Raw genomic sequence first — 112,123 nt, forward strand, 5'->3', positions numbered from 1 at the left:
GATGACCCGCAGCTCTTCGCCGCGGTCGGGGGCCTCGCCCAGCAGGATGTCCAGCAGCCGGCCGCCGATCTGGCCGGTGGGAGCGGTGATGACGATCATGTTTTCAGTCTCGGGGCGGCCACCTGTGGACGTCCAATACCCTTGCCGGCGATTGATACCTTCAGGGCATGGATCTCGATCTGCGCAAGCTCCGCTACTTCGTCGCGGTGGCCGAGCACCGGCACTTCGGCCGTGCGGCGGAACAGCTCTATATCACCCAGCCGGTCCTCAGCCGCCAGATCAGGGCCTTCGAGCAGGAGATGCAGTGCACTCTGCTGGTACGGAGCACCCGCAGTGTGGAGCTGACCGATGCCGGGAAGCGGCTCTACGAGGAGGCGCAGCGGATCCTCGCGACCGTCGCCTCGGCGGTGCGGAGCGTGCACGACGTGGATCGGGGCGTCCAACGGCTCGTGGTCGCCTTCTGCTCCGGGCTGTATGTGTCGGAGGCGCTCCGGGCGTTCTCATCGCGCCACCCGGAGGTCGAGACCGATGTCGTCCCGGTGCGCTGGTGGGAGCAGGACGCGCCGCTCCGGGACGGCCGGGCCCAAGTCGCCTACCTGCGGCGGCCGTTCGACCACTCGGACTTGCGCATCATCCCCATCGGCCACGAGACCAGGGCCGCCTGCATGCCCGCGGCGCACCCGCTGGCGTCCCGTCAGGAGCTCACCTCCGCGGACCTCGACGGCGAGCGGATGCTCGACGCGCCGACGCGGCGGACGTCGTCGCTCGAAGAGAAGTTCGAGCTCATCGCCTCCGGGCAGGGCATCGCGCTCGTCCCGCTGAGCGTCGCGCGGTCCTACTCCCGCCCCGATCTCGTCCACATCCCCGTCACGGACGCCCCATCGGTCGAGACCTGCCTGGCCGTCCTCGCGGACCGGCGGGGGAAGGTGCTGAGCGATTTCCTGGAGATCGCCACCGCGACGCTGCGGGCCACCACCTGAGCGATCGGCGGCCACGCGCCGTGGAGAACAGGGCCTGGCGATGCCCGTCCCACAAGGAGCGCAGGCGCGGGCGGGATCGGTCCGGACCGCCGAGACGGTGTCGACGCGCATGGCGGTGCGGTGCCGGGGTGATGCGTGGCGTCGGCCACCTGCTGCGGGAGGCGGTCGCCGAGCAGCGGGGCCGGTGCGCGCCTCGGCGAGGCAGATGGCCGTCGACGACCGGTTCGAGGGGCATCAGGTTCTGTGCGACCTCGCCCCACCGGGCGGGGTCGGGCTGGGCGAGGACGGCGAAGCCCAGGTCTTCCCCCTCGGGGAGGAGCTGATCGGCGGGGGCGGGATAGGGGGCCTTCGGTGCGGTGGCCCCCTGGGCCAGGGCGTCACGAACGCCCTGCCAGGGCTGGATGGGAAGCGGCGCCGGGGAGGCGGTGCGGGCCGAAGGGCGGCGCGGCGCAGGGGATGCCCTTGAACGCGGCGATTGTGCGGGGGACGCACCGAGCAGGGCGCAGCTGGGCGTGGAGACGGCGACCACGGGAGTCCTCACCTCGGGGGTGGGGCACCGGCGGCCCGCTTGTCCACCCACCTGGACGAGCACGACGACGATGACGGGGCGGAGGGGAAGAGCCTGCACGGTGATCGCGCGATGAGAAGGTACGTTGGCACGCACCGACTGGAACACGGGGACATCATGGCCGCGAGGACATCGGCAGGCGGGGCGCGAAGGATGCGGGCGCGTCAGGCGGGAGCGGGTCTGGGGCTGGCGGTGCTGACCGCTCTGGCCGTGGCCGGCTGCGGAGGGTCGGACGAGACCGACGGGGCGCCCCCACGCGCCGGCCAGCCGTCGGCGTCCCGTTCCACGCCGCCGTCCACAAGCCCTACCGGGAGTCGCGGCCCCTCGGCGAAACCCTCCGTGCCGGCGGCGGACGGGCGTGATGTCGCCGCCTGCGCGGACGGCAACTGCGAGATCGCGGTGTCCGGTCCGGTGACGGTCCGGTTCACGAGCCCGGCCGGTCCGGCGACGCTGTCGGTGACCGAGGTCGGACCGAACAAGGTCGAGTACACGGTGAAGTCGGGCAATGGCCGGTCCCAGGGCGGGGCGAGCGGTCCGGGCCAGGGGTGCATCACCGTGCTGCGCGACCACGGCAGCAGCAACTCGTGCGGAAGGGTGGGCACCATGCGGCCGGCCGCTCAGCCCGGCGCCGTGGTGATCCTGATGGCGGCCGGGGAGGACGGCACGGCCATCCTGCGGATCGTCTCCAGGTGACCGGCCCCGGGGGTCAGCTCTCCACCGGCGGGCTGCCGGGGGAACGGGAGTGGCGGATGCCCGCCTCGTAGGTCTCCTTGAGGTGCTGGAGGGTGTCGTCGAAGTGGCGCGCCGCGTAGGTGGCGTAGCGGATGTCGATCAGCAGGAGCTGGCCCCGTCCCGGACCCACAGGGCGGCGAATCCGGACTGGTCGGCGAGGCGGGCGAGTTGGGCGTGCGCTTCGAGGGAGGGCACGCCGAAAGGGCGGCCCGCCTTCCGGTCGGTGGCCAGCCGGGACTGTCCCCAGTCGTTGTCCAGGGGGAGTTCCAGGCCGAGGGTGAGGGGTCCGCCGTGGGGGTGTGTCAGGCGGCTGAGGGCAGTGGACATGACGCGAAGACGGCTTCCAGGAGAGGGGAAACGGGGGCGAGGAGGAAGGGAGACAGGGGCGAGAACGAGCCGCGCCGCCGCGGCCGGCTGATGAGCACGGCCACAGCGGCGCGGTGGAGAGGGGGCGTCGGTTCAGTTGAGGGTGTCGGGGTCCGGCCCGGTGCGCCGGCCACGGTCGAGAGCGTTGATCGCCTCGACGTCCTCAGGGGTGAGGGTGAAGTCGAAGACGTCGATGTTCTCCCGGATGCGTGCGGGGGTCACGGACTTGGGGATCACCACGTTTCCCAGCTGCAGATGCCAGCGCAGGACCACCTGCGCGGGCGTCTTGCCGTGCCGCTGCGCTATCGCGGCCAGGGCGGGGTCCTGGAGAAGGGCGCCCTGGGCCAGCGGGCTCCACGCCTCGGTGGCGATCTTGTGCTGGGCGTGGAAGTCCCGCAGCTGCCCCTGCTGGAGGTAGGGGTGCAGCTCGACCTGGTTGATGACCGGGACCACACCGCTGTGGTCGAGCAGCCGCCGCAGGTGGGCGGGCTGGAAGTTGGACACGCCGATGGCGCGGGTGCGGCCGTCGGCCAGCAGCTTCTCCAGGGCGCGCCACGTGTCCAGGTAGAGGTCGCGGGCGGGGGTGGGCCAGTGGATCAGGTAGAGGTCCACATAGTCGGTGCCCAGCTTGGCCACGCTGGCCTCGAAGGCCGCGAGGGTGGAGTCGTATCCCTGGTCGGCGTTCCACAGCTTGGTGGTGAGGAACAGCTCCTCGCGGGGGACGCCGGAGGTGGCCAGGGCACGGCCGACCCCGGCCTCGTTGCCGTAGATGGCCGCGGTGTCGATGCTGCGGTAGCCGGCCTCGATGGCGGAGAGCACCACGTCGGTGGTCTGCGCGTCCTCCACCTGGAAGACGCCGAAGCCCAGCTGCGGGATCTCGAGGCCGGTGTGGAGGGTGAGGTTGGGTACGGAGGTCATGGTGTCCTTCTCGGTTCGCTGGTGCTTGCGGGTACGTGCTGGTCCTTCGGGGGTCAGCCGAGCGTCGCGAGCGCGGTGGTGGCGATCCCGTGGTCCTGCTCGGGCGCGCCGCCGCCCACGCCGATCGCGCCGACCAGCCGGCCGTCGCGGTGGACCGGGACGCCACCGGCGAGGAACAGCAGCGGGCGGTCGAGGGCGGTGGGCAGGGTGTGGAAAGCGCCTCCGGGCTGGACCGCGTCGACCAGGTCCGCGGTGGGGGCGTCGAGCTGCAGCGCGGTGAACGCCTTGCGGGTGCTGGTCTCCCCCGCGATCAGTACGGCCCGGTCGTCGCGCCGGAAGGCCAGGAGGTGGCCACCGGCGTCGAGAACGCTGATCGCGGCCGTCACCCCGGCCGCCTCGGCGGCGGCGCGGGCGGCCTGGAGGAGGGCCTCGGCGTCCTGAGTGGTCAGCGGGGCGACGGCGGTCTCGGTGGTGCTCATGGCGGGTGGGTCTCCTTGATGGCGGTGCTGTTGGGTGACGGGTGGCTCAGTGCCGGGCGGTGGAAACCTGGGCCGGCCCGGTGGTGGCGCCGTCGGGGGCGTGGCGGGTATCGCGGCGCTCCAGGGCGGCGGAGAGGACGGCGAGGGCCAGAGCGGATCCGGCGAGGATGGCACCGACCCAGTTGGGGGCCGTGTAGCCGAGTCCGGCCGAGATCACCAGGCCGCCGAGCCAGGCCGAGAGCGCGTTGCCCAGGTTGAAGGCGCCGATGTTGACGGCGGAGGCGAGGGTGGGGGCGCCCGCGGCGTGGTCCAGCACCCGCTTCTGCAGCGGGGGCACGGTCGCGAAGCCCAGTGCGCCGACGAGAGCGAGGGAGATGGCGGCCGCGATCTTGTTGTGGGCGGTGAAGGTGAACGCGGCCAGGACCACCGCGAGGGCGCCCAGCGACACGTACAGCATCGGCATCAGCGCCCGGTCGGCGAACCGGCCCCCGAGGAGGTTGCCGCCGACCATGCCGAGTCCGAAGAGGACCAGCAGCCAGGTGACGGAGGAGTCCGCGAAGCCGGCGACCTCGGTCATCATCGGCGCGATGTAGGTGATCGCGGCGAAGACACCGCCGAAGCCGAGCACGGTCATCGCCATGGCCAGCAGCACCTGCGCGTTCCGGAAGGCGGCCAGCTCATGGACCAGGTGCACACCCTCCGGCTTGGGGATGTCGGGAATGAGCTTGGCGATGCCCGCCAGGCCCACCACGCCGAGCGCCGCGACGAGGAAGAAGGTGGTCCGCCACCCCAGCGACTGGCCGATCGAGGTGCCCAGCGGCACGCCGACGACATTGGCGACGGTCAGGCCGGTGAACATCATCGAGATGGCTCCGGCCTTCTTCTCGGGTGCGACCAGGTCGGCCGCGACGACCGATCCGATGCCGAAGAACGCGCCGTGCGCGAAGGAGGCGACGATCCGTCCCACGGCCATCACGCCGAAGGCGGGGGCGAGCGCGGAGAGCAGATTGCCCACCACGAACAGCCCCATCAGCAGCATCAGCATGTGCTTGCGGGAGATCTTCGTACCGAGTGCGGTCATCAGCGGTGCGCCGACCACGACGCCGAGCGCGTAGCCGGTCACCAGGAACCCGGCGGTGGGGATGGACACATCGAAGTCCCCGGCGACCTCGGGCAGCAGCCCCATGATCACGAACTCGGTGGTTCCGATCCCGAAGGCCCCGATGGCGAGGGCCAGCAGTGCGATGGGCATGAAAGTTCACTCCAAGTGATTGCTACCGCCCTTTACGAGCGTCCACGATACTTGCATACACACTAATTGCAAGCGCGCTATATTGCTCAGGCTGCGTATCACGTCACCGCCACCGCCGCGGGGCCCCGGCCCCGCCCCATCCCGCCCCGCCCAGGAGGCACCCATGACCACGCCGGACCTCGACGCCACTCCCCTCGCCCAGAGCTGGTGCGCCCTGTCACTGCTGCACAGCAGGATCGAGACGCATCTCGAGGGGGCCCTTCACACCCGCCATGGGCTCAGCGCCCGCGAGTACGCGGTTCTGGACGTGCTGAGCCGACAGCACGACGGGGAGAACGGCCATCTGCAGATGAAGCAGGTCGCCGAGGCCGTCGCCCTCAGCCAGAGCGCCACCACCCGCCTGGTCACCCGGCTCGAGGACCGCGAACTCCTCTCCCGCTATCTGTGTCCCACCGACCGGCGCGGGATCTACACCCATGTCACCGAGGCCGGTCTGACACTGCTCCGCCAGGCCCGGCCGACCTACGAAGAGGCCCTGCGCGAAGCGCTCGACCTGGCCGGCCGGGACCCGAGGCTCACCACCCTGGTCGCGGCCGTGGCGCCCTTGGAGGCATCACCCCTTGACGCTTCGTCACTCCGGATTCCGGGGTGCGGACTCCCCGGCTGACCTCACGCTCCCGAGGCCAGCCCACCGGCCAGTGGCCCCGCACCCGGCTCCCGCTCGTCCGACAGCACCGTCTCGTGGAACGAGGCGACGACCGGCCGCAGATCGACGTGGTGCCAGACCGCCCACAGGCGAACGGACGCCTCGTGCCAGGGCAGTGTGCGCACGGCCACGGCGTCCGTCGCCCCGCGCACCATGCTCTTCTGCCCCAGCGCCGGCCCGAGGCCGGAGGCCACCAGGCCGAGTGCCGTCAGCGGGTCCGCTGCGTCGAGCCGGATGTCGGGCGTGAAGCCCGAGGCGACACACGCGGCGACGAACGTGTCCCGCCATACCGGGTCGCCCGGCTCCTCGACCGCGATCCACGGCCGGCCGTCCAGGTCCCGTCGATCGAGGACAGCCTGCGGCGCCTGCGCACCGACCGGCTCGACATCGTCTGGGTCCACGACGTCGCCCAGGACTTCCACGGCGACGAGTGGCTCGCCGTCTACGAGAGTGCCCCGCACCGGCGCTTTCAGGGTCCTGCAGCGCCTGCTCCCCACGGCGGCCGACCAGGGCGTCGCCCTCGTCGTCGCGGCCCGTACAGCTCCGGCATCCTGGCGGGCGGCACCCACTTCGCATACCAGGACGCGCCCGCGCACATCATCAAGAAGGTCACGCGCGTCAAGGAACTCGCCGAGCGGCATGGCGTCAGCGTCAAGGCGGCCGCCCTGCGGTTCTCCCTCGCCCATCCGGCGGCCGCCGCCGTGATCCCGGGTGCGACCCGGCCCAGCCGCATCGCCCAGGACGTCGCGGCCCTTGAGGAGACCGTCCCCGCGGCGTTCTGGAGCGAGCTGCGCGACGCCGGACTGGTCTCCCTCTGGCCCCCCTGTGACAGATCGCTGCGTGGAAACGCCTGACGGCCCGCCGAGCCGAACGCCTCGGAGGCCGCCCGCCCGGGAGCACCACGCGCCCGGGCGGCGGCGTTCCCCGCCCAGGTTCAGGATGCGGTGTCAGGACGCGGGCGTAGGGGCGGTGGACCGCCGGACCACCAGCTCGGCCGGGGACTCCTGGCGCCGGGCGGGCGGCGTGCGGTCCTCGATCCGCTCGGTCAGCATGCGCACGCGCGCTGTCCATGGCGGCCTTCGCGGGACCATTCTTCCCGCTGACCGACACCCGTTCGCCGGTGCTGATCTGTCTGGCCCTGGTGGTGGTCATGGCCTTCGGGCATGGCGCGGCGTTCGGCCCGCCGGCCGCGTTCTACGCCGAGCTGTTTTCCGCCCGGGTCCGCTGCAGCGGAGTGTCGATCGATGATCAGGCGGGCAATGTGGTGCTCGGCGGTTTCACCCCGATGCCGGCCACGTCGGTGATCCTGTGGAGCGGCGGGCCGTCCTGGAGCCTGATGCTCCTGGTCGCCGCGGGCGCCCTCGTCGCCGCGGCGACGAGGGTGGCCGCTCCCGAGACCTTCCGCCGAAGCTCCTGGACGCGGAGCCGGGCGGGGCCGCTCAGGGCGGCGCGCCGAGTCCGGAGGCGGTCACGACGTCGAACTGAAATTCCAGGCGGACAGGTGGGCGGGTTTCCGGCGGGCCAGTGAGCCGGAAACCCGCCCATTTCGCTTCTCCTACGGCATGTCCTCGGCGGCCTGAAACTTTTATGGGCATCCCGCCCGCCCCACCGAAAGGGGTTTCTGAAGGGCACACGAGCGACCACAGGTGTTGATGCGACTTTCCCTTTGCCTTTACCGGGCAGGAGTTCGACCTCCGTCCACGGCTTCGGCATGGCCGATCCGGGACCGTTGCGCATGTCGGTGTGATGGCCCATCAGTTCACCGCGGCACGGGCGTTATCGTATTCCCCCGCCCCCTCCGCCCCTGGCAGAGCTTGCGCCCCATCCGGGTCTTGGGCTTTCCCCGCAGGGAAATCCGGCAAGTCGAAATTCCGTCAGCCGCGCGGTCTCCGGTTTTTGGACTTTACCAATGCATTACCAAGTCGGGGAATCGATAAATCGTTTCTTCATATCTACGATCGCAAACTATGACCGACGCTCCCCGCGCCTCCTCCGCCACCCGTGCCCGCTGGCAGACGTGTCTCAAGCTGGCCCGCGAACTCCTCCTCATCGGGCCGGACAACAGCGACCTCAAACTCGAATATCTCCATACCCTGATAGACACCGGCCGCCTCGGCCCCACCCGCCACCCCCGCAAGAAAATCCTCATCATCGGCGCCGGTATCACCGGCCTCGTGGCCGGCCGTCTGCTCAAGGACGCGGGCCACGACGTGACCATCCTCGAGGCCAATACCGGCCGCGTCGGCGGGCGCATCAAGACTTTCCGCACCACCAAGCACCAGCAGCCGTTCGACGACCCCGCCCAGTACGCCGAGGCCGGCGCCATGCGGTTACCCGACTTCCATCCGCTCGTCCTCGCCCTCGTCGACAAACTCGGGCTCGGCCGTCGGCAGTTCTACAACGTGGACATCGACCCCACCACCGGCAGCGGCCCCGATGTCCCCGCCCTCCCGGTGACGTACACCTCCTTCACCGGCCGCACCTGGAGCTACGGCGACGACAGCCCCGACTTCCGCGAGCCCGACAAGCGCGGCAACACCTGGATCCGCACCAACCGCGTCCAGGTACGGCGCGCCGACTACGCCACCACCCCGGAACGGATCAACGAGGGCTTCCACCTCACCGACGACGAGGTCCGCGCCCCCGCCGTGCAGATGGTCGACGACGCGTTGGAGAGCGTGCGGGACTACTACTCCGACGTGGTGGACGGGCAGCGCGTCAACAAGCCGTTCGACCAGTGGGTCGAGGGCTGGGCGCGGGTGATCCACGACTTCGACGGCTATTCGATGGGCGGCTTCCTGCGCGACTACGCCGGGCTCAGCGATGAGGCCATCGAGGCCGTCGGAACGCTGGAGAACATGTCCTCGCGGCTGCACCTCTCCTTCTTCCACAGTTTCCTGAGCCACACCGACATCAGCCCCAACGTGCGCTACTGGGAGATACCCGGCGGCAGTTGGCGGCTGCCCGACGCCCTTCACCGGGGCCTGCGCGACGAGGTGCGGTTCGGCCACCGCATGATCCGCCTCGAGTACGACGACCCCAGCCGCGACTCCGTGCCCGAGGGCACCGGCGCCGTCGGACCGGGCGGGTGGGGCGTGGCCGTGCAGACCGTCGCCGAGGACAATCCGGCGGGCCCGACCCAGCTGTGGACCGCGGACCTGGCGATCGTCACCATCCCGTTCTCCACCCTGCGCTTCGTGGAGATCGTCCCCTCGATGTCGTACAAGAAGCGCCGCGCCATCATCGAGACCCACTACGACCAGGCCACCAAGGTGCTGCTGGAGTTCAGCCACCGGTGGTGGGAGTTCACCGAGGACGGCTGGCGCAACGAGCTGGAGAGCATCTCGCCGGGCCTCTACGACTACTACCAGCGAGGCGGCGAGAGTGGCACCGCGCCCGCCCCCGCGCTCGCCGAGGCGGGTATCGCCGATCTTATCGGCGCCGCGGTCAAGGACAGCGGTGTCACCGACGAGGTGCGGCAGTTCAACAGCACCATGCCGCTGCGCGGCCCCGCCGTCCGGCCCGCCACCCACTGCTTCGGCGGGGGCTCGGCCACCGACAACCCCAACCGGTTCATGTACTACCCCTCGCACGGGGTCGAGGGCAGCACCGGTGGCGTGGTGCTCGCCTCGTACTCCTGGTCCGACGACGCGGCGCGCTGGGACTCCATGCGGGAGGCGGAGCGCTATGTCTACGCCCTGCGGAACCTCCAGGCCCTGCATGGCCGCCGCATCGAGGTGTTCTTCACCGGCCGGGGCGCCACCCAGAGCTGGGCGCGCGATCCGTACGCCTTCGGCGAAGCCGCCACGTACACCGCCCACCAGATGACCAGCTTCCACCTGGACGCCTCCCGCCCCGAAGGCCCCGTGCACTTCGCCGGGGAGCACACCTCCCTCAAGCACGCCTGGATCGAGGGCGCCCTGGAGAGCGCCGTCCGCGCCGCCATCGCCGTCCACCGGGCCCCGCCCCTCACCACCCCGGGCCCCGGCCAGGGGGGCCACTCATGACCGAGATCGCCCCCGAGTGCACCGTCGCCCGCCATCTGGCCCGCCGGCTGGCCGAGTTGGGCATCACCCACCTGTTCGGCGTGCCCGGCAACCACCTCGGTCCGTTCCTCACCGTCCTGCGGGCCGAGGGCGACATCGAGTGGGTCGGCACCCCCACCGAGGGCGGCGCGGGCCAGGCCGCCGACTCCTACGCCCGCCTCCACGGCATCGGCGCGGCCGCGGTCACCTACAGCGTCGGCGCGTTCAACCTGCTCAACGCCTGCGGTGGCGCCTATGTGGAACACGTCCCGCTCGTCGCCATCAACGCCTGCCCGCCCTACGAACAGTGGCAGAACTACCGCGCGCTGGGCCTGCTCACCTCCCATATGAGCCCCCGCCGGGAGAGCAACCTGGACGTCTACCGGCAGGTCACCGTGGAGGCGCAGGTCATCTCCAACCCGGGCCTGGCCCCGGGCCAGATCGACGCCGCGCTCACCGCCTGCCTGTCCGAGCGCAGGCCCGTCTATCTGGAGGTCATGGAGGACCTGTGGGACGAGCCCTGCGCGGTGGCCGGGGAGCCACTGCTGCGCCGCGAGCGGCCGTTCAGCGCGCGCAACCGGACCATGCTGGCGAGCGCCGTCGACGCGATCCTCGCCCTGATCGAGGAACACCCCGGCCCGGACGGCAGGCCCCGCCCGATCGTATGGGCGGGCGAGGAGGTCGAGCGGTTCCGCCTCGACGGGCAGCTCACCGACCTGACGCAGGCCACGGGGGTGCCGTTCTGCACCACCGTCGGCGCCAAGGCCGTCGTCGACGAGCGGGGGCCGCAGTTCCACGGCGTGTACAACGGCAAGGCCAGCCACCGGGATGTGCGCTGGATCTTCAAGGACTGGGCCACCTGCCGGATCGGCCTCGGTGCCTGGTCCACATCGAAGAACCTCGACGGGGAGCAGTGTGTCGGCACGGACTGGGTGATGGCCGCCCAGGGCGGTGTCAGCGTCGGTACCCGGTACTTCCCCGACGTCCAGCTCACCCGGCTGATCCCCGCCCTCCAGGACGCGCTGGTGGCGCGCTACGGCTCCGGGGGCCTGACCGCCGACTACTACGCCGAGGCCCACGCCCACCAGGGCGCGCCCGACGACCGGCCCGCCGGCCTCCAGGACCACCGCGCCACGCTGCGCGCCGGCGGCTCGTCGTCCCGGTCCGGCGAACGGCTCACCTACGACGGCGTATTCGACCGGATCAACCACTTCCTGGGCCGGGAGACCCGGGAGGACTGGACGGTCGTCTCCGACGCCGCGTTCTCCCTCATCGGCTCGATGAACCTGACCCTGCCCGCGGGCGGGTTCCTGTCGCAGATCAGCTGGCTGTCCATCGGCTGGTCTCTCGGCGCGGCCACCGGTGCCGCGCTCGCCCCGGAGCGAGGCCACGCCCGCCCGATGGTGTTCGTCGGCGACGGCGCCTTCCAGGAGACCTGCCAGGAGATCTCCACCCACACCAGGCTCGGGCTGCGGTCGGTGGTGTTCGTCATGGACAACGGACACTTCTACGGCATCGAGCAGATGCTGGTGCACCCGTCCTACTTCGCGGACCGGGACTCGTGCGACGCGGACACCACCCACGGCGCGGACTTCTACAACCTCCTCCACCCGTGGCACTACGACCGGCTCGCGGAGGTCTTCGCCGGCGAGAAGACCCCGGCGAACGGGGTCAGCATCGCGCACACCGCCGACCTGGACGAGCTGCTGGCCCGCCTCACCGACCCCACCGACCCGGTCAACGCCGGACCGCTGCTGGTCCGCGTCCGCCTGCAGCGGCACGACTACCCGCGGGCGATGGCATACAAGCTGGAAGAGGAGTAGGCACATGTCGGAATTCATCAACGTAATGATCGCGTTCGACGCGGTCTCGATCGCCGAACGCTACCCCGACGCCTCGAGGAACCCCGACGCGCCGACGCAGGTCGATCACGCCCTGATCTATATGACGACGCGCCAGGACCGCATCATCGGCACCTCCGGGGCCGAGCTGAATTTCCGGGCCAACCCCCGGGACATCATCAGGTGGCGCGAGACGACGCTGTCGCTCAACAGCGAGTACTGCGCCTTGCTGTATCGGTACCTGAGCGGCGACCAGCTCATCAGCAAGCCGCGGATCGTGATCGGCGACGGCACCTACCCGATCCCGAAGGACGGCGCCACCGACCAGCCGGATTTCGAGACCCAGGACTATCAGGACCACTACTGGGAGGCGGACGTAGAGAAGACCGGCCAGGTCACGTACCGCTTCTTCTTCCAGCTCCTGGACAGCGAGCAGAAATTGGCGGGGTACTTCCAGTGGGACCCGTTCATCACCATCGGCAAACGCTCCTGACGGGCATCGCCGCGACCGGGTAGCGGCACGGCACGCAGGCGGTGCGGACACCCGCACCGCCTGCGAGGCATGGGCCGGTGGTGCCTTCGGGTGACGATCGGGGTCCCTGGGCCGTGTCCAGGGCGTCTTTCCGAGTCGGGTTGCGTTTGTCCTGGTAGGCCGTAGGGGACCCGGGGCCGGAAGATCCGTCCGATGTCCATGGCCAGGAGGTGCCCCCGTGCATCAGCAGGAGCAGCGTCATCCGGTGGAACAGCACCCGCAGCCGGAGTTCCCGCAGCAGGACCAGGCTCATCCCGGTGAGACGGAGGCGATGGAGCCTCGGCCCGATCATGGTGAGAACACCTACGAAGGCCACGGGCTGCTGAAGGACCGGCGCTCTGTGATCACCGGGGCCGATTCGGGAATCGGCCGTGCGGTCGCTCTCGCCTTCGCCAGGGAAGGCGCCGACGTGTTCTTCAGCTATCTGCCCGAGGAGGAGAAGGACGCCCGGGAGACGGTGCGCCTCATCGAGGCGGCCGGGCGCCGGGCAGTCCCGTTCCCCTGCGACATCCGCGAGGAAAGCGCATGTCAACGGCTGGTGGACAAGGCAGTCGAGGCGTTCGGCGGGATCGACATCCTGGTCAACAACGCCGCCTACCAGATGTCACGGCCCGAGGGGCTGGAAGAGATCACGACCGAGCAGTTCGACCGGGTGATGCACACCAATCTCTATGCCATGTTCTGGTTGTGCAAGATGGCTCTGCCGCACATCCCGGAAGGCGGCAGCATCATCAACACCACCTCGGTACAGGCGTACAAACCCAGCCCGCATCTGCTCGACTACGCCACCACCAAGGGCGCGATCGTCACGTTCACCCAGGGGCTGGCCGGCAATCTCGCCGAGCGCGGCATCCGTGTCAACGCCGTGGCCCCCGGCCCCGTGTGGACGCCCCTGATCCCCGCCACGCTGCCGGACACCTCGACCTTCGGACTCCAGAGCCCCCTGAACCGCCCGGCGCAACCCGCCGAGATGGCCCCTGCCTATGTCTTCCTGGCATCGCAGCAGGCCAGCTACATCACCGCCGAGATTGTCAACGCCACCGGGGGCACGCCGCTGCCCTAGCGCGACCGGCGCCACGCCGCCTCAGGGCTGTGCGTGGAAGACCTCCGCGGCGTGCGCCGCCGCCGGGGCGCTCAGCAGGGTGTGGAGCCGGTGGAACAGTTCGCCCGCGGCCACGCCGTTCCACTCCTCCGGAAGGAGTTCCAGGGGAAGTCCCGGGTCGCGGTAGGGCATGCGGCGCCACTGGGTCAGCATCGGCGCATAGGTACGGAACGCCTCCAGCGGTGGTGGCTCGCGCCGGGTCACCGCGTCCAGGACGGGGCGGTACCGGTCCAGGAAGTCCGCGTACAGGGCGGTGAGTTCGTCGAGGTCCCACCAGGAGCGGACCTTCTCCCGCAGATCCCCGAAGCCGAAGTGGTCACCGGTGAAAAGGTCGACGTACGCGGCCAGTTCCCGGCGTTCCAGGGTGCGCCGGGTCTCGGCCGCCAGGTGTCCCGGGGCGATCCAGACGCCCGACGCGGCGGTGCCGAAGCCCAGCCGGGTCAGGGTCGTGCGCAGTGCGTGCCGCTTCTCGCGCTCGGACTCGGGCACGGAGAACACGACGAGGACCCAGCCGTCCTCGCGGGACGCTCTGGCCTGCCGGAAGATGCGTACGTCCCCCTCGGCGAGGGTCTGCAGGGTGGAGTCGGCGAGCGAATAGCCGGCGAGCCCCTCGTGGCGCTCGCCGCGCAGCACATCGCGGCGTTTCATCCGGGAGACCGAGGACCGCACGGCCCGGCTCTCCACGCCGAGGTCCGCCATGAGGCTGATCACCGAGGCGACCGAGAGCCAGTTGTGCTCGCCCCGGGCGTAGAGGCCGAAGACCGTGAGGATGAGCGGGGCGTGGCGGGACTCCCGCTCGCCCGCTGCGATGGTGGCCGTTGTCGTCTGCGCGGTCATGTACCGGCACCCTAACGCCTGGCGCGGCAAAGTGATCACCCGCTCCCGGACGAGGCCCGGTGCGCCGCCGCACCGCGCGACCGGCCCGCCGGGGCCGTACGGGAGAGGTCCTCGCCCCCTGCTCCGACGGGTCCGCCTCACCCCCCGGTGTGCGGCGCCACGAGCCGTTCCTCCGGGATCACGGCCACACCGAGGATCTCGATCATGGCCTCGGGCTGCCACAGCGCCGTGCAGCCGATGCCCGCCATGGCCGGGTAGACCGGCCCGGCGAGTTCGCGCCAGACCTTGCCGATCTCCTTGCCGTGCGCCTGGTAGTCGGGGATGTCGGTGAGGTAGATGGTCACGCTCACCAGGTCTTCGGGGTGTCCGCCGGCCTCGCGCAGCGTGGTGAGCAGGTTGCCGAACGCCTGCCGGAACTGTTCGACGATGCCACCCGAAACGATCTTCATATCGGCGTCGAGGGCGGTCTGTCCCCCCAGGTGGAGCGTGTTTCCGACGAGTGTTCCGTGTGAGTAGCCGCTGGGTGTCGGCAGGTCGGCCGGGTTCACGGGGACGGGGGTCATGGGGCCTCCGGCTCGGTTGCATTCCGTCCTGCACCACGGTCGGGCAGGTCCATCCAGGTGTATTGACTTTAAATGACGACCGTGAGAAACACGAGACATCGGATCCTGGTCCCCGACTGAACGGAGCCGACACCATGGAGCCCGACCTCAGTAAATACCGCCTCGAAGGCGATAATTCGATGTACCGGCTGCCCAGCGGCATCGTCGCCCCCGTGGTGACGCGCGGCGGCCTGGAGAGCGGCAACACCGCGGACTCGGGCGGTGCCGTCCGCGTCTCGGGCGTGAGCATCCAGCACACCCCGGCCACCCGCCTCTGGTTCGGCAAGGTCAGCAATGAACCCGGCTACCGCTCGGTGACCCACCACCACGGCGAGGCCGAGACCGGCGGCTACGTCCTCTCCGGCCGGGCCCGCATCTACTTCGGCGAACGGTTCGAGGACTATGTCGACATGGAGGAGGGCGACTGGGTCTTCGTACCGCCCTTCATGCCGCATGTGGAGTGCAACCTCTCCCGCACCAAGCCGCTGACCTGGATGACCACCCGGACGCCGGAGAACATCGTGGTCAATCTGCCCGACGTGGCCGACGCCGAGCTGCGCGACTGGCTGGACCGCTGATGTCCGGGACGCCCCCCACCTCGGCCGTCTTCACCGCCGCCGTCACCCTGAAGCCCGCCCAGCCCGAGCACTTCGACCTCGCCTTCACCGCCACCACCCAGCCGTGCCCGTGGCCCAAGGCGTACGGCGGCGATCTGGTCGCCCAGGCCGCGGCGGCGGCCATGCGGTCGGTGACCGACGGCAAGTCGCTGCACTCGATGCACAGCTACTTCCTGCGGCCCGCCGATATCGGGGCCGAGGTGCGCTACGAGGTGGAGGTGGTGCGCGACGGGCGCGGCTACAGCACCCGGCAGGTGCGCGGCTATCAGAACGGCAAGCCGCTGTACGTGTGCCTGGCCGGCTTCGCGGCGGGCGGGGCCGGTGCTGCCTTCGACGCCGCGTTCGCCGACGATGTGCCCGGCCCGGAGACCCTGCCCAGCTCGGCGGAGTACCTCGCCGAGCGCGACGGCGGCTCCATGACCAAGGAGTCCAAGGCGTACTGGTCCGGCGGCCGCAGCTTCGACATGCGGCATGTCCCCGGCCCCGTCTACCTCACCGTCGAGGGAGAACGCCTTCCGCACCAGGCGGTCTGGCTGAGGCCCTTCGACCCGCTCCGCCCGGTCGACGGGCTGACCGACGCCCAACGGGACCTGGCCGCCCTGGCGTACGTCTGCGACTACACGATCCTCGAACCCGTCCTGCGCGTACTCGACCTGCCCTGGGCCAGGCCCGGACTGGTCACCGCCAGCCTCGACCACGCGATGTGGTTCCACCGTCCGGGGCCGCTGGGCGACTGGCTGCTCTACGTCCAGGAAGCCGTCGCCGCCGACGCGGGCCGCGGCCTGGGCACGGGCCGCTTCTTCACACGCGATCACCGCCACCTGGCAACTGTCGTCCAGGAGGGCCTGATCCGCCCCACCTGACCCGCTGCGCTCCCCGGCGGGCTTACGGAAGGAATCTTCCGTGACTCTTCCGCTCCCCCTCTCACCCTCCGCACACATCGACACCTTCACGCGCGACCAGCTGCCGCCCGCGCATCTGTGGCCGACGATCGAGTTCACGACGCCGGACCTGCGCTACCCGGACCGGCTCAACGCCGCGACCGAGCTCATCGACACCCCCACCGCGCTCTTCGGCCCCGACCGCCCCGCCCTGCGCACCCCGGACGGCGGACTGTGCACCTACGGCGAACTGCGCACCCGCGCCAATCAGGTCGCCCAGGTGCTCACCACGGACCTCGGCCTGGTGCCGGGGCAGCGCGTCCTGCTGCGCTCGCCCAACAACCCCTGGACCGTCGCGGCCTGGCTCGGCGTCCTCAAGGCCGGTGGTGTCGTGGTGACCACGATGGCCGCCCTGCGCGCCCGGGAGCTCACCCCGATCGCCGCACGCACCCGGCCCTCGATCGCCCTGGTGGACCACCGGTTCACCGACGAGGTCCGCAGGGTCCGCGACACCGTGCTGCCCGGGCTGACGGTGGTCGGGTACGGCGGTGGCGGCCCGGCGGATCTGGTGGCCAGAGCCACGGGCAAGTCCGGCGAGTTCACCAACGTGGACACCGCCGCCGACGATGTGGCGCTCCTCGGCCCCACCTCGGGATCCACCGGCGCCCCCAAGATCACCATGCACTTCCACCGGGACATCCTGTCCATCGACCACACCTTCGGCCGCCACACCCTGAGCCTGGTACCGGACGATCTGGTCGCCTGCACCGCTCCCCTGGCCTTCACCTTCGGCCTCGGCATGCTGGTCGTCTTCCCGCTGCGGGCCGGTGCCTGCGCCCTGCTGACGGAGTCCGCCACGCCCCCGCAGCTCGCGGAGATCGTGCGGCGGCATGGCGTCACCGTGCTGGCGACCGCGCCCACCGCCTACCGGGCGATCCTGCGCGAGGGGGGGGAACAGCAGCTCGCCGGGGTGCGGATCGGTGTCTCGGCGGGCGAGCACATACCCCGCGCCACCTGGGAGGACCTGCGGACACGCATCGGCCTGAAGGTGATCGACGGCATCGGCGCCACCGAGCTGCTGCACATCTTCATCTCCGCCGCCGGGGACGCCATCCGGCCCGGCGCCACGGGACAGGCGGTCCCCGGCTTCCGCGCCACGATCCTCGGCCCGGACGGCACGGAACTCGGCCCCGGAGAGCCGGGCCGACTCGGTGTCATCGGCCCGGTCGGCTGCCGTTACCTCGGTGGCGAACGACAGCGGGACTACGTCCTGGAGGGCTGGAACATCACCGGTGACATCTTCCACCGGGACGAGGACGGCTACTTCCACTACCACGCCCGCAGCGACAGCATGATCGTCTCCTCCGGGTACAACATCGGCGGCCCCGAGGTCGAGTCCGCCATCGACGCCCACCCCGACGTCGTGGAATCCGCCGTCGTGGCCCGCCCCGACCCGGAGCGCGGCTCGATCGTGTGCGCCTTCGTGGTGCTGCGGGCCGGCGTGCCCGGCGACGCGGCCAAGGTGAAGGAGATCCAGGACCACGTCAAGCAGCTCCTGGCGCCCTACAAATACCCGCGCGATGTGCGGTTCCAGGACGCCCTGCCGCGCAACACCAGCGGCAAACTGCAGCGTTTCAAGCTGCTGCGCCAGGTGCGCCCGGCCCATGACGACGAGCGGGCCGCCGAGGCCGTCGCCGAGAGTTGAGAGGAACCCCCGTGAACATCGCGATCATCGGCGGCGGTCCCGGCGGGCTGTACTTCGCGGCCCTGATGAAACAGCTCGACCCCGCCCACCAGATCACCGTCTGGGAACGCAACGCCCCCGACGACACGTTCGGCTTCGGCGTCGTCTTCTCCGACGAGACGCTCGGCGGCATCGAGAACGCCGACACCACCATCGCGGAGGCCATGGCCCGGCGCTTCGCCCGCTGGACCGACATCGACATCCACTACCGGGGCGAGAGCCACACCGTCGGCGGCCAGGGCTTCGCCGCCATGAGCCGCAAGGAACTGCTCCGCCTGCTCCAGGAGCGCTGCCGCGACCTCGGCGTCACCCTGCACTTCTCGACCGTCGCGCCGGACACCGAGTGGCTGCGCTCGTCGTACGACCTGGTGGTGGGGGCCGACGGGGTCAACTCCTCGGTACGGGCGGCCCACGCCGACGTCTTCCGCCCCTCGCTGGACCGCCGGCACAGCACATACATGTGGCTCGGCACGGACCGGGTCTTCGAGGCATTCCAGTTCTTCGTGGAGCAGACGGAATGGGGGGTCATGCAGGTGCACGGCTACCCCTACTCCGACACCGGCTCCACGTTCATCGTCGAGATGCACGAGGACGTCTGGCGGCGGGCCGGCTTCGACGCCACCGACCGGGCCGCTGCCGCACCGGGCGCCTCCGACGAGCGGGCCGTCGAGCGCGTCCGTGAGCTCTTCGCCGACGCGCTCGACGGCCACCGGCTGTTCGCCAACAACTCCAAGTGGCTGAACTTCACGACCGTACGCAACGAGCGCTGGCACCACGGCAACCTCGTGCTCATCGGGGACGCCGCCCACACCGCGCACTTCTCCATCGGCTCGGGCACCAAGCTGGCGATGGAGGACGCGCTCGCCCTCGCGGCCTGTCTGCATGAACACCCGGACACCGAGGTGGCATTGACCGCCTACGAGACCGAGCGGCGCCCGGTCGTGGAGTCCACCCAGCGGGCGGCGCAGGGCTCACTGGAGTGGTTCGAGAACATCGGGATGTACGCCCACCAGGAGCCGACCCAGTTCTGCTTCAACCTGCTCACCCGCTCCCGCCGCATCACCTACGACAACCTGCGCACCCGCGACCCCGACTTCGCCGACCGGGTCGACACCGCCTTCGCCACCGCGCAGGGTCTCGACACGGTGGCACCGGCGATGTTCCAGCCCTACCGGCTGGGGCGGCTGGAGCTCAAGAACCGGGTGATCGTCTCGCCGATGGACATGTACTCCGCGGTCGACGGCGTACCCGGCGACTTCCATCTCGTCCACCTCGGCTCCAGGGCCATGGGCGGCGCCGGACTGGTGATGACCGAGATGGTGTGCGTCTCGCCCGAGGGCCGCATCACGCCCGGCTGCACGGGCCTGTGGAACGGCGAGCAGCGCGACTCCTGGCGGCGCATCGTGTCCTACGTCCACGAGCGGAGCACCGCCCGCATCGGCCTCCAGCTCGGCCACTCGGGCCGCAAGGGCTCGACCCGGCTGATGTGGGAGGGCATGGACGAGCCGCTGCCGGAGGGCAACTGGGAGACCGTCGGCCCGTCCGCGCTGCCGTACGGCCCCGGCTGCGCGGTGCCGCGCGAGGTCACCCGCGCCGAGATGGACCGGATCGCCGCGGAGTTCGTCGCCGCCGCCCGCCGGGGCGCCGAGGCCGGGTTCGACCTGCTCGAACTGCACTGCGCCCACGGCTACCTGCTGTCCTCCTTCCTCTCACCGGTCGCCAACCACCGCACCGACGAATACGGCGGCCCGCTGGAGAACCGGCTGCGTTTCCCTCTGGAGGTCTTCGACGCCGTGCGAGAGGCGTGGCCCGAGGATCGGCCGATGGCCGTGCGCATCTCCGCCACCGACTGGGTGCCGGACGGCAACACCGAGCATGACGCCGTCGAGATCGCCCGCGCGTTCATCGCGCACGGGGCGGACGCCATCGACGTGTCCTCCGGGCAGGTCACCAAGGACGAGCGCCCGGCCTTCGGCCGCTCTTACCAGACCCCGTTCGCCGACCGCATCCGCCATGAGGTCGCCGCCGCCACCGGCACCGCCGTCATCGCGGTGGGCGCGATCGCCTCGTACGACGACGTCAACTCCCTGCTGCTGGCGGGCCGCGCCGATCTGTGCGCCGTGGGGCGCACCCATCTGTACGACCCGCACTGGACGCTGCACGCGGCGGCCGAGCAGGAGTACCGGGGGCCGGGCGCCGAGTGGCCGCAGCAGTTCGCCGCCGGTCGGCGCAAGCCCCCGGCCGCGCGCACCGACGCCGTACGGCCCCGGCTGTCCCTGCTCCGGTCCGACCCCGCCGACCAGGCCGTCCACCTGCGCTGGAGCCCGGCCCCGGAACCGGCGCCCGTCCCCTGACGCGTGGCGTGGCCGGGCGCGGCGACGGAACGGTCAGTTCGTCGCCGCCGTCCGGTAGGGGCGGAAGAAGGCGCGCAGCTCCTCCGCGTAGAGCTCGGGCTCCTCGAACGGCGCGAAGTGTCCGCCGCGCTCGGGCTCGGTCACCCGCACGGCGTTCGTCATGCGCTCCAGCCACTCCCGCGGCGGGCGCACGATATCGCCGCGGAAGAGCGAGAAGCCGGACGGCACCTCGACCCGGCGGGCGAGCTGCGCGGGCGGGATCGCGGCGTTGGCGTGGTACATGCGCATCGACGAGCCGATCGTGCCCGTGAGCCAGTACAGCGTGACGTTCGTGAGGATCTCGTCCTTGGTGAAGCGCCGCTCGATGTCGCCGTCGCAGTCGCTCCACGAACGGAGCTTCTCGACGATCCACGCGGCGAGCCCGACCGGTGAATCGGTGAGCCCGAAGGCGGCGGTCTGCGGCTTGGTGCGGTGCATGGCGGCGTAGGCGCCCTCGGCCGCGCCCCAGGAGGTGACGTCCTCGAACCAGGCACGCTCCTCGGGTGTGAGGTCCGCCGGGTCGCCGGTGAAGACGGGCAGGCCGCCGTCCATGCGGTGCACGGCCACGACCCGGTCAGGGTGGTCGAGCCCGAGGTAGCGGCTCACATGGCTGCCGATGTCCCCGCCCGCCGCGCCGAACCGCTCATAGCCGAGGACGTCCATGAGCTCGGCCCACAGCCCGGCGACGGCGATGGAGTTCAGCGGCGGGCCGGTGGGCCCGTCGGAGTAGCCGAAGCCCGGGATGTCGGGGACGACCACGTCAAACGCGTCGGCGGGGTCGGCGCCGTGCGCGCCGGGGTCGGTGAGCAGCGGGATGACCTTCGCATAGCGCCAGAACGAGTCCGGCCAGCCGTGGCTGAGGACCAGCGGCAGGGCGGGCCCGGCCGGGGCGGTGGCCCGGACGTGGGCGAAGTGGATCCCGAGGCCGCCGAGCCGGACGCGGAAGCGGGGCAGCCGGGCGAGTTCCGCCTCCCGGGCCGGCCAGTCGAACTCCTCCGCCCAGTAGGCGACCAGCTCGCGGAGGTAGTCGAGGTCGGTCCCCAGCGACCACCCGGCGTCCTCGGGCGCGTCCGGCCAGCGGGTCGCGCGCAGCCGCGCGCGGAGGTCCTCGAGCTCCGCGGGTGCGGTCTGCGGGGTGAACGGCTCGGGGCGGGGCGTGGCATCCGGCATGGCACGTACCATACAAGCCGCGCCACGCCCCTGCGCCGACACGCTGAGCGACGCCTGGATCCAGATCATTGCGGCTCGAAGGTGGAGGCCGGCGAGGTGACTTTCGGGTGGCTTGTCCTAGCGGGTGGCGATCCCTCGCCAGGCCCGACGGTGTTCCGCTCCTTGTAGGGACCGGCATCGTGGCTGACGGGCCGGCCGCCTCCGGAACCCTTGTTCTTCCGGGGAACCGCTCAAGCCCGGGTCCATGTCTATGGTGGTGCGTGGCCACAGGCGCGCCCCTGGTCGCAGAGGCCCGCCGCATCTCAAAGGGGGATGGGATGAGCGAGTCGAGCAACGACAACGAGGGCACAGGCATCCTGATCGCACTTGGCATGACGGCCGGCCTGTCCTTGGTCTGGGCCTATGTCATCAAGGACCAGGCAGAGCTGATGACTTGGGGCGCCTTGGTGATGGCCGGAGTCACCGGCCTCATCGCCGGAAACTACAGCGACCACAGCCAGTCGGTCGCCGTCACCTGCGCCTTGGCCACCCCGCTCGGCACCTATCTGGGCACGCTCCTCGGCCTCTGCCTGATCGCCGTCGCTCGGTACGGAGGTGACTTCAGCGACGCCTGGCACGTCTTCACCAGCGACACCAGCGGGGCGGCGCGCCTGTTCGAAACGGAGGCCCAGGACCGCGATTGGCTCTTCCTGTTCCTGTCGGCGCCGGTGGGGTACGGAGCGGCGATGCTGGAGGATTGACCTGGGTACCTGCCGATCGGCAGGTACGGTCCCTATCCCGAGCGGATGCGGGAACAGTTCGAAGAGGTGATCTGGCGGTTCAGGTCCAGTGCCCAGTGGCGGGAGATGCCTGCCGAGTTCGGCCCGTGACCCACCGTCTACGGGCGCTTCCGCGTCTGGCGGAACGCCGGTGTCTTCTCCGCTCTGCTGGAAGGCATGACCGCTGAGGCGGCCCGCGTGGGGAGAACGGACTTGTCACTGGTCAGCGTGCGATGATCTGGATCGACGACCTCCTGAAGGCCACTGACTGATCACGACATCGCACAGGCCCTAGGGGTAAAGCGCGCCAGAACCGTCCAGCCGCCGTCGTTCATGCAACCGCTCGGCAGGATACCGTCCGCCGCCTCACTGCTTGGGGGTGCGGCGCAGAAAGCGGATGACCGGGTGGCCCGGATCGTGGGTGACATCGGCCTGGACGTCGTAGACCTGCTTGATCAGGGACGGGGTCAGCACCTGGCGGGGGGTGCCTTCGGCCACGACATGGCCCTCGCGGAGGACGAGCAGACGGTCGCAGTACATCGCCGCGAGGTTGAGGTCGTGGAGGGCGATCACGGTGGCGATCGGCAGACCGACGACGAGGTCGAGCAGGTCGAGTTGGTGCTGGATGTCGAGGTGATTGGTCGGCTCGTCGAGCAGCAGCTCGTACGGTTCCTGGGCGAGGGCCCGGGCGATCTGGGCGCGTTGGCGTTCGCCACCGGAGAGGGTGTGCCACGACTGGCCCGCCCGGTCGGTCAGCGCGGTGCGCTCCAGGGCCGCGTCGACGGCCCGGGTGTCCGTGGCGGTGGACGACGACCAGGCGCGCCGGTGCGGGATCCGGCCCAGGGCCACGACCTCGCGGACGGTCAGTTCGGTCTGGGTGTGGGCGTGCTGCTCGACGGTGGCGATACGGCGGGCCGTGGCGCGGCGGCCGACCCGCGGCAGTGCGCGGCCGTCCAGGGTGACGACTCCGGCGGCGGGGGCGAGGATGCCGGCGAGCAGCCGCAGCAGGGTGGATTTCCCGGAGCCGTTGGGGCCGAGCAGGCCCAGCGTCTCGCCGGGGCGCAGGGTGAGGGTGACGCCGTCGACGATGAGCCGGCCGTCGGCGCGGCGGCTGACGCGGTCCGCGCGGAGCCCGGGTGCGGCGTCCGCGGTGGCGGGGGGAAGGGAGTCGGTCATGTCTTCCTCCGGCCGCGGTAGAGCACGGCGACAAAGGCCGGTACGCCGATGAGGGACGTCACCACGCCCACCGGGACCTCCTGCGGGTCGATCACGGTGCGGGCGGCGGTATCCACCCACACCAGAAAGATGGCTCCGGCCAGTGCGGTGACCGGCAGGAGGCGGGCGTGGCCGGACCCGGTGAGGGCGCGGGTGGCGTGCGGGAGGACCAGGCCGACGAAGCCGATGGCTCCGGCGGAGCTGACCAGGGTCGCGGTGAGCAGCGCGGTCGCGCACAGCAGGACCAGGCGGGTGCGGGCCACGCGGACACCGAGCGCCGCCGCGGCCTCCTCGCCGAAGGCGAACGCGTCCAGGGTGCGGGCGTGTCCGAGACAGACCAGGAGGACGGCGGCCAGGACGACGGCGCACAGCAGCACATCGCTCCAGCCGGCGCCGGTGAGCGAGCCGAGGAGCCAGAACAGCACGGCGCGGGTGGTGTCGGCGTCCGCGGAGGTGAGGACGGTGAACGAGGTCAGCGCGGAGAACAGTTGCATGGCCGCCACCCCGGACAGCACCACGCGGTCGGTGCTGCCGCCGAGGCTGTGGCTGAGCGCCAGGACCAGGCCGAAGGAGAGCAGCGCGCCGATGAACGCACCCGCCGACAGGGACACCGCCCCGCCGCCCACGCCGAGGACGACCACGGCGACGGCACCTGTGGAGGCCCCGGAGGACACCCCGAGGACGAAGGGGTCGGCCAGCGGATTGCGCAGCAGGGACTGCATCACGGCCCCGCAGAGGGCCAGCCCCGCCCCGCACACCGCGGCGAGCAGGGTGCGGGGCATGCGCAGGTTCCACACGATGCCGTCGCGCAGCGGTGGCAACGTGCTCTCGCCCAGGCCGAGATGGGCGGTGACCGCTGCCCAGACGTCGGCCGTGGAGATGTCGGCGGGGCCGATGGTCACGGCGAAGGCGATCGACGCGAAGAGCGCGGCAAGCCCTCCCGCGATCAGCAGCAGGAGTCGGGTGCTCACTTGGCGAGTCCGAAGTGGCGCAGCCCGGCGGCGACCTGCTCGACCCCTTCGACGGTGCGGATGGACGGGTTCATGGCCTGCCCGCTCAGCAGGACGTACCGCTTCTTCTTCACGGCGGTGAGATTGCGGGTGGCGGCGTTGGTCTCCAGGAAGCGCATCTTGGCCCTGGCGGTCTCCGCGGTCTGCTGCTTGCGCGTGAGATCGCCGAGGACGATGACGTCCGGGTCGCGGTCGGCCACGGTCTCCCAGTTGATCTGCGGCCACTCGTCGTGGGTGTCGGAGAAGGCGTTCTTCGCTCCGACGGCCCGGGTGATGGCGCCCGGGGCGCCGCAGCAGCCGGCGAGGTAGGGCGACTGGGAGTTGGCGAACCAGTACATGAGGGAGACGCCGGGGGCGTCCAGTCCCTCGGTGGCCGTACGCACCCGCTGCTTCAACCGCGCGATGAGCTTCTCGCCACGTTCGTCGACGCCGAACGCGTGGGCCAGGTCGCGTATCTCGCCGTAGACGGTGTCCAGGGTGAGTGGCCTGCTGCGGGAGCCGTCGCCACCGCTGTCGGGGTCCCGGCCCGCCGAGCAGTCGGACGGCGAGACGTACGTGGGCACGCCCAGCTTGTCGAACTGCTCACGGGTGGCCACGCCGCCCTTGCCGAGGGTGGAGACGAACGAGGCGGTGACGAAGTCGGGTTCGATGTCCAGGGCCTTCTCGAAGGACGGTGCGTTGTCCGCCAGGCGCGGCACCGTCGCGTTCGCCTTCTCCAGGCCCTTCATCACCGGGTCGGTCCAGGTGGCGGTGCCCGCCATGCGGTCGGCGAGGCCGAGGGAGAGCAGGATCTCCGTGGTGCCCTGGTTGAGGGAGAGGGCCCGCTTCGGGGTGGACTTCACCGTGACCTTGTGGCCGCAGTTGTCGATGGTGCGCGGATAGCCCGCCCCGGCGGGCTTCTTGGCGTCCGCGCCGTCGTGGCCGGAGCCACCGCACGCGGTGAGCAGGAGGGCGGGGGCGAGCAGGAGGGCCGCGGTACGGCGGGCAGAGCAGAGCACGGGCATGCCTCGGTTGTCGGGGCTCGTACGCGGAGCCTGGCCTACGGACGTCCTCCCCGCACGCGGCGCGGAGGTGCCAGCAGGTCTTCGGACTCGGGTTCGTCCGGACGGGGCCCCTTCCCGGTGCTCGTTCGCGGCGGCCTCGCGGCCGTCACGGACTCCTCCCAGTGGTGTCACATGCCCCGCCCGTCCCCCTCACCGCTGCGCGTCAGCTCCGGGTTCTCACCGGATTCCCTGGCCTCGGATGTGGCACGACTGGCTCCCCGAGAGTATCAAGATTGTCGAACGATCAGGGTGTCGGACCGGTCACGGAGTGGAAAGCCACGTCCCGGGGTCAGTTCGGCCGCCGACGGGCCTGCCTCACCTCGCGGTCGACGGCCCAGGCGTCGCCGACCGGCCCGAGGTGGGCAAGCTTGTCGGGGTTGATCACCGCCCGGATGGCCTGAACCTGCCCGTCGAGCACATCGAGGACCAGAGCCTGGAGCACCTTGCCGTCCCGCTCGCGGAAGACCGCGCCGGGCTGGCCGTTGACCTCATGGAGCTCGAAGGACACGTCGATCCGCAGCAGCCAGGGGAAGACCGTGCCCAGCAGCCGGGCCACGTTCTCCGCGCCCATGACGGCCTTGGCCAGTTGCGGGGCCTTGCCGCCGCCGTCCCCGACGAACTGCACATCGGCGGCCAGCAGGTTGCGCAGCGCGCCCACATCGCCGTCCTTCAGCGCGTCGAAGAACCGCGTCGCCAGTTCCTGCCGCTCCTGCCGGTCCGCCTCGAACCGCGGCCGCCCGGCCTCCATATGCCGCCGCGCCCGCACCAGCAGTTGGCGGCATGCCGCCTCCGACCGTCCCACCGCCGTGGCGATCTCGTCGAACCCGAAGGCGAACACCTCCCGTAGCACGAACACCGCCCGCTCCAGCGGGCTGAGCCGCTCCAGCAGCAACAGCGCCGCCATCGACACCGAGTCGGCCAGCTCCACCGCCCGTGCCGGGTCCTGATACGGATCGCTGAGCAACGGCTCGGGGAACCACGGGCCCACGTACTCCTCCCGTCGCACGCGCGCGGAGCGCAGCACATCGATCGAGATGCGCGTCACCGTGGCCGACAGATACGCCTTGGCCGACGTGGGCCGGGTCGTCGAGCCGTCGAAGCGCAGCCATGTCTCCTGCACCGCGTCCTCGGCCTCACTCACACTGCCCAGGATCCGATAGGCGATCGAGAACAGCAGCGGCCGCAGCTCCTCGAACTCCTCGACCTTGTTCACGCCGACTCCCCTCCCCAGGGCCCGTCGCCGATGCGGTTGCCGTCACCGATACCGGTCAGTGGAACTGCCCGGCCTCGTAGTCACCGGCGGCCGGCTGCTGGGTGATGACGTTCAGCCGGTTCACCATATTCATGAAGGAGACCAGGATCACCAGGGCGGTGAGCCGCTCCTCGTCATAGTGCTCGGCGGCATTCGCCCACACCTCGTCGCCGACCCCACCGGCCGCGTCCGCGACCCGGGTCCCCTCCTCCGCCAGGGCCAGCGCGGCCCGCTCGGCATCGGTGAAGACGGTGGCCTCCCGCCATACCGCGACCAGGTTCAGCCGCACCGGGGTCTCACCGGCCGCGGCCGCTTCCTTGGTGTGCATGTCGATGCAGACGGCGCAGCCGTTGATCTGACTCACACGAATCGCCACCAGCTCCTGCGTCGCCACCGGCAGCGGCGATTCCTTGACCGCTCTGCCCGCCGCCATGACGGGCCTCAGGACCTTGCCGGCGGTCTGGCTGGCGGAGTAGTTCAGTCGCGCGTCCATGATGTGCTCCTCTGAAGTCGTTCACTGGCTACACCCCTGAGACGAGGTGGCCCGACCCCCTGTGACATGAACGCATGTGACCCGCGTCTCCCCGCCGTCGGCTCAGCTCGGCAGCCTGCGTCCACCACTCGCCCTGATCCAGTCAGTTGTACGCTACGGCTCCCGCACGCTTCATGGTCAGCGGGATCCAACGGGAGACAGAGGTCATCGTGACAGAGCGCACCGGCAGAATACGTTCACCCCGTATCTACGCGATGACCTCGGGGGTGCTCACCGGGACGATCGCGCTGTACATCGCGCTCGTCGCCTTCGGGAACATCACCGACTTCGACAGCAACCAGCAGTTCGTGCGGCATGTCCTGGCGATGGACACCACGTTCAAGGACGAGGACCTGATGTGGCGGGCCATCGACTCCACCGCGCTCCAGGACACCGCCTACGTCGCCATCATCGCCTGGGAGACCCTCGCCGCTCTCGTCCTCCTCGCCGCGACGGCCCTGTGGTTCGCGGGTCCGCCCGGAGATCGCGTCCGCCGCGCCCGGCAGGCCAGCACCGTGGGGCTGTTGATGCTGATGCTGCTGTTCGGCGCCGGGTTCATCGGCATCGGCGGCGAGTGGTTCGCCATGTGGCAGTCGGAGAAGTGGAATGGCCTGGAGGCCGCCACGCGCGTGTTCATGATCTCGGGGATCGTTCTGCTGCTCATTCACCTGCTGCCCTCGGCCGAGCGAACCGATCCGGGCTCCGAGGACTGACCGAGCGGACGCCGCGGACAGGCTGCCGCGCGCTCTTGCCTCCTTGCCGCGGACTCTTGGGCCCTCCTCGTAGAGGGCTCTTGCCCCTCCTTGCCGCGGACTCTCGACAGTGACGCGCCGCCCTGCAGAGGGGCCGGACCAGTTGCGGCCCGACCGTCGACCTGTCGTCGTACTGGACCCCTACCCTCTACGACAACGGCAAAGCGGCGACACCGCCGGGCCGGTGGGCGGAGTCCCGCCACCGGGGCTCCGCCCATGCGAGACGGGGGGAGTCGACATGACAGCGGCAACCGTCACAGGGCGCGCGGTGTCCGTGCCGGCACTGCTCGCCGCCACCACGCCGCGCACCGCTGGATGCGGCGACGGGAAACCGCCTCGTGAGGAGCGGTCGACGTCGGCCACGCGGCACCCCGCCACCCGGTCCCCGAGCGGGCAGGCGACATGGGGGGCCTTCAACTCCACCGATATCGGCTGGATCCAGCTGACGATCGCGATGGACGACCAGGCGACGCTCCTGCTGAACCCCGCCCCGGGCCACTCTTCCGACGCCGGGGTGGAGAAGTGGGCGAAACCGGTGGCCACCGCCTGCCGCGACGAACTCGTCCAGCTACGAGAACCGCTCGCCCGAGCGGGCGTCCCCGACACCAACCCGCACCAGGGGCACGACATGCCCGGCATGGTGACCGGCGACGAACTGCGCACCATCCAGGGAACCAAGGGCGCAGCCTTCGACGCGCTCTTCCTCGCGGCGATACGCGAACACCTCGACCAGGCGGCGAAGATCGCCCACGCACAGCGCTCGGCATGCGTCGATCCGGCCGCCAAGAAGCCGGCCACGAGCGTGGAGAAGACGTCGCTCACCTGGCGCGCCCGTCTTCCCCAGGCGCGTCCGCTTGCTGCTCCCGCCGTGGACGGTCGCGGCTCAGGCGGGCGGCAGCGCGGCGGCGGCCGAGCCGGCGAGATCGGTGGCCAGTTCGCAGGGGCGATCCTTGGCACCCGCCCCCTTGATGACCAGGGCCACCCGCTCGGTCCCCTTCACCCGGTCCAGGCCGGTGTAGTCACGATGGACCACCTCGACGCGGCAGCTCCCCCGGCCCTCGTTCTCCGGCAGAACGATGGCCTGGCGATGGCGATCTCCCAGCTTGGTCGACCGGGCGCTCTTGTCGCGCGGCAGGTCGCCCTGGTCGAAGCGCAAGTCCACCTCGTACTCGTTGGTGGTGCTCTTCCACTGGCAGTCCCAGCGCCCGAATCCGACGTCCGGCTCCCGGGCGTCGATTCCGGGCACCTTCTCCAGCGCCTTGACGTCGAGCAACGTACATGCGTCCAGGTGCGCCAGCGAATTGGCGGGAAAATCGGGGGAACGCCGGGGAATCTCACCGCGGTTGAGCACCTTGATCGCGAGTCCCGTGGCGCGATCGGCGGTTTCGCACAGCGGCTCCTTGACGTCGGCGGGCTGTCTCGCGGCCGCGGTGACTCGAAGGCTGTTGTCGCGGGCGCCGGTCACCGCCACGACCCGCTCGCACTGATCGCCCTCGGCGGCGCGCTCCACCACGGTCACCCTGCCCGTGGTCTTCCGCGTCACGCCCTCCGGCAGCGAATCGGCGTCGAGCTCCACCCTGACGTCCACGACCTCCTCGCTTCGGTCCTTCAGGACCACGTCGCAGCGGTTGAAATTGCCGAGATCGCGGTCGAGTTGGGCCTCCCCGTACCGCTGGAACACACTGGCGCTCAGCAAGGCGCAGGGGTCGGCCGTGCGGGGTTCGCCGATGAAGCCCGCACTGGTCGGACTGGCCGGCGACGGGTCGGCTTTGTCCTCGGACTCGCCGCCCAGGCTCATCACGATGAACGGAACGGAGATGGCCAATGCCGTGACGGCGGCGGCGCCGGCCGTGAGTAACGGGCGGCGTCGGACGAGGGCGGCCGCGGTGGTCGTCGTACGGCGCCACGGTCCTTGCGCCGGGTCCTCGCTGTGCGCGAGGGTGGCCGTATGGCGCGTGGTCGCCGGGGCCAGCGGGAGCGTCGGGAACTGCTCCGGCGGTCCCGCGATCTCCGTGAGGGCGCCGAGCGCCTCGGCGGCGGTGGGCCGGGTCCCGGGGTCGCGCTGGAGCATCGCGGTGAGCACCCCGCCGAGCGGCCCGACGCGGGGGCTGAGGGCCTCCATCCGGACCACCCGCCCGGCGCCGCGCAGCGGCGGAGTCCCCGTCACCAGCCAGTACATCGTGGCACCGAGGGAGAACACGTCGGACGCACGCTCGGGTGCGCCGCGGAACGCCTCGGGGGCGGCGAAGAACGGGGTCAGGCTGACCGGTCCGTTGGGCGTGATCGTCTCACTGCCGTCCACCCGGTACGCGGCGCCGAAGTCGGTCAGCTTGGCGACTCCGTCGTGGGTGATCACGATATTGCCGGGCTTGACGTCGCAGTGCACGATGCCCTTGTCGTGCAGGGCCGCCAGCGCGCCCGCGATCTGCGCGCCGATATGCGCCGCGAGCTCCGGGGCCATCTTCACCGGGACATCCAGACTGCCGCCGGTCACATGCTCCATCACCAGCCAGAACGTGGTCTTCTTGCCCTTGCCCGCCCGGACGGCGTCGTAGAGGGTGACCACGTTCGGATGGCTGAACTTCGCCAGGGCGCGGGCCTCGGCCAGCAACTCGTCGAAGTCGTCCTGGCTGTTGTCCTCGAGCAAGGCCCGCTTGAGGACGACGGACCGGCCCAGCTCCGTGTCGACGGCGAACCAGACCGCGCCCCGTCCTCCCTCGACGGGCCCCTCCGTGAGCCGGTACTTGCCCACTCGCTCCCCCCGCCGCACGACACACTCCCCCCATACGAGACCAGAACTCCAGCCGTTACGGACACGCAGCTCGAACTTACTGCGTACCCGTAGAGACACGTACCGTTTGCGGTGCTCGTGAGGACGACACGGGGGCCGCGCGTGCCCGCGACGGACGGGAGCTGGCCGGTTGAGAAGGGAATTCACCTGCCACTCCAGAAATCTTCACTGTTGTGGAGGTTGCGGCGCCCGGAAGCGCAGACGACGGGGGCAGACGCCTCTGCCTTATGCCACCGGCACCGCTCGCACCGGAGTCGCCGCGGTGCCGGGCCTCCCGCCACGGGAAGACCCGGCACCGCGCCCCCGGCCGGAAGTGGCTAGGAGTGGGTGACCTCGATGCTGGATATGTGGACCTCGCCGTAGTTGTCGCCGTCGCACGGGTCCGAGTTCTCGCAGTTGGCCTGCGTATAGGCCCCTGCCTTGAAGTAGTTGCTGTCGTCGTCGGAGGAGATCGTGGTCTCCCGCTCCCCGTTGTAATAGGCGTCGATCTTCCCGTCCCGCGCCACGAACTTGGCCTCGAACTCGGTGCCCAGCTCGTAGTCGTCGGTGACGAGATGGTGGTGGGTGTCGTCGCCGTCGGTGATGTAGAGCTTGCCGCCTTCGAGGCGGAAGACCGTGACGTCGTCGTCCCCGCCGTGGATCTGGGCACCGACGAGCTGCGGCTTGTCGTTGGGGAGCGCGGTGAACGCCTCCTTGACCACGAGCGTGTGGGTGCCCTCGGTGGTCGACCAGCTCGCCTCGTCCTCCCCGTCGTCCGTCATCTCCCGCAGCTCGGCGCGCGGGTAGCTGGAGCCACCCGTGGTCACGCCGTCGACGGGGGACCGGAACTGGACCGCGTCGCAGTCCTCATCCGCCTGGAACCAGGGCCTGGCGGAGAAGGTGGCGAGATCGGGCTGGGTGATGTCGGTCGGGTCCTCGTCCTCGCCGGTGGGCAGGGTCAGCTTCCAGTCGCTGAGGTCGAGGACATCGGCGGGGTACTCGCACTCGGCGGCGGTGCGGCCGTGGCGGGTGGGGATGTCGGCCCGCGCCGGAAGCGCGAGGGCGGCCGTCGAGGCGGCCGCGGTGATGCCCGCGAGAACGACGATGCGCATGCGCCTCATCGGGATTCCTTCCGTTTCGGAGGACAGGCGGCTGTCATCCCCACGGGCCGTGGAGACGTCGTCATGCCACTTCGGTGCCCTGCTGAGTGCGGGCGGGCCCGTCCTGTGGATGGTCATGGTCGGCCGCCGCTTCCGGGACGGGTCCCGTCAGCGGGCACGGCGGGAGTCCAGCTCCGGTGCTACGGCTCCGGCGCGGGATCGGGCCAGAGGTCGTCGTCCTCGATCAGGTCCAGGTCGGGCGGTACGAGCGTGGTGGACTCCACCAATCCCTTGAGCAGGTTGTGCAGCAGACCGTTGTCCGCCGGGCGGCCCTGCGACTTGTCGTGCATCAGCGGGTATCTGAAGCCGGTGTTGCGCAGACGGCGGCGTACGGCCTCGATCCGGTACTCGATCTTGCGCTCGTTCCAGCCCGCGCCCGGGCGGAGATAGCTGAGCTGCTTGGCCGCCGTGGCGTACGTCAGAGGTCTCGGATCCTCCTCGTACAGCAGATACCGCTGGCCGAGGACGACCAGCAGCAGTCGTTCGTCGTCGTCCAGCGCCCAGATCTCCGGCCGCAGGGTCTCGGCGCGCCGCCGCGACACCGGCCCCTGGTCGTCATGGCCCGCCACATACAGCTCGACCAGGTGCTCGCGGTAACCGGAGCCCTTGACGAACAGCGGGGTGTAGCCGGTGTCGAGCGGGATCGGCTCGGTGCTGAGGTGCATCATCGTGCCGCGGGGCAGCCGGACGAGCTGCCGTCCGGTGTTCCGCAGCCACCACTGTCCCTGGCGGTAGGTCAGCTCGCCGTGACGTCGGCTCACCCGGAGGTCGTCCACGCCCACGCCCAGGTCCACGTCCGGCTTCTCGCCGCGCCCGAAGCAGACCGTCAGCCCCGGCCGGGGCGGGGCACTGAGGTCGCCGGTAACGGTACGGGCGTGCAGAGTGCCGGGGGTGGTGGGCGCGACTCCGCGCGCGAGGCTGGCGGAGAGGGGCATCGGCGGTCTCCTCGGTTCGGGCGATGCTCGGCGCGTGCTGGGCACCCACCAGGATCCACCCCCTCCTCCGGGACCCGTCCCCAAAGCGAGCCCGCGCAAGAGGAGCATGCCCGGGCGGCGTTGCTCACGGCTCTGGCGAGGCTATGAGTTGAGCGGCGTGTCCGGTCCGGGACGGCTCCCGATACCCCGGACGGACGATGCCCGAACGACCCCGGCATGGCCGCCTCCCGGCCACCGGACCGGCGGATCAGTGGACCAGCAGGCCCGCGGACCAGCAGGCCACGATGACCGGCTCACCGGATGAGGACAACTGGCTGGAACCGGCCCCGGCTCAGCGCCCCGGCCAGATCACCGCGGCCGCGGTGCTCCTGGTCGTCTCGGCCTTCATCGGTACCACGATCGCCGTGCACGACCCGGAGCTGACGCAGTTCGGGTATCTGCTGCTCTTCGTCACCATCGGTGCCGCCCTCCGCATCCGCGGGGGCGGACGCACGGCCTGTATCACGGCGTCGGTGACGGCCGCGCTGTTCTCGCCCGGGTCCGACAGCCATCATCGCCATCGTCGCCTCCGGCACCGGCGTGGGCCTCCTCTACTCACCGCCCAGCCGCGCATACGTTCGCGCACGCCGCCACCGGACTGCCCCATGCCCCCTCGCCGCCCGGCACCGCCGGGCTCGGCCGGGCTCGGCCGGTCAGCGCTTGTGTTCGGAGGCGGAGGGCCGTGGCTCGGTGGGCGCCCATCCCCGGCACCAAGCGCGTGGCCCGCGGGGAGGAGAACACCGCGGCCGGCCGCCTCCAGCTCAGCGCGGAGGTCCTGGCCAGGCTCTCCAGCCTGCCCCCTGCCGTCGGCGACACCCACCGCGAGGCCGGGACGCGGATGCTGGAACGCTGAGCCCGCCGGTGCGTGCCGAGTCAGTGCCGCGCCACCTCGGGGGGTACTTACGACGACACGCTCGCTCCGAGGCGCTGGGCCATCGCCCGTGCCCCATCGAGGACCAACTCGACGTAGCGCTCCTGGATCGGACTCGGGCAGTGGCTCGGTATTGCGGGCGCGGAGGCCGTCGAGGGAGATACGGAGCAGGCGGCGCCACGGGCCGGGGTGGCTGTCGTCGGTACTGAGCTGCGGAGCGATGAGCTGCGATCTGACGTGGCTGCTGCTCAAGGCCGGCTCCCGGGCACGCCCCCGGCACCATGGCGATGAAGGTCGAGCTGCCGGAGACCGGGACCATGCTCTTCACCTCGGACGCCGTCTACATGGGTGACTCCTACGGCCCACCGGCCACCCCCGCCGCCATCGTCGACGATCTGACCGCCTGGTACGGCTCGGTGGAGAAGCTCCGCGGCATCGCCGAGCAGTCGGACGCCACCGTCGTCCTCGGCCACGACGCCGAGCAGCTGCGCTCGATGCGGCTCGCCCCCAGCGGCTTCTACGCCTGATCGTCCGGGTCCCGGCGGGCGTCCGGTACCGTTTCGCCGCGTCGCTGGGACCCAACCGATCCCCAGGAGGGACGCGTATGAGCACCACCGCTCCGGCCGGACCCGAATCCGTTTTCACCTACGGCGCCCCGGCGCTGAAGTTCGGGCCGGGAGCATCCGACGAGATCGGCTACGACCTCGCCCAGCACGGGGCCCGCCGGGTCCTCGTGATCACCGACGCCGGGGTGGCCGCCACCGGCGCGCCGCACCGCATCGCCGAGCGGATGTCCGCGTTCGGCATCGAAGCCCATGTCTTCGACGGCGTACACGTGGAGCCCACCGACGTCAGCCTGCGGGAAGCGGTGGACCATGCGCTGGCGTCGGGCCCGTGGGATGCCTTCGTCGCGGTGGGCGGCGGCTCCAGCATCGACACCGCCAAGGCCGTCAACCTGCTGAGCACCAACCCCGGCGAGCTGATGGACTACATCAACGCGCCGGTGGGCAGGGCGCTGGCACCCGCGAACCCGCTGAGGCCGCTGGTCGCGGTCCCCACCACCACCGGAACCGGCGCGGAGAGCACCACCATCTGTGTGCTCGACGTCCTGGAGCTGAAGGTCAAGACCGGTATCAGCCACGCCCGCCTGCGGCCCACGCTCGCGGTGATCGACCCGGAGCTGACCTTCACCCAGCCCGCCGGGGTGACCGCCGCCAGCGGCATGGACATCCTCTGCCACGCGCTGGAGAGCTACACGGCCCGCCCGTACGACACCTACCCACACAAGCGCCCCGAGCAGCGCGTGCCCTACTGCGGCGCCAATCCCATCTCCGACGCGTGGTCGGAACGGGCGCTGCACCTGCTCGCGCGGTCCTTCCGCACCGCGGTCCGCGACGGCGACAACTCCCAGGCGCGGTCCGACATGGCACTGGCGGCAACCTTCGCCGGTCTCGGATTCGGCAACGCGGGCGTCCACATCCCCCACGCCAACGCCTACCCGATCGCCGGACGGGTGAAGGACTTCCACCCCGCCGACTACCCCGCACACGAGCCGATGGTGCCCCACGGCATGGCGGTCTCGCTCACCGCGCCGGAGGCGTTCCGCTTCACCTTCTCCGCCCGGCCCGAGCGGCATCTGCGGGCCGCGGAACTCCTCGCCCCGGAGATGGAACGTCCCGCCGACCCCGCCGAGTATCTGCCCACCGCGATCGAGCAGTTGATGCGCGACATCGGCATGCCCAATGGCATCGGCGGTGTCGGCTACGGCAAGGGAGACATCCCGGCGCTGGTGGAGGGCGCCATGAAGCAGCAGCGACTGCTGTCCACCGCTCCGCGCACGGTCACCGAGGACGACGTGGCCGGCATCCTCGACCGCTCTCTGACGCTCTGGTGATGTGAGGGACCCCATGGCCATCTATGAACTCGCCTGCGAGACCGGACACCGGCCGCCCTGCTCGGCAGTAACGCCCTGCTCATCGCGCTGTTCCAGCGAGACCTGGTGCATCAGCTGGATGAGCGGCTCCGCACCGCCGCCACGGCCACCGCGCGTCTGACCGACCTCTCCCACGTGGCGGGCGATCGGAGTCCGCAGGTGCGTGACGCCGTGGAGCAGCATCTGACCGGCGATGTCCATCTCGCCTACCTCGGCTCGAACGGCCGTGTGCGACAGGTCATCCGGCACGCCGCGCACAGCGCTCCCGCCCTGCCCCGCCTCGACGCGACAGCGGTCGGAGAACGCGACCGCCACCCCTTCGAGGTCCCGGCCGTCGACGGCGGCGAGGCATGGCGGGTGATCGCCGTACCCCTCGACGTACCGCTCAAGGCGCCGCGCAACGCGCCCGGCGGCAGCGTCGTCGTCGCCAGTTCGCTCTCCCAGGTCAACGGGACGATCAGACAGCTCGGCACCCGGATGTTGCTGATCGACTCCCTGGTGCTGGCGCTGCTCGGAGTGGCCGGGTGGTTCGCCGTGCACGGCGGGCTGCGCCCGTTGCGCCGGATCGAGGCCACCGCGGCGGCCATCGCGGACGGCGATCTGTCCAGCCGTGTCCCGGAGTTGGCCGCCTCCCGCACCGAGCTCGGCCGTCTGGCCGCGGCGCTCAACGGCATGCTGGATCGGATCGAGGCGAGTGACGCCGCGCGGGCGGCCGCCGCGGAGCGGATGCGCCGCTTCATCGCGGACGCCAGCCATGAGCTGCGTACGCCCCTCTTCGGCATCAAGGGGTTCACCGAGCTGTACGGGATGGGCGGCATGCCCGAGCGCACCGATGTCGACCGCGCGATGGGCCGCATCGAGCGGGAGGCGGCACGGCTGGTCCGGCTGGTCGAGGACCTGCTGCTGCTCGCCCGCCTCGACTAGTCCGCCGCCACCGCGGACCTCCCGCTCCGTCTCACCCCAATGGATCTGCGCACCCTGGCCGCCGACGCCCTGCACGACCTGCGCGCACTCGATCCCGGCCGCCCCGTCACGCTCACCGGCCCCGGTGGCGGCCCGCCGGGGCCGGGGCCGGTCCTCGGCGACGAGGCGCGGCTGCGGCAGGTGACCTCGAACCTCGTCGGCAACGCGGTGGCCCACACCCCGTCCGGCACCCCGGTCCGGATCGGCGTCGGCACTCAGGACGGCCTGGCGGTGCTGGAGCTCCACGACGAGGGGCCGGGGATGTCCGGGGAGCAGGCCGCCCGCGCCTTCGACTGCTTCTACCGCGCGGACCACGCCCGTGGCCGCACCGAGAGCGGCGGCGCGGGCCTCGGCCTCGCGATCGTCGACTCCCTGGTGACGGCCCACCACGGCCGGGTGGAGGTCCGTACGGCCCCGGACGAGGGCGCCACTTTCCGCATTCTGCTCCCCCTGCACACCTGAGCACGCGTCCCAACCGATTGCCGGGAACGGATGGCCACCGCCTGATCCGGATGAAGCAAGCGCCCGGCCGCTTTTACCGTTCCGGTGAAATCAGCGCGCAGGAGGCGTATATGGACATCGTTCGCGGTGCGCGGACGGCCGTGATCGTGGGCGCGGGGGTGGCCGGCCTGACCGTGGCCATCGCCCTGGCACGCAAGGGGTGGCGGGTCGACGTCGCCGAGATCGATCCGCGGGGAGCTACGGCCGGGTGGGGCCTGTGCCTGACCGGGCCGTCGCTGCGGGCGCTGGACGTGTTGGGGCTGGCAGACGCGTGCCTGACCGAGGGCTATGGCATGAACATCATCACGCATGTCGAGGTCAACGGCCGGATCGCGGACGAGGTGCGGCTGCCCCGCCTGCTCGGGGCGCATCGGCCGGCGATGGTCGGCATCGCACGCCCCGGGCTGCATCGCATCCTGTCCGAGGAGGCCGAGCGGAGTGGCGTGGTGGTGCGCAACGGCCTGACCGTGACGGCGGTGAACGAGGAGGGCGACCTGGTACGCGTACGGCTATCGGACGGGACCGTCCGGACGGCCACGCTCGTCGTGGGAGCGGACGGGATCCGCTCGTCCGTCCGGAGCCTGGCTGGCCTTGAGACCACACTCGACTACCACGGGCAGATGGCGTGGCGGGCGCTGGTGCCGCGCCCGGCCTGGGTCACCGGAATCCATCAGTTCGCGGGCAAGGTCAACACGGCCGGGATCGTACCGATTTCGGCCGGCCAGGCGTATGTGTTCCTGACGGAGAACGGAGTGGAGCCGGGCGCCCTGCCCGACGCCGAGCTCGCCCCGCGCATGCGGCAACTGCTGGAGGTCTTCCCAGAACGCGTGGCGGAGATCCGCCCTCTGGTGTCGGAGTCGGAGTCGGTGGTGCGCCGACCCGTCCGGACGGCGCTCCTGGCGGGAGCCTGGAGCCGCGGAAACTGCGTCGTCATCGGCGACGCCGCGCACGCTCCGGCACCGCAGATGGCCAGCGGCGCGGCCCTGGCCATCGAGGACGGGCTCGTGCTGGCCCAGGAGTTGGAGCGCCACGAGCAGGTCCGCGCGGGCCTGGAGGCGTTCACCGCCCGGCGCGCGAAGCGGTGCCGCACGCTCGTCGAGACCTCGGTGACGATCGTCGGCCTGGAGCAGGCACGCCGCCACCACGACGCATATCCGCTGACCGACGCGTGCCACCGGCAGATGGCCGAGCCCGCATAGCCATCCGCCCGCGCAACGCACGGACGCACCGTCCCGCGCGATCGACGAATCGGCCCACCGACGAGCCGACGAGCTGATGAACCGAGTATCGAGAATCGACGAGGAGAGCAGTTGCCTGCCGCACCGTCCCGCACTCTGCCCGAGGCGCAGCAGTGGCTGCGCGACCATCTCGAGCGACGCGAGCATCCCTTCAACGCCATCGACCGCGCCGCCGCCGCACGGCACATCGACACGCTGCCGGGCACCGATTCCGAGACCTGGGCCGAGCACTGGCTGGCGGGTGCGGAGTACTTCGCCGCCCGGGCGTGCGAGGCCGAGAGCGGCGGTGACCACGCGGGGGCCCTGGAGAACTGGTGGCAGGCGTATCAGTTCGCCTTCCTGGGCCGTTTCCCCGCCCCGCTGCACCCGGCCAAGCTCGCTGCCTATCACCGGGCCGTGGAGTGTTTCCGCCGGGTGTCCGCACTGGAGCCCACCCCCATCCAGCATGTGGCGCTGCCCTTCGAGGGGCGCGACGGTGAGGGAGACATGGTGCGGTTCTTCGTGGCACGTCCGCCAGGAGGAGCGGCGCGCCCGCCGGTGGTCATGATGTGGGGCGGCATCGATGTGTGGAAGGAGGAGAGTTACGCCCGCGGGCGGATGCTGCGTGAACGAGGCTTCGCGACCCTCCACATCGACAAGCCCGGGGTGGGGCAGTCACCTCTGCACGCCGGCCCTGATGCCGAACGGCAGTGGGATCCGGTCTTCGCCTGGCTGCGCGACCAGGACGACCTGGACACGGACCGGGTGGCGGCCCTGGGGCTGTCGTTCGGGGGCTACTGGGCGCTGAAGCTCGCCCACACCCACCGCGAACACCTGGCCGCCGCCGTCAACTGGGGAGGCGGCGTCCATCTGACCTTCCAGCCGGAGTGGCAGGAACGGAGCCGCAACGCCTCGTCCTATCTGATGGACCTGATGCCGGCCCGGGCACGCATCTTCGGCGGTAGGACCTTCGAGGACTACGTGGCCCGCTGCCCGGAACTGTCCCTGCTGGACCAAGGCGTTCTGGACCTGCCGTCGTGCCCGTTGCTTCTGGTCAACGGCAAGGACGACCAGCAGAACGCGTCGGCGGACATGTACCTCGCCCTTGAGCACGGGAGCCCCAAGACCGCCCGGATGTTCCCGGGCGGCCATATGGGGGTGGGACCCGTGTTGCCGTCCGTCGTCAACTGGCTTGCAGAACAGTTGAGTTGACCCGTCACACACGAGGAGTGCCTGAGATGAGCGACACCAGCTTGATCACCCACCTGCGGCACATCGATGTCGCCATGCCGAACTTCGCCGAGCAACGCCGGTTCTACACCGAACTGTGGGGACTGACCGAATCCCACGGCGACACCGGCGTCTCGTTCCTGGCCGCCGAAGGCTCCCCGGAGCAGTACGTGGTGCGACTGCGCGAGGACGCCCATAAGCGCACCGACCTCATCGCCTTCGGCGCTGCCGATGTGGCGGACGTCGACACCCTGGCCGCGCGGCTGATGGCACAGGGCGTACGGCTGGTGCACGAACCCCGGGCCATCGACACCCCCGGGGGCGGCTATGCGGTGCGCTTCTTCGACAACGAGGGCCGGGTCGTCGAGGTTTCGGCCGATGTCGCTCCGCGTCGGCACCGCACGATCGAGGCCCGCGAGTCCGTCCCCGTCCGCCTGTCGCATGTGCTGATGAACTCGCCCACGCCCGAAGCCACGGTGGCCTGGTACATCAAGCACCTCGGGTTCCGGCTGTCGGACACCCTGTGTGTCGGTGGCCGCGGTGAGATCATGTGGTTCCTGCGGTGCAACACCATCCACCACAGCTTCGGCATCGTGCGGGGGCCGCACGCGGCGTTCCACCATGCCTCCTTCGAGCTGCGCGGGGTCGACGAGTTCATGCGGGGCACCGGCCGGATGCAACGTATGGGCGTTGAGCGCCTGTGGGGCCCGGGTCGGCATCGCGCCGGGGACAACTCCTTCAGCTACTTCCTCGACCGGGCCGGCAACACCGTGGAGTACACCACCGAGCTGGAGGTCCTGGACGAGGACACCTGGCATCCGCACCTCTACGACCTGCGCGACCCCGCCAACGCCGACCAGTGGGGCACCGCGAATGAGATGGACGAGTTCATCGCCGCCAAGTCCCATAACGACGTCGACCCCGGGCTGTTCGTCGCCCCGCCCATGTGAGCGTCCGGCCGAGAGCGGGACTCTTCGCCGTATCGTCACCGGAGGGCGTTGCGCGGAAGGATTTCGCGTACGCGAGGCCGAAGGGAGATGAGGCCGTGGCCGCTTTGCTGCGGGATTTCCTCATGACCCGATCCGAGAACCCCGTCGACCTGCTCAATGCCGCCACCCGGCTGTTCGGCGGTTCGATCACCACGTCACCGCTGGCCGGCCTGGGCAGCGGGGACCACGAACTGCGCGGCGTCGCCGCCCACGACTTCGCGGTCGGCTTTTTCGCCTCGCCCCTGGACGTACGTGTCGCCGCGGCGCCGGGCCGGCGCTCGTATTTCGTCAACCTCGGTGTGTCCGGTGAGATCGCGGCATCCCGCGGCGCCCTGAGGGCGACCCTCGACAAGGCGACCGCGGGAGTCGTGAACCCCGGAGACACCCAGGAGCTGCGGCCACTGGGCAGCCGGACGCGATTCCTGGGGCTGCGGATCGACGCCGCGCTGGTCGACCAGGAATTCGCCGCGCTGACCGGACACCCGCCGGTCTCCACCGTGCGCTTCGACTTCGCCCTGGATCTGGCCCGGCCCAAGGGCCGGGCGGTTCGGCTGCTGGTCCGCTCCCTCATCGAACAGCTGGACTCGGGGGATCCCCTGTTCCACCGTGCCGAGCTGCAACGCAGCCAACTGCGGTGCATCGTCACCGCCCTGCTCCTGGCGCAGCCGCACACCCACACCGGCGAACTGTGGGACAGTCCTCGCCCAGGCTACCCGCGTTTCCTGCGCGCCGCCCTCGCCTTCATCGAATCGAACCTCACCGAGCGCATCAGTCTCGGTGGCATCGCCGACGCCGCGCAGTGCAGCCCGCGGACCATCAGCTCCGCGTTCCGTGAACGGTTCGGGCTGCCTCCGCTGGCCTACGTACGCAACCTGCGGCTGGCTCGGATCCGTGAGGACATCCTCACCTCCACCGACCCCGTCGGGGTGATCGCCTACCGATGGGGCATCACCCATCTGGGCCGCTTCGCCGGTGAGTACCGCGACCGCTTCGGCGAACTGCCCTCGGCCACTGCGGCCCGTAGGTAGCCGCGAACGGCTGCTGCGCGGTATCGACGGACGGTGTCGACGGACGCCGCTCGCCAGGCATCGGCGAGGCCCGCACGCCGATGCCGTTCCGCGCCACTTACGAAACGGCCCCGGAAGCAGAATCGCCGCCGCCCTTCCGGACGCCCACCCGGCGCCGGACCCCGTCGAGGATCCCTCCCACGCCGTCGGCGAGGCGTTCGTCGGGGCTCGCCGTCTCGAAGGCGGCCAGACCCGCGGCGAGTTCGGGGAAGTCGCCGGCGGCCGCCACCACCCGCTCCGGGTCCCACTGCTTCGCGGCACGCAGTCCCTCGCGCGCCTGCTCCTCCATGGTGTGACCGAGGTCGAAGTGCAGCAAACCGAAGACCGTGCCGGTCGCCCGGGCGCGCGGCAGTCCCGCGTCCGTGAGGGCGGCGAGGAGTGCGTTGCCCAGGTCGCACACACGGCTCAGCCCGGTGTGCGCCGCCGGTAGTAGTGCACGGTGACGACGGCCAGCAGCGGCCCCCACGCCACCAACGGCACGTAGCAGAGGTTCATCAGCCACTCTCCCCACCGCGTGATCTCCATGTCCGCGTGCAACGTGGTCCAGGTGAACAGCACACCGTAGATCGTGCAGCCGAGTGCGCCCAGTGCCGCGGGTACGACCGCGGCGTATACGGGGATGCGGCGGCCTCTCAGACCCGGGATCCAGCGCGGCCACACCTCGCCCCATGGCCGCACCAGCCCCAGCGTCAGGAAGGCCAGGGCCTCCTGGAACACCGACAGCAACGGCACCACGAGATACCCCCAGCCGGGGATGAGCATCGAGTCGTACTCGGATTCGGCGAGCCCCAGCGGGACGCCGAGCACCACGGCGAGCCGCCAGAGGGCGGACGGCGCGGATGCCCATAAGGTCGCGGCCGCCACGCGTCCGGCCCACGAGGGGACGGGCGCGGCGGTCAGGAGGGGCGAGGGGGCGGGCGGCGACGCGCTGATGGACATGACGCTGGCTCCCCCTATGCGTTTTTACTCCGACATCCCAGAGATTGCCACGCACCGTCCCACGGCCACATCCACCCGGAGAACGCGACGGCGTCCACCTCCGGGCTCATGGGCGAAGGCGGGAGTCAGACCTTGGGACCACCGTCTGTGGTGAGTCAGCATCAGTGAGCCCGGGCGGTGGCGGTTCACCCGGCCGCCTGGGAAGGAGGACAGATTCCGGCCGCATTGGCTCCTAACCTGCAGTCGAGCCATCGCTGAGAGCTGAGAGCTGAGAGGGAGAAACGATGCGCATCGCTGTCACCACCCCGACCGGAAACGTCGGCCGCCATGTCGTCGCCACGCTGGTCCGCGCCGGGGTCCGGCCGCGCGTCTTGCTGCGCGCCCCCGCCCGGCTGGCGCCGGAGGTGCGAGACGCGGTGGATGCCGTGCCGGTCGACCAATACGACGCCGATGCGGTGGTGGCGGCGACCACCGATGTCGACGCGCTGTTCTGGGTGAACCCGGCCGGCGGCAGCGAGGACCCCCTCGCCGAATACGACCGCGGCACCAGGAGCGTGGTCCGCGCCGTCACCGAGAACCGGATCGGCCGCGTCGTCTTCCAAAGCAGCGTAGGCGCCGAGAAACGTCATGGTGCCGGTGAGATCGACGGCCTGGCGCAGACCGAGACCGCTTTGGACGGCACGGGCGTCGATGTCACCCACCTCCGCTGCGGCTATTTCTTCACCAATCTCGAGCTTCAACTCGGGGCCCTGCGAACCGGCACCCTCCAGGTGATCCTTCCGCTCGACCAACCCATGGCCTGGGTGGCGCCGCGCGACATCGCCGAGGTCGCCGCCACCCGTCTCCTCTCCCCCACCTGGTCGGGACGCTGCGTACAGGCCGTTCATGGGCCCGCCGACCTCACCTGGCGAGAGGTCAGCGACATCCTCACCGCTGCCACCGGTCGGCGGATCGCCGTCGAACAGATCACGGACGACGCCATGCGCACCCAGCTCCACCGGGCGGGGATGGCCGAGCGCCTGGTCGAGGCCGTGATCGGAATGTCGACCGGCCTGCGCGAAGACTTCGTCCCCGAACAGCGCCGCAGCCTCCGGACCACCACCCCGACCACCCTCGCCGCCTGGGCCTACGACCACCTTCGGCACCGGCTCGCCGACGCGTCGTAAGCCATCCCGAGTCCCCAGAGTCGGAGTCGGAGTCGGAGTCATCCCGAGTCATCCGGAGCCGGAGTCCTCCGGTCACTCGGCCACCACCGCGAGTGCCTCGACCTCCATGAGGAACTCCGGCCGCACCAGCGAGACGACCTGCACCGCCGAGGCGGCCGGCAGCCGGTCGTCGGGCAGGTGGAGGGCGCGGGCCTCACGGATGGCGGGCATGTGGGCCATGTCCGTGACGAAGTAGGTCAGCTTGATCACGTCGTCGAACGTCGCACCTGCGGCGCCGAGGCAGCGCCGCAGGTTCTCGAAGACCTGGCGGGCCTGGGCCGCCGGGTCGCCCTCGCCGACGATGCCACCCGCCTCGTCCAGGGCGAGCTGGCCGGAGACGGCCACGAAGTGTCCGGTGCCCTTGACGACATGGGAGTAAGTGGGCACGGCGTCCTCGGCCAGTTTGGCGGCCAGCCTGATGGCGTCGCTGAGCATGACTCCAGCCGCGCCCAGCGCCCGAGCGAGGCGTCGCTTACGCTCGACAACTCTGCGCGATGGTGCGGTGGGAGGATGAACAGGCTTGGTGGACAAGCGAGTTGTCACCGTGACGGGTGGGGGCACGGGCATCGGGGCCGCCACCGCCCGTCTGCTGTGGCGTCCGGAGTAGCCCGGCGTGCTGCGTGCCCCCGGCACCCGACGGTCGGCCCCCGACGGTCGGCGGCAGCCGCCGGCCGTTGCCTCACCGACCGCCACCAATCCGTGCCTCGCGAACGCGTCGTCCTGGTGCGGGACCTCGAAATTGGACCGGACCATTGACACTCACTGGTCTAGTCCTGTTTTCTCGTGGGCGCGCAGCCTCCCCCCACGCCGTCCGATCATCCCGTCCCACCTCGGTTCGGCTCCGTCTTCCCCCACACCAAGGAGCGGCCACCATGAGCCTCCGTTTCCCCTTGAGCAAGAGGGTTCTTACCGGCATGTGCGTCTCTGTCGCCACGGCCGGACTGCTCGCCACGGTCTCGGCGACGACCGCCGACGCGGGCACCACCTCCGCCACCGCGAAGGCGGCACTCCCCGAGCACGCGCTCGTGGGCTATCTGCACTCGAGCTTCGCCAACGGCTCCGGATACACCCGCATGGCCGATGTCCCCGACAGCTGGGACATCATCGACCTGGCCTTCGGCGAACCCACCTCCACCACCTCCGGCGACATCCGCTTCAGCCTCTGCCCGCAGGCCGAATGCCCGAACGTCGAGTCCGAGGACGAGTTCAAGGCCGCCATCAAGGCCAAGCAGGCCGCGGGCAAGAAGGTGCTGATATCCATCGGCGGGCAGAACGGCCAGGTGCAGCTCACCACCACCGCCGCCCGCGACAAGTTCGTCGAGTCGGTCGGCGCGATCATCGACAAGTACGGACTGGACGGCCTGGACATCGACTTCGAGGGCCATTCGCTGTCGCTGGACGACGGCGACACCGACTTCAAGAACCCGAAGACCCCCGCGATCGTCAATCTCATCTCGGCCGTGAAGTCGCTCAAGGCGAAGTACGGATCCGACTTCACCCTCACCATGGCCCCGGAAACGTTCTTCGTGCAGCTGGGCTACCAGTTCTACGGTGCGGGCCCCTCCGGCGGCCAGGACCCGCGTGCCGGGGCGTATCTCCCGGTCATTCACGCACTGCGGGACGACCTCACCCTGCTGCACGTCCAGGACTACAACTCCGGACCCATCATGGGGCTCGACAACCAGTCCCACACCATGGGCAGCGCCGACTTCCACATCGCGATGACCGACATGCTGCTCACCGGCTTCCCCGTCGCGGGCGACACCAACAACGTCTTCCCGGCGCTGGACCCGTCCCAAGTGGCGATCGGCCTGCCCGCGAGCCCCACCGCGGGCAACGGCCACACCCAGCCCAGTGAAGTGACCAAGTCCCTGAACTGCCTGACGAAGAAGACCGACTGCGGCGGCTATCAGCCCCACGGCAGCTGGCCCGCCCTGCGCGGGCTGATGGCCTGGTCGATCAACTGGGACAGCTTCAACGGCGGCGAGTTCGCGAAGAACTTCGACGCCTACTACGGCGGCTGAAACCGCGTCGGACACGCGTCGCCGGCCTCACCGGGCGGTCCCGGTGAGGCGTCCCGTGTCGATGTCAGCCGGCCACGCCGCCGGCGAACGGCATCGTCCGCCATTGGTCGACGGCCGGCTCCACGTACTCCATCAGCAGCGGCAGTTGCGGTACGAGCGAGAGGGAGGCGATGGCCCGCAGCATCCCCACAGCGTTCACGAAGCCCAGGACGTCCTGGTTCAACGGCCTCATGCCGTTGCGCCGCGCGCCACGGTTGTAGGCGGATTCGAGGGTCGGCCCGAGAGCGGCCAGGTCCCACTCGACGGGGCCCAGCGTGACCAGCTCGAAGTCGGCGTAGAGGTCCCCGTCCGCCCCGGAGAAGATGTTCGCGGGCGGGGAGTCGCCGTGGATGGGCTGGAGGTCGATCCCCGGGAACGCCGTTTCGAACGCCGCGCGTGAGCGCACGAGAGGTTCCAGGACCTGCCACTCGCGGCGTGCGCGCTCCAGATCGGCCGGGCCGATGAGGTCGGCGCGCGTTTCGAGCAGAGCGAAGCTGTCCACGATGAACCGCGGTTCGGCCGCGGACAGAAACGACAGTGGACCCGGGTATGCGCGCATCGCGGCATGCAGGTCAGCGGTGATCTCGGAGTTCGCCACATAGTCGGGCTCGGTGTCCCGGCGCTCCTCGACGAACTGCCAGAAGGTCATCGCGAATCCGTCGCGCTGAACGGGCTCCAGTGGCACGAGAGGACTGGGCGGGATCACGGGGGTTCCCCGGTCCGCGAGCCACCGTGTCACATCCAGTTCCACCTGCTGGCGGCGTGCCCGGGAATCGAGGTCCACGTAGCGCGGCAGAACGGTGGGAACCCGCGCCACGACCGGTGCGGGCGCAAGGTGGACGACCACGGAGAACAGGTCATGGAGCACCTTGGCATCGGTCACGGTGAGTCCGAGATCACGCGCTGCTCCGACAGCCGCGTCGACCGCGGCGGAGGTGCGGCGGGCGATGTGTTGTGGTGGCGCGGAATCCGTCATGGCCCGATCGTCGCATGTCGGCGGAGTAGATGGCGCGGAGCGAGCGAAGGAGCCGGGCCGGTCCTCCCTACCGGGCAGCGCCGTACCCGATCGATCGGATAGGGGCCGGGTGCCCCGTGCCGTATGCACGTTTCCGGGGGCGGTGGGCGGGGACCCACCCTGTGTGAGCCGAGAACGCGGCAAGGCCACCGGCCCCGCACGGCTGCGCTTCGACGGATGGATCGCGGGCACAGGCACCTCCTCCGGGACGCGCATCGTGCTGGGGCACTGGGAGCGATCGCCGTTCGGGCCGTTCAGCGACGTGATGCTCGATCGCGCTGACGGTGAACGGCTGCTGCTCGCTCCCACACCGGAGACGGCGGACTTCATCGCCCTCACCTACACCTTCGACGCGGTGCGCATCGCGCCGGTCCGCGTGAGCGTCGGGGCGGGCACCTGGACCGTCCGGGCCGGGGCACTGGACATGCGCTTCACCACGGGCCGACGAGGGCCCCTGGGGCTGCTGCTGCGTGCCGTGCCCGGCGCACTCGCCCGCCGTCCGGGATGGAGCGCGCTGCTGGACGTCCCCGCCCGCCTGCTGCTGGCCGGTGTGCGCACTCGCGGCAGCGCCGGGGGCGGGCGCCGTGAGTGGTACGGCGCGCGGGATCTGAGGCCGATCGTCGCGGTGTCGGCGGTCTTCGAGGGTGACGACCTCGGTGTGATGGCGCCCGTCGAACCCCCGGTGCGCTTCGGGTTCGGTTCGGTGCCCCGGAGGCCGAGCGTCACCCGGGTCACCACGACGGTGGCACTGGGCCGGGGCCGCGCGCCCTTCAGGTCCCCGGCCTGAGCCGGGCCCGAGCCGGGGGCCTGAGCACGCGCCGGCCAAAAGGGTTTGAGATCCGCGACCTTGGCTAGAAGAGTGACTGACCGAGGTGCTTCGGAAAGCAGGCACACCTGGCGGGAGCCGCGCGCCACGCGCTGCGAGCCCCAGACCGTGCCGTGCCGGCCTCCCGCTCTGCTGTACAGCGACAAGCAGGGAGGAGAGAACCTCGATGAGCGCGACGTGTGCAGGCGCCCGCCGCCGTCACGACGACACTCCTGACACCGCGGCCGACTTCGAGCGGCTTGCCGCCATGGCTGAAGGACCCGAGCGGGAGGCACTGGCCGAGAAGCTGGTCGAAGCGTGGCTGCCGATGGCCCACCGCCTCGCCCGCCGCTACCGCAACCGCGGAGAGAACCTGGAGGACCTGGAGCAGGTCGCCGCCCTGGGCCTGGTCAAGGCCGTCGACCGCTACGACCCGCAGCGCGGAGGCGCGTTCCAGCCGTACGCGATCCCCACGATCGTCGGGGAGCTCAAGCGCCACTTCCGCGACTGCGCTTGGGACGTGCACGTGCCCCGGCGGGTGCAGGAGCTGCGCAACAAGGTCCGCGCCACCATCCAGGAGCTGGCCACCGCGGAAGGCGCCGATCGCTCCCCCACCGTGGCACGGGTCGCCGAAGCCGCCGGCATGAGCGAAGAGGACGTACTCACCGGGATGGAGGCCATCGACAGCTTCCGCTCCCTGTCCCTGGACGCCGAGCTCGCCGGCGCGGACGACGGCTACTCCCTGGCCGACACCCTCGGCCGGCCCGAGGCCCGCTATGAGACGGTCGTCGCCCGGGAGTCGGTCAAGCCCTGTCTGCACCGGCTGCCGGAGCGGGAGCAGCGCATCCTGTATCTGCGGTTCTTCCACGATATGACCCAAGCCGGTATCGCCGAGGAGCTGGGCATCTCCCAGATGCATGTCTCCCGTCTCATCTCCCGTAGCTGCCACACGATCCGCAAGCAGGTCGAGGCCGAGCCGCAGCCCGAGAACGTACCCGTGCCCGTCTGACGCCCTGTGAGTGAAGAGACTCCCCGTACGTGAGGCGACACCGCCCTCACCGCACGTATCACGCCGCATGATGATGAAGAAGAAGGAGCCTGCCATGCTCATGGCCCACCCCGCGGTTCTGACCGGCCTCATCCGACAGTACGAGACCCTGCGAACCCTGCACGCCGAGGACGGCGGCCCAAGGGCGCGGCAGCGGCTCGACGACGTCGCCTACACGCTGTGCGTCGTCACCGGCACCCGCGATGTGGACGCCGCTCTGATCGCCGCCCGGCATCAGCTCCCCGGCGCCCACACCGAGGACGACTCCCTTCTCCCCTCCGTCTGAGGCACACCCCCGCGTGCCCCGGCCGCCGGCCGGGGCACGCGCCCGTCGCGGTCGCACCGCACCGCACCGCACCGACCTGTATCGCACCGACCTGTATCGCACCGACCTGTATCGCACCGACCTGTATCGCCCGGCGTGCGCGGTTCGGCCAGGTGGCTACGGAGTGTCGTCCGAGCCCGTCGCGGAGGGTCCCGCGCCGAGTCCGGTGAGAAAGGCGGCGAGGACGCGGCGCAGGCGGGGTTCCACCTCGACGACCGCGTGGCCGAGCCGGGGGTCGGTCTCGTAGAGCTCCCGCAGGCGCGGGCCGGGGGTGGCCATCTGCCACAGGGCCCCGGCCATGCCGGTCGCCGCGGCGACCAGGTCGACGGTCTGCGACTCGGTCAGTCCGAGCAGTCGTCGCAGCTCGCCGTCGATCAGCTCGATCTCCTCGAGCGTCACCAGTTTGAAGGCGCGCACCGAGTCGATCGAGACATTGCGCTCGAGGTTCAACGGCGCCTGTGCCAGCAGGTCGCAGAACATCGGCCGGGCCGCCAGCGTGGCGGCGACGACCTCGGCAACCTCCGTGGGCGTGGCGTGCGCCCTCCGTGCGAGATCGCCGCGCAGGTCCGCGGACCACTGCCGCCAGCCTTCCGCGGTGAGCCGCAGGAAGATCTGCTCCCTCGTCTCGAAGTAGCGAAGCAGGGCCGACTTGTGCATCCCTACGGCCGCGGCGATGTCGGTGAGGGTGACGTCGCGGACCCCGCGCCGGCGGCCGAGCGCACGGGCCGCGTCCAGGATCGCCTCTTCCCGCGCCTGCTTGGCCTGGGTACTGCGGGCACGTTGGAAGGCAGGCGTCGTCATGCCCCACATCATAGGAACCCGTAAGGCAACGTCGTTGCATTATTAAGAGAACGGTGTTGTACTAACGGCATGAAGCAACAGGTCTGGTTCATCACCGGTTCATCGCGCGGCCTCGGGCGCGCCCTGGTCACCGCCGCCCTCGAGGCCGGCGATCATGTCGTGGCCACCGCCCGCGACCCCAAGGCCCTCGCGGAGGCATTCGGCGAGTACGGCGACCGCGTCCATCCCGTCGCGCTGGACGTCACGCGTCCCGAGGCGGCGCACGAGGCCGTCGAGGCGGCGCTCGCCCGCTTCGGGCGCATCGACGTGCTCGTGAACAACGCGGGATACGCGAATGTGTCGCCCATCGAGACATCGGACGACGACGACTTCCGCGCCCAGTTCGAGACGAACTTCTGGGGCGTCTACAACGTCACCAAGGCCGCGCTTCCGGCCCTGCGCCGCCAGGGAGCCGGCACCGTCGTGCAGATCTCCTCGATCGGCGGGCGGGTCGGCGGATCGCCGGGCATCGCCTCCTACCAGGCGGCCAAGTTCGCGGTCGACGGCTTCAGCCGGGTGCTCGCCATGGAGACCGCACCGTTCGGCGTGCGCGTCATGGTGGTCGAACCGAGCGGCTTCGCCACCGACTGGGCCGGTTCCTCCATGACGGTCCAACCCATCCCCGACGCCTACGACGAGACCGTCGGGGCGATGAACCGGCTGGTGCGGCAGAGCACAACAGGAGCGGCCGGGGACCCTCGGCGCGCCGCCGAGATCATCGTGCGCACCGTCCACCGCGACCAGGTCCCGAGCCATCTCCCGCTGGGCGTGAACGCGACGACCATGGCGCGGGACTACTCCCAGCACCAGCTCGCCGAGGCGACCGCCTGGGAAGAGGTCAGCCGCTCGGCCGACTTCGGCGAGCCCTACCCCGCACAGCTCCCGCCCGAGGGCACGGCCGAGTAGGGCCTGCCGGGATCGCACCGGTCACACCACGCGTCGCGGGCTGCGACCGGCACGACGGTGTCCCTCGTGGTCACCCGTCCTCGCCGACCGGGCCGAGGAGCCCCGCCACGAGTCCGCGGGCGTAGGCGGCGTCGAGTCCGGCGGGGCGGAAGAGAATGCGGTACATCAGGGGGGCGACGACGCGGTCGATGACCGTCTCGACCCCGGGGACGTCGTCCCCGCGTCCGGTCGCGCGGGCCAGGATGAGGCCGACCTGGTCGGCGGCATAGGCCGAGCACTGGCCGGCGTTGGTGCCGTCGGGGTCGCCGAGCAGGGCGTCGCGGATATAGGCACGGCCGGCGGGGGAGGCCATCTCGTCGAGGAACTGCTCGGCCCAGGCCGCCAGGTCGGATGCCAGGCCGCCGTGGTCCTTGGGCGCGGTATCGGGCCGCAGCCGCTCGACCGCCACGTCCGAGAGCAGCTCCGCGAGGTCTCCCCAGCGACGGTAGATCGTGGAGGGGGTGACCCCGGCGCGCTGGGCGACCAGCGGCACGGTCAGGGCGTCGCGGCCCACCTCCGCTTCGAGTTCGCGTACGGCGGTGTGCACCGACGCCTGGACCCGGGCGCTGCGCCCGCCGGGGCGCACCATCTGCCTGCTCATCCTTCCACCTTAAAGCAAATTTCTTGCTTCTAGACAGTGGTGCGCCCCCGACCGCTGCCCCAGGCCGCCGTCAGGCCGCCGGTGCGAGCACGCGGGTCGGCTGGGACTGCTCGTAGGCGTGGCCGACCCGCAGGAGCACGTTCTCCCCCAGGGGCCGCCCCAGCAGCTGCATGCCGATCGGCAGGCCCGCCGTGTCGTGGCCGACCGGGACGGACAGTGAGGGCACTCCGGTGAGGTTGGCGGGGGCCGAGAGGCGTACGTAGGCGTCGGAGACGGCTTCGACCGTGCCGTCCGCCCAGGTGATCGTCTCCTGGTCGGCCTTGGCCGCGGTCGCCGGAACCGTCGGGGCGGCGATCACGTCGACATCGGCCAGCACGCGCGCCCACTCCTGGCGCATCAGCGTCCGGGAGCGCTGGGCGCGCAGATAGTCCCCGGCGGGCATCAGCTCCCCGGCTTCGAGCAGGGTGCGCACGTCCACCTGGTACAGCTCGGGCACCGCGCGCAGGGTGCGCTCGTGGTAGGCGGTCGCCTCCGGCACCATCAGGCCCCACTGAGTGGCCTGGATATAGCGGGTCATGGGGATCTCGACCTCGACCAGGCGTGCGCCGAGGGCCTGAAGCCGGTCGACGGCCTGCCGGACCGCGGCTTCCACCTCCGTATCGACGTGCTCGAAGTAGTAGTTGCGCGGCACGCCGACGCGCAGTCCGGTCAGGTCCTGGCCCGCACCGGGCCGGTAGTCCTGCGCGGGCGCGTCCAGGGAGGCGGGGTCGCGGGGGTCGTGTCCGGCGAGAGCCGCCAGGACCAGGGCCTGGTCCTCGACGGTGCGCGTCAGGGGGCCGACGTGGTCCAGCGACCAGGACAGGGACGTGACGCCGTGGCGGGGTACGAGGCCGTAGGTCGGCTTGAGGCCGACGACTCCGTTGAGCGCGGCGGGGACGCGGATGGATCCGCCGGTGTCGGTGCCCAGGGCGAAGGTCGCGGTGCCTGAGGCCACGGCCACGGCGGATCCGCCGCTGGAGCCGCCGGCGACCCGGCCGGTGTCCCAGGCGTTGCGGGTCTGCGGGGTGGTGAGCCCGTAGGCGAACTCATGGGTGTGGGTCTTGCCGACCAGGACCGCGCCGGCCGCGCCGAGGCGGGCGGCGACCGTGCTGTCCGCCTGCGCGCGGTGGTCGTCGCGGACCCGGGAGCTGGCGGTGGTGGCCACGCCGGCGACGTCGATCAGGTCCTTCAGCCCCATCGGGATGCCGTGCAGCGGGCCGCGTGAGCGGCCGGCCGCGATGTCGTCCGCGGCCTTGCGCGCCGCGTGGCGCGCCTGCTCGGCGGTCACCGTGGCATAGGCGTTCAGGTGGGGTTCCAGCCGCTCGACGCGTTCCAGGACGGAGTCCACCAGCTCGACCGGGGACAGCCGCCCGGCCCGGATCGCGGCGGCGGCCGCGGTGAGGGACAGTTCATACGGCTGCATCGTGCTGCTCCTCTCGCGCACGGTAGGCGGGGGCGGGCGGGGTGTCACCGAAGTCGAGTTCGCGCAGGACGGCGACGACCGAGTGGATGTGATTGGCGGTGGCCGCCGCCGCGGCGTGGCGCTCGGGCGGCAGCGGGAGCCCGGCGCGGGCGGCCCAGCGGGCCGCTTCCGGAGGGGTGAGTTCAGCAGCGGGCATGGTGTCTCCCTCATGGACCGGAGAGGCGGAGCGATTCCGGAGGAGTGACCCCGGCGATCCCCGGCAACCCCGAAACAAAAGCTAACGGTTTGCGTTAGTCGACTGTAGGGCCTACAGTCCCTTAAAGCAAATGCGTCGCTTTTAGCGGGAAGGAGTCCCATGCCCAGCGCCACCTCCGGCGCCCCCGCGCAGTGCCCCTACACAGCCGTTCCCCTCCGTGAGACCACGGCCGGCCGCACCGCGCCCCTCCGCGAGACCACGGCGAACCGCACCGCGGCCCTCGTCCTCTACGCGTCGGTCCTCACGACCCTCCTGGCCGCGTCCAGCGCCCCCACCCCGCTGTACCCGCTCTACCAGGACCAGTGGGGCCTGTCCGCACTCACCATCACGGTGATCTTCAGCGCCTACTCCCTGACCCTCCTGCTGGCCCTCCTCACCGTCGGAGCCCTCTCCGACCACCTGGGACGGCGCCCCGTCCTGGTGGGCGCGCTGGTTCTGGAGGCCGTGTCCATGGTGCTGCTGGCCACGGCGGACGGCGCCGGACCGCTGATCGCCGCCCGGGTCCTGCAAGGAGCGTCCACCGGCGCGGCCACCAGTGCCTCGGGAGCGGCGCTCCTCGACCTCGACGACCCGCTGCGCCCCGGCCGATCCGCCCTGACCAACAGCATCGCCCCGGTGGCCGGCATGGCCGGCGGCGTGCTCGCCTCGGCCCTCCTCATCCCCCTCTCCCCCGCGCCCACGGTCACCGTCTACCTGCTGCTGGCCGCACTGTTCGTGGCGCAGGCGGCCGCGGTCACCTTCACCGCGGAGAGCGGACACCGACGCCCTGGCGCGCTGCGGTCGCTGCTCCCGCGGCTCGGCGTCCCGCCCTCGGCCCGCCGCGCGCTGCTGACCGTGGGCACGGGTGTCGTCGCGGTCTGGGCGCTCGGCGGGCTCTACTCCTCCCTGGGACCCGCGCTCGTACGCCTTGTGGCCCCCGGCACTCCCCGTACCGCGGGCGGAATGGTGTTCTTCACCGTCAGCGCCGCCGCCGCGCTCACCGTATGGACCCTGCGGCGCACGGCACCGACCACCGCCGCCACCGGCGGCTGCCTGGCCGTCATCCCCTCCGCCGCCCTGAGCCTGGGCGCCCTGCACGGCGCCGGACCGCTCGCCCTGTTCGGCGGCGCGGCCCTGGCGGGCATCGCCTTCGGCGCCGTCTCCCAAGGGGCGCTGCGGATGCTGCTCGGCTCGCTCGACGAGCGGGACCGGGCCACGACAGTGGCCGCCTACTACGTCCTGAGCTATCTGGCGATGAGCCTGCCCGCCATCGCCGCGGGCGCCGCCGCCCAGCACTACGGGCTCCGCGCCGCCTCCTACGCCTACGCCGTCGGCGCCGCCGTCCTCGCGGCCGCGGCGGTGGCGGCACTCACCGCGTCACCGCGCGCCGCACTCCCCCGCTAGAGACCAAGGAAACGACGGACCATGCACACAGCACACAGCATCGACATCCCCTTCTGGACCGTGGGCGACCTCATCGTCCACCGCATCGACGAGGTGCTCCTGCCGCCGCAGACCGGGCCGTGGCTGCTGCCCGACGCCACCACGGACGTGGTCACGCAACAAGACTGGCTGCGCCCGGACTTCGCCGATCAGAAGGGCATCCTGCGCCTCGGCAGCCACAGCTTCGCCTTCGAGGTGAGCGGGCTGAAGGTGCTCGTCGACACCGGCATCGGCAACGGCAAGACACGGGCCAACCCCGCCTGGCACGATCTGCACACCGACTACCTGGAGCGTCTGACCGCCGCCGGATTCCCCCCGGAATCGGTCGACTTGGTGATCCTCACCCATCTGCACACCGATCACGTCGGCTGGAACACCCACGAGGTGGACGGCGCATGGGTGCCCACCTTCCCCCATGCGCGCTACCTCACCTCCCGCGCCGAACGGGAGTTCTGGGCGAGCTATGACATGGACGAGCCGCGCGCGCAGATGTTCCGTGACTCCGTGACCCCGATCGAGGATGCGGGACTGCTCGACCTGGCCGACGTCCTGGCCGAGGGCACCGAGGTCGCCCCCGGGCTGCGGCTGATGCCCACGCCCGGCCACACCCCCGGCCATATCGCCCTCCAGCTCACCAGCCGCGACAAGACGGCGCTGATCACCGGCGACTGCATCCACCACCCCGTCCAGCTCGCCCACCCCACCATCGGCTCATGCGTCGACATCGCCCCCGAGCAGTCCGAGGCCACCCGCCGCGAACTCCTCGGCTCCCTCGCCGATACGGACACGCTCCTGCTCGGCACCCACTTCCCGCCGCCCACCGCCGGCCGTGTGATCACCCACGAGAACACCTACCGGCTCTCGCCCGTACGCCCGGACACCCGGTGACAACGGGACGTACATCGAGCGCGGCCCACCCCATCGGGGCACCCCATCAGCCCAGCTCTGGCCCGCGGTACTCGCTCATCGCGTCGATGAGCCAGCGCGCCAGGTAGTCGGCGAACGAGGACCGGGGGAACAGCCGGTAGGCCGGGGCGCCGTCGACCTGCCAGAGCAGCACCGCGACGGGCCCCACCGTGGTCGACACCGCGTGGCCGGGGCCGAAGGCCCGGGGGTGCAGGTCCAGCGGGCAGCCCTTCTCCAGCACCTGCCGAGCGGCCGGGCCGCTCAGCTCCAGCGTGGTGCGGTTCGCCGAGACGTCCACGACCGAGCCCGGCTCCGCTCCGAGTGCCGCCCGCAACGCGGCGACCACGGCGGTCCCGTCGACCCCGTCGGCCTGGGCGAACACGAGCCATTCGTCGGGTCCGAGCCAGAGAACCGTGTGCGAACCCGAGGCGGTGGTGTGGCCGCACTGCCGCGGCAGTGGCGCCCCCAGGGACTGCTCGACGCGGCCGGCCGCTGCGGAGGCGGGGTCGACGCGCAGGTTCACCATGGTGCGGAACGGCCACTCGGTCAGCGTGACGCCCCAGGGGCCGGTGACGGTGGCGGTGCGCATCCGCTCCGCCAGATGGGCCAGGGGGCTGGTGCGCAGCGCCACCGGGCCCGCGCCCGCGACTGCCCCTGCGCCCGCGGCGTTCGTCGGCTCAGCCATCTCGCCTGGTCCCTTCGGGGTCGTAGAGGACGGTGTCGGCCACCAGGACGGGCACCAGGTCCTCGCCCACCGGGGCGAGGAGGGTCTCGCCGATCCGTGCCCGCCCGTCGGCGACGAGGGCGAGGGCGAAGGGGCGGCCGAGGGCCGGGCTGTGGTAGCTGGAGGTGACGTGGCCGAGCATCGGCACCGGCCCGGCCTCGGGAGTGAGGGGCACGTTCGGCGCGATGAGCTGGGTGCCCTCGGGCAGCCGGGTCCGCCGATCGCTCGGCAGCAGGCCGACCAGCTGCTTGCGGTCGGTGCGGGAGGTGTCGGCGCGGGAGTACGAGCGGTTTCCGATGAAGTCCTTGCGCTGGGAGACCACCCAGGACATGCCCGCGTCCTGCGGGGTGACGGTGCCGTCGGTGTCCTGGCCGACGATGATGTAGCCCTTCTCGGCCCGCAGCACGTGCATGGTCTCGGTGCCGTACGGGGTGATGTCGTACGGCCGGCCGATCGCGTACACCTCCTCCCAGACCGCCGGGCCGTACCACCCCGATACGTTGATCTCGTAGGCGAGTTCGCCGGAGAAGGAAATCCGGCAGATGCGGGCGGGGATGCCGGAGGCCAGGGTGGTCTCGCGGAAGGCCATGAACGGGAAGGTCTCGTTCGACAGGTCGACCTCGGGCGCGAGATGGGCCACGACCTCGCGCGACTGAGGGCCGACGACCGCGATCGTCGCCCACTGCTCGGTCACCGAGGTGCAGTGGACATCGAGGTCGGGCCATTCGGTCTGCAGCCACTCCTCCAGCCACTCCAGGACGGCGGCCGCGCCACCGGTCGTGGTGGTCGTGAAGTAGCGGTTCTCGTCGAGGCGCAGCGTGACACCGTCATCGAAGATCATCCCGTCGGGCTTGCACATCACGCCGTAGCGGGCCATGCCGGGCTTCAGCTTCTTGAAGGCGTTGGCGTAGACGCGGTTGAGGAACTCACCCGCGTCCGCGCCCCAGATCTCGATTTTGCCGAGGGTGGAGGCGTCCATGAACGCCACCCCCTCACGGGCCGCGCGGCACTCGCGGGCCACGGCCGTGTCCATGTCCTCACCGGGCCGGGGGTAGTACCGGGGCCGCTTCCACTGCCCGACGTCCTCGAACACCGCCCCGTGGGCGACGTGCCATGGGTGGATGGAGGTCGTGCGCTCCGGATCGAACAGCTCGCCGCGCTCACGCCCGGCCAGCGCGGCGAAGGCCACCGGCGCGTACGGCGCCCGATAGCCCGTGGTGCCGATCTGCCCGGGTGACGCGCCCGCCCCGAGCGCCTCGGCGATCACACCGATGGCATTGACATTGGAGGTCTTGCCCTGATCATTCGCCGTGCCGAGCGAGGTGTAGCGCTTGATGTGCTCGACGCCGCGCATACCGGCGCCGGTGGATCGCCAGATGTCGGCGACGGTGACATCGCGCTGGAGGTCGACGAAGTGGGTGTCCCAGTCGCCGGGTTCGCTGCCGGGGCCGGGCGCGGGCACCAGCCACAGTGCGCGCACCGGGCCCGCCACGGCCCGGGGCCGCGCGTCGCGGGAGGGCGGTTCGGGCGCGGCCACCGCGAACCCGGCGTCCGTCGCGGCCGCCGCACCGGCCCGCGCCCCTTCGGCGAGACAGCCGTCGAGGTCGTACGTCCCCCGGGCCGCGCCGACGATGTGCTGGTTCCGTACGGTGCCGTCCGGGACGAAGGCGGCCAGGTCCTCGTCCCAGCGCAGCGTGCCCTGGCGCTGGCCGTGCAGGTGCACCACCGGGCTCCAGCCGCCGGAGACGGCCAGCAGGTCGCAGTCGAACGACTCGCTCTCACCGCTGAGTTGGCCCTCGGTGTCGAGGGCCTGGACGGTGACACCGGTGAGCCGGTTCGCGCCCGCGGTGTCGACCACCGCACTGCCCGTCAGCACCCGCACCCCGCTCGCCACGGCGACCTCGGCGGCCCGGCGGGACAGCTCGGGCCGCGCGTCCACGACGGCGGCGATGTCGATCCCGGCGGCGTGGAGATCGGCCACCGTGTCATAGGCGCTGTCATTCACCGTGCCCACCACGGCTCGCGAACCCGGCACCACCGCATACCGGTTGAGGTACGAACGCACGGACCCGGCGAGCATCACCCCGGGCCGGTCGTTGCCCGCGAAGACCAGCGGACGCTCGTGGGCGCCGGTGGCCAGCACCACCTGGCGGGCCCGGATGTGCCACAGCCGCTGCCGCGAGACACCTGCGGACGGCTCGGGAGCGTCGGCGCCGAGGTGGTCGGTGCGCCGCTCCAGGGCCAGTACGTAGTTGTCGTCGTAGCTGCCGAACGCCGTGGTGCGCCGCAGGACGACGACCTCCGGGGCGGCGTCGAGCGCCGCGCGCACTCCGGCGACCCACTCGAGGGCGGTCTGCCCGCCGACCCTGTCGGTGCGCCCGGAGAGCAGCGAACCGCCGGGCTCGGGCCGGTCGTCGAGGAGGATCACCCGGGCGCCGGAGCCCGCGGCAGCGGCGGCGGCCGCGAGCCCGGCCGGTCCGGCGCCGACGACCAGGACATCGGTGTGGACGTACTTCTTGTCGTAGTAGGCGGGGTCGGGGCTCGGGTCGAGCCGCCCCATCCCGGACAGCGTCGTGGCCGACAGCCCGTCGTACAGCTCCGCCGTCGTGGCGGGCACCATGCCCTCGGAGCACGGCCCGTCGATCTGCAACAGGGCATTGGGCTCCTCGACACCCGCGGCGACGATGCCGCGCGGGCGGCCGCGGTAGATCGACGGGGCGGCCTCGACGCGCCCGTTCGCCAGCATCGCCGAGGCGACGGTGTCACCGGGGTGCCCGGTCATCTCCCGGCCGTCGACGGTGAACCGCAGCACGGTGCCGCGGTCGACGCGGCCCCCGTGCGGGAGCCGGAATCGCTGATCGGTCATCGGTTGCCTCCGGCCGGTTCGGCGGGCTGGTGGACGTCCGCCCGGCCGGGCAGTGCGGGGCGTGGCTCGTCGAGCCGGTAGGCGGCCAGCACTTCGTAACTCACCGTGTCACGGAGGACGTTGAACCAGCGGCGGCAGCCGGTGCCGTGCATCCACCGCTCGGCGAACGGCCCCTTGGGGTTGTCGCGGTAGAAGACATACGCGGCCCACTCCTCGTCGGTGAGGTCCGCGGGGTTTCCGGGGTAGGGGACGTGGGCCTGTCCCCCGTAGTGGTATTCGGTCTCGTCGCGAGGACCGCACCATGGGCAACTGATCAGCAGCACGATGTCCTCCTCAGTGGGCCACGGCCGCGGCGCCGTGTTCGTCGATCAACGCGCCCGTCGTAAAGCGTTCGAGGGCGAAGGGGGCGTTCAGCGGATGTGGCTCGCCGGTGGCGATGGTGTGGGCGAAGGTCCAGCCGGCGGCCGGGGTGGCCTTGAAGCCGCCGGTGCCCCAACCGCAGTTGACATAGAGGTTCTCGACGGGGGTGGTGCCGATGATCGGGGAGGCGTCCGGAGTGACATCGACGATGCCGCCCCAGGTCCGCAGCACATGCGCACGGGCGAAGACGGGGAACAGCTCGACGGCGGCGGCCATCTGCCGCTCGATCACATGGAACGAGCCGCGCTGCCCATAGCCGTTGTAGGCGTCGACGCCCGCGCCCATCACCAGCTCGCCCTTGTGCGCCTGGGAGACATACACGTGCACGTGGTTGGACATCACCACGGTGGGGTGCACCGGTTCGTGCAGTTCGGAGACGAGCGCCTGGAGCGGATGGGACTGCACCGGCAGCCGGACGCCGACCCGCTCGGCCAGCACACTGCTGTGCCCGGCGACCGCGAGACCGACCCGGCCGGCGAGGATACGGCCGCGGCTGGTCTCGACGCCCACGACCCGGTCGCCGTCCTTGAGGAAACCGGTGACCTCGCACCCCTGGATCAGATCCACGCCCATCTCATCGGCCCGGCGGGCCAGCGCCCAGGCGACGTGGTCGTGCTTGGCGATACCGGCCCGCGGCTGGAAGGTGGCGCCGAGGACCGGATAGCGGGTGCGGGGTGAGACATTGAGGATGGGGCAGACTCTGGCGGCCTCGTCCGGCTCCAGCCAGTGGGCGTCGACTCCGTTGAGGCGGTTGGCGTTGACCCGGCGCACGCCCTCGCGGACGTCCTGGGGGGTGTGCGCCAGGTTGAGGACACCGCGCTGGCTGAACAGGAAGTCGTAGTCCAGCTCCTCCGGAAGCCGTTCCCACAGCCCCAGCGCGTGCTCGTAGATCGCCGCGCTCTCGTCCCACAGGTAGTTCGAGCGGATGATCGTGGTGTTGCGTGCCATGTTGCCACCGGCCAGCCAGCCCTTCTCCAGGACGGCGACATCGGTGATGCCGTGGTTCCGGGCGAGGTAGTAGGCGGTGGCCAGGCCGTGGCCTCCCGCGCCGACGATGACGACGTCGTAGGAGGAGCGCGGCTCGGGGGTGCGCCAGAGGTACTCCGGGTGCTCCGGCAGCGGCGTGGCGGTCATGCCGCGTCTCCGTTCGGGCGGGGCGGGTGGGTCGGGCGAGCCGGGTGAGGCAGCCGGGGATAGAGAGGGAACGCGGTGGCGAGCTTCTCCACCCGGTCACGCAGCAGGCCGGTGCGCTCGTCGCCGAGCCGTTCGGCCATCAGGGCCTGCGCGACGATGTCGGCGACCTCCCGGAACTCCGCCGTGCCGAAGCCCCGGGTGGCCAGGGCCGGAGTGCCGATCCGCAGCCCGGAGGAGACCATCGGCGGACGGGGGTCGAAGGGCACCGCGTTGCGGTTGACGGTGATGCCGACGCGGTGCAGCCGGTCCTCGGCCTGCTGCCCGTCGAGCGCGGAGGCGCGCAGGTCGACCAGGACCAGATGCACCTCGGTGCCGCCGGTCAGCACCGTGATCCCGGCCTCGGCCACATCGTCGGCCAGCAGCCGTCCGGCGAGGATGCGGGCACCGTCCAGGGTGCGCCGCTGGCGCTCCGCGAACTCCTCGCCCGCCGCCACCTTGAAGGCCACCGCCTTGGCCGCGATGACATGCTCCAGCGGGCCGCCCTGCTGCCCCGGGAAGACCGCGGAGTTGATCTTCTTGGCCAGGTCGGCCCGGCTGAGGATCACCCCGCCGCGCGGGCCGCCGAGGGTCTTGTGCGTGGTGGTCGTCACGACATCGGCGTACGGCACCGGGCTCGGGTGGAGGCCCGCGGCCACCAGCCCGGCGAAGTGCGCCATGTCCACCATCAGATACGCGCCCACCTCGTCGGCGATCCGCCGGAACGCGGCGAAGTCCAGCCGGCGGGGGTAGGCCGACCAACCCGCGACGATCATCTTGGGCCGGTGGGCGAGCGCGAGCCGCTCGACCTCGTCCATGTCGATGCGCAGATCGGACTCGCGCACGTGGTACGGCACGACCTTGTACAGCCTGCCGGAGTAGTTGACGCGCATGCCGTGGGTCAGATGCCCGCCGTGCGCGAGGTCGAGGCCGAGGATCGTGTCGCCGGGCCGCAGCAGCGCGAACATCGCGGCCGCGTTGGCCTGGGCGCCCGAATGCGGCTGCACGTTCGCCGCCTCGGCGCCGAACAGCTCCTTCACCCGGGCGATGGCCAACCGCTCGATGACATCGACGTGTTCACAGCCGCCGTAGTAGCGGCGGCCGGGGTAGCCCTCGGCGTACTTGTTGGTCAGGACCGAGCCCTGGGCCTCCATGACGGCGGCCGGGGCGAAGTTCTCCGAGGCGATCATCTCGAGGGTCGACCGCTGGCGGTGCAGTTCGGCGCCGACCGCGGCGGCGATCTCCGGGTCCAGCTCGCGGAGCGGGACGGAGAGAGGGGTGGTGACCTGGGTGGGCGGGTTCGCTGCCATGTGCGCACCATCCTGGGAGGCGAACTACTGGACCACTGATCGGCAATTGATATATCAGCCTCTGCGGTAAGGTATGGGAGCTCGCCGGACAGGTCAAGGGGGCCTCATGCGGAACGTGGCGACCGAGCCCGGGGACGGCGAGGAGCTGTCCCTCGCCGAGCGCGCCTACCGCGCCATCCGGGACCGCCTGGTCATGCTCGAGATCCGCCCGGGCGCGCCGATCAACGAGGACCAGTTGGCACAGTCCCTCGGTGTCGGGCGGACGCCGGTGCGCGAGGCGCTCAAGCGACTCCAGTACGAGCGCCTCATCACCACCTACCCCCGGCGCGGCACCTTCGCCACCGAGGTCAACATCACCGACCTGGCCTATATCTCGGAGGTGCGCCAGGAGCTGGAGCCCTTGGCCGCCGCCCGGGCCGCGCGGCGCGCCACCGCCACCGACCGTGCGACGCTGACAGCTCTACGGCGGGATCTGGGGAGCGTGGATCCGCGCGGGCTCGCCGCCGCCGACCTCATGCATCTGGATCTGCGGATCCACCGCGCCATCTACGCCGCCACGCACAACCCGTACTTGGAGGACACTCTCGTCCGCCACGACAATCTGGCCACGCGCATCTGGTGCCTGTTCATCGACCGCCTGTCCGACGTGGCCGGCCACGTCGAAGAGCACGGACCGCTGATCGACGCGATCGTCGCCGGTGACCACGACACGGCGGCACAGCTCGCCGGCAGCCATGTCGAGGGCTTCGAACGGGCCGTTCGCGCGGCCATCTGAGACACCGACTTCCCCATCGGGGGCGGGAGTTCCCCCGGTCAGTGCAGCACGACGCGCTGATTCTCGCGATGCAGGCGGGGTCTGCCCGCGAGGGTGGTCCACAGCTGCGGGGCCACGTCGTCCTCGGGGAGATGGGCGATCGAGGTCCGGTCCCTGGTCGTCGGCGAGCCGAACGCGGGCGAGGACGTCGAGATCGGCCCGCCCTGGACGACTACGCGCGCACCAAACACATCACGCACAACCACGAGCGCTGATCCCCAACTCCCGCTGTGCCCGCCTCCCATGGGGTGGAGGCGGGCACAGCGGGGCGCGGTCTGGCGGGGTCAGACGCGCGTCGAGTCTTCCGCGTACGGCGGCTCCGCCATGGACCCCGGCGCGGGCGCGGGGCCGCCCTCGCTGAGGCCGAACCGTCCATGGACCGTGCGGAGGAAACCGGGCGCGTACCAGGCCGAGCGGCCGAGCAGGCGCATCGCGGCGGGGACGAGGAGCGGCGCGCCGCCGGATCCCCGCACCCGTGGACACGCCACGTTCGGCCGGCAGCTGAGGTGTTCGCCGGCGCAACGCGTCACGCGAGTTCGCTCCTTGAAGGCACGTCACTTCATTGGTGCGGACCTATTGACGGGACGCGTTCAACTCCCGAAATATATGGGCCGAGAGTCCGGCCGTGACCTTCCGGCCGAAAACCGCATGTCGCGGGCTGCGGCGGCGCCTGTCCGACGGACATGCCAGTGCCGGGGCCCGTCCGCGTCTGAGGAAGGCATCCCCCCACATGAACCACCGCGAAGAGTTCACCGCCCCGGACCGCGTACACCGCCGCCGCCGGCGGCGGACCGCCCTGGCCGTGGCCGCCGTAGCCGCCGTCGCGAGCACGACCGCGGCCGCCTGGGCCGCGAGCCCCGGACAAGCCCCCGACGCGGCATCCGCCGCCGTGGCTCCCTACCTGTACAACGGATGGGGCAACCCGCCGGACCCGGGCGAGGTGATGGACGCCACCGGCGTCAGCTGGTTCACCCTCGCCTTCGTCCTCGATTCGGGCAACTGCTCCCCGCAGTGGGACGGCAGCCGCCCGCTGACCGGCGGGGCCGACGAGCAGACCGTGAAGGCCATACGGGCCAAGGGCGGCGATGTCGTGCCGTCCTTCGGCGGCGCGAGCGGCGCCAAGCTGGAGCAGTCCTGTGGCGACGCGAAGGCCCTCGCCGGGGCCTACCAGAAGGTCATCGACGCCTACGGTCTCAAGGCCATCGACATCGACATCGAAGGCGATGCCTACAACGACCCGGCCGTCCAGCAGAAGACGATCGACGCCCTGAAGCAGGTGAAGGCCGACAACCCGGGGCTGCTCACCTACGTCACCTTCCCCAGCGATCAGAACGGCCCCGACGACAGCATGATCCGCCGGGCCGCCGAATCCGGCTTCGAGGCCGACAGCTGGACCATCATGCCGTTCGACTTCGGCGGCGAGGGCCAGAACATGGGCGAGCTGACCAAGCAGGCCACCGACGGTCTGAAGAACGCCGTCAAGGGTGCCTACGGCTACAGCGACGACGACGCCTACCGGCATAGCGGCCTGTCCTCGATGAACGGCATCACCGACGTCAACGAGACCGTCTCCACCGACGACTTCGAGACGATCCTGGACTACGCCTCCCAGCACCACCTGTCGCGGCTCTCCTTCTGGTCCGTCAACCGGGACCGCCCCTGCCCCGGCGCCTACCCGAACGACGACACCTGCTCCGGAGTCACCCAGGAGCCCTGGCAGTTCACCGGAATATTCGCCCGGTACCAGGGCTGAGGGAGACCCCACCACCATGACGAACGACACCACCAGGCGCGGGCATCGCGGACGCCGCCGCATCGCCGGCTGGACCGCCGCGTTCGCCGCGCTGGCCGGCGCCGCCGCGGCGGCGCTGACCGTACCGGCGGCGCACGGCGCGGACGCCGAACCGGACTTCGGTCCCCATGTGCAGGTCTTCGACCCGTCCATGTCCGCCCAGGACATCCAGGGCAAGCTCGACTCGGTCTTCGGCGAGCAGGAGAAGAACCAGTTCGGCCAGGCCCGGCACGCCCTGTTGTTCAAGCCCGGCTCCTACGATGTCAAGGCCAACGTCGGCTTCTACACCCAGGTGGCGGGCCTGGGCCTGTCGCCCGACGACACCACCATCAACGGCCAGGTGCACGCCGAGGCCGACTGGTTCGACGGCAACGCCACGCAGAACTTCTGGCGCGACGCCGAGAACCTGGCCGTCAACCCGGAGAGCGGCGCGGACCGTTGGGCCGTATCGCAGGCCGCCCCGTACCGCCGCATGCATCTGAAGGGCGATCTGCGGCTCGACGACGGCGGCTGGTCCAGCGGCGGTCTGCTGGCCGACACCAAGGTCGACGGGCAGGTGAAGTCCGGATCGCAGCAGCAGTGGCTCTCCCGCAACACCGAATGGGGCAGCTGGACCGGCTCCAACTGGAACATGGTGTTCGTCGGCGCGCAGAACGCCCCGGCCGGGAATTTTCCCAATCCGCCGTACACACGGGTCGACAAGACACCCGTGTCCCGTGAGAAGCCGTTCCTGTACGTCGACGACGACGGCGCCTACAAGGTGTTCGCGCCGGACGTGCGCAAGGACTCGACGGGCACGTCCTGGTCCTCCGGTGCCCCCAAGGGCACATCGATCCCGCTGGACGACTTCTTCATCGTCAAGCCGGGTGACACGGCCGAGGAGATGAACGCGGCGCTCGACGCGGGCAAGCACCTGCTCGTCACCCCGGGTGTCTACCACCTGGACGCGCCGCTGAAGGTGACCCGGCCCGACACCGTCGTGCTGGGCCTGGGGCTGGCCACGCTGATTCCCGACAACGGGGTCTCGGCGATGACGGTGGCCGACGTCGACGGCGTCAAGCTCGCCGGACTGCTCATCGACGCGGGCACCGAGAACTCCGAGACGCTGATGGAGGTCGGCCCCGAGGACTCCTCCGCGAGCCACGCCGACAACCCCACCTCGCTGCACGACGTGTTCTTCCGGGTCGGTGGCGCGGGCGTGGGCAAGGCGTCCACCAGCCTGGTGGTCAACAGCTCGAACGTGATCGGCGACCACACCTGGATCTGGCGCGCCGACCACGGTGACGGCGTCGGCTGGGACTCCAACACGGCCGACCAGGGGCTCGTCGTCAACGGCGACGACGTGACCATGTACGGCCTGTTCGTGGAGCACTACCAGAAGTACCAGACCACGTGGAACGGCGAGGGCGGCCGTACGTACTTCTACCAGAACGAGATGCCCTACGACCCGCCGAACCAGGACGCCTGGATGAACGGCTCCACCAAGGGATACGCCGCCTACAAGGTGGCCGACTCGGTCAAGCGCCATGAGGCATGGGGCCTGGGCAGCTACTGCTTCTTCAACACCGACAAGTCCGTCACCGCCGAGCACGCCTTCGAGGTTCCCCAGACCCCGGATGTGACGTTCCATGACTTGGTCACCGTCTCGCTCGGCGGCACCGGCACGATCAACCACGTCATCAATGGCACGGGAGGCCCCTCGGACGCGGGCAGCAACGTCGCGAACGTGATCGACTATCCCTGATCCTCCCGGCTGACCGGCCCACCCCAGCAGGCCGCCTGTGGGGCGCGAACCTCGCCCGCGCCCCACAGGCGACTGACGTACCCGCACCGCATGTCGTTGTCGGATTCCCCCCTCGTGAAGGACGGGCACTGATGTCCACGACCTCGGATTCCTCTTCTACCGTTCCTGGGCAGTGGGCTGGAGTGAGTCCGCTCACTGGCACGCCCCGAACGGTTTTGGGCGCACTGGTCGTCCGCTTTCACGTCCCGGACGGCGACACGGATCGCGTCCGTGCTCCGAGCCGGGTGGGCGGAGTCCCTCACGACCTGGCCATGTGGGTGCGGCCAGAGGCGACGGGGAGGCCCTGAACCATCACTCTGCTGGAGCAGGGGCCCCGCACGCTGACACCGCACTCGGCGTCCCAGATCGCACAGCCACGCTAACCCGACCCGCCCGTGGCGCCGCAAGGCCAGAAGCCGACCATCACACGATCGAGCTAAACCGGCCCTACGCACGCTCCCGGACGAGTAGTTGCCAACCCCCTCGTGGGTCACCGCGTGGCGGCTCACCGGCGACGACAAGTGGCGGACGGGCGCGATCCGGGCCGCCTCCTCGCTGGTCCGGCGGTACAACCCGAAGGGCCGGTTCATCCGGGCCTGGGGAGCGCTGAACGATCCGGCGAACGCGGGCCGGGTCATCATGGACACGATGATGAACCTCGATCTGCTGGCGTTCGCGAGCGGCCAGACCGGGGAGGGGAAGTACCTCGACATCGCCGTGGAGCACGCGAGAACCACCCAGCGGAACTTCCCCCGCCCGGACGGCTCGACCCCGCATGTCTACGACTTCGACCCGGCCTCCGGCGCTCCCCTCGGCCCGGGCACCGTACAGGGCTACAGCCCGGCCTCCTGCTGGTCACGCGGGCAGGCATGGGGGATCTACGGATTCACCACGATCTACCGCCGGACCGGCCGGCGGGAATTCCTCACCACCGCGCGCAAGCTCGCCGACTTCGCCCTGGGCGCGCTGAGCCCGGACCATGTACCGGTGTGGGACTACCTCGCGCCGCAAGCACCCCACGACATCAAGGACGCCTCCGCGGGGGCGGTCATGGCCTGTGGTCTGCTCGACCTGTCGCGAGCGACCGGCGAACCGCGCTACCGCGAGGAGGCGCTGAAGCTGCTCACCGCGCTGTCGGAGACCTGTCTGACCAGGAAGTCGACCCGCGCGGATGCGGTCGTGGCGCGCTGCACCCGCAATCGGCCGAGCGAGGACGGCGTCGAGATCTCGCTCCCGTACGCCGACTACTACCTGCTCGAAGGCATCCTGCGGGTGCTGCGGCCCGACGACATCGACCGGGCCATCGACCTGTCCACGGTCTGACCCGGCCCCGGTCGCCGAACCTGTCCACGGTCTGACCCGGCCCCGGTCGCCGACCGCCTCATCGCTCGCTCTCCAAGCCGCCGGGGCCGCCGGTGCGCCGCTCAGGCGCCCGCGGTCACGGCCTTGAGCTCGTCCAGCGATTCGCGCATCACCTGGGCCATCCCGCGTTCCTCGGACACCAGGGCCCAGCGTTCGAAGCCGACCTTGAAGACGGCGAGCCCCGCCTCCGCGGCCAGGCTCGCGGCCGGCTCCGCGACGCCGCGCCGGCGCAGGGTGCCGGCGAGCGCGGCCGACAGCGCGGCGAGCTTGATCAGCTCGCGCTCCAGGAGTTCCGCGTTCGCCGTGATCACGGCCTGGCGCTTGCGCGCGTACTCGCGGCGGTCCTCGAACAACTCGGAGACCGCGTCCAGGCCCACCCCCAGCGCGTCGATCGGCGCCGCGGACTCCGGGGCGTCGGCGACCGCCCGCACGAACAGTTCCTCCAGCTCACCGGAGCCGGCGAACAACACCTCGCGCTTGTCCGCGTAGTGCCGGAAGAAGGTCCGCTCGGTGAGCCCCGCCCGTCTGGCGATCTCCGCCACGGTGGTCTGCTCGTATCCGCGCTCGCTGTACAGCTCGAGCGCCGCTTTCGCCATGCGTCCCCGCGCGTCCGGCTGCCACCTACCCATACGCGGATCTTACGCGATGACAGCCCATGACATCAGGTGTAGTGTCGATGACAGTAACTGACATCAACACGGTCTGAGGTTTCCCCATGCGCATCTTTGTGACCGGCGCGTCCGGCTGGCTCGGCTCCGCCCTCGTTCCCGACCTCCTCGACGCGGGGCACCAGGTCCTCGGCCTCGCCCGCTCCGACGCCTCCGCGGCCGCGCTCACCAGGGCCGGGGCGGAGGTCGTCCGCGGCACCGTCGACGACCTCGACGTCCTGCGGGACGCGGCCATCGCCTCGGACGGGGTGATCCACCTCGCCTTCAAGCACGACATCGCCTTCACCGGCGACTACCAGGCCGCCGCCGAGGCCGATCGCCGCGCCGTCGACACCTTCGGCGACGCACTGGCGGGCACCGACCGCCCCTTCGTCCTCGCCGGCGGCCTGGCGGGCCTCGCGCCCGGACGGGTGGCGACCGAGCGGACCGCCCCCGCCATCGACGGTTCGCCGACCTCGATCCGATCGGCCACCGCCCAGGCGGTGCTCGCCCTGGCCGGACGCGGCGTGCGCTCCTCCGTGGTGCGGCTCGCCCCGACCTGCCACGGTGAAGGGGACCAGGGCTTCATGGCGACTCTGGTCGCCACTGCCCGGGCCAAGGGCGTCTCCGGCTACCTCGGCGACGGCGCCAACCGCTGGCCGGCGGTCCACCGGCTCGACGCCGCACGGCTGTTCCGCCTGGCGGTCGAGAAGGCCCCGGCGGGATCGGTGCTGCACGGCACCGCGGAGGAGGGCGTCACGATCCGGGACATCGCCGAGGTGATCGGCCGCCATCTCGACGTCCCGGTCACCTCCGTGGCCCCCGAGGCCGCGGCCGAGCACTTCAGCTGGCTGGGCGCCTTCCTGGGCATGGACGCCCCGGCGACGAACACCCTGACCCGTGAACTGCTGGACTGGCAGCCGACCTGCCCCGGCCTTCTCGAAGACCTCGACAAGGGCCACTACTTCCACACCCCCGCCGCCTGACGAACGGCTCGGGGACGCGCACCGATCAGGACGAGGGCGACGGCCGGACAGCACGTCAGCCGGGCAGGCTCCGCGCGACTTCCAGCACCATACGCAGTCGCGCGGGATCGTCCCGGGCCGGTCCCGGCAGCAGTTCCTCGGCCCGCTTCACACGCTAGGTGACGGTGTCGCGGGCCACCTGGAGCCCGTCGGCGGCCCTCCGCAGGCTCCGCTCGGTCGCGAGGTAGACCCGCGGGGTCTCCCGGAGTTCGCGCATGCGGGTACCGCCGGCCGCCAACGGGCCGAGAGTCTCGCGGACGAACCACCGGGCGTGCTCCGGGCCGGCGGTCGCCGGCGCGACCAGTCCCACCTCGCCGTAGTCGGTGAGCCAGTCCTTGCCGCCCCTGCGCGCCACCCGCTCGGACTCCCGTGCCCCGTGCTGGGATCGGCGCATGCCCTCGACGCCCTGAGCACACGGGCCGGGTGCGATGTGCAGTCCGGCGGGAGGAGCGAGGGCGGCCCGGACCACGTCGGCCAGGGCACCGCTGGGCCGGTCGGGCACAGCCAGCCACGACCAGACGGCGGTCTCCTCCGCCGGAATCACCAGCGAACCGCTCGCGCCCGGCACGGAGGCCAGGTCGGTGGCCAGGCGGTGCAGATGCCGCGCCGCGGGCACGGTGGGGTCCGTGCCCGCGGCCCACATCACCGCGGCGACGTGGGCACGCGTGACGCGTAGCGCGACCGCCGGACGGCCGCCGCCTCGAAGATCTGCCGCGGCCGGGGAACGGGGGCGCCCAGCTGCCCCTCGTCGTGCGGCAGGCGTTCGGCGTCCCTCGCCGCGGACGTGCCGGCCCCGTCGCGGAACTCCTCCCAGCGGTCGAAGACCGCCCGCGGGTCGCAGGAGAACCGGCCGTCGCCGGCCTTCTCGACATCGATCGCCGTCCCGTCATCGGTGATGACCACCAGGCGGCCGTTCGGATTCGCTGTGCGCACAGCGCACACCTCCAAGAGGGGGATTCGGCCGTGGCGGGGATGTTCAGAGCGCGGCACCGGCTGTGCGCCACTGGATGAGCAGCCGGGAGCCGTCCCGGGTGGTGGCGGTCAGTTCGAGGTGATCGCCTTGGAGGCGGACGGCGCGCACCAGCGTCGTGCCCGGCCACGGCCCGTAGTGGCCGGGCACGACGTGGCCACGCCACGCCGATGACCTGTGGCGCCCATGTGAAGGGCACCACACCGACGGGGCTGGCCGCCACCCGGTCGATGGGCCACACTGCTCACAGTTCTCCAAGGCCGAGCGACGCAAGGGGCGCTGATGGGCGCGTACGACGAGACTTACCACCGCAGCCTCGAGGATGTCGAAGGGTTCTGGCTGGACGCGGCGGCCGCGATCGACTGGACCCGGCCACCGACCCAGGCCCTGGACGACTCCCGTGCGCCGCTGCTGCGGTGGTTCCCCGACGGTGAACTCAACACCTCGTACAACGCGTTGGACCGCCACGTCGAGAACGGCCACGGCGACCGGACCGCGCTGATCCACGACTCCCCGGTGACCGGTGCGGTCCGGCGTTTCAGCTACGCCGAGCTGCGTGACGAGGTCGCGCTCTTCGCCGGGGCGCTGCGCTCGCTGGGTGTGGCCAAGGGCGACCGGGTCATCGTCTACATGCCGATGGTGCCCGAGGCGGTCATCGCCATGCTGGCCTGCGCCAGGATCGGCGCGGTGCACTCGGTGGTCTTCGGCGGCTTCGCGCCCAAGGAGCTGGCCGCCCGTATCGAGGACGCCGAACCGGCCGTGATCGTCGCGGCGTCCTGCGGGATCGAGCCGGCGCGGGTCGTGGAGTACCAGCCCATCGTCGAGGCGGCGCTCGGCCTGACCACCCATCAGCCGGACAAGGTCGTCATCCTGCAGCGTGACCGGGCGCGCGCGGAGCTCGGCGGGATGTACGTGGACTGGGCGGATCTCGTCGCCCGCGCCGAGCCGGTCGGCCCGGTCCCGGTGGCGGCGACCGACCCGCTGTACGTGCTGTACACCTCCGGGACCACCGGCAGGCCCAAGGGCGTCGTCCGCGACAACGGCGGCCATGCGGTCGCGCTGGCGTGGTCGATGGCCGCGATCTACGACATCGGGCCGGGCGACGTGTGGTGGACCGCGTCCGACGTCGGCTGGGTGGTCGGTCACTCCTACATCGTCTACGCGCCGCTGCTGATCGGTGCGACCACCGTGCTGTACGAGGGCAAGCCGGTGGGCACCCCGGATGCCGGCGCGTTCTGGCGGGTGATCAGCGACCATGGGGTGAAGGCGCTGTTCACCGCCCCCACGGCGCTGCGGGCGATCAAAAGGCTCGACTCGGAGGCCGTCGAACCGAAGAAGTACGACCTGTCGTCGTTCCGCACCCTCTTCATGGCCGGGGAGCGGCTCGACCCCGAGACCTACCACTGGGCGCACCGGCACCTCGGCACACCGGTCATCGACCATTGGTGGCAGACCGAGACCGGCTGGCCGATCGCCGCGAACCTCCACGGGCTGGAGCCGATGCCGGTCAAGCCCGGGTCGGCCACGGTGCCGGTCCCCGGCTGGGATGTGCGCGTCCTGGACCAGGACGGTGCCGAACTGCCCGCGGGCCAGGAGGGCGTGATCGCGATCCGGCTTCCGCTGCCTCCCGGCGCGCTTCCCACGCTGTGGGGTGACGACCAGCGGTTCATCGAGGCGTATCTGTCCCGGTACGACGGCTACTACCTGACCGGTGACTCCGGGTACCTCGACGCGGACGGCTATCTGTTCGTCATGGGACGCACCGACGACGTGATCAACGTCGCGGGGCACCGCTTGTCCACCGGTGCGATGGAAGCGGTGCTCGCGGCGCACCCGGCCGTCGCCGAGTGTGCGGTGATCGGGGTGCACGACGAGCTCAAGGGCCAGCTGCCCCGGGGCTTCGTGGTGCTCAAGGCGGGCGCCGACATCAGGGACGAAGACCTCCGTGAGGAGCTGGTCGCGGCGGTACGCCGGGAGATCGGCCCGGTTGCCGCGTTCCGGGCCGTCTCGGTCGTGGAGGCGCTGCCCAAGACCCGGTCGGGGAAGATCCTGCGCAAGACGATGCGCGGAATCGCCGACGGGCGCGACGAACCGGTGCCGTCGACGATCGAGGACCCGTCGGTGCTGGACGCGCTGCGGCCGGTGCTGCGCCCTGAGTGAGCGCTCTCCGTCGGCAGCACGTGGGTCGGTGGTGGACCGCCGCCGCGGCGCACGGCTCCGGGGGCCGGTCCAGCAGGCGCAGCAGACCCGGGAGATGAACCGGCGGGCGTTGGTGTCGGCACATTCGTAGTCGAGGAGCTGGTCGGTGCTCACGACGCGCCCGAGCGGGCCCGTGCGCTCGTCACCGCCGCCCAGATAGCCGGACGCGGCCTCCCGGAGGAAGTGCAGGAAGGTGTTGGGCTCCTGACATCGACGCCCACGTACGCCGGCGGAGACGCTCACCACCGGCGGCGACGCTCAGGTACGCCGGTAGCCACCCGGCTGCCGCGCCGAGGTCAGGCCGCGGCCTCACCGGACGTGTCCCGGCTCCCCGGCAGCCCTTCGCTGGTGGTGAAGTAGAAGATGGGGAGCAGGACGAACGCGCCCAGGGCGGCCAGCGGTGTGACGAGGACGCCCAGGACTCCGGCGAGGGCGTAGGCCAGCGCTCCGATCCACGAGCGAAGCCAGCCGTGGCGTACATAGGTGAGTTCGATGGTGTTTTCCAGCAGCCCGGGGCGCCGGCGCAGGCGGTGGTAGAGGGCCGCCCAGCTCAGACACATCGCGGCGGCGAGGGCCGCGTAGAGCGCCACGGCCACCTTCGCGTCCGTGCCCCAGGCGTCGGCCTGCAGTTCGGTGGCGACAACCTCGGTGGGAAAGGCCAGCGCCGCCGTGGTGAAGAGCAAGAAGAGGTTCGCCGCGTGCAGACCCCGGTCCATGCTGCGGATCCGCAGGAAGGCCCGGTGATGGTTGAGCCAGATCACCGCGATGTAGCTGAAGGACGCGGCGTATCCCAGGTAGGCGGGCCACTGGCGGGCAAGGGCGTCTCCCAGGCCGCCGGGTGGATGTGCGGGGGTGGTCAGGCCGAGCACCAGGAGGGTCAGTGCGATCGCGAAGACGCCGTCGCTGAACGCTTCGGCGCGCGCCGTGTCCGACAGAGTGAACCGCTGGGCGGGCACGCGGAAACGGGGCGGCATGCGAGGCTCCTTGTCCCGACTGACCCATACAGGCACATTTGACGCATAACGACTATATCGGGTTCCACTTCGCCGCGGCTCGGCACCCGGTGGGGCGGACGCGGCTCACCCCTGAACCGCATCCCTCACCTGGGTAAACTGTTGCTGTCCCGACAAGCCCCGAAGAGCACCAGGAGGCCGGATGCCGCCGCACGACACCTCCGCGCTCGGGGCACCGCGCGAAGGGCACGGCCGCGACCTGTCCCCCACCCGTCAGGCCCTGTCGGACAGCGTCTACGAGAACATCAAGGCCATGGTCATGGACCATGAGATCACCCCCGGCGCGCGCGTCAGCATCGAGGCCCTGGCCCGCGCCCTGAGCGTCTCACCGACTCCCATCCGGGAGGCGCTGGCCCGGCTGGAGTCCGACGGTCTGGTGGTGAAGAGGCCGCTCTCGGGATACCGCACCACCGAGCTGCTGACCCGCCAGGGGCTCGAGGAGCTCTTCGAGATGCGGCAGTTGCTGGAGCCGAAAGCGGCCGCGCTCGCCGCGGGCAACGCCAGTGAGGCTCAGCTCGACGGCATCGAGCGGATCGCGGAGGAGACGCAGTCCCATTCGGGGACCGCCGGGCGCTATGCGGCCTACCGCGACTTCGCCGCCCTCGACCAGCGCTTCCATGACGCGATCGCGCAGGCGTCCGGGCGGCCACTGCTCGCGGACGCGGTGGAGCGGCTCCATTCCCATCTGCACATCTTCAGGCTCAGCAGCGTTCTCGATGCCGAGGACCCCACCCTTGCCGAGCACCAGCGCGTACTGCACGCGATATTGCGCCGCAACCCCGACCGCGCGGCCGAGGCGATGGCGGAGCACCTCGCCCGCAGCCTCCGGCGCCAGCTCAGCCAGGACGACAAGTCCTGACCGAACGGCGTCCTGACCGAGCGGTGTCCTCCATCGGCCCGGCCGGGGCGGGGTCATCCCGGCCCGGTCACGCCTCCACCGCCCGTGGGCGCACCGCCGAGGGCGCGCGGTCGTGGATGATGCGGATGATCCGGCCGCTCATCCGCTCGTAGTCGCGGTCGTTGTCCACCTCACCGCGGATCCGGTGGTCGGCCATCACGGCCACCCGGTCCGCGAGCGTGATCATCTCCGCGAGGTCGCTGCTGATCAGCAGGATGGGCAGGCCGCCGCGGGCCAGCTCCCAGATGAGTTCGTGGAAGGCGTGCTTGGTGCGCACATCGACCCCGACGGTCGGCTCGTCGACGATGAGCAGCCGCGTGTCCGCCGCCAGCCACTTCGCCAGGCTCACCTTCTGCTGGTTGCCACCGGACAGCTCACCGGCGTTCTGCCCGAGCCCGGAGATGCGGATACCCAGACGTTCGACGAGGTCGTGCGCCACCTCCTGCTCCTCGCGCGCGGAGATGAACCCGAGCGCCTTCGCCAGCCTCTTCCACACCGTCACCGTGATGTTCCGGGCGATGGGCTGCTCCAGGAAGACCCCTTCCTCCTTGCGGTTCTCGGTCAGATAGCCGATGCCGAAGCGGTGCAGGGCCTGCCGGGGAGAGGCGATGCGCACCGGCTCACCGTGCACCCGGATCTCGCCGCCGGTGACGCGGTCGAGGCCGAGCATGGCCTTGACCAGTTCGCTGCGTCCCGCGCCGACCAGTCCGTACAGACCGACGATTTCGCCGGGCCGGACGTCCAGGCTGATGTCCCGGTGCCCGGCGGCGGTGGAGACGTCGTCGAACGAGAGCACCGGCGCCGCGGAGGTGTCCACCTCCCGCGGTCGCATCTCGGTGGCCGAGTGGGCGCGGCCCACCATGAGTCCGACCACGTCGTCGTGGGTGTGGTCGGCGAGTGGCGAGGACTCGAGCACGGACCTGCCGTCGCGCAGCACGGTGACGGTGTCGCAGACGGCGAACACCTCCTCCAGCTTGTGGCTGACGAAGACGACACACGTTCCCCGGGCCTTCAGCCGCCGGACGACCTCGAACAGGCGCTCCGCCTCCTGCGGGGAGAGGGACGCGGTCGGCTCGTCCAGGAGCAGCACCCGGCTCTCGGTGTACAGGGCCTTCGCGATCTCCACCAACTGCTGTCGCGCCACGGACAGTTCGCGGACCGGCTGGTCCGGGTCGAGGTCCAGACCCAGCTCACCGAGGCACCTCAGCGCGGGGGCGGTCATCGCCGCGCGGTCGATCAGGCCACGGTGCGAGGGAGGGCTCTGCAGCGTGATGTTCTCGGCCACCGAGAAGCCCGGAATCAGATTGCGCTCCTGGTGCACCACGCCGATGCCGGTGCGGGTGGCCTCCTGCGGTGAGCGCAGGTGGACCTCGCCTCCGCACCAGGTGAGATGGCCGCCGTTGGGCGTGTGCACCCCGGTGAGGACCTTGATGAGGGTGGACTTTCCGGCGCCGTTCTCGCCGAGCAGCGCATGGACGGACCCCTCGGTCAGGCGCAGTCCGACGCCGTCCAGGGCCCGTACGCCGGGAAAGACCTTGACGATGGCGTGGCATTCGAGAAGGACGTTGCTCATCCGGAACCTCCCGGGTGCGGCAGGACGGCAGTCGGTCGCGCGGCACTCGGCGGTGGTGCGGGCGGCACGCGGCCGCGCGAACCGTCCCGCTTCTCCAGCTGGGTCTGGTGGATACGGCCGCCGACCACCGTGCCGAGCACGACCACGCCGATGAGGAAGTTCACCCAGCTCGGGTCGAGCGAGAACTGCGCGCGAGCGGCGTCGATGAGCCGCATCACGAAGGCCGCCAGCACCGTGCCCAGCACGGCGACCGACCCTCCGGTGAGCGCCACGCCGCCGATGATGGGGGCCGCGAAGCTGGGCAGCAGCCAGTCGCCGCCGACACTGCGGTTGACTCCGGGCAGCGACGCCGTCGCGGTCAGGGCGGCCACGCCGATCAACAGCCCGGACAAGGTGTGGGCGAGCACGATCTGCCGGTCGGTGGAGATGCCCGAGAGCCTGGCCGCCAGCGGGTTGCCACCGGCCGCCAGGAGCCGCCGGCCGGCGGTACTGCGGTACAGGAAGGCGGCGAGCAGGGCCGCGGCGGCCAGAGCGGTGACGAACACCAGCGGGACGTTCAGCGGGGCCGCCCTGCCGAGGTCCTTCAGGCCCGCGGAGTATCCGTCGACGGTGCGCGTGCCCACCAGCCAGTACTGCGCCCCCTGGAGGATCGTCATCGTTCCGAGGGTGACGATAAAACCGTTGATCTTCGTCGCCACGATGCACAGGCCGGTCACCAGGCCGATGGCGGTGGCCGCCAGCACACCGGCCGCCACCGCGACCCCGGCGGGCACACCCTGGTCGGCCATCAGGACGCCCATCAGGCAGGCGGTGAAGCCGCCGAGCGCGCCGACCGCGAGGTTGAGCTGTCCGACGCACAGCGCGACCATCTGGGCCAGCCCGATGAGGACAGGGGTGGCCAGGTACCGCAGGAAGGTCCGCACCGAAGGGCCCTCGAGGAACGAGCCGGAGGAGGCCAGCCCCAGGGCGAGGTAGCCGGCGAGCACCACGCACAGCAGGGTCATCGTCGTGGAGCGCGAGAAGCGGCGCAGAACCGCGGCGCCCCGCTCTCCCCGATCGCGCATCGTGTTCATGTGGATCGCACCACCTTGCGATGGGCCACCACGGTGCGCGCCCGGTCGGCCGAGAGGGCCAGCAGGAGTACACAGCCGAGGTAGATGTTCAGGCTTTCGAGACCGACACCGAGCAGATCGAGCCCCTTGCGGATGACGCCGACCAGGGACGTGCCCAGCAGAGCGCCCAGTACGGAGACGACGCCGCCGGTGAGCAGGGTGCCGCCGAGCACCGAGCCGAGGAAGGACGGCAGCATGAAGTCGTCCCCGATGGAGGCGCGGAACGTGCCGGTGCCGACGGCGGCCATGAATCCGGCGAGCGCGGCGAGCAGCCCCGAGAGCGTGTGCGCCAGGATGAGGCGTCGGCCGGTGGGAATGCCGGACAACTCAGCCGCCGCGGGGTTCGCCCCGGTGAGCAGCAGCTCCCGGCCGATGCGGGTGCGGGCGTAGAGGAAACCGAGGCCGACCAGTGCCAGGACGGTGAACTGCGCCAGCTGCGGGATGACCGGGGATCCGCACACGGGCCCGACGCAGATGTCGGCCAACGAGTACGAGCGCAGTTCCGCGAGCCCGGACGGCTTGCTGGTGAAGGCGGCGTTCTCGGTCACGGCCGAGTAGAGCAGGGAGACGAGTCCCAGCAGCGCGAAGTCCATCGCCAGGGTCACCACGAACGAACTCACCCCGGTACGGGTGATGATCCAGCCGGTCAGCGCGCCGATGGCGGCCCCGGCCAGCAGGCACAGCAGCAGGCCCAGGGGCAGTGGCAGGTCCAGCCGGTCGTAGCCGAATCCCGCGAACAGGGCTCCGAAGGCGGCCATCCGCCCGACGGCCAGGTTCATATGCCCCACCGAGAGGACGACCATCTGGGCGAGCGCCACCACCGTCAGCGTCGAGACGTCCCGCACCAGCGGGAAGAGCACGAGCCGTTCGTCGAGGAACGCCGGCTGCAACACGCCGAACAGGGCACCGAGTCCGATGACGAGCACCAGCAGGCCGAGCCGCTGGTTGACCCAGAACGGCAGCCGGTGCACCGGACGCGGCGCCGTGGTCCCGGTGGATTCGGTGTCGGTGCCCGGTGGGAGGACGGGCGTCGTCATGCCACCCTCCGGTCGTCGATGGCGTCCATGTCCCAGTCGATGCCGATCCCCGGAACGTCGGGCGCCACGGCCCGCCCGTCGCGGATCGTCAGCTCGCCGCGGGTGACGGCCCGCAGCTGCGGGATGTACTCGACGAACCTGCCGTTGGGCACGGCGGCCACGAGGCTGACATGCAGTTCCATCAGGAAGTGCGGGCACACCATGACGTTGTGGCTCTCCGCCGTGTGGGCGACCTTGAGCCACGGGGTGATCCCGCCGATGCGGGCGGCGTCGACCTGCACGATGGAAGCGGCGCCCGTCTCGAGGTAGGTGCGGAACTGACGGGGCGAGTACAGGGACTCGCCGACGGCGACGGGAATCCGTGTCGCACGCGCCAGCCGGGCATGGCCGCTGATGTCGTCCGCCGGCAGGGGCTCCTCGATCCAGTACGGGTCGTAGGGCTCCAGCGCGGCCGCCAGTTGGAGGGCCGAGGACATCGTCTGCGACTGGTTGGCGTCGGTCATGATGTGCAGCGAGGGGCCGACTGCCTCTCGTACGGCGCGCAGGCGCTCGGCGTCCTCGGCGGCATGCGGCTTGCCCACCTTGATCTTGACACCGTCCCACCCGGACTTCTGGGCCTGGAGCGCACCCTTCACCAGGTCGTCGGCGGTCAGATGGAGCCAGCCGCCCTCGGTGTCGTAGACGGGAACGTCCTGGCGGTGGCCGCCGGCCAGCCGCCACAGCGGCTCGCCCGCGCGCTTGCAACGCACGTCCCACAGCGCGGTGTCGACGGCGGCGAGCGCGAGCGAGGTGATGGCTCCGGTGGTGGTGGCGCGGGTCAGGGCGAACAGCCGCTGCCACAGCGCCTCGACATTGCGCGCGTCCTGCCCGATGAGGGTGGGCAGCAGATGGTCCCGCAGCAGGGCCAGTACGGAGGTTCCGCCGGTGCCGATGGTGTAGGCGTAGCCGGTCCCCGTACTGCCGTCCACCGTGGTGATGTCGACCAGGACCGTCTCCTGCTTGACGAAGGACTGCACCGCGTCGGTGCGGTCCGTCTCCACCGCGATGTCGGCCAGCTTGGCCGTGGCGGTCGTGATGATGCTCATCTCGTGATGCCCGGTTTCTCTAGAGCGTTCTGCAGTACAGGGGCGGTGGGGTCAGCCGCACGCGAGGACGTCGTCGGCGAACCGCTTCTTCAGCTGATCGGTCTTCGCCTTCCGGGCACGGTCGTAGGTCGTGACGTTCTTCTTGGTGACGACGAACGAGCCGGAGTCGACGGACTGGCCGGGCCTGCGCATGGTGCACTGCTTCGTCTGCAGCAGCGCGAGCGCCCACGCCCCGACCTTCGCCTGTCCCACCGGGTTCTGCACGACGGTGGCGGTGACCGTGCCCTGCTTGATCGAGCTGAGGATCTTGGCGTCGTCGTCGATGGCGACGACCTTCGCCCGCGAACCGGAGCTCTTGACCGCGTCGGCGGCGGCGACGGCCGGGTTGTAGGCGGTGGAGACAATGCCCTGGATCTGCTTGCCCTTGGCCGTCAGCAGGTCGGACACCGCCTTCTGCGCGGTCTGCAGATCCTTGTCGATGTCGGTGACGGTCTGCAGCAGCTTCGCCTTGCCGCCCGACTCCTTGACGGCCCGGGCCACGCCCTTGATCCGCAGCTGGGTGTTGGCGTCCACGTTGTTGCCCGTCAGATGGACGATCGTGCCCTTGCCGCCCATCGCGTCGATGGCGGCCCTGGCCGCCTTGTACGCGGCGAGTTCGACATCCGTGGAGAGGCAGAAGTCGGCCTCGTTCCGGCCCGCCGGGCAGGAGCCGAGCGAGGCCACGGCGAGGCCCCGCGACTTCAGGTCCGCGAACGTGGTGTTGATGTCGGTGGGCGAGACCCCGAAGACACCGAACGCGTTGTAGCCGCGCGCGGCGAGCGTGGACAGCAGATTGTTCTGCTTCTGCTGGTCCCACTCCGCCGTCTCGTCGAACGTCACGCCCCCGAGCCGGTACGTCTTCTTCGCGTCGGCACCGGCGGACTTCCAGGGCTGGAAGTAGGGGTGAGCCCCGCCGGGCACGAGCGCGACCTTGGTGGCCGACCCGTCCGCGAGGACGGCCGAGCCACCACCCGCCCGCGCGGACGCGGGGCCCTGTCCGCCCGTCGGCTCACCCGAGTTCTTGAGCGTGCAGGCTGCCGAACCCGCGGCCAGCACCACGACGGCGATCACTCCCGGCAGTACAGATCCAGTCCGGAGACCCACCTCCGCACCCCCACGAATCAAATAGGAAATTGATGCCGCGATGGTGTGCCAGTCGAGCCGCCCCGTCAAGAGCCCTGACAAACACGAGATCCGGCACCCCTGACGATCAGGTGCCGGATCCCGTCTCGCAGATTCCTATAGGAAACGCATGTCCTGAATCGGATCAGCCCGCGTACTGGGCGAAGACACGGGTGAAGTCCCACGGCTGCTGGGAGACGCCCGAGCAGGTGTCGGCTCCGCCACCGGTGCAGGGCCGGTCACGGTTGACCGACCAGAAGGTCAGCCGCGCGAGGTGCCTCTGCTGGGCATAGCCCAGGATGGTGCGGAAGTCGTTCACGGTCACGGTCTCGCCGTTGTCGGTGATGCCGTTCATCGAGGAGATGCCGGTGTGCCGGTACGCCTGGTCATCCGTGTATCCGTAGGCGCTCTTGACCGTGTTCTTGAGCCCCTCGGCGGCGCGGAGGGTGAGCTGGCCCATGTTCTGCCCGGCTCCCCCGAAGTTGAACGGCATGATGGTCCAGCTGTCCACGGTCAGACCGGAGGCGGCGGCCTTGCTGATCAGGCTGTTGTCGGGGCCGTTCTGGCCGGTGCCGAAGGTGATGTACACCTTGATACCGGGGTTGTTGGCCTTGACGGTCTTCAGCGCGTCGACCGTGCGCTGCTGGACGGTCGGGCTGTCGTACGCGGCGGCCTCGATGTCGATGTCGATCGCCTTGAGACCGTAGGCGTTGATGACCTTCTGGTACGCGGCGGCCAGCTCGCCCGCACTGCCGCAGGAGCTCTCCAGCTTGTTGCCGCTCCAGCCGCCGAAGGACGGGATGACATCGCCACCGGCGGACCGCACGGTGGCGATGGTCTGCTGGTCGACGCCTCCGGTGAGCGGACGGCCACCGTCCCACTGCGGGTCGCAGTAGCCGTTGCTGAGGACGAAGGCGAGCGTGAACCACTTGACGCCGGTCGCGTTCATCACGGTGGTGGGGCTCGGCGGGCTGCCCCAGCCGTTGTAGAGGTACGGGGCCACGGCCATGGCTCCCGGCCCGGTCGGCGGAGTGCTGCCACCGTCCGGCGCCGTCCACTTCTGGTTGGCGGCACCGGTGCAGGTCCATATCTGCAGCCGGGTGCCGTTGGCCGAACTGCCACCGGTGGCGTCCAAACACTTGTCGGCCTGCGGATTGACGATGTCGCGCGCCGCCGGGAGGGACCACTGCTGCGCCGCACTGCCATTGCAGTCGTAGAGCTGGACCAGGCTGCCGTCGGCCGTGCCACCCGACGCCACGTCCAGACACTTCCCCAGCGCACGGATCGTGCCATCGCCACCAACGGTCCACTGCTGCGCCGCGGACCCATTGCAGTCGTAGAGCTGGATCGGTGTGCCGTTGGCGCTGTTGGCGCCCGCCACGTCCACACACTTGCCGCCGACACCGGTGATCTGTCCAGTGGCCGCCACGGCACCACTCGCGGGAACGCTGGTCAGGCCGGTGAGGAGGGCGGCGGCGGCCGCCACACCCAGCACGCCGCGCACCGAGGGTCTGTGCAGGAGCCTCATGTTCATCTGGTCACCGTCCACTTCTGGTTGGCGGCACCGGTGCAGGTCCATATCTGCAGCCGGGTGCCGTTGGCCGAACTGCCACCGGTGGCGTCCAAACACTTGTCGGCCTGCGGATTGACGATGTCGCGCGCCGCCGGGAGGGACCACTGCTGCGCCGCACTGCCATTGCAGTCGTAGAGCTGGACCAGGCTGCCGTCGGCCGTGCCACCCGACGCCACGTCCAGACACTTCCCCAGCGCACGGATCGTGCCATCGCCACCAACGGTCCACTGCTGCGCCGCGGACCCATTGCAGTCGTAGAGCTGGATCGGTGTGCCGTTGACGCTGTTGGCGCCCGCCACGTCCACACACTTGCCGCCGACACCGGTGATCTGTCCAGTGGCCGCCACGGCACCACTCGCGGGAACGCTGGTCAGGCCGGTGAGGAGGGCGGCAGCGGCCGCCACACCCAGCACGCCGCGCACCGAGGGTCTGTGCAGGAGCCTCATGTTCATCTGGTCACCGTCCACTTCTGGTTGGCGGCACCGGTGCAGGTCCATATCTGCAGCCGGGTGCCGTTGGCCGAACTGCCACCGGTGGCGTCCAAGCACTTGTCGGCCTGCGGATTGACGATGTCGCGGGCCGCGGGAACGGCCCATTGCTGCGCCGCACTGCCATTGCAGTCGTAGAGCTGGACCAGGCTGCCGTCGGCCGTGCCACCCGACGCCACGTCCAGACACTTCCCCAGCGCACGGATCGTGCCATCGCCACCAACGGTCCACTGCTGCGCCGCGGACCCATTGCAGTCGTAGAGCTGGATCGGTGTGCCGTTGGCGCTGTTGGCGCCCGCCAGGTCCACACACTTGCCGCCGATGCCGGTGATGGCACCGCCGCCCGGCTGTCCGCTGTCGGTGCTGACCCGGACGTAGTCGACGAGGAGTTGCTGGGGGAAGACCGTGCTGCCGTTGGGGTCTCCGGGCCAGTAGCCGCCGACCGCGAGGTTGAGGATCAGGAAGAAGGGCTTGTTGAACGCCCACTGCCGGCCACCGAGGTCGGCGGGGGTACGCCGCTGGTACACGGTGCCGTCCACGGACCAGGTGATCGCGTTGGGGCTCCAGTCGACGGCGAAGGTGTGGAAGGCGTCGGCGAACGCCTGGCCACCGGGCAGGGAGTACCCGGCGCCGATGCCGCCGGACCCCGAGTATCCGGGGCCGTGGAGGGTGCCGTGGACCGTGGACGGCTCGAAGCCCACGTTCTCCATGATGTCGATCTCACCGGAGTTGGGCCAGCCGACCTGTCCGATGTCATTGCCCAGCATCCAGAACGCCGGCCACATGCCCTGCCCGCGCGGAATCTTCATCCGGGCTTCCACCCGGCCATAGGTGGTGGTGAACTTGCCGGACGTGTTCAGCCGGGCCGAGGTGTACTCACACCTTCCGTACCAGCACTGGTAGTTGTCCGGGTTCTCGCGGCGGGCGGTGATGGCCAGATGGCCCTGTCCGTCGAGGGCGGCGTTGCGGTTGCCCGCTGTGTGGTACTGCCGCTCATGGTTGTTGACGTTGTCGCCCGTCTCGATCTGCCACTTGCCACCGTCGACGGCGGAGCCCGCGGGCCCGTCGAACTCGTCGGAGAACGTGACGGCGGCGGCCTTGGCGGCCGCGGCCGGTGGCGCGGCGGACTGCGCCGCGGAGGCGGGTGCGCCCTGCGCCAGTCCGGTGGACAGAGAGGCGAGGGCGAGGAACGAGACGACGGACAGCAGCAGTCGCCGGGGTAAGCGCGGGGAGTCCATGACTCTCCCTTCCAAGAGCATGTGCATGACAGGTACGGAGAGACATGAGGCGCATGTGAAACCAACAGGTGGAACCAAGTGGTTACGGCGCCGACCGGGGTGCGATGAGCGATCCGAGAGGTGCTTAGTTCACTACGTGATTTAAGAAGTGAAGGAAAATCCTGTCAAGGGCTTGGTATGGACCATATGTATGGACAGAAACCGCCGTGGAGGACGGCCGCACGATAGGTGACGGCCCGCGGGGGGGGGATATCCCCCATGCCGATCCTGGGGCGCGCCGGATCGCGCCCCGTTGGGGGCGAATCTAGCGTTCAGCCATGTCGCCCACGCTGCGAAAGCACCTCGCCCTGGCACTCGGTGTGGCCATGCTGTTCGCCACCGAGGTGGCCACCGCCGTCGCCCAGCCCGCGGGTCCCTCCCCCGCCGAGCGGCTGCGCCAGGACACCGAGGCGATCCACGCCCTCGGCGTCAGCGGTGTGCAGGCCCGCGTGGTCGCGCCGGACGGTCGGCACTCGGTCGCCACCAGCGGCACCGCCGACCTGAACACCGGCCGCCCGGTCTCTCCCGACGGCTACTTCCGCATGGCCAGCACATCCAAGAAACTGGTCGCCACCGTGGTCCTCCAACTGGAGGCCGAGGGCAGGCTCTCCCTGGACGACACGGTCGAACACTGGCTGCCGGGAGTGGTGCGGGGCAACGGCAACGACGGCAGCCGGATCACCGTCCGCCAACTGCTCCAGCACACCAGCGGCATCCACGACGACCTGCCCGGATACACCACGCCGGAGGAGTACTACCAGCAGCGCCACGACGTCTACGAGCCCGAGCGGCTGGTGGCCCGCGCCATGGCCCACGCACCGGACTTCCCGCCCGGCGAGGGCTGGGCGTACTCCAACACCGGCTACGTCCTGCTCGACATGGTCGTCAAGAGGGCCACCGGCCACCCCGCCCACCAGGAGATCGAAGACCGCATCCTGCGCCCGCTCGGCCTCGACCGGACCCGGTGGCTGGGCACCTCGCCCACCGTCCCCCGGCCGCATGCCAGGGCCTACCAGCTCTTCGGCCCCGGTTCCCGGGTGGACGTCACCGACCAGATCCCGGTGGACCACGAGAACCTTTCATGGGTCACGACCACACGGGACGAGAACGACTTCCTCCGCGCACTGCTCGTGGGCCGCCTGCTACCGACGCGGCTGCTGGCCGAGATGAAGCGGACCGCCCCCGTGAACGCGGAGGCCCAGCGGCTGTGGCCCGGCGGCCGATACGGGCTCGGTCTGGTCGAACGCCCGCTGAGCTGCGGAGGAACGTACTGGAGCCACGAGGGCGGGGACGGCGGCTACATCACCCTCAACGGCGTCACCGACGACGGCAGGCGCAGCGCCGCGGTCTCCATGTCCGAGGCGCGCGGTGACACCCCGGAGCACATCCTGGACCAGGAGAACGCGGCCAGCGCCCTCATCGACCACGCGCTGTGCGCCGGGGGCCATCGCGGGGGCGCGGGCGAACTACCGCTGCCGGGAGAGTAAGTTTGGCCCCCGGGCCATCACACGCAACCTCCGTACGCCCCGTGCCCTCTTCCAAGTCGGCTACGGCCGTACGCGTCGGCGTGCCCGGTCCGGGCCGCACGCCGACTGACCGACCCCATGAGGACACACCGCCCGTGCCGGAACTTGTACTGCATGCCAATGGACGCACCTGGACCCTGGACGCGTCCCGGAGCTACACCGTGGGGCGCGATCAGCAGGCCGACATCCCGACCATCGACCGCCGAGTCTCCCGGCGGCACATCACGATCCGCTGCGTCGGCGGGACGTGGGTCATCGAGGACCTCGGCAGCGCGAATGGCACGTTCGCGGACGGACACCGCGTCCAGCGGATCGAGATCGGCCACGGTTCGATCGTCCGGCTGGGGAACTTCTCCAGCGGCATGCGGCTGGACTTCACCGAGGCCGGGCCGGCGCCCTCACCCTCGGCAGTGAGTGGCGACCGGGCGCCCGCCGCCGAGCGGGGCCGCGCGGCGGCACACCAGGGCGAGGCCCGACCCGAGGCCCGTCCTCAGGCTCATCCCGAGCCCCGCCCCGAGCCCCATCCCCAGCCCCGTCCCGAGGCCCATCCCCAGACCCCTCGCGGGGCGCGAGGGGACGCGGGTTGGGGCACGGCGGCAGCCGCGGACTCACCTCCGGTGACACCCTGCCCCCAAGCGGAGGTTCCGGGAGCCCTGGCGGACGCGCCAGCCTCAGCGGGGCAAGTGGCGGCCCCGACCCGTACGGCGGCCCCGACCCGTACGGCAGGCCCGACCCGTACGGCAGGTCCGACCCGTACAGCAGGTCCGACCCGTACAGCAGGCCCGGACGTGACCCGGGACCCGCACCGGCCCGCCGCCGGCGAGCCGGACGGGCCCCAAGGAGCCGCCGCGACCCACTTCATCGACCGAAGCCCGTCGGGTGTCCACCGGCTCGTCCAGGGGCAGCCGATGCGCATCGGCCGGGCGCAGGACAACGAACTCGTGGTGGAGGGCCCGCATGTCTCCCGCCACCACGCGGAGTTCCGGCCGCTGCCCGGTGGCCGCTTCGAGATCGTCGACCTCGGCAGCCACAACGGCACCTATGTCAACGGGCAGCCCGTGGACCGAAGGCTCATCGGCCCGCACGACATCGTCGGCGTCGGTCACTCCACCTTCCGCCTCGCCGGGGACCGGCTGGAGGAGTTCGCCGACACCGGTGAAGTCTTCTTCGCCGCCCGGAACCTGACGGTGACCGTCGGGCGCGGCAAGACCATCCTGGACGACGTCTCCTTCGGCGTCCCGGAGAAGTCGCTGGTGGCGGTGGTCGGGCCGTCGGGCTCCGGGAAGTCCACCCTCCTGCGCGCGCTGACCGGCTACCGGCCCGCCGACCACGGCCATGTCCTCTACGACCACCGCGATCTCTACACCCAGTTCGCCGAGTTGCGCCACCGTATCGGCCTCGTTCCGCAGGACGACATCCTGCACAAGGAGCTGACCGTCGACACCGCGCTGAAGTACGCCGCCAGGCTGCGCTTCCCCGGTGACACCAAGGCCGCCGAGCGCAAGGCCCGTATCGACGAGGTGCTCCAGGAGCTGAAGCTCGACGTCCACCGGGACAAGAAGGTCGCCTCGCTCTCCGGCGGTCAGCGCAAGCGGGTGTCCGTCGCCCTGGAACTGCTGACCAAGCCCTCCCTGCTCTTCCTGGACGAGCCCACCTCCGGGCTGGACCCGGGCCTGGACCGCGATGTCATGAAGTTGCTGAGGGGGCTCGCCGACGACGGCCGTACCGTCCTGGTGGTGACCCACTCCGTCGCCGAACTGTCCCTGTGCGACCGGGTGTTGGTCATGGCGCCCGGCGGCTCCGTGGCCTACTTCGGCGCCCCGGACGAAGCCCTGGAGTTCTTCGGCCACGAGAGCTGGGCCGATGTCTTCTCCGCCTTCGAGAACCATCGCGACAACGACTGGGGCGGGCGCTGGCGGACTTCCCCGCAGTACGCCCGGCGTGTCGCGGAGGTCGGCTCGGCCGTACCGCCGCGGCAGCCGGGCGCCCTTCCGGCGCAGCCGCCCGCGCGAGCCCTGCAGCCCAAACGGCGGCACTGGGTCGCCCAGTTGTGGACCCTGATCCGCCGCTATCTGTCGGTCATCGCCTCCGACAAGGGCTTCATGGCGCTGATGCTGCTCCTCCCGGCCGTGCTGGGTGGGGTGAGCTGTCTGGTTCCGGCGAAGTACGGGCTCGTCCCGCCACCGCCCGACAGCGGTTTCCGCTACAACCAGGAGTCCGGAACCATTCTGCTGGTGCTTGTCATCGGCATGAGTTTCTCCGGCGCGGCCAACTCCGTACGGGAATTGATCAAGGAACGGGTGATCTACGAACGGGAGAGGGCCACGGGTCTGTCCCGGTCCGCGTATCTGATGTCGAAGGTGATCGTCCTCGGCCTGATCACCGCGATGCAGGGTGCCGTCCTCTGCGCGATCGGCTTCTCGGTCCGCCAGCTGCCCGCCCAAGGGCTGCTCCTGCCCACGGCGGTCGAGGTCTGCGTGGTGATCAGTGCGCTGGGCTTCACCTCCATGATGTTCGGCCTGGTCATCTCCGCACTGGTGAGAACGGCCGAGAAGACCATGCCGCTGCTGGTGATGTTCGCCATCGTCCAGGTGGTCTTCACCGGCGTCCTCTTCAAGCTGTTCAGCTCTCCGGGCATCGAACAGGTCGGCTGGCTGATGCCCGCCCGCTGGGCGGTCGCGGGCGCCGGGACCACACTCGACCTCGCACACACCATGCCGCCCTGGAATCTCGACAAGCCGAACGAAGTCGACCCGCTGTGGGCGCACACCGTCTCCCAGTGGGGCATCGACCTCGGTGTGCTGGTGGCGATCGGGCTGGTCTGCGGCTTCGTCGTGGCCCGCCTGCTGCGCCGGCACGAGCCCGACGTCATGCGCGACTAGGTGGCGATTAGGCAGTTTCGTTTGGATCAGTTGGTCGTTGGCCGTGTGTCGTTGATTGATGCGCAGTGGGCCGGGGACATCAACGATGCGACGGAGGCGGACATCAACGGTACGTACGGGGTGAGCCGCTGGAGCTGAGTCCGCATCCGTCCGTTGAGTTCGTCTGTCAGATGACCTCCTTCTCCTCGGTGACCATCACGGCCACCGAGTCCATGTCGATGAAGCGTGCTTCGTCGGGGTTGACCAGCGTCCGGTAGTTCTCGGAAGCGAAGAAGGCGTCGTGGTCTTCCCAGTTCTCGAACCAGATCTCCGTCAGGCCGTCGTAGGCCCGGGGCGGGTAGTTCTCGGCGGGGACCGGGTGGGACACGGTGTACTTGCGCACGTAGCGCTCCGCCTCCGGGATGGAGGTGAACAGCGGCGCGTGCTGGTTTCGGTGGTGTTCGACGAAACGCTCGTACGACATTCCCTCGACACGGTTGATCATGAAGATGAGCTTCAACATGGAGTTACCCTAAAAGCTGACATCAATGTCAGGGGCAAGTCGGTCAGGAGCCTGTGAGGAGTTCGGCATGCGGATCGGTGAACTCTCCGCCCGGACGGGAGCTAGCCCACGGTCGCTGCGCTACTACGAGGAGCAGGGTCTGCTCGTCAGCTCCCGCTCGCCCAGCGGACAGCGCCAGTACGAGGACGAGCACGTTCAACGAGTGCGCCTGGTGCAGGCGTTTTTGGCGGCGGGGATGTCCAGCAGCACCATCGCCGAGATGGCGCCCTGCATGTCCGAGCCGAGCGAGGAAGGGGCGCGGCAGGCACTGGAGATCATGGGCCGCGAGCGGGCCCGGCTGTCCGAGGCCATCGACCATCTCGCCGCCGCCAGGAATGCGCTGGACCACCTCATCGAGGACAATCACGCGTACCTGGCACGACCGGCGGATGACGAGGCGTGACCTGGGGGCTTCGGATCAGCGTTCGGACCAGAGGAAGATGCCTGCGATGTGGAGTCCGGCCAGGTAGACGGTCGCGGTCTTCTCGTAGCGGGTGGCGATGCCTCGCCACTGCTTCAAACGGTTGATGCACCGTTGGACGGTATTGCGCTGCTTATACGTCTCGCGGTCGAAGGCAGGCGGTCTGCCACCGGTCCGTCCGCGCTGCCGTCGGTTGGCCTGCTGGTCGGCCCGTTCCGGGATCACCGCGCGGATACCGCGTCTGCGCAGGTGATTCCGGATCTCGCGATCCGTCCGCCGCGGGACCGGCCGATGGCGTGGTCGTCCGGTTCGCCGGCCGGGGCCCCTTTTTCGGGCCCCGGCTGCGTGCTGGTGAGCCCGCACGAGACCCACGGCGTGCCGGTCTGGAACTTGTACGCGATTCGCGTCGACCAGCTTACGGTGATCCCGCCAGCGGCCACCCCGCTTCGGAGTCCGGTCCGGGAGCAACGGCTCGATCCGCGCCCACTGCGCATCAGTCAACGGCACACCCGGGCCAACGACCATCTGATCCGAACGAAACTGCCTAGCCCTTGCCGAAGTGGACCGCGGGGAAGGCGCCCGCGGCCCTGAGGGTTTCGGTGAAGCCACCGGCCAGCTCGGTGAGGCGGGCGGTGGCGGCCGGGCCGAGGTGGTCGTAGGGGGCGGCGTCGAGGCGGTCGGTGAGCGCCTCGGCCTCACCGCGCAGGGCCGCGCCCGACTCCGTGAGATCCCCCGCCGCGTCAAGCAGTCCGCGCTCGCGCAATCGGTCCCGGGCAGCGGCCCACTGCTCGGCCGACCATCCGCGGGTCCGCATGAACGTCGCCGACGTCACCGCGGTGCCGGTGGCGTTGTGCAGGACCAGCGCCTCGATCCCGGACAGGCCGGCGAGCGCCAGGGCGAAGAGGTGTCCGTCGCCCCGGTGCTCGCGCAGCAGCGTCGCGGCGTGCCACAGGGCCAGGTGTGGTTCCTCGGGCACCGGGAGGCCCGCGTTCGCGGCGTACAGCGGCCGCGCCTCGCGATGGCACGCCTCGGTGGCGCGCAGCGCCAGCTCGGCCGCCTCGGCCATCTCCTCCGACGCCAGGGCCGCCTCCCCGAGCAGCCGCCGCAGCACCTTGTCCGCGCCGCGCAGCCGCGCCGCGAGCACCGCCTCCGGTGTGGTGATGGCCCACGCGGCGGGGATGAACCGCTCCACATGCGCGTGGTTGAAGTTGTAGAACGTCGCGGAGACGGTGCCCGCGCCGACCGGCCCGAGCGGGGCCGCGCGGTCCGCGAAGTAGGCCATCGCCCCGCGCTCCAGCCCGAGCGCCGCGAGTTCGTCCTGCCGCTCGGGCGCGAAGTACACGCACGAGTGCAGGGGATTGACGACGCCGTGGCAGCGGCGGCCCGCACTCGGCTCGAATGTGGTCAGGTCGGCGAGGCGCATCAGGCTTCCTTCGTAGGGTCGTCGTGGGCGCGGCCGGTCAGTACGGCCGCGGTCACGGTGAGGTGCTGGACCAGGACCTCGGCCGCGGTGTCGGCGTCGCGGGCCAGCGCCGCCTCCTCCAGCCTGCGGTGCTCGCGGACGCCGTCCCGGCCCGGGTTGCGGTGTGCCGACCAGCGGCGTGCCAGCTCGCTCGCGGTCCACGTCCGGTCGAAGGTGTCCAGCAGGACGGGGTTGTCGCAGCCCTCCAGCAGGGCGCGGTGGAAGACCCGGTGAGCCTCGGCCCATGCGGCGCTGTAGTACTCGCCCTCCCCCGGGACGTACGCCTGGGTCCGGGTCAGCCGGTGGTGGGCGGCGCGTACGCGGGACTCCCAGTCGACGTCGCCGCGCTCGATGGACATGCGCAGCACGACCGGTTCGATGGTCCGGCGGGCCTCCGCGATCTCCTGCCAGCGGCGGTCGGAGTAGGCGGGGACGGCGAAGCCGCGGTTGTGCAGCCGGTCCGCGAGGCCCTCGCCGACCAGCCGTACGAGCGCTTCGCGGACCACGGCCAGGCTCACGCCCTGTTCCTTGGCGAGGTCCTGCGGTTTGAGGGCGTCACCGGGGGCGTAGTCCCCACGCATGATCGCGTTCCGCAGGTGTGCGTAGACCTGCTCGGAGAGCATCTGCTTCCCCGAGGAGGTCGACGTGTGGGTCGTCTGGGTCATGCCGCCATCATAGATGATGGCAAAGATAATCGATTATTGCTGTTATGGTCGATCGAGCGGTTCCAACGGTGCGGGACGACAGCGGTGCCCTACGCGGCGCCGCGGCCTCCATCGGCCGCACATCACCGCCACTCCACAGCACGGCCTGAAAGGAACGACGCGATGAGCGCCAACGACCCCTTCGCCCGCCTCCCCGAGGCGGCCTCCTTCACCGTCACCAGCACGACCGTCACCGACGGCACCGCCTGGCCGATCGAGCAGTTCTCCGGCATCTCCGGCGTCCCCGGCGGGAAGGACGTCTCCCCGCAGCTCTCCTGGAGCGGCGCCCCCGAAGGCACCAGGAGCTACGCCGTCACCGTCTACGACCCCGACGCCCCCACCGGCTCCGGGTTCTGGCACTGGGCGGTCGCCGACATCCCCGCCACCGTCACCGAGCTGCCCGAGGGCGCCGGCGACGACACCGGCTCGGGCCTGCCCGAGGGTGCCTTCCAACTGCCGGGCGACGCCCGCGCCGCCCGCTTCATCGGCGCCGCCCCGCCGGCCGGACACGGCACGCACCGCTACTTCGTCGTGGTGCACGCCCTCGACGTCGAGTCCATCGGCGTCCCGGCCGACGCCACTCCGGCCGTCCTCGGCTTCACCATGGCCGGACACATCCTCGGCCGCGCGGTCCTGACCGCCACCGCTGAAACCCCCGCCTGACGCACAGCGGGTCCAGCCCTGCCGGCCACCGTCGAACACAGGAGCTGTCTATCCGCCGCCCGTCCCGAGTTGAACAATCGTGGCGTTGACTTCCGCGTCAAGGAGGACGGGATGAACGCACGTTTCACACGCTTCGCGCTCGTTGCCGGGACCGTTGCGGTGACCACGCTGGGCCCCTCCGTACAGGCTCAGGCGCTGCCCGCCTGCGCGAGCAACGCGATCTGCCTGTGGCGGTTCCAGGACGGGACGGGCGAGCTCTACACCTGGCGGGGCGGCTACGTGGACCTGCCCAGCCGGTTCACCGACCACGTGGGTTCTTTCCGGGCCAACAGGACCGGTGCCTTCATCGACTGGGCCTCGGGCAAGGAATGCCACTCGGTCCGCAAGGGCGACTACGCCAGCAACTACAGCGGCCGGTTCGGCTCGAAGATCGACGCGGTCGGCGACAACTGCTGACCCCGGCCCCGGAACCCTGCTGGTGCAGGTGGTGAGTGGCTTCCTCCGACTCCCTCGCGCGCGTCCCCGCTGCCATGGCTCGGCCGGCGCGCGGGGGAGGTCGGTAGCATCGCGGTGAACCGACAGCGGACCGCCACCCGTGAAGGAGCGCCGACGTGCGATTCAGCCCGCGCACCGTGCAGGAGATCGATTCACCGATGGGCGCGACGTATGCCCTGCTGGCGGGCCGCAGCGGCGAGCGGGCGCTGCTCGATCTGGCCCAGGCCGCGCCGAGCTACCCGCCCGCGCCCGCGATGATCGAACACGTCACCAAGGTCGCGCACGAGCCGAACGGCGCCGCCTACGTACCGAGCCCCGGACTGCCCCGGCTGCGGGATGCCTTCGCCGCCGACCTCAGCCGCGGCTACCAGAGCCCGGTGGGGGCTGACCAGATGGTCGTCACCGCAGGGTGCAACCAGGCGTTCTGCCTGGTGGCGCAGGCGCTCACCGAGCCGGGCGACGAGGTCATCGAAGTCCTGCCGTACTACTTCAACTACGACATGTGGCTGCGCATGAACGGCGTGGTGCCGCGCTACCTGGAGCCCGGTCCCGATCTCGTGCCCGACCCGGAAGCGGCCGAAGCGCTCATCACCCCGCGTACCAGGGCGATCGTGCTGATCACCCCGGGCAATCCGAGCGGCGTCACCATTCCGCCGGCTGTGATCGCGGACTTCTACGCACTGGCGAAGCGGCACGATATCGCGTTGATCGTGGACGAGACCTACCGCTCGTTCCGCGACACCGTGCGACCGGCACACGACCTGTTCGCCGACCCGCACTGGGCGCGGACCCTGGTGAGCCTGCACAGTTTCTCCAAGGACCTCGCGATTCCCGGCTACCGGGTGGGCGCCGTCGTCGGCTCGCCCGAGCTGAACCGCGAGGTGATGAAGTTGCTCGACTGCGTGGCGATCTGCCCTCCGCGCGTCGGGCAGGAGGCCGCCTGGGCCGGGCTGACCTCGGCCCAGGAGTGGCGGCGTGCTCGTGCCAACGAGGCCACCGAGAAACGGCGCCGGCTGGAGACCGTGCTGGCCGAGCGGCCGGGCGGTTTCGAGCTGCTGAGCTGCGGAGGGTTCTTCGGCTGGGTCCGTCACCCCTTCGCCGACCGCGGCACCGACGACGTCGTGCGCGACCTCATCACCCGCTACGACACGCTCGTCATTCCGGGCACCGCCTTCCTGCCCGACGACCGCCAGGTCTTCCGGGTCAGCTTCGGCAACGTGGACCGGGCCGGGCTCACCGAGTTCGCCGGGCGGCTTGAGCTGATGGCCAAGGATCTCCTTGGCTGACCCTGCGGGCCGCGGCCGGCCTGACGCTTGACCTTGCCCGAAGGTCAAGGTCCAGGGTGCCGGTGACGACCGAGCAGGGTGCTCGGCTCCGGCCGAACCGGGAGGAACCCGCAGTGGATGACGACGCTCTTCTGACCGAGCAGCTGGCCTACTACAGGGCGGGCGCGGCGGAATACGACCGGCCCTATGCGGAGCGCGAGGACCTGCGGGAGTTGTTGGCTGCCGTCGATGACCTCCCGATTGCCGGTGATGTGCTGGAGCTGGCCTGTGGGACGGGGCAGTGGACCTCGTCGCTCGCCGCGCGGGCGCGTTCGGTGACGGCCGTGGACGCGGCGGCTGAGGTGCTGGCCCTCGCTCGTGCGCGTACCGCGTCCGCCACCGTCCGGTTCGTCGAGGCCGACCTGTTCGCGTGGCAGCCGTCGCGGTGCTACGACACGGTGTTCTTCGCCTTCTGGCTCTCCCACATCCCACCGGCGCGGTTGCCCGGCTTCTGGAACACCGTCGCCTCCGCACTCGCACCGGGTGGCAAAGCGGTCTTCATCGATGACGGTCCGGCCGCGGCCGCCGAAGAGGAAGTCCTCTCCGGCCGGCCGACTCCGGTGGCCGTGCGCCGACTCGATGACGGCAGCCGGTACCGCATCGTGAAGGTGTTCCACGATCCCTCCTCACTCACCACCGACCTCGCGGCGCTGGGCTGGTCCGCCCATATCCGGCTGGTGGCCGGGAAGTTCATCGGCGTCGCGGAACCGCCGGCCACCTCTGCCCGAGAACCGGCCCGGGTCCCGCGAGGGTCAGATGAGTGTGGCCACCTGCTCGGAGGGCTTGTCGCGCCGCCAGCCGACGGCGAGGTAGGCGAGCATCCCGATGGGCGGAACGGCGCAGACGGTCCAGCTGATGGCCAGGGGCGGGCCCGGCTGGTCGAGCACGCCGACGTTCCGCGGAGTGCCGCGGCCGTGGCCGGCGGGGCCGCTCCCCACCATGGAAAAGGAGATCGAGAGGAACAGCCCGATGTGGGGCGGTGAGTCTCAGGCGACGTGCAGCAGGGCGCTGGTCTCGGCGGACGACATCTCGGTGGCGTAGACGCGACTGCCCGGCTGGTGCTTGCGGCCGCCCTCGCCCAGGTGTCCGGCGTCCACGGCGGCGAAGCCGATGTCGCGGATCAGCCCGGCCACCGCGGCCTTGGCCTCCTCGTCGTTGCCGGACAGCGGGATCGCCACCCGGTCGGAGGCGCCCTGGGGGCGGGCGTGGTCGCGGAGGTTCTCCCAGTAGATCGCGTTGAACGCCTTGACCAGGTTGGCGCCGGTGTGAGCCTGGATCTTCTCGCTGGAGGTGGTGGCGTCGCTGTCGAGCTCCGGGTCGTGTCCGTCCCGTTCGGGGTAGTAGTTGCAGGTGTCGATCACGACCTTGCCGCGCAGCGGCTCGGTCGGCAGCTCCTGGTAGCGGCCGTAGGGGATGGACACGACCACTGCCTCGCCGAACCGCGCCGCCTCCTCGGCGGTCACCGCGCGGATCGGGCCGCCGATGTCGGCCACCAGGTCGGCAAGGGTGTCCGGGCCGCGGGAATTGGCGATCGCCACGTCGTAGCCGATCGCGGCGAAGTGGCGGGCCAGCGTCGAGCCGATGCGGCCCGCTCCGATGATTCCGATGCGCACGGCGTGCTCCCCTTCCTCGTCCACGGGTGGGCCACCCACCGGGTAACCCCCGCCCCGCGGGTCAAGCAGCCACTTCCCCGCGTATACCGCGGACGGGAGCGGGAGCCAGCGGGCCCGGCGCGCGTCCCGCGTATACCGCGGACGAGAGCGGGAGCGAGCGGGCCCGGCGCGCGTCGAGTCCCACGGGGAGGGCGGACCGCGGTCCCGGCTGACGAGACGGGCCTAGGTCTCCGGCCCCGTTTCAACGCCGCCAACGTCATCCGGACGCCCGATGCGGCCTTCTCGGGGCGGAGCCATCATGCCAGTGGAGACCTGCTGAAAGGAACACCTCATGTCCTACCCGGAAGACCTCGAATACCCGGAGCCTCGCTACCACGGCGACAGGGGTGAAGTGAACGCGGCCTTCCGCCCGGCCGGCACCCCGCCGGACCTCTCCTCACCCGGCGGCTCGACCCACTACCTCGCCACGAGCGAGTCGACCGGCGGCGAATTCGGCCTGTACAAGGTGGAGATGGGTCCACGGTCCGGCGGGCCCAAGACCCATTTCCACAAGTCCATCTCCGAGTCGTTCTACATCCTCTCGGGCAAGCTGGAGCTCTACAACGGCGAGAAGTGGATCACGGGCCGCGAGGGCGACTTCCTGTACGTACCGGTCGGTGGCCTGCACGCGTTCAAGAACGTGTCGGACGAGCCCACCTCCATGCTCCTGCTCTTCGCCCCGGGCGCCCCGCGCGAGGAGTACTTCGAGCGGGTCGCGGAGATGACCCAGCGCGGCGGCGAGGAACTCAAGCGGTTTCGCATCCGGCACGACAGCTACTTCGTGGAGGACTTCGACCCCGGGACGGAGTAGTCCGGGACACCGTCGCTCACCACGTCGATCAGCGTGGCCATCGGTGGCCGAGTGATGTCCAGCGAGGGTGGGTTCCCCCCTGGGGTGCCGTCAAGAGTTGGCGCGCGCGGGTACCGGCACCCCGTGTATGTCTCCAATTCTGAAGTGGTGTGAACGATACTTCCGCGAGGTCGTGGTCGAGCAACGGGCTTGCGTTCAACTCCTGAACTCTGCATGGCTCTTGACCGGCAAGGGCAGGGTCCAAGACAGTCGTTCTGTGTGAGCGCTCTCTCGACCCGATGGCGCTCGCGCTGTCCCTGTGCCCGAGTCCCCGTAGCCCAGCCTCCGCCACACCCCACGCCAGGAGCGGGCTACGGGGGCTCGCACACCCCGTCACCGACGTTCCTTCGGACGAAAGCAGCCCCCCACATGTTCAGGATCACCTCACGCACGACGGCGGAGGCCAAGCCCCGCCGCCGACGACGCGCGCTGGCCTTCGTGGCCGCCCTGTCGCTTCCGCTGACCGGACTGCTGGCTCTCACCGTGTCCTCCCACACCGCCGCCGCGGGCGAACCCACCGCCGCGGCCGAGTGGACCACCGTCTTCCAGGACGACTTCGACGGGGCGGCGGGCACCGGCCTGAACAAGAACGACTGGCTGTACGACATCGGCACCGGTTACCCGGGCGGCGCCGCGAACTGGGGCACCGGTGAGGTCGAGTCGGTCACGGACTCCACCGAGAACGTCTACCACGACGGCGAGGGTCACATGGTGATCAAGCCGATCCGGGACGGTTCCGGGAAGTGGACCTCCGGCCGGGTGGAGACCCAGCGCACCGACTTCGAGGCCCCGGCCGGTGGGCAGTTGGAGATCAGCGCCTCGCTCAAGCAGCCCAACCCCGAGAAGGCCCTCGGAATTTGGCCCGCCTTCTGGGCCATGGGCGCCGACGCCCGTCCGACCGGAGCCACCAACTGGCCGAGCATCGGCGAGCTGGACATCATGGAGGACGTCAACGGGCTGAGCAAGCACTCGAACACCTTCCACTGCGGGGAGTGGGCCGGTGAGTGCCACGACCCGGACGGGATCACCAGCGACCTGCTGCCGTGCGACGGCTGCCAGACCGACTACCACACGTACTCCGTGATCGTGGATCGCACCGACACCTCCGCCGAGCAGCTGCGCTTCTACCGCGACGGCAAGGAAACCTTCACGGTGAAGCAGAACCAGGTGTCCGCCGAGACCTGGAAGAAGGCGGTCGACCACGGGTTCTTCGCCATCTTCAATGTCGCGGTCGGCGGCTCCTACCCGAACAAGGTCTGCGGCTGCACCTCGCCGGCGGCGGACACCACCTCCGGTGAGGGAATGAGCGTGGACTGGTTCTCCGTCAAGGTGAGCCAGTAGCGACGACACGGCTTCCCGTACGTCGGGCTCCACGATCCGGTTGTGGTCGTGGAGCCCGGCGTTGTCGGGCTGTCCTAGCCCTCATAGCTCCGGATCGCGGCGACCTTCTCCGCCGACGGGGAGGTCTCGTCGAAGCTCTGCGCCAGCCAGTCGTCGGTGAGCGAACGGGCAAGCTCCAGGCCGATGACGCGCTGGCCGAAGCAGAGCACCTGGGCGTTGTTGCTGAGGACCGAGCGGCGCACGGAATAGCTGTCGTGGGCGGTGACCGCCCGGATGCCGGGGACCTTGTTGGCGCTGATGGCCACGCCGAGGCCGGTGCCACACACCAGGAGGGCGCGGTCGGCGGTGCCCTCGGCGACGCGGCGGGCCGCTTCCACCGCGACATGCGGATAGGCGGTGTGCTCGTCGCTGCCCACGCCGACGTCGATGACCTCAGCGACCCTGGGGTCGGCCAGCAGATCCCGCTTGAGGGCTTCCTTGTAGTCGTATCCGGCGTCGTCACAGCCGACGACGATCCGGAACGCGTTCGCGGTGGTCATACGGGATCGCTTCCTGTCGTCGTGTGGAGGGTGGCCACCGCGGTCAGTACGGCGGCGAGTGAGGTGGCCCCGGGATCGGGGGTGCCCACGCTGCGGTCGGCGAGGGGACGGGCGCGGCCCAAGCGGGGGCGCAGCCCCGCGGTGTCCTCGGCGGCCGTACGGGCTAGTGCCACGGCGGACGCGTACGCCTCGGCCACCGGGTCTTCGGTCCGCAGCCGCGTCGCGAAGGCGGTGGCGAACGGCGCGAGAGCGTCGACCAGGGTCTTGTCGCCCACCTCGGCCCCGCCGAGCGAGGTGACGGCGGTGAGCGCGGCCGTGGCGGCGGACGCCAGCTCCTCGCGCCCCGGCGCCCGGTCGGCCGGCAGTGCGGCGCCGATGGCGCGCAGCGCCACGCCCCACAGCGCACCCGAGGTGCCCCCGGCCTCCGCCGCCCAGGCATCGCCGGCGGCGGCCAGCACCGCCGCAGGGGCGAGCCGATCGGCGTGCGCCTTTTCGGCGGCCGCCAGTGCCGCGTCGACGCCCTTGCACATGCCACGGCCGTGATCGCCGTCGCCCGCCACCGCGTCCAGCCTGCCCAGGGCCTCCGCGTCCCGGTGCAGTACGTCGCGGGCGGCGCGCAGTGCGTGGACGGAAAGCTCCGCGACCTCGACGGCCGCGCCGGACGCCGTGGCGGCGGACCGCTCCGTTCGGCGCGGGGCGGCCGCGGGCCGTTCGGCGGCGGCGTCCACCAGGGGTTCCCGCGGTGTCCCCCGGCGGAAGGCCGGGGTGTCGGCCGGTGCGCGCCACAGGCGTTCCAGCTCGTCGTCCAGCCAGCTCAGGGTCAGGGAACAACCGGCCATGTCGAGACTGGTGACCAGTTCGCCGACCTCGGGGCGTACGGGCGTGAGCCCCGCCTCGTCCAGCCGCCGGGCCACGGCGCCCCACAGCACGTACAGCTCCTCGTACTTCGTGGCACCGAGGCCGTTGAGGACGACCGCGACACGGCCCTCGCCGTCCGTGTCCGCGGGCCGGTCCGCCAGCAGCCCGGTCACCAGGGCGCGGGCCAGGTCCTCGGCGGTGCCCAGGGTGTCCTCGCTGACCCCCGGTTCGCCGTGGATGCCGAGGCCGAGGCCCAGGCGGCCCTCGGGAACGGTGAACAGGGGCGCGTCGGAGCCCGGCAGGGTGCAGCCGTCGAAGGCCACTCCGAGCGTGCGGGTACGGGCGTTGGTGCGCTCGGCCACGCGGAGGACCTCGTCCAGTGGGGCACCTTCCTCGGCGGCCGCCGACGCGGTCTTGAAGACGACGAAGCCGCCCGCGATGCCCCGCCGCCGCGCCGTCTGGTCGGCGGGGGCGGAGGCGATGTCATCGGTGACGGCGAAGCAGCGGGCGGGAGTGCCGCCGTCCGCCAACTGCCGTGCCGCGAGGCCGAAGTTCATCACGTCCCCGGCGTAGTTGCCGAACAGGAAGAGGACACCGCCGCCCGCCTCCGCCGCCTCGGCGACCGAGCGGGCGCGGGCGGCCGACGGCGAGGTGAACACATCGCCGATGACCGAGCCGTCGGCGAATCCGGGGCCGACGACACCGCAGAAGGCGGGATAGTGGCCGGAGCCGCCACCGGTGAGGACGGCCACCTTCCCCGTACGGGTGGGGCGGGCGCGCACCACACCGCCGGGCACGGCCCGTACGTGTTCCGGATGGGCGGCGGCGAACCCGGTGATCATGTCGTCGGTGAACCGGGCAGGGTCGTTGAAGAGCCTGGTCATCGGGTGCTCCAGCCTTCGCGTGCGATATCGAGGGCGTGGCGGTAGGCGGCGTAGCCCTCGGCGTAGTGGTCGATCAGCCCGCGCTCGGCGGTCACGGTACGGAGGCGGGCGCGCCAGGCGCCGGGGTCGACCGGCGTGCCCAGGGAGCGCCAGGCGACGTGGGCCGCACCGCGGATGCCCACGGCGTCGTCGCAGACCTCCAGGTCACCCCCGAGGACACCGGCGAAGATGCGCGCCCACTCCCCGGAGCGCGCGCCACCGCCGCAGGCGGTGACGGTGCGGGTGACGCCGAGGGCTTCCATGCAGTGCCGCGCCGAGTAGGCGACGGCCTCGCACAGCGCCCGTACCAGGTCGGCGCGGCCGGCCAGCGGGGACAGTCCGTCGAGGCGGCCACGGGCCCGCGGGTCGACGAAGGGTGCGCGCTCGCCGCTGGCGGACAGGAACGGCAGCGCGGTGACGCCCGAGGCGCCGGGCGGGGACTGGACGAGCAGCGCGTCCAGCGCCTCGATCTTCACATCGAGCAGTTTCAGCAGCCAGTCCAGACCCGCGGTGCCGATCATGGCGGGCATGACCCGCAGGTAGCGGCCCTCGTACGGGGTCGCCAGCAGCATCCCGGCCGGGTCCTCGGCGATGGCCGGGCGCGGCTCGGTGTCGAGGACCTGGGCGGCGAGGGTGGTGCCGATGATCAGGTTGCCCTCGCCCGGTTCGGCCACTCCCGAGCCGAAGGCGCAGGCCGGAATGTCGAACGGGCCGGCGGAGACCGGCAGCCCCGCGGGCAGGCCCAGCCGCTGGGCGGCGTCGGGCAGCAGCCGGTGCAGGGTGCCGGGCGGCGCCGGGTCCGGCAGCAGCCGGCGGTGTGCGGACAGTCCGCACAGCTCGAGCGCGGTCTCGTCGTAGGTGCGGGTGGCGACGTCGAGGAACGGCTGCGAGGCGTCGGAGACATCGACGGTCACGGCGCCGGTCAGCCGCTGTACGACGGCGTCCACGCAGTATCCGGCGACGTGGGCTGCCGCCAGCCGCTCCGGCTCGTGCTCGGCCAGATGCGCCAGCAGGGGTGCCGCGGAGCCGGGGAAGAGACCGACGCCGGTGCCCCGGTGCAGGGCGTGCAGGGTGCCGTCGGCGGTCCACCGGTCCAGCCGGTCCGCGGCCCGGCCGTCCATCCAGGACAGCGCGCGGCCGACGGGGGCGCCCGTGGCGTCGCGCAGCCACAGGCCGTCGCCCTGCCCGGTGAGGGCCAGGGCCTCGGCCGGTTCGTCGCCCAGCTGCGCGGCGTCGGCGAGCGCCGCCCGTACGACGGTCTCCACGGTGCCCACGACATCGTCCAGGTCCTGCTCGACGCGGTGTCCGGGCAGGGTGTAGACGGTGCTGCGGGCCTCGTGGGCGGGGGTGGTCCGGCCGTCGCGGGAGATGAGCTGGGCTTTGGTGACCGAGGTGCCGATGTCGACTCCGACGATCATGGCCGGCTCCCGGTCAGCACCTCCGGATTGGCCACGTGCCGCAGCGGTTCGCCGCGTAGGAAGCGGGCGGCCTCGGCGGCGGTGATCCGGGCGGCCCGGTCGGCGGTCTGCCGGGTGGATCCCGCCAGATGTGGCGTGGTGATGACATGGGGGGCCTTGTGCAGCGGCCAGTCGGCCGGGGGCGGCTCGATGTCGTAGACGTCCAGGGCGAGCGCGCCGAGCCGCCCGGACTCCAGCAGGCCGGGGAGCGGGGCGTAGTCGAGCAGCTCGCCGCGGGCCGAGTTGACGAGGACGGCGCCCTCGGGCAGGAGCGCGAGGTTGCCGGCGTTCAGCAGATGCCGGGTCTCGGGGGTGACGCGGGCGTGCAGGCTCACGACGGAGCTGCGCCGCAGCAGGTCGTCCAGGGAGGTGAGCTCGACACCGTCGGCCCGCGCCCGGGCCGGGTCCGTGTACGGATCGGAGACCAGGACGTGTGCGCCGAAGGCACGCAGCACACGGGCCACGATCGAGCCGATGGCCCCGTACCCGACGAGTCCGACGGTGGCTCCGTCGAGCTCCAGCCCCGCGTTCTCGTACGCGTAGTAGTCACCGCGCCACGTGCCCTCCTTGAGGGCCGCGTCGGCGAAGGTGAGGTGGCGCATGGCGGCGAGCATCAGGCCGATGGTGAATTCGGCGGCAGCGGCGGCGTTGCGGCCCGGTGTGAAGGTGACGGGTATCCCGGCGGCGGTGGCGGCGGCCAGGTCCACGTTGACCGGGCCGCCGCGGGCCACGCCGATGAACTTCAGATGGGGCGACTCGCGGATGACACGGGAGGTGAAGGGAGCCATCTGGGTCAGGGCGACACTCGCGTCACCGAGCGCCTCCAGCACCTGCTCCTCGGTGCCACTGGCCTCCTTCACACCGCCGTTTCCCGGTCCGTCGGCGCCCACCGGCCCGAAGGGTTCGTTCGGCCAGCGGGTGCGCAGCGTGCGGAAGCTCAGCCCGGCGGAGGGCAGGCTCTCGCTCAGAGCGGCGGAGAAGAGCTCGGGGGCGATGAAGTCATCGCCGGATACCAGGACCGCGGTCATGTCGGGTCACTCCCCTCGGGTGTCGAGCCTGCTGAGCAGGAAGTCACGTACGGCATGGTGGTCCGCAGAACGGTAGGCGGCGGCCGCGAGGGCGTCCTCGGCGGGTGGGTACTGCGGATTGGGAATGGCCACCACGGTCATCCCGGCGGCCGCGGCGGCGCGCAGTCCGTTGCTGGAGTCCTCCACCGCCAGACAGCGCTCCGGGTCCACGCCGAGGGCGCGGGCGGCGGCCAGATAGACGTCCGGGCTCGGCTTTCCGCGCTCCACCTCGGCGCTGGAGACGGTCGCCTTGAAGTGGTGGTCGACACCATGGTGGACGAGGACGGCGTCGATGACCCGGCGCGGCGCGGAGGAGGCGAGCGCGATGGGCGCGAGCTCGGCCGTGGCGGTGATCATCTCTCGCGCTCCGGGCAGCAGGCCGATGCGGCCGTCCGCCAGCGCCTGGACCATGCCGTCGACGACGACCTCCTCGGTGCCGGCCGCGGAGTCACCCGCCCCGCAGAACCGGGTGAGGTACGCGGCCCACTCGGGGGCGCTCATCCCCTGGACGTCGCGCGTTTGTTCCGGACCCCACTGACGGCCGCGTGCGGCGGCGTACGCGGCCCACAGCTCTTCCCACAGATGCTCGCTCTCCACCAGTACGCCGTCCATGTCGAAGACCACTGCGTCGGCCATGCGTACCCCTGATCTCCTGGCTGATGATCTCTGGCTGTGCCGGAACACCGAGGGGTGTCTGTTGCACCTCGCGGTGCCCGTTGCACCCGGCGGTGCCCGTTGCACCCGGCGGTGTCCGGCACAGCGAAATTAACATTGGCTGCGTGAGTTGTCACTGGTTCTATGTGAGAAACGAACACGGCAGGATGGGGGCATGACTACTCCCCCGTCGTCGCGCGGCGCGCGGCAGCAGCGGCACCAACTGATCGTCGACCACGTTCTGGCCCGGGGGGACGCCACCGTCGCCGAACTGGTCGAGCTGACCGGCGTCAGCCTGATGACGGTCCACCGGGACATCGCCGAGCTGGCGGACCGCGGCATCCTGCGCAAGTACCACGGCGGCGTCTCCGCGCAGCCCTCGATGGTCTTCGAGTCCAGTTCGGACTTCCGGCTGCACGCGCACACCGACGAGAAGCGGGCCCTGGCCCGCGCCGCCCTGCCGTTCGTGGCCCCGGGGATGTCGGTGATGCTGGACGACTCGACCTCGGCGCTGGCCCTGGCGCGGCTGTTGCCCGAGGTGGGGCCGCTGACCGTGGTGACCAACTACCGCCAGATCACCGAGGAGCTGAGGGGCGCCGAGGGCATCCGGCTGATCTGCGTGGGCGGCGAGTACTCACGCACCCATGACTCATGGATCGGCCTGCCGGCGATGGACATGATCGGCGGCATCTCCGTCGATCTGAGCGTGCTCTCCACCTCCGCGATGACCGCCGGCATGACGTTCCATCAGGAGCAGGAGATCGTCAGCATCAAGCGGGCGACCCGGCAGGCGGGCGCGACCAGCGTGCTGCTCATGGACCACAGCAAGGTGGGCCGTCGCGCGCTGCACCGGCTGGAGGGCGTGGACTCCTTCGACCATGTCCTGCTGACCGGCCCGGTGGACGAGGAGCTGGTGCGGGAGATGCGGGAGCTGACGGATGTGCGGGTCATCGAGGCGGAGTAGTTACCACTCGATCCCGTTATCTTTACCAAGACTCTTGATATTTCTCTCGGCGCACTTGAGTATCTGCGGTCGTACTCCTTACATCACCGCAGAGTGGAGGTCGAGCGATGCCGAAACCCTTGATCCTGGGCTATCTGGGCGTACTCCTGTTCATGATCGGCGATGGTGTCGAAGCCGGGTTCATCGCCCCGTACATGGCCGACCACGGTGCGTCGACGGACGTACGGGCCGGCTACGTCATCACGGTGTACGGCATCGCCGTCATGCTGGCGTCGTGGTTCTCCGGTGCGCTCTGCCAGGTGTGGGGGCCACGCCGGGTGATGTGGACGGGCCTGGCGATTTGGGCCGTCTTCGACGCCGCGTACCTGCTCTTCGCGCTGGGTACCGAGAACTACCCGCTGATGTTGCTCTTCTACGGCATCCGGGGCTTCGGCTACCCGCTCTTCGCGTTCGGCTTCCTCGTCTGGATCACCAACACTGCGCCGAAGGCCCGGCTGGGCACCGCGGTCGGATGGTTCTACTTCGCCTTCACCGGCGGCCTGCCCACCCTCGGCTCGCTGTGGTCGAGCCTGACGATCCCCTCGTTCGGCCGCCTGGGCACGCTCTGGTCGGCGCTCGCCCTCATCCTCCTCGGCGGCGCCATCGCCCTGGTCGGCGCCCGCAGGCGGCCCGGCGGCGACCGGATGGCACCGCCGGAGGTCACCACCGGCCAGAGCCTGCTCAACTCCGTCTCCATCATCTGGACCCATCCGCGCGTGCTGGTGGGCTGCCTGGTCCGGGTCATCAACACGGCCCCGGAGTTCGGCATGCTGGTGTACCTGCCGCGGATCTTCTCCGACGACATCGGCTTCGGCGAGGACAAGTGGCTCCAGCTGCTGGCGATCATCTACGGCACCAACATCTTCTTCAACCTCATCTTCGGCGTCCTCTCCGACCGCATCGGCTGGCGCACGACCATCGCCGGCTTCGGCGCGCTGGGCTGCGCGATCAGCGTCACGACGCTGTACTTCGTACCGACCTGGCTCGGCGCGGACTACTACTGGGTCGCGGTGCTCGCGGGCATGTTCTACGGCGCCACCCTCGCCGGATTCGTCCCCATCTCGGCGCTCATCCCGTCGATGGCACCCGAGAACAAGGGCGGTTCGATGGCCCTGCTCAACCTGGGCGCGGGCGGTGCGGCCTTCGTCGGCCCGGCACTCGCCAGCCTCTTCTTCCCCCTCGTCGGCGCCGGCGGAGTCACCCTGATCTTCCTCGCCCTCTACCTGGTCGCCTTCGTGCTGACGCTCCTGCTGAAGCTCCCCGAGGAACGGGGTGACAAGCCCCCGGCCCTGGACACGACGACCGGCCGGCAGCCCCGTACGGACCCGGCCTCGACCACCACGTCCGCCTGAACCCCGCCGCGCCGGGGGCACCCGCACACCGGCCCGCCGCACCACGAGAGCGGCCGGGCCGGGCGGGTGTGGCAAAAACCCGTTGGGGGACCACAGCGGCCACTGCTACGTTTCTGGAGGCCGTGCGAGAAAACGAGGAGGTGGTACCCGTGGACACAGTATCGACATGGGTGCTCCCCTCCGGGGTCACGGTCGGGCGATAGGTCGTCCGGGAGCGCCGTTTCAGAGCCCTCCCGAAAGGCACGACCGTGCAATTCACTTCCGAACAGCGCCTCGACGACGGCGTCCTCGAGCGCGAATTCACCCTCGGCGGCATCCCCGGCATCCTGTGGACGCCCGCCTCCGCGTCCACCTCCGCACCGGTGCCGCTGATCCTGCTCGGCCCCGCTCCCCTCGGGCTGCGCAAGATGTACCCCCGACTGGTGGCCCGGGCCCAGCACTCCGCGGCGGAAGGCTTCGCCACGGCCACCATCGAGCTCCCCGGAAGCGGCGACCGGCCCCGTTGGCCCGCCGCCGAGCAGGCCCGCGCCGACCTGCGCCGGGCGGTGGAGGCCGGCGAGACGGTCAGCGACGAGATCGTCGACGCCTTCATCCTCCCGCTGGTCGAAAAGGCAGTCCCGGAATGGCAGGCCGCCCTGGACGCCCTCCTTTCGCTGCCCGAGATCGGCGGCCCGGTCGGGTACTCGGGGGGAGTGATCTCCATCGGCGTCCGACTGGCGGCAGTCGAACCGCGCATCGTGGCCGCCGGTCTCTTCGCCGGGAGTTTCGTGCCTCGCGCCATGTTCGAGGAGGCCCGGCAGGTCACTATTCCCCTGCACGTCCTGCTGCAGTGGGACGACGAAGGCAACGACCGGCAGGCGGCCCTGGACCTGTTCGACGCCTTCAGTTCCAAGGAGAAGTCCCTGCACGCCAACATGGGCGGGCACACCGGTGTCCCGCAGTTCGCGGGAGACGCCGCGGCCCAGTTCTTCACCCGACATCTGAAGTGAGCCCGGGCCGTCAGACCGGCAGCAGACAGTAGTTGATGTCGGCCGGCACACCGCTCATCGAGGACAGGCCCCGGCCCTCTTCCATGAGCGGTGGTCGGCACCCGTACCACCGCCCCGATCGCGGCGGTACCGACCATCGGCGGTACCGGCTGATCGGGGCGGCGCGGCACCCCGACCCCGCTCGCCCTCGCGCCGGAACACTGCGCGCGTACTCATCCCCGTACCTCCCCGCACGGCGACGTGTCCGGCGAGCTGAGCGCTTTGCCCAGCACCGCGCAGCCCGCCCTGCGGTCGTCGTCGGACGAGCCCGTAGCGGCCAGCGCGTCATCGTGGGCACGCCCCTGTACATGGCCCCTGAGCAGGCCCGCGGTTTCCCGGAGCCGCGCAGCGACCTGTACGCGCTCGGATGGCTGCTCTCGGTGCCGTCGCGCGGCAGGGCACGGTGGTGTCAGCGGGCGGTCGGGACATAGGTGAGGCCGAGGACGCCGTTGGTGAGCCGCTTGACGTCGATCAGGTCGAAGTCCGTGGTGTCGATCCCGTCGTAGAGCCGTTCGCCGCTGCCGGCGATGACCGGGAACAGCCAGAACAGATACTCGTCGACCAGCCCGTGCTCGAGCAGTGTCCGGCTGAACGAGCCGCCGGTGCCGACCTTGAGGATGTCGCCGCCCGGCTGTTCCTTCAGCTTGCGTACGGCGTCGACGACGTCGTCCCCGAGCAGCGTGGCGTTCCACTTCACCTCGGTGAGGGTGCGCGACGCCACGTGCTTGGGGATGGTGTTCATCCGGACCGCGTAGTCGCCGAACGCCTCCTCCATGGTCGGCCACACCTCGGCGTGGTTCTCGTAACTGACCCGCCCGTAGAGGAGCGCGTCGACGGAGAAGAGCAGGTCCCTGGACAGCTGCTCGAACTCGCCGGCCCACCGCGTGGGGAGCCAGTCCTGGGGCGTGCTGATCTGGCCGTCCAGGGTGATTACCGCCTGCTCGATGATCTTCCGCACGGTCATTGCTCCTTGCCGGTCGTTGTCGCGTGGTCGACGTGTCGTCGCGTGGTCGACGTGTCGAGAGTGCAGACCGGTCGGAGCGAGAGAACTCATCGGTCCGGCGACGCCGTTGGCAACCGTGGCGCCGGTCCGCCGGGGCGCCCGCCTTCCCTCCGGCTGTCCCTGGTGTCGCTCCCTGCCAAACGGCGATCTTCGCGAGATGCTGCTGAGCCTGGCCCGGCCCGCCGGGCCAGCAGTCCCTTACGAGGAGCCCCCATGGCAGCGTCGCCATCCACCGCCACCCCGACCGATGACGCGTACCGCTTCGACGACCTGACCGCCCTGTACGTCAACTGCACCCTCAAACCGTCTCCGCAGCGGAGCAACACCCAGGGGCTGATCGACAGAAGTCGCGCGATCATGGACGCGCACGGGGTCACCACGGACGAGTTCCGGGCCGTCGACCACGACATCGCGACGGGCATCTACCCGGACATGACCGAACACGGATTCGCCACCGACGCCTGGCCGACGCTCTACGAGCGGGTGATGGCGGCGGACATCCTCGTGCTGGCGGGGCCGATCTGGCTCGGTGACAACAGCTCGGTGACCAAGCGGGTGATCGAACGTCTCTACGCCTGCTCGAGCCTGCTCAACGACAGGGGCCAGTACGCCTTTTACGGACGCATCGGCGGCTGCCTGATCACAGGCAACGAGGACGGTGTGAAGCACTGCGCGATGAACGTCCTCTACAGCCTCCAGCACCTCGGCTACACCATCCCGCCCCAGGCCGACGCGGGCTGGATCGGCGCGGTGGGACCGGGGCCGTCGTATCTGGACCCGAATTCGGGCGGCCCGGAGAACGACTTCACCAACCGCAACACCGCCTTCATGACCTGGAACCTGATGCATCTGGGGGCCATGCTCAAGCGTGCCGACGGCATCCCCGCCCACGGCAACCAGCGCTCCGAATGGGAAGCGGGCTGCCGCTTCGACTACCCCAACCCCGACTACCGCTGAGGTTGCCGAGGATCTCTCCGAGAGGGCCGCCGACCGGCCCGGCCTCTCGACGAGAATCGGTACCTCACGAGGGCGGCCGGTACTCGCCGAGGATCCCCTCCGCAGTGCGGGCATCCTCGGCCTCGACCTTCAGCGCTTCGTCGATCACCCGTCGCAGGCTTCCGCCCGGGATCACGACCGCACCGCTGGCGTCGGCGTAGACATAGTCCCCGGGGACCACGCATACGCCACCCACTTCCACCGCGACGTTGACAGCATAGGGCATGGCGATGTCGCCGCCCCACCGAGTCGCCTCTCCCCGGCACCAGGTCGCGAAGCCGTAGGCGCCCAGTTGGTCGAAGTCGCGCAGCCGCCCGTCCGCCAGGACTCCGGCGGCATGGGTGTGTTCGAGCCTGGAGAGCTTCGTTCCACCGCCGTGGGATACGTCGGAATAGCCTCCACTGGACAGCACCAGCACGGTGCCCGCCGGACGGTCGCCCACCGCCTGGCCGAAGAGATCGCCGAACTCGGCGTGCGGGATGTCGTCGCGGTAGGGCAGATAGGTAATCGTGGCGGCCGGCCCGAACAGCTTGCGTGGCGCGGGGCTGACGAGGCCGACGATATGCGCCCGGTGACCGTGGACCCGGCCCATGGCGTCGACCAGCGATGCGCAGGACACGCGGTCGGGCACGGGTTTCAGATCGCTGGCCACCGTCGCTTCCTCCCTCTCACCACAACACCCGACGATTCCCTCTATACCGGACACATCATGTGGCCCATGCTAGTCACCCGTCCACACCGTGGCAGCTCGGCGACGAGGCGCGGAACACCGGGGACGACCAGCCCCTCCCCGGCAGGCACACGTTTTTGCATGGCGGTCGCAAGACTGGGAGAATTGCGAATAACCCGGACATCAGATCCGGAGGGAGTTCCGCATGGACTCGTCCGAAGCACCGGGGATGCAATTCGGCATCTTCACGGTCGGTGACGTCACGACCGACCCCACGACCGGGACCGCCCCCACCGAGGCGGAGCGCATCCGGGCCACCGTCGCCATCGCGCGCAAGGCCGAGGAGGCCGGACTCGACGTCTTCGCCACCGGCGAGCACCACAACCCGCCCTTCGTACCCTCCTCGCCGACGACGCTGCTCGGCTATATCGCCGGGCAGACCGAGCGCATCATCCTGTCGACCTCGACCACGCTGATCACGACCAACGACCCGGTCAAGATTGCCGAGGACTTCAGCGTGCTCCAGCACCTGTCCGGCGGTCGTACGGACGTCATGCTGGGACGAGGAAACACCGGGCCCGTCTATCCGTGGTTCGGGCAGGACATCCGCCAAGCCGTCCCCCTGACCGTCGAGCACTACGGTCTGCTGCGCCGCCTGTGGCGCGAGGAGGTGGTGGACTGGGAGGGCAAGCTGCGTTCCGCCCTCCAGGGCTTCACTCTGGTGCCACGGCCACTGGACGACATCCCGCCCTTCGTCTGGCACGGCTCCATCCGCACTCCCGAAGTGGCGGAGCTGGCGGCCTATTTCGGGGACGGATTCTTCGCCAACCACATCTTCTGGCCCACCTCCCATACGCAGTCGATGGTGCGGATGTACCGCCGACGCTTCGCGCACTACGGTCACGGCGCCCCGGAACAGGCCATCGTCGGCCTGGGTGGGCAGGTGTTCATGCGACGCAACAGCCAGGAGGCGGTCGACGAGTTCCGGCCGTACTTCGACAATGCCCCGGTCTACGGACACGGCCCCTCCCTGGAGGACTTCACGACGCTCACGCCGTTGACGGTCGGCTCACCGGCCCAGGTCATCGAGCGCACGCTGGGTTTCCGCGACTACACCGGCGACTACCAGCGCCAGCTCTTCCTCGTCGACCACGCCGGTCTCCCCCTCAAAACGGTGCTCGAACAGCTCGATCTGCTCGGTGAGGAAGTGGTGCCGGTGCTCCGCAAGGAGTTCGCCGTCGGCAGGCCGGCCGACGTCCCGCCGGCCCCGACGCACGAGTCCCTGCTCCGCGCCCGTAGGAGCGAGGAAAAGCCGCCGTCCGACGAGGAAGAGGGACCGGAAGCGCGATGAAATTGGCGATCATCACCGGCGGTCTGCGCGAGCCGTCCTCGACGCGGCTCCTCGCGGACCGGCTGGCGACGGCTGTGACCAGGGAACTCGAACAACACGGCGAACAGGTCGAGGCGTCATTCGTGGAACTCCGTCCTCTGGGCCACCTCATCATGGACGCGATGCTGACGGGTTTCACCAAGGACGAACTGGAATCCGCCTTCCGCACGGTCGCCGACGCCGACGGCATCATCGCCGTCACACCCGCCTTCAACGCCTCCTTCAGCGGGCTGTTCAAGTCCTTCTTCGATGTACTGCCGGAACAGACGCTTTCGGACCTGCCCGTCCTCATCGGCGCGACGGGCGGAACCGAGCGGCACTCGCTGGTCCTCGAACACGCGCTGCGCCCGATGCTCACCTATCTGCACGCGATCGTCTCCCCCCGTGCCGTTTACGCCGCCACCAGCGATTTCGGCTCCCCGACAGGCGCCGCCCTGGCGGAACGCATCACCGACGCCGCGGCCGACTTCTCCCGTCTGCTGCGGGCCTGCGGTCCACGGGTACGTCGCGAACCGGCGGACGAAGACCTCGCCTCCATGCAGCGGCTGCTCGGCGACACGACCGGCGTGGGACCCGGCCGGCCGACGGATCCGACATGAAGCGCAAAGGCCAAGGGCCGGGAGGCTGTCCCACTCGACGCCTCCCGACCGATGGATGTGCCGTGGGTGCTGCTCGGGGTGGCCGGTCAGGGCAGGATCTCGACGTACCCGTCGGTTCCGTGCACGCGGATCCGCTGCCCGTCCCGGATCAGCCGGGTGGCCCGCTCCACTCCCACGACGGCCGGCAAGCCGTACTCCCGGGCGATCACCGCGCCATGGGTCATCAGGCCACCCACCTCCGTCACCAGGCCCGCGATTCCGACGAACAGCGGCGACCAGCTCGGGTCCGTGAAGGCGGTGACCAGGATGTCGCCCGCCTCGAGATCGGCCTCCCCCATATCGAGGATGACGCGGGCCCGTCCCTCGATGGTCCCGGCGGAAACCGGCAGGCCGATCAGGGCGCCGGCCGGCGCGTCGTCGCGCCGGTACGCCCCGGTGACGGCCTCACCGTCCGAGGTGAGCACCCGGGGCGGGGTGAGCGCGTGGTACGACCGGAACGCGTCCTTGCGCCGCTGGATGAGCCGGTCATCCACCTGGTGCGAGCGCACGACGTCGTGGAGTTCCTGGAACGTGAGGTAGAAGATGTCCTCCTGTTCAGGAAGCACACCT

107 protein-coding genes, 9 pseudogenes and 1 riboswitch (2 of these 117 running past the window's edge) are annotated in these 112,123 nt (G+C 70.7%); of the genes and pseudogenes, 55 read left to right on the top strand and 61 right to left on the bottom strand.

Going from position 1 to position 112,123, the window contains the following annotated elements; all coding sequences use genetic code 11:
• A protein-coding gene (locus AS97_RS06995; RefSeq protein WP_210564529.1) for an NAD(P)H-binding protein crosses the window boundary here: on the bottom strand, window positions 1-99 show its beginning. 798 nt of this gene lie to the left of the window's left edge; 99 of the gene's 897 nt are visible here — the first part of the coding sequence; the start codon lies at window positions 97-99; its stop codon lies off the left edge, out of view.
• A gap of 68 nt (window positions 100-167) precedes the next feature.
• Here AS97_RS06995 and AS97_RS07000 point away from each other — a divergent pair, with 68 nt between their 5' ends.
• Both AS97_RS07000 and AS97_RS07005 read left to right on the top strand, forming a co-directional pair.
• Window positions 168-980: a LysR family transcriptional regulator gene (locus tag AS97_RS07000; protein WP_086705947.1), complete on the top strand. Its 813-nt coding sequence runs from the start codon at window positions 168-170 to the stop codon at window positions 978-980.
• A gap of 907 nt (window positions 981-1,887) precedes the next feature.
• Entirely contained in the window at window positions 1,888-2,241 is a 354-nt protein-coding gene (locus AS97_RS07005; protein WP_247204259.1) for a hypothetical protein, read from the top strand.
• A 13-nt stretch (window positions 2,242-2,254) separates the two neighbouring features.
• Here AS97_RS07005 and AS97_RS07010 read toward each other — a convergent pair whose 3' ends face one another.
• The 5 genes from AS97_RS07010 to AS97_RS07030 all read right to left on the bottom strand — a co-directional run bounded on the left by AS97_RS07010 (window position 2,255) and on the right by AS97_RS07030 (window position 5,295).
• Window positions 2,255-2,410: a hypothetical protein gene (locus tag AS97_RS07010; protein ID WP_210564530.1), complete on the bottom strand. Its 156-nt coding sequence runs from the start codon at window positions 2,408-2,410 to the stop codon at window positions 2,255-2,257.
• Window positions 2,380-2,607: a hypothetical protein gene (locus AS97_RS07015; protein ID WP_247204260.1), complete on the bottom strand. Its 228-nt coding sequence runs from the start codon at window positions 2,605-2,607 to the stop codon at window positions 2,380-2,382. Before AS97_RS07015 ends, AS97_RS07010 begins: the two co-directional genes overlap by 31 nt.
• Window positions 2,608-2,739: 132 nt before the next feature.
• Entirely contained in the window at window positions 2,740-3,564 is an 825-nt protein-coding gene (locus tag AS97_RS07020; protein ID WP_210564531.1) for an aldo/keto reductase, read from the bottom strand.
• Window positions 3,565-3,617: 53 nt separating this feature from the next.
• Window positions 3,618-4,043: a heme-binding protein gene (locus AS97_RS07025; RefSeq protein WP_086705950.1), complete on the bottom strand. Its 426-nt coding sequence runs from the start codon at window positions 4,041-4,043 to the stop codon at window positions 3,618-3,620.
• Between the two features lie 46 nt (window positions 4,044-4,089).
• Window positions 4,090-5,295, bottom strand: coding sequence for an MFS transporter (locus tag AS97_RS07030; protein ID WP_210564532.1), 1,206 nt, complete (start codon window positions 5,293-5,295; stop codon window positions 4,090-4,092).
• Window positions 5,296-5,458: 163 nt separating this feature from the next.
• On the opposite strand from AS97_RS07030, the gene AS97_RS07035 reads away from it, so the two are divergent.
• Window positions 5,459-5,962, top strand: a complete 504-nt coding sequence (locus AS97_RS07035; RefSeq protein WP_059149306.1) for a MarR family transcriptional regulator — start codon at window positions 5,459-5,461, stop codon at window positions 5,960-5,962.
• A 2-nt stretch (window positions 5,963-5,964) separates the two neighbouring features.
• Here AS97_RS07035 and AS97_RS07040 read toward each other — a convergent pair.
• Window positions 5,965-6,339: pseudogene (locus AS97_RS07040) on the bottom strand (LysR substrate-binding domain-containing protein); the annotation flags it as partial.
• A gap of 3 nt (window positions 6,340-6,342) precedes the next feature.
• Between AS97_RS07040 and AS97_RS07045 the strand changes: the two are divergent.
• The 6 genes and pseudogenes from AS97_RS07045 to AS97_RS07070 form a co-directional block, all read left to right on the top strand.
• Window positions 6,343-6,855, top strand: a pseudogene (locus tag AS97_RS07045) (aldo/keto reductase); the annotation flags it as partial.
• Window positions 6,856-7,070: 215 nt separating this feature from the next.
• A complete protein-coding gene (locus tag AS97_RS07050; protein WP_210564533.1) occupies window positions 7,071-7,529 on the top strand; it encodes a hypothetical protein in 459 nt (152 codons plus the stop codon).
• Window positions 7,530-7,968: 439 nt separating this feature from the next.
• On the top strand, window positions 7,969-10,008 hold the full coding sequence (locus tag AS97_RS07055; protein ID WP_210564534.1) for an NAD(P)/FAD-dependent oxidoreductase: 2,040 nt from the start codon (window positions 7,969-7,971) through the stop codon (window positions 10,006-10,008).
• Entirely contained in the window at window positions 10,005-11,849 is a 1,845-nt protein-coding gene (locus AS97_RS07060; RefSeq protein ID WP_210564535.1) for a thiamine pyrophosphate-binding protein, read from the top strand. Before AS97_RS07055 ends, AS97_RS07060 begins: the two co-directional genes overlap by 4 nt.
• 4 nt (window positions 11,850-11,853) lie before the next feature.
• Window positions 11,854-12,360, top strand: coding sequence for an inclusion body family protein (locus AS97_RS07065; protein ID WP_086705956.1), 507 nt, complete (start codon window positions 11,854-11,856; stop codon window positions 12,358-12,360).
• Between the two features lie 217 nt (window positions 12,361-12,577).
• Complete coding sequence (locus tag AS97_RS07070) at window positions 12,578-13,462, top strand: SDR family oxidoreductase (RefSeq protein ID WP_086705957.1); 885 nt, start codon at window positions 12,578-12,580, stop codon at window positions 13,460-13,462.
• Window positions 13,463-13,483: 21 nt separating this feature from the next.
• On the opposite strand, the gene AS97_RS07075 is transcribed toward AS97_RS07070, so the two are convergent.
• A complete protein-coding gene (locus AS97_RS07075; RefSeq protein ID WP_210564536.1) occupies window positions 13,484-14,338 on the bottom strand; it encodes a PaaX family transcriptional regulator C-terminal domain-containing protein in 855 nt (284 codons plus the stop codon).
• A gap of 137 nt (window positions 14,339-14,475) precedes the next feature.
• Window positions 14,476-14,901, bottom strand: a complete 426-nt coding sequence (locus AS97_RS07080) for a RidA family protein (protein WP_210564537.1) — start codon at window positions 14,899-14,901, stop codon at window positions 14,476-14,478.
• 134 nt (window positions 14,902-15,035) lie between these two features.
• Between AS97_RS07080 and AS97_RS07085 the strand changes: the two genes are divergently transcribed.
• From AS97_RS07085 to AS97_RS07100, 4 genes are read left to right on the top strand one after another with little or no spacing between them, the layout of a single operon-like run.
• Window positions 15,036-15,518, top strand: a complete 483-nt coding sequence (locus tag AS97_RS07085; RefSeq protein ID WP_059149298.1) for a cupin domain-containing protein — start codon at window positions 15,036-15,038, stop codon at window positions 15,516-15,518.
• The gene (locus AS97_RS07090) at window positions 15,518-16,420 is read left to right on the top strand and encodes an acyl-CoA thioesterase domain-containing protein (RefSeq protein WP_210564538.1); all 903 of its coding nucleotides are present in this window, start codon (window positions 15,518-15,520) and stop codon (window positions 16,418-16,420) included. The genes AS97_RS07085 and AS97_RS07090 overlap by 1 nt, the downstream gene beginning before the upstream one ends.
• A gap of 40 nt (window positions 16,421-16,460) precedes the next feature.
• Window positions 16,461-18,143: an AMP-binding protein gene (locus AS97_RS07095; RefSeq protein WP_210564539.1), complete on the top strand. Its 1,683-nt coding sequence runs from the start codon at window positions 16,461-16,463 to the stop codon at window positions 18,141-18,143.
• 11 nt (window positions 18,144-18,154) lie between these two features.
• Entirely contained in the window at window positions 18,155-20,536 is a 2,382-nt protein-coding gene (locus AS97_RS07100; RefSeq protein ID WP_210564540.1) for a bifunctional salicylyl-CoA 5-hydroxylase/oxidoreductase, read from the top strand.
• Between the two features lie 33 nt (window positions 20,537-20,569).
• Here AS97_RS07100 and AS97_RS07105 read toward each other — a convergent pair whose 3' ends face one another.
• Window positions 20,570-21,745 carry an epoxide hydrolase family protein gene (locus tag AS97_RS07105; protein WP_210564541.1) on the bottom strand — a complete coding sequence of 392 codons (1,176 nt, stop codon included), beginning with the start codon at window positions 21,743-21,745 and terminating at the stop codon, window positions 20,570-20,572.
• 57 nt (window positions 21,746-21,802) lie between these two features.
• Window positions 21,803-21,966: pseudogene (locus AS97_RS07110) on the bottom strand (IS5/IS1182 family transposase); the annotation flags it as partial.
• Between the two features lie 96 nt (window positions 21,967-22,062).
• Here AS97_RS07110 and AS97_RS07115 point away from each other — a divergent pair.
• Both AS97_RS07115 and AS97_RS07120 read left to right on the top strand, forming a co-directional pair.
• Window positions 22,063-22,485, top strand: coding sequence for a hypothetical protein (locus AS97_RS07115; protein ID WP_125756408.1), 423 nt, complete (start codon window positions 22,063-22,065; stop codon window positions 22,483-22,485).
• Window positions 22,486-22,494: 9 nt separating this feature from the next.
• Window positions 22,495-22,734: pseudogene (locus tag AS97_RS07120) on the top strand (transposase); the annotation flags it as partial.
• Between the two features lie 135 nt (window positions 22,735-22,869).
• Here AS97_RS07120 and AS97_RS07125 read toward each other — a convergent pair.
• The 5 genes from AS97_RS07125 to AS97_RS07145 form a co-directional block, all read right to left on the bottom strand.
• Window positions 22,870-23,679, bottom strand: a complete 810-nt coding sequence (locus AS97_RS07125) for an ABC transporter ATP-binding protein (protein WP_086705961.1) — start codon at window positions 23,677-23,679, stop codon at window positions 22,870-22,872.
• Window positions 23,676-24,689 (bottom strand): iron chelate uptake ABC transporter family permease subunit, encoded by a 1,014-nt coding sequence (locus tag AS97_RS07130; protein ID WP_059149291.1) that lies wholly within the window; start codon window positions 24,687-24,689, stop codon window positions 23,676-23,678. The genes AS97_RS07125 and AS97_RS07130 overlap by 4 nt, the downstream gene beginning before the upstream one ends.
• Complete coding sequence (locus tag AS97_RS07135; RefSeq protein ID WP_185929732.1) at window positions 24,686-25,732, bottom strand: ABC transporter substrate-binding protein; 1,047 nt, start codon at window positions 25,730-25,732, stop codon at window positions 24,686-24,688. Before AS97_RS07135 ends, AS97_RS07130 begins: the two co-directional genes overlap by 4 nt.
• A gap of 54 nt (window positions 25,733-25,786) precedes the next feature.
• Window positions 25,787-26,001: riboswitch (cobalamin riboswitch) on the bottom strand.
• A gap of 59 nt (window positions 26,002-26,060) precedes the next feature.
• Window positions 26,061-26,984: an RNA polymerase sigma-70 factor gene (locus AS97_RS07140; RefSeq protein ID WP_210564542.1), complete on the bottom strand. Its 924-nt coding sequence runs from the start codon at window positions 26,982-26,984 to the stop codon at window positions 26,061-26,063.
• A gap of 55 nt (window positions 26,985-27,039) precedes the next feature.
• The gene (locus AS97_RS07145) at window positions 27,040-27,516 is read right to left on the bottom strand and encodes a carboxymuconolactone decarboxylase family protein (protein WP_059149289.1); all 477 of its coding nucleotides are present in this window, start codon (window positions 27,514-27,516) and stop codon (window positions 27,040-27,042) included.
• Window positions 27,517-27,770: 254 nt separating this feature from the next.
• Here AS97_RS07145 and AS97_RS07150 point away from each other — a divergent pair, with 254 nt between their 5' ends.
• Entirely contained in the window at window positions 27,771-28,268 is a 498-nt protein-coding gene (locus AS97_RS07150; RefSeq protein ID WP_210567155.1) for a DUF2165 domain-containing protein, read from the top strand.
• A gap of 607 nt (window positions 28,269-28,875) precedes the next feature.
• Here the strand turns inward: AS97_RS07150 and AS97_RS46955 are convergent.
• The 4 genes from AS97_RS46955 to AS97_RS07175 all read right to left on the bottom strand — a co-directional run bounded on the left by AS97_RS46955 (window position 28,876) and on the right by AS97_RS07175 (window position 33,172).
• A complete protein-coding gene (locus AS97_RS46955; RefSeq protein WP_247204261.1) occupies window positions 28,876-29,058 on the bottom strand; it encodes a hypothetical protein in 183 nt (60 codons plus the stop codon).
• 132 nt (window positions 29,059-29,190) lie between these two features.
• A complete protein-coding gene (locus AS97_RS07165) occupies window positions 29,191-31,077 on the bottom strand; it encodes a serine/threonine-protein kinase (RefSeq protein WP_210564543.1) in 1,887 nt (628 codons plus the stop codon).
• Window positions 31,078-31,415: 338 nt separating this feature from the next.
• Window positions 31,416-32,198: a polysaccharide lyase family 7 protein gene (locus AS97_RS07170; RefSeq protein WP_086705964.1), complete on the bottom strand. Its 783-nt coding sequence runs from the start codon at window positions 32,196-32,198 to the stop codon at window positions 31,416-31,418.
• Window positions 32,199-32,377: 179 nt separating this feature from the next.
• On the bottom strand, window positions 32,378-33,172 hold the full coding sequence (locus AS97_RS07175; RefSeq protein WP_059149285.1) for an FHA domain-containing protein: 795 nt from the start codon (window positions 33,170-33,172) through the stop codon (window positions 32,378-32,380).
• 733 nt (window positions 33,173-33,905) lie between these two features.
• Here AS97_RS07175 and AS97_RS07180 point away from each other — a divergent pair.
• The 9 genes and pseudogenes from AS97_RS07180 to AS97_RS07215 form a co-directional block, all read left to right on the top strand.
• A pseudogene (locus tag AS97_RS07180) lies at window positions 33,906-34,064 on the top strand (aldo/keto reductase); the annotation flags it as partial.
• Between the two features lie 305 nt (window positions 34,065-34,369).
• Window positions 34,370-34,609: a hypothetical protein gene (locus tag AS97_RS07185; protein ID WP_210564544.1), complete on the top strand. Its 240-nt coding sequence runs from the start codon at window positions 34,370-34,372 to the stop codon at window positions 34,607-34,609.
• A 77-nt stretch (window positions 34,610-34,686) separates the two neighbouring features.
• Window positions 34,687-35,976 (top strand): hydroxyacid-oxoacid transhydrogenase, encoded by a 1,290-nt coding sequence (locus AS97_RS07190; protein WP_059149282.1) that lies wholly within the window; start codon window positions 34,687-34,689, stop codon window positions 35,974-35,976.
• A gap of 105 nt (window positions 35,977-36,081) precedes the next feature.
• A complete protein-coding gene (locus AS97_RS48910; protein ID WP_349017581.1) occupies window positions 36,082-36,939 on the top strand; it encodes a HAMP domain-containing sensor histidine kinase in 858 nt (285 codons plus the stop codon).
• Window positions 36,940-36,978: 39 nt separating this feature from the next.
• Entirely contained in the window at window positions 36,979-37,440 is a 462-nt protein-coding gene (locus AS97_RS48915; RefSeq protein ID WP_349017582.1) for a sensor histidine kinase, read from the top strand.
• A gap of 110 nt (window positions 37,441-37,550) precedes the next feature.
• Complete coding sequence (locus AS97_RS07200; RefSeq protein WP_236669526.1) at window positions 37,551-38,678, top strand: FAD-dependent monooxygenase; 1,128 nt, start codon at window positions 37,551-37,553, stop codon at window positions 38,676-38,678.
• 111 nt (window positions 38,679-38,789) lie between these two features.
• Entirely contained in the window at window positions 38,790-39,908 is a 1,119-nt protein-coding gene (locus AS97_RS07205; protein ID WP_210564545.1) for an alpha/beta hydrolase, read from the top strand.
• 26 nt (window positions 39,909-39,934) lie between these two features.
• On the top strand, window positions 39,935-40,876 hold the full coding sequence (locus AS97_RS07210; RefSeq protein WP_210564546.1) for a VOC family protein: 942 nt from the start codon (window positions 39,935-39,937) through the stop codon (window positions 40,874-40,876).
• 122 nt (window positions 40,877-40,998) lie between these two features.
• Complete coding sequence (locus AS97_RS07215; protein ID WP_232546518.1) at window positions 40,999-41,943, top strand: AraC family transcriptional regulator; 945 nt, start codon at window positions 40,999-41,001, stop codon at window positions 41,941-41,943.
• Between the two features lie 97 nt (window positions 41,944-42,040).
• Here the strand turns inward: AS97_RS07215 and AS97_RS07220 are convergent, their stop codons facing one another.
• Both AS97_RS07220 and AS97_RS07225 read right to left on the bottom strand, forming a co-directional pair.
• Window positions 42,041-42,382 (bottom strand): TetR/AcrR family transcriptional regulator C-terminal domain-containing protein, encoded by a 342-nt coding sequence (locus AS97_RS07220; RefSeq protein ID WP_247204262.1) that lies wholly within the window; start codon window positions 42,380-42,382, stop codon window positions 42,041-42,043.
• A 5-nt stretch (window positions 42,383-42,387) separates the two neighbouring features.
• Window positions 42,388-42,921 (bottom strand): hypothetical protein, encoded by a 534-nt coding sequence (locus AS97_RS07225; protein WP_210564549.1) that lies wholly within the window; start codon window positions 42,919-42,921, stop codon window positions 42,388-42,390.
• A 284-nt stretch (window positions 42,922-43,205) separates the two neighbouring features.
• Here AS97_RS07225 and AS97_RS07230 point away from each other — a divergent pair, with 284 nt between their 5' ends.
• Entirely contained in the window at window positions 43,206-44,087 is an 882-nt protein-coding gene (locus AS97_RS07230; protein WP_210564550.1) for an NAD(P)H-binding protein, read from the top strand.
• Window positions 44,088-44,159: 72 nt separating this feature from the next.
• Here AS97_RS07230 and AS97_RS07235 read toward each other — a convergent pair whose 3' ends face one another.
• The gene (locus AS97_RS07235) at window positions 44,160-44,561 is read right to left on the bottom strand and encodes a RidA family protein (protein WP_059149273.1); all 402 of its coding nucleotides are present in this window, start codon (window positions 44,559-44,561) and stop codon (window positions 44,160-44,162) included.
• 572 nt (window positions 44,562-45,133) lie between these two features.
• On the opposite strand from AS97_RS07235, the pseudogene AS97_RS07240 reads away from it, so the two are divergent.
• Window positions 45,134-46,150 (top strand): annotated as a pseudogene (locus tag AS97_RS07240) (chitinase); the annotation flags it as partial.
• A 64-nt stretch (window positions 46,151-46,214) separates the two neighbouring features.
• On the opposite strand, the gene AS97_RS07245 reads toward AS97_RS07240, so the two are convergent.
• Window positions 46,215-47,165: a phosphotransferase gene (locus AS97_RS07245; RefSeq protein ID WP_059149272.1), complete on the bottom strand. Its 951-nt coding sequence runs from the start codon at window positions 47,163-47,165 to the stop codon at window positions 46,215-46,217.
• Between the two features lie 163 nt (window positions 47,166-47,328).
• Between AS97_RS07245 and AS97_RS07250 the strand changes: the two genes are divergently transcribed.
• The 3 genes from AS97_RS07250 (at window position 47,329) to AS97_RS07260 (ending at window position 49,343) form a co-directional block, all read left to right on the top strand.
• Entirely contained in the window at window positions 47,329-47,991 is a 663-nt protein-coding gene (locus AS97_RS07250; protein WP_059149271.1) for a hypothetical protein, read from the top strand.
• Window positions 47,992-48,196: 205 nt separating this feature from the next.
• Window positions 48,197-49,018, top strand: coding sequence for a SigB/SigF/SigG family RNA polymerase sigma factor (locus AS97_RS07255; protein WP_210564551.1), 822 nt, complete (start codon window positions 48,197-48,199; stop codon window positions 49,016-49,018).
• Between the two features lie 94 nt (window positions 49,019-49,112).
• Window positions 49,113-49,343, top strand: a complete 231-nt coding sequence (locus tag AS97_RS07260) for a DUF5133 domain-containing protein (protein ID WP_059149269.1) — start codon at window positions 49,113-49,115, stop codon at window positions 49,341-49,343.
• Window positions 49,344-49,499: 156 nt separating this feature from the next.
• Here AS97_RS07260 and AS97_RS07265 read toward each other — a convergent pair whose 3' ends face one another.
• Window positions 49,500-50,183 carry a TetR family transcriptional regulator gene (locus tag AS97_RS07265; protein ID WP_210564552.1) on the bottom strand — a complete coding sequence of 228 codons (684 nt, stop codon included), beginning with the start codon at window positions 50,181-50,183 and terminating at the stop codon, window positions 49,500-49,502.
• A 69-nt stretch (window positions 50,184-50,252) separates the two neighbouring features.
• Between AS97_RS07265 and AS97_RS07270 the strand changes: the two genes are divergently transcribed.
• Complete coding sequence (locus AS97_RS07270; protein ID WP_210564553.1) at window positions 50,253-51,128, top strand: SDR family NAD(P)-dependent oxidoreductase; 876 nt, start codon at window positions 50,253-50,255, stop codon at window positions 51,126-51,128.
• A 70-nt stretch (window positions 51,129-51,198) separates the two neighbouring features.
• Here the strand turns inward: AS97_RS07270 and AS97_RS07275 are convergent, their stop codons facing one another.
• The 3 genes from AS97_RS07275 to AS97_RS07285 all read right to left on the bottom strand — a co-directional run bounded on the left by AS97_RS07275 (window position 51,199) and on the right by AS97_RS07285 (window position 53,426).
• Window positions 51,199-51,768, bottom strand: coding sequence for a TetR/AcrR family transcriptional regulator (locus AS97_RS07275; RefSeq protein WP_059149267.1), 570 nt, complete (start codon window positions 51,766-51,768; stop codon window positions 51,199-51,201).
• Between the two features lie 70 nt (window positions 51,769-51,838).
• Window positions 51,839-53,230 carry an amidase gene (locus tag AS97_RS07280; RefSeq protein ID WP_210564554.1) on the bottom strand — a complete coding sequence of 464 codons (1,392 nt, stop codon included), beginning with the start codon at window positions 53,228-53,230 and terminating at the stop codon, window positions 51,839-51,841.
• Window positions 53,217-53,426, bottom strand: coding sequence for a hypothetical protein (locus tag AS97_RS07285; protein WP_086705980.1), 210 nt, complete (start codon window positions 53,424-53,426; stop codon window positions 53,217-53,219). The genes AS97_RS07280 and AS97_RS07285 overlap by 14 nt, the downstream gene beginning before the upstream one ends.
• A 159-nt stretch (window positions 53,427-53,585) precedes the next feature.
• On the opposite strand from AS97_RS07285, the gene AS97_RS07290 reads away from it, so the two are divergent.
• Window positions 53,586-54,869 (top strand): MFS transporter, encoded by a 1,284-nt coding sequence (locus AS97_RS07290; RefSeq protein WP_210564555.1) that lies wholly within the window; start codon window positions 53,586-53,588, stop codon window positions 54,867-54,869.
• A 21-nt stretch (window positions 54,870-54,890) separates the two neighbouring features.
• Window positions 54,891-55,796: an MBL fold metallo-hydrolase gene (locus AS97_RS07295; protein ID WP_210564556.1), complete on the top strand. Its 906-nt coding sequence runs from the start codon at window positions 54,891-54,893 to the stop codon at window positions 55,794-55,796.
• Between the two features lie 46 nt (window positions 55,797-55,842).
• Here AS97_RS07295 and soxG read toward each other — a convergent pair whose 3' ends face one another.
• The 5 genes from soxG to glyA are packed head-to-tail and all read right to left on the bottom strand — an operon-like array spanning window position 55,843 to window position 62,304.
• Entirely contained in the window at window positions 55,843-56,499 is a 657-nt protein-coding gene (soxG, locus tag AS97_RS07300; protein WP_210564557.1) for a sarcosine oxidase subunit gamma family protein, read from the bottom strand.
• A complete protein-coding gene (locus AS97_RS07305) occupies window positions 56,492-59,404 on the bottom strand; it encodes a sarcosine oxidase subunit alpha family protein (protein ID WP_210564558.1) in 2,913 nt (970 codons plus the stop codon). The genes soxG and AS97_RS07305 overlap by 8 nt, the downstream gene beginning before the upstream one ends.
• Window positions 59,401-59,727: a sarcosine oxidase subunit delta gene (locus AS97_RS07310; RefSeq protein ID WP_059149261.1), complete on the bottom strand. Its 327-nt coding sequence runs from the start codon at window positions 59,725-59,727 to the stop codon at window positions 59,401-59,403. Before AS97_RS07310 ends, AS97_RS07305 begins: the two co-directional genes overlap by 4 nt.
• Window positions 59,728-59,737: 10 nt before the next feature.
• Entirely contained in the window at window positions 59,738-60,958 is a 1,221-nt protein-coding gene (locus tag AS97_RS07315) for a sarcosine oxidase subunit beta family protein (protein ID WP_210564559.1), read from the bottom strand.
• Entirely contained in the window at window positions 60,955-62,304 is a 1,350-nt protein-coding gene (glyA, locus tag AS97_RS07320; protein WP_210564560.1) for a serine hydroxymethyltransferase, read from the bottom strand. Before glyA ends, AS97_RS07315 begins: the two co-directional genes overlap by 4 nt.
• Window positions 62,305-62,410: 106 nt before the next feature.
• Here glyA and AS97_RS07325 point away from each other — a divergent pair, with 106 nt between their 5' ends.
• Entirely contained in the window at window positions 62,411-63,079 is a 669-nt protein-coding gene (locus AS97_RS07325) for a GntR family transcriptional regulator (protein WP_059149259.1), read from the top strand.
• 38 nt (window positions 63,080-63,117) lie between these two features.
• Here AS97_RS07325 and AS97_RS07330 read toward each other — a convergent pair whose 3' ends face one another.
• Together AS97_RS07330 and AS97_RS07335 are read right to left on the bottom strand one after the other, a co-directional pair.
• Window positions 63,118-63,324, bottom strand: a complete 207-nt coding sequence (locus AS97_RS07330; RefSeq protein WP_210564561.1) for a hypothetical protein — start codon at window positions 63,322-63,324, stop codon at window positions 63,118-63,120.
• Window positions 63,325-63,402: 78 nt separating this feature from the next.
• Entirely contained in the window at window positions 63,403-63,648 is a 246-nt protein-coding gene (locus tag AS97_RS07335) for a hypothetical protein (protein WP_059149257.1), read from the bottom strand.
• 200 nt (window positions 63,649-63,848) lie between these two features.
• On the opposite strand from AS97_RS07335, the gene AS97_RS07340 reads away from it, so the two are divergent.
• The 3 genes from AS97_RS07340 to AS97_RS07350 all read left to right on the top strand — a co-directional run bounded on the left by AS97_RS07340 (window position 63,849) and on the right by AS97_RS07350 (window position 68,016).
• Complete coding sequence (locus AS97_RS07340; RefSeq protein WP_210564562.1) at window positions 63,849-64,871, top strand: chitinase; 1,023 nt, start codon at window positions 63,849-63,851, stop codon at window positions 64,869-64,871.
• A gap of 16 nt (window positions 64,872-64,887) precedes the next feature.
• Window positions 64,888-66,654 carry a coagulation factor 5/8 type domain-containing protein gene (locus AS97_RS07345; protein WP_210564563.1) on the top strand — a complete coding sequence of 589 codons (1,767 nt, stop codon included), beginning with the start codon at window positions 64,888-64,890 and terminating at the stop codon, window positions 66,652-66,654.
• A 510-nt stretch (window positions 66,655-67,164) separates the two neighbouring features.
• Complete coding sequence (locus AS97_RS07350) at window positions 67,165-68,016, top strand: glycoside hydrolase family 88 protein (protein ID WP_247204263.1); 852 nt, start codon at window positions 67,165-67,167, stop codon at window positions 68,014-68,016.
• A gap of 101 nt (window positions 68,017-68,117) precedes the next feature.
• Here AS97_RS07350 and AS97_RS07355 read toward each other — a convergent pair whose 3' ends face one another.
• Window positions 68,118-68,684 carry a TetR/AcrR family transcriptional regulator gene (locus AS97_RS07355; RefSeq protein WP_086709822.1) on the bottom strand — a complete coding sequence of 189 codons (567 nt, stop codon included), beginning with the start codon at window positions 68,682-68,684 and terminating at the stop codon, window positions 68,118-68,120.
• An 86-nt stretch (window positions 68,685-68,770) separates the two neighbouring features.
• Here AS97_RS07355 and AS97_RS07360 point away from each other — a divergent pair, with 86 nt between their 5' ends.
• Window positions 68,771-69,688 carry an SDR family oxidoreductase gene (locus tag AS97_RS07360; protein WP_210564564.1) on the top strand — a complete coding sequence of 306 codons (918 nt, stop codon included), beginning with the start codon at window positions 68,771-68,773 and terminating at the stop codon, window positions 69,686-69,688.
• Window positions 69,689-69,842: 154 nt separating this feature from the next.
• Here the strand turns inward: AS97_RS07360 and AS97_RS07365 are convergent, their stop codons facing one another.
• From AS97_RS07365 to AS97_RS07375, 3 genes are read right to left on the bottom strand one after another with little or no spacing between them, the layout of a single operon-like run.
• Window positions 69,843-70,343, bottom strand: a complete 501-nt coding sequence (locus tag AS97_RS07365) for a hypothetical protein (RefSeq protein ID WP_247204264.1) — start codon at window positions 70,341-70,343, stop codon at window positions 69,843-69,845.
• A gap of 26 nt (window positions 70,344-70,369) precedes the next feature.
• Window positions 70,370-70,660, bottom strand: coding sequence for a hypothetical protein (locus AS97_RS07370; RefSeq protein WP_210564566.1), 291 nt, complete (start codon window positions 70,658-70,660; stop codon window positions 70,370-70,372).
• A 43-nt stretch (window positions 70,661-70,703) separates the two neighbouring features.
• A complete protein-coding gene (locus tag AS97_RS07375; RefSeq protein ID WP_210564567.1) occupies window positions 70,704-70,847 on the bottom strand; it encodes a hypothetical protein in 144 nt (47 codons plus the stop codon).
• Window positions 70,848-70,979: 132 nt separating this feature from the next.
• Between AS97_RS07375 and AS97_RS07380 the strand changes: the two genes are divergently transcribed.
• Complete coding sequence (locus AS97_RS07380) at window positions 70,980-72,857, top strand: propionyl-CoA synthetase (RefSeq protein ID WP_059149251.1); 1,878 nt, start codon at window positions 70,980-70,982, stop codon at window positions 72,855-72,857.
• A gap of 335 nt (window positions 72,858-73,192) precedes the next feature.
• Here AS97_RS07380 and AS97_RS07385 read toward each other — a convergent pair whose 3' ends face one another.
• Complete coding sequence (locus tag AS97_RS07385; protein WP_125758927.1) at window positions 73,193-73,870, bottom strand: TMEM175 family protein; 678 nt, start codon at window positions 73,868-73,870, stop codon at window positions 73,193-73,195.
• 181 nt (window positions 73,871-74,051) lie between these two features.
• Here AS97_RS07385 and AS97_RS07390 point away from each other — a divergent pair, with 181 nt between their 5' ends.
• Entirely contained in the window at window positions 74,052-74,768 is a 717-nt protein-coding gene (locus tag AS97_RS07390; protein ID WP_059149249.1) for a GntR family transcriptional regulator, read from the top strand.
• Between the two features lie 67 nt (window positions 74,769-74,835).
• On the opposite strand, the gene AS97_RS07395 is transcribed toward AS97_RS07390, so the two are convergent.
• From AS97_RS07395 to AS97_RS07430, 8 genes and pseudogenes are all read right to left on the bottom strand, one after another.
• Entirely contained in the window at window positions 74,836-76,380 is a 1,545-nt protein-coding gene (locus AS97_RS07395; protein ID WP_210564568.1) for a sugar ABC transporter ATP-binding protein, read from the bottom strand.
• Window positions 76,377-77,453, bottom strand: coding sequence for an ABC transporter permease (locus tag AS97_RS07400; RefSeq protein ID WP_210564569.1), 1,077 nt, complete (start codon window positions 77,451-77,453; stop codon window positions 76,377-76,379). Before AS97_RS07400 ends, AS97_RS07395 begins: the two co-directional genes overlap by 4 nt.
• Entirely contained in the window at window positions 77,450-78,529 is a 1,080-nt protein-coding gene (locus AS97_RS07405) for an ABC transporter permease (RefSeq protein WP_210564570.1), read from the bottom strand. Before AS97_RS07405 ends, AS97_RS07400 begins: the two co-directional genes overlap by 4 nt.
• Complete coding sequence (locus AS97_RS07410; protein WP_059149245.1) at window positions 78,526-79,614, bottom strand: mandelate racemase/muconate lactonizing enzyme family protein; 1,089 nt, start codon at window positions 79,612-79,614, stop codon at window positions 78,526-78,528. The genes AS97_RS07405 and AS97_RS07410 overlap by 4 nt, the downstream gene beginning before the upstream one ends.
• 51 nt (window positions 79,615-79,665) lie before the next feature.
• Entirely contained in the window at window positions 79,666-80,757 is a 1,092-nt protein-coding gene (locus AS97_RS07415; protein ID WP_185929952.1) for a substrate-binding domain-containing protein, read from the bottom strand.
• Window positions 80,758-80,920: 163 nt separating this feature from the next.
• Window positions 80,921-82,309, bottom strand: a complete 1,389-nt coding sequence (locus AS97_RS07420; protein ID WP_210564571.1) for a chitinase — start codon at window positions 82,307-82,309, stop codon at window positions 80,921-80,923.
• An 8-nt stretch (window positions 82,310-82,317) separates the two neighbouring features.
• Window positions 82,318-82,800: pseudogene (locus AS97_RS07425) on the bottom strand (ricin-type beta-trefoil lectin domain protein); the annotation flags it as partial.
• Window positions 82,797-84,074: a glycoside hydrolase family 16 protein gene (locus AS97_RS07430; RefSeq protein ID WP_210564572.1), complete on the bottom strand. Its 1,278-nt coding sequence runs from the start codon at window positions 84,072-84,074 to the stop codon at window positions 82,797-82,799. The gene AS97_RS07430 and the pseudogene AS97_RS07425, both read right to left, overlap by 4 nt.
• A gap of 317 nt (window positions 84,075-84,391) precedes the next feature.
• On the opposite strand from AS97_RS07430, the gene AS97_RS07435 reads away from it, so the two are divergent.
• Together AS97_RS07435 and AS97_RS07440 are read left to right on the top strand one after the other, a co-directional pair.
• Window positions 84,392-85,600, top strand: a complete 1,209-nt coding sequence (locus tag AS97_RS07435; RefSeq protein WP_247204265.1) for a serine hydrolase domain-containing protein — start codon at window positions 84,392-84,394, stop codon at window positions 85,598-85,600.
• A gap of 134 nt (window positions 85,601-85,734) precedes the next feature.
• Window positions 85,735-88,521 carry an FHA domain-containing protein gene (locus AS97_RS07440; RefSeq protein ID WP_210564573.1) on the top strand — a complete coding sequence of 929 codons (2,787 nt, stop codon included), beginning with the start codon at window positions 85,735-85,737 and terminating at the stop codon, window positions 88,519-88,521.
• Between the two features lie 166 nt (window positions 88,522-88,687).
• Here the strand turns inward: AS97_RS07440 and AS97_RS07445 are convergent, their stop codons facing one another.
• Window positions 88,688-89,023 carry an EthD domain-containing protein gene (locus AS97_RS07445; protein WP_059142945.1) on the bottom strand — a complete coding sequence of 112 codons (336 nt, stop codon included), beginning with the start codon at window positions 89,021-89,023 and terminating at the stop codon, window positions 88,688-88,690.
• Window positions 89,024-89,090: 67 nt separating this feature from the next.
• On the opposite strand from AS97_RS07445, the gene AS97_RS07450 reads away from it, so the two are divergent.
• Window positions 89,091-89,465, top strand: a complete 375-nt coding sequence (locus AS97_RS07450; protein WP_059142946.1) for a MerR family transcriptional regulator — start codon at window positions 89,091-89,093, stop codon at window positions 89,463-89,465.
• Window positions 89,466-89,480: 15 nt separating this feature from the next.
• On the opposite strand, the pseudogene AS97_RS46960 reads toward AS97_RS07450, so the two are convergent.
• From AS97_RS46960 to AS97_RS07465, 3 genes and pseudogenes are all read right to left on the bottom strand, one after another.
• Window positions 89,481-89,741 (bottom strand): annotated as a pseudogene (locus tag AS97_RS46960) (transposase); the annotation flags it as partial.
• A gap of 286 nt (window positions 89,742-90,027) precedes the next feature.
• The gene (locus AS97_RS07460; protein ID WP_185929797.1) at window positions 90,028-90,906 is read right to left on the bottom strand and encodes a hypothetical protein; all 879 of its coding nucleotides are present in this window, start codon (window positions 90,904-90,906) and stop codon (window positions 90,028-90,030) included.
• Window positions 90,906-91,610, bottom strand: a complete 705-nt coding sequence (locus tag AS97_RS07465; protein WP_210564575.1) for a GntR family transcriptional regulator — start codon at window positions 91,608-91,610, stop codon at window positions 90,906-90,908. Before AS97_RS07465 ends, AS97_RS07460 begins: the two co-directional genes overlap by 1 nt.
• Window positions 91,611-91,772: 162 nt before the next feature.
• On the opposite strand from AS97_RS07465, the gene AS97_RS07470 reads away from it, so the two are divergent.
• From AS97_RS07470 to AS97_RS07485, 4 genes and pseudogenes are all read left to right on the top strand, one after another.
• Window positions 91,773-92,312: a YbhB/YbcL family Raf kinase inhibitor-like protein gene (locus AS97_RS07470; RefSeq protein ID WP_059142948.1), complete on the top strand. Its 540-nt coding sequence runs from the start codon at window positions 91,773-91,775 to the stop codon at window positions 92,310-92,312.
• Window positions 92,313-92,423: 111 nt separating this feature from the next.
• Entirely contained in the window at window positions 92,424-92,768 is a 345-nt protein-coding gene (locus tag AS97_RS07475; RefSeq protein ID WP_059142949.1) for a peptidase inhibitor family I36 protein, read from the top strand.
• A 155-nt stretch (window positions 92,769-92,923) separates the two neighbouring features.
• Window positions 92,924-94,093, top strand: a complete 1,170-nt coding sequence (locus AS97_RS07480) for an aminotransferase (RefSeq protein ID WP_210564576.1) — start codon at window positions 92,924-92,926, stop codon at window positions 94,091-94,093.
• 113 nt (window positions 94,094-94,206) lie between these two features.
• Window positions 94,207-94,848 (top strand): annotated as a pseudogene (locus tag AS97_RS07485) (class I SAM-dependent methyltransferase); the annotation flags it as partial.
• Between the two features lie 270 nt (window positions 94,849-95,118).
• Here AS97_RS07485 and AS97_RS07490 read toward each other — a convergent pair.
• Window positions 95,119-95,745, bottom strand: a complete 627-nt coding sequence (locus AS97_RS07490) for an NAD(P)-binding domain-containing protein (RefSeq protein WP_059142951.1) — start codon at window positions 95,743-95,745, stop codon at window positions 95,119-95,121.
• Between the two features lie 331 nt (window positions 95,746-96,076).
• On the opposite strand from AS97_RS07490, the gene AS97_RS07495 reads away from it, so the two are divergent.
• Both AS97_RS07495 and AS97_RS07500 read left to right on the top strand, forming a co-directional pair.
• Window positions 96,077-96,595 (top strand): cupin domain-containing protein, encoded by a 519-nt coding sequence (locus AS97_RS07495; protein WP_210564577.1) that lies wholly within the window; start codon window positions 96,077-96,079, stop codon window positions 96,593-96,595.
• A gap of 408 nt (window positions 96,596-97,003) precedes the next feature.
• On the top strand, window positions 97,004-97,975 hold the full coding sequence (locus tag AS97_RS07500) for a glycoside hydrolase family 16 protein (RefSeq protein ID WP_079059229.1): 972 nt from the start codon (window positions 97,004-97,006) through the stop codon (window positions 97,973-97,975).
• 74 nt (window positions 97,976-98,049) lie between these two features.
• Here AS97_RS07500 and AS97_RS07505 read toward each other — a convergent pair whose 3' ends face one another.
• The 5 genes from AS97_RS07505 to AS97_RS07525 are packed head-to-tail and all read right to left on the bottom strand — an operon-like array spanning window position 98,050 to window position 103,455.
• Entirely contained in the window at window positions 98,050-98,514 is a 465-nt protein-coding gene (locus tag AS97_RS07505; protein ID WP_059142953.1) for a ribose-5-phosphate isomerase, read from the bottom strand.
• On the bottom strand, window positions 98,511-100,256 hold the full coding sequence (locus AS97_RS07510) for a dihydroxyacetone kinase family protein (RefSeq protein ID WP_210564578.1): 1,746 nt from the start codon (window positions 100,254-100,256) through the stop codon (window positions 98,511-98,513). Before AS97_RS07510 ends, AS97_RS07505 begins: the two co-directional genes overlap by 4 nt.
• Window positions 100,253-101,713 carry an FGGY-family carbohydrate kinase gene (locus AS97_RS07515; protein WP_210564579.1) on the bottom strand — a complete coding sequence of 487 codons (1,461 nt, stop codon included), beginning with the start codon at window positions 101,711-101,713 and terminating at the stop codon, window positions 100,253-100,255. Before AS97_RS07515 ends, AS97_RS07510 begins: the two co-directional genes overlap by 4 nt.
• On the bottom strand, window positions 101,710-102,780 hold the full coding sequence (locus AS97_RS07520) for a 2-hydroxyacid dehydrogenase (protein WP_059142956.1): 1,071 nt from the start codon (window positions 102,778-102,780) through the stop codon (window positions 101,710-101,712). The genes AS97_RS07515 and AS97_RS07520 overlap by 4 nt, the downstream gene beginning before the upstream one ends.
• A gap of 6 nt (window positions 102,781-102,786) precedes the next feature.
• Window positions 102,787-103,455, bottom strand: a complete 669-nt coding sequence (locus tag AS97_RS07525; RefSeq protein WP_079059230.1) for an HAD family phosphatase — start codon at window positions 103,453-103,455, stop codon at window positions 102,787-102,789.
• 193 nt (window positions 103,456-103,648) lie between these two features.
• Here AS97_RS07525 and AS97_RS07530 point away from each other — a divergent pair, with 193 nt between their 5' ends.
• From AS97_RS07530 to AS97_RS07540, 3 genes are all read left to right on the top strand, one after another.
• Window positions 103,649-104,437 carry a DeoR/GlpR family DNA-binding transcription regulator gene (locus AS97_RS07530; protein ID WP_059142957.1) on the top strand — a complete coding sequence of 263 codons (789 nt, stop codon included), beginning with the start codon at window positions 103,649-103,651 and terminating at the stop codon, window positions 104,435-104,437.
• Between the two features lie 107 nt (window positions 104,438-104,544).
• The gene (locus AS97_RS07535) at window positions 104,545-105,828 is read left to right on the top strand and encodes an MFS transporter (protein WP_059142958.1); all 1,284 of its coding nucleotides are present in this window, start codon (window positions 104,545-104,547) and stop codon (window positions 105,826-105,828) included.
• Between the two features lie 248 nt (window positions 105,829-106,076).
• The gene (locus AS97_RS07540) at window positions 106,077-106,817 is read left to right on the top strand and encodes an alpha/beta hydrolase (protein ID WP_210564580.1); all 741 of its coding nucleotides are present in this window, start codon (window positions 106,077-106,079) and stop codon (window positions 106,815-106,817) included.
• 448 nt (window positions 106,818-107,265) lie between these two features.
• Here the strand turns inward: AS97_RS07540 and AS97_RS07545 are convergent, their stop codons facing one another.
• Window positions 107,266-107,820 (bottom strand): dihydrofolate reductase family protein, encoded by a 555-nt coding sequence (locus AS97_RS07545; protein WP_197710343.1) that lies wholly within the window; start codon window positions 107,818-107,820, stop codon window positions 107,266-107,268.
• A 252-nt stretch (window positions 107,821-108,072) separates the two neighbouring features.
• Here AS97_RS07545 and AS97_RS07550 point away from each other — a divergent pair, with 252 nt between their 5' ends.
• Complete coding sequence (locus AS97_RS07550) at window positions 108,073-108,816, top strand: flavodoxin family protein (protein ID WP_210564581.1); 744 nt, start codon at window positions 108,073-108,075, stop codon at window positions 108,814-108,816.
• A gap of 64 nt (window positions 108,817-108,880) precedes the next feature.
• On the opposite strand, the gene AS97_RS07555 is transcribed toward AS97_RS07550, so the two are convergent.
• Complete coding sequence (locus AS97_RS07555) at window positions 108,881-109,507, bottom strand: RraA family protein (RefSeq protein WP_210564582.1); 627 nt, start codon at window positions 109,505-109,507, stop codon at window positions 108,881-108,883.
• 247 nt (window positions 109,508-109,754) lie between these two features.
• On the opposite strand from AS97_RS07555, the gene AS97_RS07560 reads away from it, so the two are divergent.
• Window positions 109,755-110,876, top strand: coding sequence for an LLM class flavin-dependent oxidoreductase (locus AS97_RS07560; protein ID WP_059143095.1), 1,122 nt, complete (start codon window positions 109,755-109,757; stop codon window positions 110,874-110,876).
• Entirely contained in the window at window positions 110,873-111,514 is a 642-nt protein-coding gene (locus AS97_RS07565; protein WP_059142961.1) for a CE1759 family FMN reductase, read from the top strand. The genes AS97_RS07560 and AS97_RS07565 overlap by 4 nt, the downstream gene beginning before the upstream one ends.
• 86 nt (window positions 111,515-111,600) lie before the next feature.
• Here AS97_RS07565 and rph read toward each other — a convergent pair whose 3' ends face one another.
• On the bottom strand, window positions 111,601-112,123 hold the 3' portion of the coding sequence (gene rph, locus AS97_RS07570) for a rifamycin-inactivating phosphotransferase (RefSeq protein ID WP_125757395.1). Its footprint extends 2,084 nt past the window's final position; 523 of the gene's 2,607 nt are visible here — the last part of the coding sequence; the start codon falls outside the window, past its right edge; the stop codon is at window positions 111,601-111,603.

Source organism: Streptomyces sp. AgN23 (assembly GCF_001598115.1).
GTDB lineage: Bacteria > Actinomycetota > Actinomycetes > Streptomycetales > Streptomycetaceae > Streptomyces > Streptomyces antimycoticus.

Excerpts from the sequence above, each read along its gene's own strand:
- AS97_RS07000 (WP_086705947.1), top strand. The coding sequence starts at position 168 with ATGGATCTCGATCTGCGCAAGCTCCGCTACTTCGTCGCGGTGGCCGAG.
- AS97_RS07015 (WP_247204260.1), bottom strand. The coding sequence starts at position 2,607 with ATGTCCACTGCCCTCAGCCGCCTGACACACCCCCACGGCGGACCCCTC.
- AS97_RS07020 (WP_210564531.1), bottom strand. The coding sequence starts at position 3,564 with ATGACCTCCGTACCCAACCTCACCCTCCACACCGGCCTCGAGATCCCG.
- AS97_RS07025 (WP_086705950.1), bottom strand. The coding sequence starts at position 4,043 with ATGAGCACCACCGAGACCGCCGTCGCCCCGCTGACCACTCAGGACGCC.
- AS97_RS07030 (WP_210564532.1), bottom strand. The coding sequence starts at position 5,295 with ATGCCCATCGCACTGCTGGCCCTCGCCATCGGGGCCTTCGGGATCGGA.
- AS97_RS07035 (WP_059149306.1), top strand. The coding sequence starts at position 5,459 with ATGACCACGCCGGACCTCGACGCCACTCCCCTCGCCCAGAGCTGGTGC.
- AS97_RS07050 (WP_210564533.1), top strand. The coding sequence starts at position 7,071 with ATGGCGGCCTTCGCGGGACCATTCTTCCCGCTGACCGACACCCGTTCG.
- AS97_RS07055 (WP_210564534.1), top strand. The coding sequence starts at position 7,969 with ATGACCGACGCTCCCCGCGCCTCCTCCGCCACCCGTGCCCGCTGGCAG.
- AS97_RS07060 (WP_210564535.1), top strand. The coding sequence starts at position 10,005 with ATGACCGAGATCGCCCCCGAGTGCACCGTCGCCCGCCATCTGGCCCGC.
- AS97_RS07065 (WP_086705956.1), top strand. The coding sequence starts at position 11,854 with ATGTCGGAATTCATCAACGTAATGATCGCGTTCGACGCGGTCTCGATC.
- AS97_RS07075 (WP_210564536.1), bottom strand. The coding sequence starts at position 14,338 with ATGACCGCGCAGACGACAACGGCCACCATCGCAGCGGGCGAGCGGGAG.
- AS97_RS07080 (WP_210564537.1), bottom strand. The coding sequence starts at position 14,901 with ATGACCCCCGTCCCCGTGAACCCGGCCGACCTGCCGACACCCAGCGGC.
- AS97_RS07085 (WP_059149298.1), top strand. The coding sequence starts at position 15,036 with ATGGAGCCCGACCTCAGTAAATACCGCCTCGAAGGCGATAATTCGATG.
- AS97_RS07090 (WP_210564538.1), top strand. The coding sequence starts at position 15,518 with ATGTCCGGGACGCCCCCCACCTCGGCCGTCTTCACCGCCGCCGTCACC.
- AS97_RS07105 (WP_210564541.1), bottom strand. The coding sequence starts at position 21,745 with ATGCCGGATGCCACGCCCCGCCCCGAGCCGTTCACCCCGCAGACCGCA.
- AS97_RS07115 (WP_125756408.1), top strand. The coding sequence starts at position 22,063 with ATGAGCGAGTCGAGCAACGACAACGAGGGCACAGGCATCCTGATCGCA.
- AS97_RS07125 (WP_086705961.1), bottom strand. The coding sequence starts at position 23,679 with ATGACCGACTCCCTTCCCCCCGCCACCGCGGACGCCGCACCCGGGCTC.
- AS97_RS07135 (WP_185929732.1), bottom strand. The coding sequence starts at position 25,732 with ATGCCCGTGCTCTGCTCTGCCCGCCGTACCGCGGCCCTCCTGCTCGCC.
- AS97_RS07145 (WP_059149289.1), bottom strand. The coding sequence starts at position 27,516 with ATGGACGCGCGACTGAACTACTCCGCCAGCCAGACCGCCGGCAAGGTC.
- AS97_RS07150 (WP_210567155.1), top strand. The coding sequence starts at position 27,771 with ATGACCTCGGGGGTGCTCACCGGGACGATCGCGCTGTACATCGCGCTC.
- AS97_RS07170 (WP_086705964.1), bottom strand. The coding sequence starts at position 32,198 with ATGAGGCGCATGCGCATCGTCGTTCTCGCGGGCATCACCGCGGCCGCC.
- AS97_RS07175 (WP_059149285.1), bottom strand. The coding sequence starts at position 33,172 with ATGCCCCTCTCCGCCAGCCTCGCGCGCGGAGTCGCGCCCACCACCCCC.
- AS97_RS07185 (WP_210564544.1), top strand. The coding sequence starts at position 34,370 with ATGAAGGTCGAGCTGCCGGAGACCGGGACCATGCTCTTCACCTCGGAC.
- AS97_RS07190 (WP_059149282.1), top strand. The coding sequence starts at position 34,687 with ATGAGCACCACCGCTCCGGCCGGACCCGAATCCGTTTTCACCTACGGC.
- AS97_RS48915 (WP_349017582.1), top strand. The coding sequence starts at position 36,979 with ATGGATCTGCGCACCCTGGCCGCCGACGCCCTGCACGACCTGCGCGCA.
- AS97_RS07200 (WP_236669526.1), top strand. The coding sequence starts at position 37,551 with ATGGACATCGTTCGCGGTGCGCGGACGGCCGTGATCGTGGGCGCGGGG.
- AS97_RS07210 (WP_210564546.1), top strand. The coding sequence starts at position 39,935 with ATGAGCGACACCAGCTTGATCACCCACCTGCGGCACATCGATGTCGCC.
- AS97_RS07215 (WP_232546518.1), top strand. The coding sequence starts at position 40,999 with ATGACCCGATCCGAGAACCCCGTCGACCTGCTCAATGCCGCCACCCGG.
- AS97_RS07225 (WP_210564549.1), bottom strand. The coding sequence starts at position 42,921 with ATGTCCATCAGCGCGTCGCCGCCCGCCCCCTCGCCCCTCCTGACCGCC.
- AS97_RS07230 (WP_210564550.1), top strand. The coding sequence starts at position 43,206 with ATGCGCATCGCTGTCACCACCCCGACCGGAAACGTCGGCCGCCATGTC.
- AS97_RS07235 (WP_059149273.1), bottom strand. The coding sequence starts at position 44,561 with ATGCTCAGCGACGCCATCAGGCTGGCCGCCAAACTGGCCGAGGACGCC.
- AS97_RS07245 (WP_059149272.1), bottom strand. The coding sequence starts at position 47,165 with ATGACGGATTCCGCGCCACCACAACACATCGCCCGCCGCACCTCCGCC.
- AS97_RS07255 (WP_210564551.1), top strand. The coding sequence starts at position 48,197 with ATGAGCGCGACGTGTGCAGGCGCCCGCCGCCGTCACGACGACACTCCT.
- AS97_RS07260 (WP_059149269.1), top strand. The coding sequence starts at position 49,113 with ATGCTCATGGCCCACCCCGCGGTTCTGACCGGCCTCATCCGACAGTAC.
- AS97_RS07265 (WP_210564552.1), bottom strand. The coding sequence starts at position 50,183 with ATGACGACGCCTGCCTTCCAACGTGCCCGCAGTACCCAGGCCAAGCAG.
- AS97_RS07270 (WP_210564553.1), top strand. The coding sequence starts at position 50,253 with ATGAAGCAACAGGTCTGGTTCATCACCGGTTCATCGCGCGGCCTCGGG.
- AS97_RS07275 (WP_059149267.1), bottom strand. The coding sequence starts at position 51,768 with ATGAGCAGGCAGATGGTGCGCCCCGGCGGGCGCAGCGCCCGGGTCCAG.
- AS97_RS07280 (WP_210564554.1), bottom strand. The coding sequence starts at position 53,230 with ATGCAGCCGTATGAACTGTCCCTCACCGCGGCCGCCGCCGCGATCCGG.
- AS97_RS07285 (WP_086705980.1), bottom strand. The coding sequence starts at position 53,426 with ATGCCCGCTGCTGAACTCACCCCTCCGGAAGCGGCCCGCTGGGCCGCC.
- AS97_RS07290 (WP_210564555.1), top strand. The coding sequence starts at position 53,586 with ATGCCCAGCGCCACCTCCGGCGCCCCCGCGCAGTGCCCCTACACAGCC.
- AS97_RS07295 (WP_210564556.1), top strand. The coding sequence starts at position 54,891 with ATGCACACAGCACACAGCATCGACATCCCCTTCTGGACCGTGGGCGAC.
- soxG (WP_210564557.1), bottom strand. The coding sequence starts at position 56,499 with ATGGCTGAGCCGACGAACGCCGCGGGCGCAGGGGCAGTCGCGGGCGCG.
- AS97_RS07305 (WP_210564558.1), bottom strand. The coding sequence starts at position 59,404 with ATGACCGATCAGCGATTCCGGCTCCCGCACGGGGGCCGCGTCGACCGC.
- AS97_RS07315 (WP_210564559.1), bottom strand. The coding sequence starts at position 60,958 with ATGACCGCCACGCCGCTGCCGGAGCACCCGGAGTACCTCTGGCGCACC.
- glyA (WP_210564560.1), bottom strand. The coding sequence starts at position 62,304 with ATGGCAGCGAACCCGCCCACCCAGGTCACCACCCCTCTCTCCGTCCCG.
- AS97_RS07325 (WP_059149259.1), top strand. The coding sequence starts at position 62,411 with ATGCGGAACGTGGCGACCGAGCCCGGGGACGGCGAGGAGCTGTCCCTC.
- AS97_RS07340 (WP_210564562.1), top strand. The coding sequence starts at position 63,849 with ATGAACCACCGCGAAGAGTTCACCGCCCCGGACCGCGTACACCGCCGC.
- AS97_RS07345 (WP_210564563.1), top strand. The coding sequence starts at position 64,888 with ATGACGAACGACACCACCAGGCGCGGGCATCGCGGACGCCGCCGCATC.
- AS97_RS07355 (WP_086709822.1), bottom strand. The coding sequence starts at position 68,684 with ATGGGTAGGTGGCAGCCGGACGCGCGGGGACGCATGGCGAAAGCGGCG.
- AS97_RS07360 (WP_210564564.1), top strand. The coding sequence starts at position 68,771 with ATGCGCATCTTTGTGACCGGCGCGTCCGGCTGGCTCGGCTCCGCCCTC.
- AS97_RS07380 (WP_059149251.1), top strand. The coding sequence starts at position 70,980 with ATGGGCGCGTACGACGAGACTTACCACCGCAGCCTCGAGGATGTCGAA.
- AS97_RS07385 (WP_125758927.1), bottom strand. The coding sequence starts at position 73,870 with ATGCCGCCCCGTTTCCGCGTGCCCGCCCAGCGGTTCACTCTGTCGGAC.
- AS97_RS07390 (WP_059149249.1), top strand. The coding sequence starts at position 74,052 with ATGCCGCCGCACGACACCTCCGCGCTCGGGGCACCGCGCGAAGGGCAC.
- AS97_RS07395 (WP_210564568.1), bottom strand. The coding sequence starts at position 76,380 with ATGAGCAACGTCCTTCTCGAATGCCACGCCATCGTCAAGGTCTTTCCC.
- AS97_RS07400 (WP_210564569.1), bottom strand. The coding sequence starts at position 77,453 with ATGAACACGATGCGCGATCGGGGAGAGCGGGGCGCCGCGGTTCTGCGC.
- AS97_RS07405 (WP_210564570.1), bottom strand. The coding sequence starts at position 78,529 with ATGACGACGCCCGTCCTCCCACCGGGCACCGACACCGAATCCACCGGG.
- AS97_RS07410 (WP_059149245.1), bottom strand. The coding sequence starts at position 79,614 with ATGAGCATCATCACGACCGCCACGGCCAAGCTGGCCGACATCGCGGTG.
- AS97_RS07420 (WP_210564571.1), bottom strand. The coding sequence starts at position 82,309 with ATGAACATGAGGCTCCTGCACAGACCCTCGGTGCGCGGCGTGCTGGGT.
- AS97_RS07430 (WP_210564572.1), bottom strand. The coding sequence starts at position 84,074 with ATGGACTCCCCGCGCTTACCCCGGCGACTGCTGCTGTCCGTCGTCTCG.
- AS97_RS07435 (WP_247204265.1), top strand. The coding sequence starts at position 84,392 with ATGTCGCCCACGCTGCGAAAGCACCTCGCCCTGGCACTCGGTGTGGCC.
- AS97_RS07445 (WP_059142945.1), bottom strand. The coding sequence starts at position 89,023 with ATGTTGAAGCTCATCTTCATGATCAACCGTGTCGAGGGAATGTCGTAC.
- AS97_RS07450 (WP_059142946.1), top strand. The coding sequence starts at position 89,091 with ATGCGGATCGGTGAACTCTCCGCCCGGACGGGAGCTAGCCCACGGTCG.
- AS97_RS07460 (WP_185929797.1), bottom strand. The coding sequence starts at position 90,906 with ATGCGCCTCGCCGACCTGACCACATTCGAGCCGAGTGCGGGCCGCCGC.
- AS97_RS07465 (WP_210564575.1), bottom strand. The coding sequence starts at position 91,610 with ATGACCCAGACGACCCACACGTCGACCTCCTCGGGGAAGCAGATGCTC.
- AS97_RS07470 (WP_059142948.1), top strand. The coding sequence starts at position 91,773 with ATGAGCGCCAACGACCCCTTCGCCCGCCTCCCCGAGGCGGCCTCCTTC.
- AS97_RS07475 (WP_059142949.1), top strand. The coding sequence starts at position 92,424 with ATGAACGCACGTTTCACACGCTTCGCGCTCGTTGCCGGGACCGTTGCG.
- AS97_RS07495 (WP_210564577.1), top strand. The coding sequence starts at position 96,077 with ATGTCCTACCCGGAAGACCTCGAATACCCGGAGCCTCGCTACCACGGC.
- AS97_RS07500 (WP_079059229.1), top strand. The coding sequence starts at position 97,004 with ATGTTCAGGATCACCTCACGCACGACGGCGGAGGCCAAGCCCCGCCGC.
- AS97_RS07505 (WP_059142953.1), bottom strand. The coding sequence starts at position 98,514 with ATGACCACCGCGAACGCGTTCCGGATCGTCGTCGGCTGTGACGACGCC.
- AS97_RS07510 (WP_210564578.1), bottom strand. The coding sequence starts at position 100,256 with ATGACCAGGCTCTTCAACGACCCTGCCCGGTTCACCGACGACATGATC.
- AS97_RS07515 (WP_210564579.1), bottom strand. The coding sequence starts at position 101,713 with ATGATCGTCGGAGTCGACATCGGCACCTCGGTCACCAAAGCCCAGCTC.
- AS97_RS07520 (WP_059142956.1), bottom strand. The coding sequence starts at position 102,780 with ATGACCGCGGTCCTGGTATCCGGCGATGACTTCATCGCCCCCGAGCTC.
- AS97_RS07525 (WP_079059230.1), bottom strand. The coding sequence starts at position 103,455 with ATGGCCGACGCAGTGGTCTTCGACATGGACGGCGTACTGGTGGAGAGC.
- AS97_RS07530 (WP_059142957.1), top strand. The coding sequence starts at position 103,649 with ATGACTACTCCCCCGTCGTCGCGCGGCGCGCGGCAGCAGCGGCACCAA.
- AS97_RS07535 (WP_059142958.1), top strand. The coding sequence starts at position 104,545 with ATGCCGAAACCCTTGATCCTGGGCTATCTGGGCGTACTCCTGTTCATG.
- AS97_RS07545 (WP_197710343.1), bottom strand. The coding sequence starts at position 107,820 with ATGACCGTGCGGAAGATCATCGAGCAGGCGGTAATCACCCTGGACGGC.
- AS97_RS07550 (WP_210564581.1), top strand. The coding sequence starts at position 108,073 with ATGGCAGCGTCGCCATCCACCGCCACCCCGACCGATGACGCGTACCGC.
- AS97_RS07560 (WP_059143095.1), top strand. The coding sequence starts at position 109,755 with ATGCAATTCGGCATCTTCACGGTCGGTGACGTCACGACCGACCCCACG.
- AS97_RS07565 (WP_059142961.1), top strand. The coding sequence starts at position 110,873 with ATGAAATTGGCGATCATCACCGGCGGTCTGCGCGAGCCGTCCTCGACG.